General features: G+C 62.1%; 107 protein-coding genes, 6 tRNA genes and 1 pseudogene (2 of these 114 only partly in view). 66 read left to right on the top strand and 48 right to left on the bottom strand.

Going from position 1 to position 115343, the window contains the following annotated elements; genetic code table 11:
• A protein-coding gene (locus H6A15_RS01525) for a winged helix-turn-helix domain-containing protein (RefSeq protein ID WP_204671726.1) crosses the window boundary here: on the bottom strand, positions 1 to 124 show its 5' end (the start). 209 nt of this gene lie to the left of the window's left edge; the window shows 124 of its 333 coding nt (coding positions 1–124); its start codon is at positions 122 to 124; its stop codon lies off the left edge, out of view.
• Positions 125 to 357: 233 nt separating this feature from the next.
• On the opposite strand from H6A15_RS01525, the gene H6A15_RS01520 reads away from it, so the two are divergent.
• The 12 genes from H6A15_RS01520 (at position 358) to rpoD (ending at position 17783) form a co-directional block, all read left to right on the top strand.
• Positions 358 to 1872, top strand: coding sequence for an IMP dehydrogenase (locus tag H6A15_RS01520; RefSeq protein ID WP_204671724.1), 1515 nt, complete (start codon positions 358 to 360; stop codon positions 1870 to 1872).
• A gap of 188 nt (positions 1873 to 2060) precedes the next feature.
• The gene (locus H6A15_RS01515; protein ID WP_204671919.1) at positions 2061 to 3359 is read left to right on the top strand and encodes a YARHG domain-containing protein; all 1299 of its coding nucleotides are present in this window, start codon (positions 2061 to 2063) and stop codon (positions 3357 to 3359) included.
• A 166-nt stretch (positions 3360 to 3525) separates the two neighbouring features.
• Complete coding sequence (gene leuS / locus H6A15_RS01510; protein ID WP_204671722.1) at positions 3526 to 6099, top strand: leucine--tRNA ligase; 2574 nt, start codon at positions 3526 to 3528, stop codon at positions 6097 to 6099.
• Between the two features lie 237 nt (positions 6100 to 6336).
• On the top strand, positions 6337 to 6834 hold the full coding sequence (rimP, locus tag H6A15_RS01505) for a ribosome maturation factor RimP (protein WP_204671714.1): 498 nt from the start codon (positions 6337 to 6339) through the stop codon (positions 6832 to 6834).
• A gap of 1 nt (position 6835) precedes the next feature.
• Positions 6836 to 8074 (top strand): transcription termination factor NusA, encoded by a 1239-nt coding sequence (nusA, locus tag H6A15_RS01500; protein ID WP_204671711.1) that lies wholly within the window; start codon positions 6836 to 6838, stop codon positions 8072 to 8074.
• Positions 8075 to 8175: 101 nt separating this feature from the next.
• Positions 8176 to 10869: a translation initiation factor IF-2 gene (gene infB, locus H6A15_RS01495; RefSeq protein ID WP_204671709.1), complete on the top strand. Its 2694-nt coding sequence runs from the start codon at positions 8176 to 8178 to the stop codon at positions 10867 to 10869.
• Positions 10870 to 10878: 9 nt separating this feature from the next.
• Complete coding sequence (gene rbfA / locus H6A15_RS01490; protein ID WP_204671707.1) at positions 10879 to 11304, top strand: 30S ribosome-binding factor RbfA; 426 nt, start codon at positions 10879 to 10881, stop codon at positions 11302 to 11304.
• Positions 11297 to 12346, top strand: coding sequence for a DHH family phosphoesterase (locus H6A15_RS01485; protein ID WP_204671698.1), 1050 nt, complete (start codon positions 11297 to 11299; stop codon positions 12344 to 12346). The genes rbfA and H6A15_RS01485 overlap by 8 nt, the downstream gene beginning before the upstream one ends.
• Positions 12347 to 12360: 14 nt before the next feature.
• A complete protein-coding gene (truB, locus tag H6A15_RS01480; RefSeq protein ID WP_204671694.1) occupies positions 12361 to 13302 on the top strand; it encodes a tRNA pseudouridine(55) synthase TruB in 942 nt (313 codons plus the stop codon).
• On the top strand, positions 13299 to 14297 hold the full coding sequence (gene ribF / locus H6A15_RS01475) for a bifunctional riboflavin kinase/FMN adenylyltransferase (protein ID WP_204671693.1): 999 nt from the start codon (positions 13299 to 13301) through the stop codon (positions 14295 to 14297). Before truB ends, ribF begins: the two co-directional genes overlap by 4 nt.
• Positions 14294 to 16345, top strand: coding sequence for a DNA primase (gene dnaG / locus H6A15_RS01470; protein ID WP_204671692.1), 2052 nt, complete (start codon positions 14294 to 14296; stop codon positions 16343 to 16345). The genes ribF and dnaG overlap by 4 nt, the downstream gene beginning before the upstream one ends.
• A gap of 103 nt (positions 16346 to 16448) precedes the next feature.
• The gene (rpoD, locus tag H6A15_RS01465; RefSeq protein WP_204671690.1) at positions 16449 to 17783 is read left to right on the top strand and encodes an RNA polymerase sigma factor RpoD; all 1335 of its coding nucleotides are present in this window, start codon (positions 16449 to 16451) and stop codon (positions 17781 to 17783) included.
• 286 nt (positions 17784 to 18069) lie between these two features.
• Here rpoD and H6A15_RS01460 read toward each other — a convergent pair.
• Positions 18070 to 18144, bottom strand: a tRNA-Asn gene (locus H6A15_RS01460).
• Positions 18145 to 18280: 136 nt separating this feature from the next.
• On the opposite strand from H6A15_RS01460, the gene H6A15_RS01455 reads away from it, so the two are divergent.
• From H6A15_RS01455 to hflX, 45 genes and pseudogenes are all read left to right on the top strand, one after another.
• A complete protein-coding gene (locus tag H6A15_RS01455) occupies positions 18281 to 19111 on the top strand; it encodes an ABC transporter permease (protein ID WP_204671688.1) in 831 nt (276 codons plus the stop codon).
• A gap of 13 nt (positions 19112 to 19124) precedes the next feature.
• Positions 19125 to 19880, top strand: a pseudogene (locus tag H6A15_RS10355) (ABC transporter ATP-binding protein); the annotation flags it as partial.
• A 33-nt stretch (positions 19881 to 19913) separates the two neighbouring features.
• Positions 19914 to 20447, top strand: coding sequence for an S-layer homology domain-containing protein (locus H6A15_RS10350; protein ID WP_342635784.1), 534 nt, complete (start codon positions 19914 to 19916; stop codon positions 20445 to 20447).
• Between the two features lie 479 nt (positions 20448 to 20926).
• On the top strand, positions 20927 to 21508 hold the full coding sequence (gene pyrR / locus H6A15_RS01445) for a bifunctional pyr operon transcriptional regulator/uracil phosphoribosyltransferase PyrR (protein WP_239462239.1): 582 nt from the start codon (positions 20927 to 20929) through the stop codon (positions 21506 to 21508).
• 3 nt (positions 21509 to 21511) lie between these two features.
• A complete protein-coding gene (locus H6A15_RS01440) occupies positions 21512 to 22456 on the top strand; it encodes an aspartate carbamoyltransferase catalytic subunit (RefSeq protein WP_204671678.1) in 945 nt (314 codons plus the stop codon).
• Positions 22440 to 23729 carry a dihydroorotase gene (locus H6A15_RS01435; protein WP_204671676.1) on the top strand — a complete coding sequence of 430 codons (1290 nt, stop codon included), beginning with the start codon at positions 22440 to 22442 and terminating at the stop codon, positions 23727 to 23729. The genes H6A15_RS01440 and H6A15_RS01435 overlap by 17 nt, the downstream gene beginning before the upstream one ends.
• Before the next feature lie 151 nt (positions 23730 to 23880).
• Entirely contained in the window at positions 23881 to 24672 is a 792-nt protein-coding gene (locus H6A15_RS01430) for a dihydroorotate dehydrogenase electron transfer subunit (protein ID WP_204671674.1), read from the top strand.
• Between the two features lie 11 nt (positions 24673 to 24683).
• Positions 24684 to 25592, top strand: a complete 909-nt coding sequence (locus tag H6A15_RS01425; RefSeq protein WP_204671915.1) for a dihydroorotate dehydrogenase — start codon at positions 24684 to 24686, stop codon at positions 25590 to 25592.
• Positions 25586 to 26305, top strand: a complete 720-nt coding sequence (gene pyrF, locus H6A15_RS01420) for an orotidine-5'-phosphate decarboxylase (RefSeq protein WP_204671672.1) — start codon at positions 25586 to 25588, stop codon at positions 26303 to 26305. The genes H6A15_RS01425 and pyrF overlap by 7 nt, the downstream gene beginning before the upstream one ends.
• A gap of 208 nt (positions 26306 to 26513) precedes the next feature.
• A complete protein-coding gene (mihF, locus tag H6A15_RS01415; RefSeq protein ID WP_087411334.1) occupies positions 26514 to 26822 on the top strand; it encodes an integration host factor, actinobacterial type in 309 nt (102 codons plus the stop codon).
• Positions 26822 to 27391: a guanylate kinase gene (gene gmk, locus H6A15_RS01410; RefSeq protein ID WP_204671669.1), complete on the top strand. Its 570-nt coding sequence runs from the start codon at positions 26822 to 26824 to the stop codon at positions 27389 to 27391. Before mihF ends, gmk begins: the two co-directional genes overlap by 1 nt.
• A gap of 3 nt (positions 27392 to 27394) precedes the next feature.
• The gene (locus H6A15_RS01405) at positions 27395 to 27676 is read left to right on the top strand and encodes a DNA-directed RNA polymerase subunit omega (protein WP_204671668.1); all 282 of its coding nucleotides are present in this window, start codon (positions 27395 to 27397) and stop codon (positions 27674 to 27676) included.
• A gap of 1 nt (position 27677) precedes the next feature.
• Positions 27678 to 28907 (top strand): tRNA uracil 4-sulfurtransferase ThiI, encoded by a 1230-nt coding sequence (thiI, locus tag H6A15_RS01400; RefSeq protein ID WP_204671666.1) that lies wholly within the window; start codon positions 27678 to 27680, stop codon positions 28905 to 28907.
• Positions 28908 to 29134: 227 nt separating this feature from the next.
• Entirely contained in the window at positions 29135 to 29881 is a 747-nt protein-coding gene (locus tag H6A15_RS01395; protein ID WP_204671664.1) for a ComEA family DNA-binding protein, read from the top strand.
• 86 nt (positions 29882 to 29967) lie between these two features.
• Positions 29968 to 32259, top strand: a complete 2292-nt coding sequence (locus tag H6A15_RS01390; RefSeq protein ID WP_204671662.1) for a DNA internalization-related competence protein ComEC/Rec2 — start codon at positions 29968 to 29970, stop codon at positions 32257 to 32259.
• 27 nt (positions 32260 to 32286) lie between these two features.
• The gene (holA, locus tag H6A15_RS01385) at positions 32287 to 33261 is read left to right on the top strand and encodes a DNA polymerase III subunit delta (protein ID WP_239462238.1); all 975 of its coding nucleotides are present in this window, start codon (positions 32287 to 32289) and stop codon (positions 33259 to 33261) included.
• A gap of 160 nt (positions 33262 to 33421) precedes the next feature.
• Positions 33422 to 33685, top strand: coding sequence for a 30S ribosomal protein S20 (gene rpsT / locus H6A15_RS01380; protein WP_204671660.1), 264 nt, complete (start codon positions 33422 to 33424; stop codon positions 33683 to 33685).
• Positions 33686 to 33785: 100 nt separating this feature from the next.
• Positions 33786 to 35594 (top strand): translation elongation factor 4, encoded by a 1809-nt coding sequence (gene lepA / locus H6A15_RS01375; RefSeq protein ID WP_204671658.1) that lies wholly within the window; start codon positions 33786 to 33788, stop codon positions 35592 to 35594.
• Positions 35595 to 35680: 86 nt separating this feature from the next.
• Positions 35681 to 36682 carry a tRNA dihydrouridine synthase DusB gene (gene dusB / locus H6A15_RS01370; protein WP_204671656.1) on the top strand — a complete coding sequence of 334 codons (1002 nt, stop codon included), beginning with the start codon at positions 35681 to 35683 and terminating at the stop codon, positions 36680 to 36682.
• Positions 36683 to 36729: 47 nt separating this feature from the next.
• Positions 36730 to 37968 carry a radical SAM family heme chaperone HemW gene (gene hemW, locus H6A15_RS01365; RefSeq protein ID WP_204671896.1) on the top strand — a complete coding sequence of 413 codons (1239 nt, stop codon included), beginning with the start codon at positions 36730 to 36732 and terminating at the stop codon, positions 37966 to 37968.
• A 150-nt stretch (positions 37969 to 38118) separates the two neighbouring features.
• Positions 38119 to 39237, top strand: coding sequence for a DnaJ domain-containing protein (locus H6A15_RS01360; protein ID WP_204671893.1), 1119 nt, complete (start codon positions 38119 to 38121; stop codon positions 39235 to 39237).
• A 176-nt stretch (positions 39238 to 39413) separates the two neighbouring features.
• Entirely contained in the window at positions 39414 to 40559 is a 1146-nt protein-coding gene (gene dnaJ, locus H6A15_RS01355; RefSeq protein ID WP_204671654.1) for a molecular chaperone DnaJ, read from the top strand.
• A 9-nt stretch (positions 40560 to 40568) separates the two neighbouring features.
• Positions 40569 to 41849 (top strand): MiaB/RimO family radical SAM methylthiotransferase, encoded by a 1281-nt coding sequence (locus tag H6A15_RS01350; protein ID WP_204671652.1) that lies wholly within the window; start codon positions 40569 to 40571, stop codon positions 41847 to 41849.
• Positions 41850 to 41863: 14 nt separating this feature from the next.
• Positions 41864 to 42880: a PhoH family protein gene (locus H6A15_RS01345; protein WP_204671644.1), complete on the top strand. Its 1017-nt coding sequence runs from the start codon at positions 41864 to 41866 to the stop codon at positions 42878 to 42880.
• Positions 42861 to 43370 carry an rRNA maturation RNase YbeY gene (gene ybeY / locus H6A15_RS01340; protein WP_204671642.1) on the top strand — a complete coding sequence of 170 codons (510 nt, stop codon included), beginning with the start codon at positions 42861 to 42863 and terminating at the stop codon, positions 43368 to 43370. Before H6A15_RS01345 ends, ybeY begins: the two co-directional genes overlap by 20 nt.
• 12 nt (positions 43371 to 43382) lie before the next feature.
• Positions 43383 to 43760, top strand: a complete 378-nt coding sequence (locus H6A15_RS01335) for a diacylglycerol kinase family protein (RefSeq protein ID WP_204671639.1) — start codon at positions 43383 to 43385, stop codon at positions 43758 to 43760.
• A gap of 80 nt (positions 43761 to 43840) precedes the next feature.
• The gene (gene era / locus H6A15_RS01330; protein WP_428840690.1) at positions 43841 to 44851 is read left to right on the top strand and encodes a GTPase Era; all 1011 of its coding nucleotides are present in this window, start codon (positions 43841 to 43843) and stop codon (positions 44849 to 44851) included.
• A gap of 91 nt (positions 44852 to 44942) precedes the next feature.
• Positions 44943 to 45701 (top strand): DNA repair protein RecO, encoded by a 759-nt coding sequence (gene recO, locus H6A15_RS01325; RefSeq protein ID WP_204671638.1) that lies wholly within the window; start codon positions 44943 to 44945, stop codon positions 45699 to 45701.
• A 170-nt stretch (positions 45702 to 45871) separates the two neighbouring features.
• Positions 45872 to 46150, top strand: coding sequence for a 30S ribosomal protein S15 (gene rpsO / locus H6A15_RS01320; RefSeq protein WP_204671637.1), 279 nt, complete (start codon positions 45872 to 45874; stop codon positions 46148 to 46150).
• A 135-nt stretch (positions 46151 to 46285) separates the two neighbouring features.
• Positions 46286 to 48538: a polyribonucleotide nucleotidyltransferase gene (locus H6A15_RS01315; RefSeq protein ID WP_204671636.1), complete on the top strand. Its 2253-nt coding sequence runs from the start codon at positions 46286 to 46288 to the stop codon at positions 48536 to 48538.
• 297 nt (positions 48539 to 48835) lie between these two features.
• Positions 48836 to 50503 (top strand): ribonuclease J, encoded by a 1668-nt coding sequence (locus H6A15_RS01310; protein WP_204671635.1) that lies wholly within the window; start codon positions 48836 to 48838, stop codon positions 50501 to 50503.
• A 4-nt stretch (positions 50504 to 50507) separates the two neighbouring features.
• Positions 50508 to 53303, top strand: coding sequence for a DNA translocase FtsK (locus tag H6A15_RS01305; protein ID WP_342635781.1), 2796 nt, complete (start codon positions 50508 to 50510; stop codon positions 53301 to 53303).
• Entirely contained in the window at positions 53303 to 54589 is a 1287-nt protein-coding gene (locus tag H6A15_RS01300) for a helix-turn-helix domain-containing protein (RefSeq protein ID WP_204671634.1), read from the top strand. The genes H6A15_RS01305 and H6A15_RS01300 overlap by 1 nt, the downstream gene beginning before the upstream one ends.
• Positions 54590 to 54619: 30 nt before the next feature.
• On the top strand, positions 54620 to 55117 hold the full coding sequence (locus H6A15_RS01295; protein ID WP_204671633.1) for a YajQ family cyclic di-GMP-binding protein: 498 nt from the start codon (positions 54620 to 54622) through the stop codon (positions 55115 to 55117).
• Positions 55118 to 55178: 61 nt separating this feature from the next.
• Positions 55179 to 56531 carry a 30S ribosomal protein S12 methylthiotransferase RimO gene (gene rimO / locus H6A15_RS01290; RefSeq protein WP_204671632.1) on the top strand — a complete coding sequence of 451 codons (1353 nt, stop codon included), beginning with the start codon at positions 55179 to 55181 and terminating at the stop codon, positions 56529 to 56531.
• A gap of 9 nt (positions 56532 to 56540) precedes the next feature.
• Positions 56541 to 57161, top strand: a complete 621-nt coding sequence (pgsA, locus tag H6A15_RS01285; protein WP_204671631.1) for a CDP-diacylglycerol--glycerol-3-phosphate 3-phosphatidyltransferase — start codon at positions 56541 to 56543, stop codon at positions 57159 to 57161.
• An 11-nt stretch (positions 57162 to 57172) separates the two neighbouring features.
• Positions 57173 to 57679 carry a CinA family protein gene (locus H6A15_RS01280; RefSeq protein WP_204671630.1) on the top strand — a complete coding sequence of 169 codons (507 nt, stop codon included), beginning with the start codon at positions 57173 to 57175 and terminating at the stop codon, positions 57677 to 57679.
• 297 nt (positions 57680 to 57976) lie between these two features.
• Entirely contained in the window at positions 57977 to 59071 is a 1095-nt protein-coding gene (recA, locus tag H6A15_RS01275; protein ID WP_204671629.1) for a recombinase RecA, read from the top strand.
• Entirely contained in the window at positions 59072 to 59749 is a 678-nt protein-coding gene (locus tag H6A15_RS01270) for a regulatory protein RecX (RefSeq protein ID WP_204671628.1), read from the top strand.
• Positions 59750 to 60171: 422 nt separating this feature from the next.
• Positions 60172 to 61722 (top strand): ribonuclease Y, encoded by a 1551-nt coding sequence (gene rny, locus H6A15_RS01265; RefSeq protein ID WP_204671627.1) that lies wholly within the window; start codon positions 60172 to 60174, stop codon positions 61720 to 61722.
• A gap of 9 nt (positions 61723 to 61731) precedes the next feature.
• Positions 61732 to 62814, top strand: coding sequence for an ATP-binding protein (locus tag H6A15_RS01260; protein ID WP_204671618.1), 1083 nt, complete (start codon positions 61732 to 61734; stop codon positions 62812 to 62814).
• Positions 62815 to 62892: 78 nt separating this feature from the next.
• A complete protein-coding gene (locus tag H6A15_RS01255) occupies positions 62893 to 63201 on the top strand; it encodes a stage V sporulation protein S (protein WP_204671615.1) in 309 nt (102 codons plus the stop codon).
• A 15-nt stretch (positions 63202 to 63216) separates the two neighbouring features.
• Complete coding sequence (gene miaB / locus H6A15_RS01250) at positions 63217 to 64587, top strand: tRNA (N6-isopentenyl adenosine(37)-C2)-methylthiotransferase MiaB (protein ID WP_342635780.1); 1371 nt, start codon at positions 63217 to 63219, stop codon at positions 64585 to 64587.
• An 8-nt stretch (positions 64588 to 64595) separates the two neighbouring features.
• Positions 64596 to 65504, top strand: a complete 909-nt coding sequence (gene miaA, locus H6A15_RS01245; RefSeq protein ID WP_342635779.1) for a tRNA (adenosine(37)-N6)-dimethylallyltransferase MiaA — start codon at positions 64596 to 64598, stop codon at positions 65502 to 65504.
• Positions 65504 to 66835, top strand: a complete 1332-nt coding sequence (gene hflX / locus H6A15_RS01240) for a GTPase HflX (protein WP_204671611.1) — start codon at positions 65504 to 65506, stop codon at positions 66833 to 66835. The genes miaA and hflX overlap by 1 nt, the downstream gene beginning before the upstream one ends.
• Before the next feature lie 117 nt (positions 66836 to 66952).
• On the opposite strand, the gene H6A15_RS01235 is transcribed toward hflX, so the two are convergent.
• On the bottom strand, positions 66953 to 67666 hold the full coding sequence (locus H6A15_RS01235) for a heparan-alpha-glucosaminide N-acetyltransferase (RefSeq protein ID WP_204671602.1): 714 nt from the start codon (positions 67664 to 67666) through the stop codon (positions 66953 to 66955).
• A 2-nt stretch (positions 67667 to 67668) separates the two neighbouring features.
• Positions 67669 to 68307: a transcriptional repressor LexA gene (lexA, locus tag H6A15_RS01230; protein ID WP_204671600.1), complete on the bottom strand. Its 639-nt coding sequence runs from the start codon at positions 68305 to 68307 to the stop codon at positions 67669 to 67671.
• A 350-nt stretch (positions 68308 to 68657) separates the two neighbouring features.
• Between lexA and H6A15_RS10630 the strand changes: the two genes are divergently transcribed.
• The 4 genes from H6A15_RS10630 to H6A15_RS01210 all read left to right on the top strand — a co-directional run bounded on the left by H6A15_RS10630 (position 68658) and on the right by H6A15_RS01210 (position 71279).
• On the top strand, positions 68658 to 68891 hold the full coding sequence (locus H6A15_RS10630) for a LysM peptidoglycan-binding domain-containing protein (RefSeq protein WP_204671598.1): 234 nt from the start codon (positions 68658 to 68660) through the stop codon (positions 68889 to 68891).
• A 133-nt stretch (positions 68892 to 69024) separates the two neighbouring features.
• Positions 69025 to 69468, top strand: a complete 444-nt coding sequence (nrdR, locus tag H6A15_RS01220; protein ID WP_204671596.1) for a transcriptional regulator NrdR — start codon at positions 69025 to 69027, stop codon at positions 69466 to 69468.
• Positions 69469 to 69473: 5 nt separating this feature from the next.
• Entirely contained in the window at positions 69474 to 69911 is a 438-nt protein-coding gene (gene dut / locus H6A15_RS01215; protein ID WP_204671594.1) for a dUTP diphosphatase, read from the top strand.
• 54 nt (positions 69912 to 69965) lie between these two features.
• Positions 69966 to 71279 carry an NCS2 family permease gene (locus tag H6A15_RS01210; RefSeq protein WP_204671592.1) on the top strand — a complete coding sequence of 438 codons (1314 nt, stop codon included), beginning with the start codon at positions 69966 to 69968 and terminating at the stop codon, positions 71277 to 71279.
• A 123-nt stretch (positions 71280 to 71402) separates the two neighbouring features.
• Here H6A15_RS01210 and H6A15_RS01205 read toward each other — a convergent pair whose 3' ends face one another.
• Positions 71403 to 72713: an MGDG synthase family glycosyltransferase gene (locus H6A15_RS01205; protein WP_342635778.1), complete on the bottom strand. Its 1311-nt coding sequence runs from the start codon at positions 72711 to 72713 to the stop codon at positions 71403 to 71405.
• 134 nt (positions 72714 to 72847) lie between these two features.
• Between H6A15_RS01205 and H6A15_RS01200 the strand changes: the two genes are divergently transcribed.
• Positions 72848 to 73795: an NAD(P)/FAD-dependent oxidoreductase gene (locus H6A15_RS01200; RefSeq protein WP_204671590.1), complete on the top strand. Its 948-nt coding sequence runs from the start codon at positions 72848 to 72850 to the stop codon at positions 73793 to 73795.
• Between the two features lie 342 nt (positions 73796 to 74137).
• Here the strand turns inward: H6A15_RS01200 and H6A15_RS01195 are convergent, their stop codons facing one another.
• Positions 74138 to 75019, bottom strand: a complete 882-nt coding sequence (locus H6A15_RS01195; protein ID WP_204671588.1) for a DegV family protein — start codon at positions 75017 to 75019, stop codon at positions 74138 to 74140.
• A gap of 222 nt (positions 75020 to 75241) precedes the next feature.
• Here H6A15_RS01195 and H6A15_RS01190 point away from each other — a divergent pair, with 222 nt between their 5' ends.
• Positions 75242 to 75856, top strand: a complete 615-nt coding sequence (locus H6A15_RS01190) for a DUF1836 domain-containing protein (RefSeq protein WP_204671586.1) — start codon at positions 75242 to 75244, stop codon at positions 75854 to 75856.
• A gap of 139 nt (positions 75857 to 75995) precedes the next feature.
• Here the strand turns inward: H6A15_RS01190 and H6A15_RS01185 are convergent, their stop codons facing one another.
• From H6A15_RS01185 to H6A15_RS01065, 25 genes are all read right to left on the bottom strand, one after another.
• Complete coding sequence (locus H6A15_RS01185) at positions 75996 to 77222, bottom strand: NlpC/P60 family protein (RefSeq protein WP_204671584.1); 1227 nt, start codon at positions 77220 to 77222, stop codon at positions 75996 to 75998.
• Positions 77223 to 77426: 204 nt separating this feature from the next.
• Positions 77427 to 77951 carry an adenine phosphoribosyltransferase gene (locus H6A15_RS01180; protein WP_204671582.1) on the bottom strand — a complete coding sequence of 175 codons (525 nt, stop codon included), beginning with the start codon at positions 77949 to 77951 and terminating at the stop codon, positions 77427 to 77429.
• Between the two features lie 32 nt (positions 77952 to 77983).
• Positions 77984 to 78853 (bottom strand): MerR family transcriptional regulator, encoded by an 870-nt coding sequence (locus H6A15_RS01175; protein WP_204671580.1) that lies wholly within the window; start codon positions 78851 to 78853, stop codon positions 77984 to 77986.
• Between the two features lie 2 nt (positions 78854 to 78855).
• Positions 78856 to 79260 carry an FHA domain-containing protein gene (locus H6A15_RS01170; RefSeq protein ID WP_204671578.1) on the bottom strand — a complete coding sequence of 135 codons (405 nt, stop codon included), beginning with the start codon at positions 79258 to 79260 and terminating at the stop codon, positions 78856 to 78858.
• 93 nt (positions 79261 to 79353) lie between these two features.
• Positions 79354 to 80070: a CDP-alcohol phosphatidyltransferase family protein gene (locus H6A15_RS01165; protein ID WP_204671576.1), complete on the bottom strand. Its 717-nt coding sequence runs from the start codon at positions 80068 to 80070 to the stop codon at positions 79354 to 79356.
• Between the two features lie 164 nt (positions 80071 to 80234).
• Positions 80235 to 80311, bottom strand: a tRNA-Pro gene (locus tag H6A15_RS01160).
• Positions 80312 to 80392: 81 nt separating this feature from the next.
• Entirely contained in the window at positions 80393 to 81595 is a 1203-nt protein-coding gene (gene coaBC, locus H6A15_RS01155) for a bifunctional phosphopantothenoylcysteine decarboxylase/phosphopantothenate--cysteine ligase CoaBC (RefSeq protein WP_204671574.1), read from the bottom strand.
• A 3-nt stretch (positions 81596 to 81598) separates the two neighbouring features.
• Complete coding sequence (locus tag H6A15_RS01150) at positions 81599 to 82312, bottom strand: zinc ribbon domain-containing protein (protein WP_204671564.1); 714 nt, start codon at positions 82310 to 82312, stop codon at positions 81599 to 81601.
• Positions 82309 to 83118: a Nif3-like dinuclear metal center hexameric protein gene (locus tag H6A15_RS01145; RefSeq protein ID WP_204671562.1), complete on the bottom strand. Its 810-nt coding sequence runs from the start codon at positions 83116 to 83118 to the stop codon at positions 82309 to 82311. Before H6A15_RS01145 ends, H6A15_RS01150 begins: the two co-directional genes overlap by 4 nt.
• Positions 83119 to 83125: 7 nt before the next feature.
• Entirely contained in the window at positions 83126 to 84301 is a 1176-nt protein-coding gene (locus H6A15_RS01140; RefSeq protein ID WP_204671560.1) for a cysteine desulfurase family protein, read from the bottom strand.
• On the bottom strand, positions 84289 to 84972 hold the full coding sequence (rpe, locus tag H6A15_RS01135) for a ribulose-phosphate 3-epimerase (RefSeq protein ID WP_204671558.1): 684 nt from the start codon (positions 84970 to 84972) through the stop codon (positions 84289 to 84291). The genes H6A15_RS01140 and rpe overlap by 13 nt, the downstream gene beginning before the upstream one ends.
• Positions 84973 to 84995: 23 nt before the next feature.
• Positions 84996 to 86003, bottom strand: a complete 1008-nt coding sequence (locus H6A15_RS01130) for an NAD(P)H-dependent glycerol-3-phosphate dehydrogenase (protein ID WP_204671556.1) — start codon at positions 86001 to 86003, stop codon at positions 84996 to 84998.
• On the bottom strand, positions 86000 to 86695 hold the full coding sequence (gene plsY, locus H6A15_RS01125; RefSeq protein ID WP_204671554.1) for a glycerol-3-phosphate 1-O-acyltransferase PlsY: 696 nt from the start codon (positions 86693 to 86695) through the stop codon (positions 86000 to 86002). Before plsY ends, H6A15_RS01130 begins: the two co-directional genes overlap by 4 nt.
• On the bottom strand, positions 86696 to 88033 hold the full coding sequence (gene der, locus H6A15_RS01120; protein WP_204671547.1) for a ribosome biogenesis GTPase Der: 1338 nt from the start codon (positions 88031 to 88033) through the stop codon (positions 86696 to 86698). It abuts the gene before it with no gap.
• Positions 88034 to 88054: 21 nt separating this feature from the next.
• A complete protein-coding gene (locus H6A15_RS01115; RefSeq protein WP_204671545.1) occupies positions 88055 to 89458 on the bottom strand; it encodes a DUF512 domain-containing protein in 1404 nt (467 codons plus the stop codon).
• A complete protein-coding gene (locus H6A15_RS01110) occupies positions 89455 to 90309 on the bottom strand; it encodes a 4-hydroxy-3-methylbut-2-enyl diphosphate reductase (RefSeq protein ID WP_204671543.1) in 855 nt (284 codons plus the stop codon). The genes H6A15_RS01115 and H6A15_RS01110 overlap by 4 nt, the downstream gene beginning before the upstream one ends.
• On the bottom strand, positions 90306 to 91031 hold the full coding sequence (locus H6A15_RS01105; RefSeq protein ID WP_204671535.1) for a lysophospholipid acyltransferase family protein: 726 nt from the start codon (positions 91029 to 91031) through the stop codon (positions 90306 to 90308). The genes H6A15_RS01110 and H6A15_RS01105 overlap by 4 nt, the downstream gene beginning before the upstream one ends.
• Positions 91031 to 91714 (bottom strand): (d)CMP kinase, encoded by a 684-nt coding sequence (cmk, locus tag H6A15_RS01100; protein WP_204671533.1) that lies wholly within the window; start codon positions 91712 to 91714, stop codon positions 91031 to 91033. The genes H6A15_RS01105 and cmk overlap by 1 nt, the downstream gene beginning before the upstream one ends.
• Positions 91698 to 92600 (bottom strand): pseudouridine synthase, encoded by a 903-nt coding sequence (locus tag H6A15_RS01095; RefSeq protein ID WP_204671531.1) that lies wholly within the window; start codon positions 92598 to 92600, stop codon positions 91698 to 91700. Before H6A15_RS01095 ends, cmk begins: the two co-directional genes overlap by 17 nt.
• Before the next feature lie 25 nt (positions 92601 to 92625).
• Positions 92626 to 93339, bottom strand: coding sequence for an SMC-Scp complex subunit ScpB (gene scpB, locus H6A15_RS01090; protein WP_204671529.1), 714 nt, complete (start codon positions 93337 to 93339; stop codon positions 92626 to 92628).
• Positions 93326 to 94144, bottom strand: coding sequence for a segregation and condensation protein A (locus H6A15_RS01085; protein ID WP_204671521.1), 819 nt, complete (start codon positions 94142 to 94144; stop codon positions 93326 to 93328). Before H6A15_RS01085 ends, scpB begins: the two co-directional genes overlap by 14 nt.
• 71 nt (positions 94145 to 94215) lie before the next feature.
• Positions 94216 to 94890 carry a site-2 protease family protein gene (locus tag H6A15_RS01080; protein WP_204671513.1) on the bottom strand — a complete coding sequence of 225 codons (675 nt, stop codon included), beginning with the start codon at positions 94888 to 94890 and terminating at the stop codon, positions 94216 to 94218.
• Positions 94891 to 94898: 8 nt separating this feature from the next.
• Positions 94899 to 95195, bottom strand: a complete 297-nt coding sequence (locus tag H6A15_RS01075; RefSeq protein WP_204671511.1) for a hypothetical protein — start codon at positions 95193 to 95195, stop codon at positions 94899 to 94901.
• The gene (locus tag H6A15_RS01070) at positions 95182 to 97203 is read right to left on the bottom strand and encodes an ABC-F family ATP-binding cassette domain-containing protein (protein ID WP_204671509.1); all 2022 of its coding nucleotides are present in this window, start codon (positions 97201 to 97203) and stop codon (positions 95182 to 95184) included. Before H6A15_RS01070 ends, H6A15_RS01075 begins: the two co-directional genes overlap by 14 nt.
• Positions 97204 to 97750: 547 nt before the next feature.
• Positions 97751 to 97825 (bottom strand) — tRNA-Val (locus H6A15_RS01065).
• Between the two features lie 156 nt (positions 97826 to 97981).
• On the opposite strand from H6A15_RS01065, the gene H6A15_RS01060 reads away from it, so the two are divergent.
• The 3 genes from H6A15_RS01060 to H6A15_RS01050 all read left to right on the top strand — a co-directional run bounded on the left by H6A15_RS01060 (position 97982) and on the right by H6A15_RS01050 (position 98393).
• Positions 97982 to 98057: transfer RNA gene (locus H6A15_RS01060), tRNA-Ala, on the top strand.
• A 140-nt stretch (positions 98058 to 98197) separates the two neighbouring features.
• Positions 98198 to 98273: transfer RNA gene (locus H6A15_RS01055), tRNA-Ala, on the top strand.
• 44 nt (positions 98274 to 98317) lie between these two features.
• A tRNA-Ile gene (locus H6A15_RS01050) sits at positions 98318 to 98393 on the top strand.
• A gap of 120 nt (positions 98394 to 98513) precedes the next feature.
• On the opposite strand, the gene H6A15_RS01045 is transcribed toward H6A15_RS01050, so the two are convergent.
• The 17 genes from H6A15_RS01045 to rplS form a co-directional block, all read right to left on the bottom strand.
• Positions 98514 to 100229, bottom strand: a complete 1716-nt coding sequence (locus tag H6A15_RS01045) for a proline--tRNA ligase (RefSeq protein WP_275060804.1) — start codon at positions 100227 to 100229, stop codon at positions 98514 to 98516.
• A gap of 65 nt (positions 100230 to 100294) precedes the next feature.
• Positions 100295 to 101356 (bottom strand): flavodoxin-dependent (E)-4-hydroxy-3-methylbut-2-enyl-diphosphate synthase, encoded by a 1062-nt coding sequence (gene ispG / locus H6A15_RS01040; protein ID WP_204671507.1) that lies wholly within the window; start codon positions 101354 to 101356, stop codon positions 100295 to 100297.
• A 9-nt stretch (positions 101357 to 101365) separates the two neighbouring features.
• Positions 101366 to 102730 (bottom strand): M50 family metallopeptidase, encoded by a 1365-nt coding sequence (locus H6A15_RS01035; protein WP_204671505.1) that lies wholly within the window; start codon positions 102728 to 102730, stop codon positions 101366 to 101368.
• A 17-nt stretch (positions 102731 to 102747) separates the two neighbouring features.
• Entirely contained in the window at positions 102748 to 103905 is a 1158-nt protein-coding gene (gene dxr / locus H6A15_RS01030; RefSeq protein ID WP_204671503.1) for a 1-deoxy-D-xylulose-5-phosphate reductoisomerase, read from the bottom strand.
• Positions 103902 to 104771: a phosphatidate cytidylyltransferase gene (locus H6A15_RS01025; protein WP_239462235.1), complete on the bottom strand. Its 870-nt coding sequence runs from the start codon at positions 104769 to 104771 to the stop codon at positions 103902 to 103904. The genes dxr and H6A15_RS01025 overlap by 4 nt, the downstream gene beginning before the upstream one ends.
• Before the next feature lie 2 nt (positions 104772 to 104773).
• A complete protein-coding gene (locus H6A15_RS01020; protein WP_204671501.1) occupies positions 104774 to 105562 on the bottom strand; it encodes an isoprenyl transferase in 789 nt (262 codons plus the stop codon).
• A complete protein-coding gene (gene frr / locus H6A15_RS01015) occupies positions 105563 to 106096 on the bottom strand; it encodes a ribosome recycling factor (RefSeq protein WP_204671498.1) in 534 nt (177 codons plus the stop codon). It abuts the gene before it with no gap.
• A gap of 2 nt (positions 106097 to 106098) precedes the next feature.
• The gene (gene pyrH / locus H6A15_RS01010; protein ID WP_204671496.1) at positions 106099 to 106821 is read right to left on the bottom strand and encodes a UMP kinase; all 723 of its coding nucleotides are present in this window, start codon (positions 106819 to 106821) and stop codon (positions 106099 to 106101) included.
• A gap of 114 nt (positions 106822 to 106935) precedes the next feature.
• Complete coding sequence (gene tsf, locus H6A15_RS01005; RefSeq protein ID WP_204671494.1) at positions 106936 to 107811, bottom strand: translation elongation factor Ts; 876 nt, start codon at positions 107809 to 107811, stop codon at positions 106936 to 106938.
• 52 nt (positions 107812 to 107863) lie between these two features.
• Positions 107864 to 108625 carry a 30S ribosomal protein S2 gene (rpsB, locus tag H6A15_RS01000; RefSeq protein ID WP_204671492.1) on the bottom strand — a complete coding sequence of 254 codons (762 nt, stop codon included), beginning with the start codon at positions 108623 to 108625 and terminating at the stop codon, positions 107864 to 107866.
• A 223-nt stretch (positions 108626 to 108848) separates the two neighbouring features.
• Positions 108849 to 109817: a tyrosine recombinase gene (locus H6A15_RS00995; protein ID WP_239462234.1), complete on the bottom strand. Its 969-nt coding sequence runs from the start codon at positions 109815 to 109817 to the stop codon at positions 108849 to 108851.
• Positions 109810 to 111138, bottom strand: coding sequence for a methylenetetrahydrofolate--tRNA-(uracil(54)-C(5))-methyltransferase (FADH(2)-oxidizing) TrmFO (trmFO, locus tag H6A15_RS00990; RefSeq protein WP_204671861.1), 1329 nt, complete (start codon positions 111136 to 111138; stop codon positions 109810 to 109812). Before trmFO ends, H6A15_RS00995 begins: the two co-directional genes overlap by 8 nt.
• 10 nt (positions 111139 to 111148) lie before the next feature.
• Positions 111149 to 112105, bottom strand: coding sequence for a DNA-processing protein DprA (locus H6A15_RS00985; protein ID WP_204671490.1), 957 nt, complete (start codon positions 112103 to 112105; stop codon positions 111149 to 111151).
• Positions 112102 to 113613 carry a YifB family Mg chelatase-like AAA ATPase gene (locus tag H6A15_RS00980; RefSeq protein ID WP_204671488.1) on the bottom strand — a complete coding sequence of 504 codons (1512 nt, stop codon included), beginning with the start codon at positions 113611 to 113613 and terminating at the stop codon, positions 112102 to 112104. Before H6A15_RS00980 ends, H6A15_RS00985 begins: the two co-directional genes overlap by 4 nt.
• Positions 113610 to 114095: a YraN family protein gene (locus H6A15_RS00975; protein ID WP_239462233.1), complete on the bottom strand. Its 486-nt coding sequence runs from the start codon at positions 114093 to 114095 to the stop codon at positions 113610 to 113612. Before H6A15_RS00975 ends, H6A15_RS00980 begins: the two co-directional genes overlap by 4 nt.
• A 167-nt stretch (positions 114096 to 114262) precedes the next feature.
• Entirely contained in the window at positions 114263 to 115051 is a 789-nt protein-coding gene (locus H6A15_RS00970; protein ID WP_204671480.1) for a ribonuclease HII, read from the bottom strand.
• A gap of 97 nt (positions 115052 to 115148) precedes the next feature.
• Positions 115149 to 115343, bottom strand: partial view of a 50S ribosomal protein L19 gene (rplS, locus tag H6A15_RS00965; RefSeq protein WP_204671478.1) — the 3' portion only. 147 nt of this gene lie beyond the right edge of the window; only the last 195 of its 342 coding nucleotides appear in the window; the start codon falls outside the window, past its right edge — the gene reads right to left on this strand; the stop codon is at positions 115149 to 115151.

Here is a 115343-nt window from a genome sequence, read left to right as displayed (position 1 = left end):
CGCGGTTGAGCGAGCCGAGCTGCGCCACGCCTTCGAGCAGCTGAACGCAGCCCAGACCAAAGGCGCCGGGCAGCGAGGCGTCCGTGCTGCGAACCACGACGCGTGCCTTTGCGGTGAGATCCATCCGCGCGCTCCTTTACGCTAAAGAACTTGCTGGGCTTCTTTTCCGGCGTCCGCAAAATCCTCGTGATGATACGACAATCTGCATTGTAGCAGCACAAACGAGCCGTCCCGTGCACTACAATAACCTACCAACAAGCCGCCCTTGCCATGCGGCTTGGTCCACGCAGCCGTGCGGGGCGCTTCGGTGCCGCTGAGCCCGGGGTGCGACCGCACCTAACAGAAGGAGGAATATCCATGGCAATGTTTTTTCCTGGCGAGTCCCACACCTTTTCCGAGTATCTCCTCGTTCCTGGCTATTCGTCTTCTGAGTGCATTCCCGCAAACGTGTCGCTGAAGACGCCGCTCACCCGCTTCAAGCGCGGCGAGGAGCCGGCGATCTCGCTCAACATCCCCATGGTTTCCGCCATCATGCAGTCCGTCTCGGGCGAGGACATGGGCGTCGCGCTGGCAACCGAGGGCGGCATGAGCTTCATCTACGGCTCCCAGACTCCCGAGCAGGAGGCTGCCATGGTGAAGGCCGTCAAGGACCACAAGGCCGGCTTCGTGGTCTCCGATTCCACCCTCACCCCTGACATGACCATGGCCGAGGTCATGGACCTCAAGGAGAGGACCGGCCACTCCACCATGCCCGTCACCGCCGACGGCACGGCGCACGGCAAGCTGCTGGGCATCGTCACGAGCCGCGACTATCGTCCCAGCCGCGATGATCCCAACATGAAGGTCGCTACGTTCATGACGCCGCGCGAGCAGCTCATCGTGGGCGACAAGGACATTACCCTGAAGAAGGCCAACGACGTCATCTGGGACAAGAAGCTCAACGCCCTGCCCGTGGTCGATGATGACGACTGCCTCATGGCCATCGTGTTCCGCAAGGACTACGACAGCCACAAGACCAACCCCAACGAAATGCTCGACACCAACAAGCGCTACATGGTGGGCGCCGGCATCAACACCCGCGACTACGCCACGCGCGTGCCGCTGCTGATCGAGGCCGGCGCCGATGCGCTGTGCATCGACTCCTCCGAGGGCTTCAGCGAGTGGCAGAAGCTCACCATCGAGTGGATCCGTGAGCACTACGGCGATTCCGTCAAGGTGGGCGCCGGCAACGTCGTCGATGCCGAGGGCTTCCGCTTCCTCGCCGACTGCGGGGCCGACTTCATCAAGGTGGGTATCGGCGGCGGCTCGATCTGCATCACCCGCGAGACGAAGGGCATCGGCCGCGGCCAGGCAACCGCGCTCATCGACGTGTGCCGCGCCCGCGACGAGTACTTCGAGGAGACTGGCATCTACGTGCCCGTATGCTCCGACGGCGGCATCGTCTACGACTACCACATGACCCTTGCGCTTGCCATGGGCGCCGACTTCCTCATGCTCGGCCGCTATTTCGCGCGCTTCGACGAGAGCCCCACGGCCCGCGTCAACGTCAACGGCCAGTATATGAAGGAGTACTGGGGCGAGGGCTCCGCGCGCGCCCGCAACTGGCAGCGCTATGACCTAGGCGGTGCGGCGAAGCTGGCCTTTGAGGAGGGCGTCGACTCCTATGTGCCGTATGCCGGCTCGCTCAAGGACGGCGTGAACTCCACGCTCTACAAGATCAAGTCCACCATGTGCAACTGCGGCGCGCTCACCATCAAGGAGCTGCAGCAGAAGGCTCGCCTCACGCTCGTTTCCGCCACCTCGATCGTCGAGGGCGGCGCGCACGACGTCGTGGTGAAAGATCGCAACCACCAGGTGGCAAGCTACCAGTAAGCGCTCGCCTGGCGCTTCTTCGATGGCAGCCTGAGCATGCAAGCATCCAAAGGAGCCGGCTTCTGCCGGCTCCTTTGCTATCCAGCCATTGCTCCGGGCAGAAGGCGCGTCGATGCGCACGAGAAAAGGGGAGGCGGGGCATCGAGTATACTGTGAGCAGTCATGACGCGAGATGAGGTGGCCTGTCGATGTATTGTTCGAAATGCGGCGCTAAGCTTCCAGACGACTATCAGTTTTGCACCAAGTGCGGCGCCCGCGTCGTGCATCCAGGCGCGGGCCCGTCGCCTCATGTCGAGGAAGATGCCGTGACAAGCGAAGACGCTCGGCTCCGCACGAGCGTCGGTGCGGGTTCGGTGCGCCGGACCACCTGGGTGAAGGCTCGCGGCGCTGCTGCGACGGGCGATCCGTCCGCAACGCATGCCATGCCGGCGGGCGCCGCCCCATCTCCCGCCGCGGCCTCGTCCGAGGCGCCCCGGGACGCCGTCGGGAATGCGGACGCGGCTGAGAAGGGCAGGCCGTTCGCTGCGGGCCGCCCATCGTCTGCTTCCGGCGCAAAGCCGGGGCCGCAGGGCGCCGCCGCTCCCTCTCCGCTCGACATCACCATGCAGCAACCCGTCGTCGCCGACTCCGAATCCTCCTGCTACGAGGTTGGGTCGCCGCGCCGGCGGGGGCTGTCCCCCGCGGCGATTGCGGCCATCTGCGTTGCCGTCGTTGTCGTCATCGTGGCTGCGGTGTGGTTCGCGCTGGCGGGCGCGCCCGCTCAGGACGCCGCGCAAGACGCCCCGTCTCGGGAGCAGGATGATTCTGCCGCGACCGTGCTGGACCTCTCGGCGACCTCCATTTCCACCGCCGGCTATCCCCAGGTGGTGCTCGACCTCGAGCTCATCTCCGACGACGAGGTGGATCTCGGGTCGCTCACGGCTGGCGACTTCGTGCTCGAGGAGGCCGCTGATGGCAGCTCGGGGTCTCAGGTGACCATCGACCGCTTCTCGGTCTCGGCCGACGAGGGAACCTGCCGCATCGTATACACCTCCAGCCTTCCGCAGGACGATGCAACCCATACCCTGCGCATCGATCTCGACGAGCTGAGCGGGCTTCGAGGCGGCACGTCTGTCAGGTTTACGGTCGACGTGCCGGCAGGCGACGCAGGCGACGCGGAGGAGCAGGCAGACGACGAGCAGGCCGCTCCCGCCTCTGATGGCGACTATGTGCTTGCTGACAGCGATACGCGCCTCTATGCCGCCGACGAGCTCGAGAGCCTCTCCGATTGGGAGCTTGAAATCGCGCGCAACGAGATCTATGCGCGCCATGGACGGGAGTTCTCCAACGAGGCGCTGAGGGAATACTTCGAGGGGCAGTCGTGGTATGAGCCGCGCTACTCGGCAGAGGAATTCGATGCGCTGGACGGCGTTCTCAACCAGACCGAGGTCGCCAACGCCGAGCTCATCTTGTCGATCGAGCAGTCCCGCAGCGACGACGAATCGTAGGCCCATACCTTCCCGTCGGAGGAAGATGTCCGACAGGTTGTGGCTCCGCGCGTCGACGCCATGCAGGGGCACTTTTGCTAGAATCATGCACGTTAGCGCTTGACCGGCCCGTTTGCCCCGCATGTCGGCGACGCCGGGCTCGATAGAGATAGGAAAAGGAGCGATCATGTGCGACTGCGGTAGTCATCAGCACGAGATTCCTGCCTATGACGCGCAGGCCATTGAGAACAAGTGGGTGCGCGCGTGGGACGAGGAGAACCTCTTTGCCGTCGAGGAGGACTCCTCGAAACCGAAGAAGTATGTCCTCGAGATGTTCCCGTACCCTTCGGGCGACCTGCACATGGGACATGCTCGAAACTACACCATCGGCGACGCCATGGCGCGCCAGGCGCGCATGCGCGGGTATGACGTCCTGCATCCCATCGGATTCGATGCCTTCGGCCTGCCCGCCGAGAACGCCGCCATCAAGCACAACACCCAGGCGGGGGAGTGGACCTACAAGAACATGGACCAGGCGCTCGCGACGATGCGCCGCATGGGCTTCTCCTACGACATGGACCGCCTGGTCAAGACCTGCAACCCCGATTACTACCGCTGGGGCCAGTGGATCTTCGAGAAGCTCTGGGAGCGCGGGCTGGTCTATCGCAAGAAGAGCCCCGTCAACTGGTGCCCCGGCTGCAACACCGTGCTCGCCAACGAGCAGGTGACCGAGGGCAAGTGCTGGCGCTGCGGCTCGGAGCCCGAGAAGCGCGAGCTCGAGCAGTGGTATTTCAAGATCACCGACTACGCCCAGGAGCTCCTCGACGATCTCGAGAAGCTGCCCGGCTGGCCTGAGCGCGTCAAGCAGATGCAGGCCAACTGGATCGGCCGCTCCGAGGGCGCCGAGGTCGACTTCACGCTCTGCGACGCCGACGGCAACCCCACCGACGAGAAGATCACCGTTTTCACCACGCGCGCCGACACGCTTTTCGGCTGCACGTTCTTCCTGCTGGCCCCCGAGTACAAGGGCCTCATGGAGCTCGTCGAGGGTACCGAGTACGAGACGCCGGTGCGCCGCGTGGTCGCAGGCGCCGAGAAGGTCTCGGCCGTCGAGCGCGCCCAGGGCACGCTCGAGAAGCACGGCGCCTTCACGGGCCGCTATGTGGTGAACCCGGTGTCGGGCCAGAAGGTCCCCGTGTGGGTGGCCGACTACATCGTCTCCGACTACGGCACCGGTGCCGTCATGGCCGTGCCCTGTGGCGACCAGCGCGACTTTGAGTTCGCACGCAAGTACGACCTGCCCATCGTCCCCATCATCCTCATGGATGACGAGCTCGCGGCCCTCGAGGAGGCCGGGGAGTCCATCGACACCTACCATGCGGAGTCGGTCGATTGGGATTGCGCCCATGCCGCAGAGGGAACGCTCGTCCAGTCGGGCAAGTATACCGGCATGCGCGGCGGCAAGCATTCCGAGGGTGAGGCCGCCATCGTCGCCGACCTGGAGGAGGCCGGCACCGGCCGTCGCTCGGTGCAGTTCCGCCTGCGCGACTGGCTCATCTCCCGCCAGCGCTATTGGGGCAACCCCATCCCCGCCGTCCATTGCGACCACTGCGGCATCGTCCCGGTTCCCGAGGACCAGCTGCCGGTGACCCTTCCCGACACGCTCGACCTCGCTGCCGGCGAGACCTTGGCGGAGTGCCCCGAGTTCTTTGAGACCACCTGCCCGGTGTGCGGCCGTCCCGCTCGCCGCGAGACCGACACCATGGACACCTTCACGTGCTCCAGCTGGTATTACCTGCGCTACTGCGACCCGCACAACGACCAGCTTCCCTTCTCGCGCGAGGCTGCCGACCGCTGGATGCCGGTGGACAACTACATCGGCGGCATCGAGCACGCGATTCTTCACCTGCTGTACAGCCGCTTCTTCACCAAGGCCCTTCGCGACCTCGGCATGCTCGACGTCGACGAGCCCTTCACCAACCTGCTGTGCCAGGGCATGGTCAAGGACGCCAACGGCGAGACCATGTCGAAGAGCAAGGGCAACGTGGTGCCGCCCTCGAGCGTCATCGAGCCCTACGGTGCCGACACCATGCGCCTCGCGATCCTGTTCATCGCGCCCCCCGAGAAGGACTTCGACTGGGACGAGGATGCCGTTGCGGGCGCCAACCGCTTCATCAAGCGCGCTTGGCGCATCGTGTGGCAGCTCGCCCTCGCTGGAAGCGCCGATGCCAAGCTGCAGAAGGGCAAGCTCTCCGCCGCCGCCCTCGAGCTGTATCGCGAGCGTCACCGCACCATCGCCAAGTGCACCGACGACTTTGACCGCCAGCAGTTCAACACCGCGATCTCTGCGATCATGGAGCTCGTGAACGCCGCGAGCGCCTATCTCAACGCGTGCGAGAAGGACGCCTCGGTCGCCGACGAGGCGCTCTCCTGGCTCGTCGCCACCGACATCGTCTCGCTGCTGGCTCCCATCTGCCCCTTCTGGGCCGACGAGCTCTGGCACGAGGCGCTGCATCACACCGACAACGCCTACACTGCGCCCTGGCCCGAGTTCGACCTCGCCGAGGCGGTCACCGATACCGTCCAGATCGCCGTTCAGGTGCTCGGCAAGCTGCGCGCCCGCGTGGACGTGCCGACGGACGCCACCCAGGACGAGATGCGCTCCGCCGCCGAGGAGGCCGTCTCCAAGTGGATCGAGGGCAAGACGGTCGTCAAGGCCATCTGCGTGCCGGGCAAGCTGGTGAACCTGGTCGTCAAGTAAGGTTTCGGCTCGAGAGCATTCGCATGCATGCGGGCGGCGGGACATCCTGCCGCCCGCGTCTCTATGGAAGAGAGAAATGTGAATTCTTTAAGGAGGAACTTGGGGCTCCTCGCTGGCACAGGCTGCGTAAAGATGACAAAACCGCAGCGTGTGCTATGCTGTACCAGCAAATGAAGTTGTACTGCAAAGGGAGTGCGGGCTTGCCCGTGCTTCCTTTCTTGTATGGGGAGGTGTTGCATGGTCAAGAGCAAGGTGGAGCAGCTCATCATCGATGCCCTTGAGGCCCAGGCGCCCGAGAAGGGGACGGATATCGTCGACGTCGAGGTGGTCGGTGCCACGAAGGCGCCTACGGTCCGCGTTCGCATCGAGGGTGCCGACGGAGAGAGCCTCACGCTCGATGAGGTCACCGCGCATACGTCGTGGGTGAGCGACGTCGTCGAGGGCATCGACCCGGTCCCCGGCGCCTACACCCTCGAGGTCTCTTCTCCCGGCATGGCAAGACCGCTCCGCCGTCCCCAGGACTTCGTGCGCTTCTGTGGCGAAGACTGCCAGCTCACCACCACCGCCACCGAAGGCCGGAAGAAGTTCGGCGGGCGCATCGCCCAGGCGGACGACCATGCCGCCACGCTCGAGCTCGAAGACGGCTCGACCATGACCTTTGCATATGACGAGATCAAGAAGTGCGTCCTGAAGCCGGTGTATGACTTCAAGGGCTCGAAGGAAGGGAAGAACTGACATGGCATCGCAGATGATGGAAGCTCTCATGGAGCTCTGCCAGGAGAAGCACATCGACCAGCTGTACCTCATCGACCGCTTGGAGCAGTCGCTTGCCAAGAGCTATGCCGACATTCTGCACCTGCCCTTCGGCGCCGAGGTCACCATCGACCGCGCCACCGGCAAGGTCTATGTCTACGAGCTCGTGCCGGTCGAGGAGTCCTATGACGAGGAGACCGACGAGTACACCGAGTACACCAAGCGCGACGTGACCCCGAAGGGCACGAGCCGCATCGCCGCCCAGCATGCCAAGGCCGAGATCAACGCCATCGTCCGCAATTCTGCCCGCCAGCAGATCTACGAGGAGTTCTCGGGGCGCATCGGCGACATCATCACCGGCACCGTGCTGCAGTCCACGCCCGACTTCACCATCGTGAAGATCCGCGAGGGCGTCGAGGCCGAGCTTCCCCATTTCGACCAGCGCCGCTATGAGAACGAGCGCAACGAGCGCCCCATGGGCGAGCGCTACCTGCACAACCAGCGCCTGAAGGCCGTCATCATCGACGTGCGCGACCCCAACTCAACCGTGCAGCCGGTGCGCGGCGAGCACTCCCGTCCGCCCATCGTGATCAGCCGCACCCATCCTGCGCTGCTCCGCCGCCTCTTCGAGCTCGAGGTTCCCGAGATCTACGAGGGGACCGTCGAGATCAAGTCCATTGCCCGCGAGCCTGGCCAGCGCTCCAAGGTCGCCGTGCACTCGCTTGACGACCGCCTGGATCCGGTCGGTGCTTGCGTCGGCCCGAAGGGCAGCCGCGTCCGCACCGTCGTGGGCGAGCTTCGCGGCGAGCGCGTCGACGTCATCTTGTGGGACGAGGACCCTGCGGTCTACGTCGCAAACGCCCTGTCGCCGGCGAAGGTGAACCGCGTGCTCATCGATGAGGAGAAGAGCTACGCCGGCGTCATCGTCCCCGACGACCAGCTGTCGCTCGCCATCGGCAAGGAGGGCCAGAACGCCCGCCTGGCGGCACGCCTCACCGGCTGGCACATCGACATCAAGAGCGAGACGCTCGCCGCCGACATCTTGAAGAACATCCCCACGCGTCCCGAGCCGGTCGAGGACCTGCTCTCCGACGACGAGCCCCAGCGCTGTGAGTTCGTAAGCGAGGACGGCGTGCGCTGCCGCAACCAGGCGCGCCCCGGTTCGCGCTTCTGCGGGCTGCATGAGCCTGACGCCATCGAGTCTGCGGAGGACCTGATCTAGGGCCGGCAGGCAGCCGCGCCCGATCGCGGCACCGTCCGTTACCCGAGAGTCAGATCTTACCCACGCGTTCGCGTGAGCCAGAGAGGTAGGTGTTGTGGCATATGGCAAGGACCCGCGTTTCCAGCCTGGCCAAAGAATTCGGAATGACGTCCAAGGAGCTGTTGGGCCATCTGAAGGACATGAAGATTCCCGCCAAGTCGCCGTCGTCGGCGCTCGAGGACGCCTATGTGTCCATGGTGCGCAAGAAGCTTGCTCCCATCGTCGAGGCCCGTGCTGCCGAAATCGAGGCAAAGCGTCGCGCCGAGGAGGAGGCTGCCGCCGCGGAGGAGGCCGCCAAGGCCGAGGCCGCCGAGGCCGAGCGTCTTGCCGCAGAGGCGCGTCGCGAAGAGGAGCGCCGCCTGTCCACGGCCGCGCTTGCCGCCGAGGAGGCCGCTCGCGCCGCCGAGGCCGACCGTCAGCGCCAGGAGCGTGAGCGCGCCGCCGCCGCCGCGAAGGAAGCGGAGCTCGAGGCGAAGCGTCGCGCGGTGCCTGCGTCCGACTCCGGCTCGCGATTCCGCTCGCTGCTCGACCAGATCGCGACCCAAGAGGTCGTCCTCAAGGAAAAGAAGGAGGCCGAGGAGGCCAAGAAGGCCGCCCAGGCCGCCGAGCGCACGCGTCGCAAGAACGAGCGTGGCGGCCGCGGCCGCTCGGGCGCCCCTGCTAACCAGGCGAGCACCGAGGCCCCGGCGCGCACGCGCAGGAGCTCGAGCGCTCCCGCGGTTCCCGCCGGCGTGAACTTCCCCGCTCCCGACAAGGCGGGCAAGGGCAAGCGTCGCAAGGGCGCCTCGCAGCATACCGAGGAAGACCGCTACAGCCGCATGGCGCGCGAGGCCGAGGAGTACAGCCGCGAGCGCGTGCTCGAAGAGGCACGCATGGCAGTCGAGGAGGCGTCCCGCGAGTCCACCGGTCGTCGCAAGAAGCGCAAGGAGAAGCGCGAGCGCGAGGCTGCGCAGGCTCGTGAGGAGCGCAAGATCGAGGAGGCGCTCGCACAGGGCATCAATCCCGAGGAGCTCGATGCGGTGCGCGTCTCCGAGGGCGTGACCGTCGCCGAGCTCGCCGACGCCCTCGACGTCGCCGCCAACGACATCATCAAGCGCCTCTTCCTGCTGGGCACGCCGCTCACCATGACGCAGTCCATGTCGAACGACCTGGTTGAGCTCGTGGCGGACGACCTCGGCCGCAAGATTCGCATCATCTCGCCGGAGGAGGAGAACTCCTTCAGCTTCTACGACGACCCGTCAGACCTGAAGCCGCGTCCCCCGGTGGTCACCGTCATGGGCCACGTCGACCATGGCAAGACGTCGCTGCTCGACGCCATCCGCCACACCGGCGTCGCCCGCCACGAGGCCGGCGGCATCACCCAGCACATCGGCGCCTCTCAGGTCGAGATCGGCGGCCGCCAGATCACCTTCGTCGACACCCCTGGCCACGAGGCGTTTACCGCCATGCGCGCCCGCGGCGCCAAGATCACCGACGTCGTCGTGCTCGTGGTCGCTGCCGACGACGGCGTCATGCCCCAGACCATCGAGGCCATCAACCACTCCAAGGCGGCGGGCGTGCCCATCGTCGTCGCCGTCAACAAGTGCGACAAGCCCGACGCCAACCCTGACCGCGTGCGCCAGGAGCTCGTCGAGTACGGCGTCATCCCCGAGGAGTGGGGCGGCCAGAACATGTTCGTGAACGTGTCGGCCAAGAAGGGCGACGGCATCGATGACCTGTTGGAGACCATCCTGCTCCAGGCCGACGTGCTCGAGCTCAAGGCAAACCCCGACACGTTTGCCTCGGGCTACATCATCGAGGGCAAGCTCGACCGCGGCCGCGGCCCGGTCGCGACGGTGCTCGTGAACCGCGGCACCCTGCACGTCGGCGACGCCATCGTCGCCGGCATGAGCCATGGCCGCGTACGTGCCATGCTCGACCAGCACGGCGACAACAAGGCCGAGGCGACCCCGTCTGACGCCGTCGAGATCCTGGGCCTGGACTCCGTGCCGAACGCAGGCGACGAGTTCCGCGTCTTCGAGGACGAGCGCGACGCCCGCGCCCTCGCGGAGCAGCGCGCGCTCAAGGCCCGCATCGAGGAGCAGAACAAGGTGAAGCATGTCACCCTCGAGACGCTCTTCGATGAGATGAACGAGAACGAGCTCAAGGAGCTCAACCTCGTCGTCAAGGCCGACGTCCAGGGCTCCATCGAGGCGCTCGCCGACGCGCTCGGCAAGATGGACCAGTCCGAGGTCCGCATCAACATCATCCATTCCGCGGTCGGCGCCATCTCCGAGACCGACGTCATCCTGGCGGCTGCCTCGAACGCGATCATCGTCGGCTTCGGCGTGCGTCCGCAGGCGAAGGCCCGCGACCTCGCTGAGCGCGAGAACGTTCAGATCAAGACCTACTCGATCATCTACAAGGCGATCGAGGACATCGACGCCGCCCGCATCGGTATGCTCAAGCCCACCGAAGAGGAAGTCCAGACCGGCATCGCCGAGGTCCGCGAGACCTTCCGCGTTCCCAAGGTCGGCCTCATCGCTGGCTGCATGGTCACCGAGGGCGAGATCGAGCGCTCCGACAAGGTGCGCGTCGTGCGCGACGGCGTCGTGGTGTTCGACGGCACGTTTGCCTCCATGCGTCGCTTCAAGGACGACGTCAAGAGCGTCAAGTCCGGCTACGAGTGCGGTCTCGGCATCGAGAAGTTCCAGGACATCAAGGTTGGCGACCAGCTCGAGGCCTACAAGGTCGTCGAGGTCGCCCGCACCGAGTAAGGGGCGTCTATGAAGCAGAACAACGCCACTCGCCGCCTTGGCGAGCAGCTTCGCGAGAAGCTCGGGTATATCCTTCTGTTCGAGATCGCCGATCCCCGGCTCGACCTTGTGACACTTACCGGCGTTGAGGTCTCCATCGACCGGTCGTTTGCGCGCGTCTTCGTATCGTGCGACGGCGATCGCTACGACGAGGTCATGGAGGCCCTCGCCAGCGCGCGCGGGCATATTCGCAGCCTTCTTGCGCGCTCGCTCGATTGGCGCGTCGTGCCCGAGCTCGACTTCAGGATCGACCGCTCCACCGACGAGGCGGAGCGCATCTCCCGGGCGCTCGAGAATGTTCCCGCGACGCTTGCGGTGGAGAAGGACGAGGAAGGCTATCCCATCCGCCCCGAAGAGGCGGAGACGGACGTCCAGGAGGGAAGCCACGATGCATAAGGGGTCCGATTCTTGCGGCGCGCATGAGGCATCTGCCGAGACGTGCCATCAGATTCTGGAGCTCATCGAGGATGCCCAGACGATCGCCATCTCGGGACACACGTCCCCCGATGGCGACGCCTTGGGCTCCGGCCTGGGTCTCGGGTTGGCTCTGCGCCGCGCCTATCCGGAGAAGCGCATCGCGTTTCTCCTCGCGGACGACGCCTGTGTCCCGCGCATCTATCGGTTCCTAGCAGGAGCCGACGAATACGTGCCCGCGGTTCGCTATGCCGAGGACCCCGACCTCTTTATCTCTGTTGACTGCCCGGTCATCGAGCGGTTGGAAGATGCCGCCGCGGTCGCTCGCCGGGCGCGCCATATCGTGTCGTTCGACCATCATCCCGCGCGCAACGAGTTCGCCGAGGTTTCTGTGCGCCGCGTCGACTCGTGTGCCTGCGCCGTGCTCATCGACGAGTTTTTGAGCGATGTCGGCATCGAGGTCACGCCCGAGGTCGCTACCTGCCTGCTGTGCGGCGTGGTCACCGACACCGGCCGTTTTCAGTATCAAAACGCCGACCCCGAGGCTTTCTGCGTCGCGTCTCACCTTGTCGCCTGCGGCGCAGAGCCGGCGCGCATCGCGCTCGAGGTGTATCAGAGCCAGCGCATCGAGTACCTGCGCCTCGAGAGCCTTGTCATGGGGCGCATCAAGACGTTTGCCGACGGCCGCGTCGCATACAGCTATGCTCGCGCCGAGGACCTCGCTCGCTGTGGCGTCACGCCCGACGAGTGCGACGGCCTTGTGGACGTCGTTCGCTCCGTCATGGGCGTCGAGGTCTGCCTGTTCCTCAAAGAAAGCCCCGACGGCGCTACGGTGCGCGGCAACCTGCGCTCGAAGTGCGAGCTCGACGTCTCGGAGGTCGCCTCCCACTTTAACGGCGGCGGCCATGCGGCCGCTGCGGGCTTTACCTACCACGGCACCATCGAGGACACCCTTGCAGCGATTCTTCCCATGCTCGCGACGCTCGTAGGGGCCGACCCCTCGGGCATTCGCGTCGAGCTTTAGGGACGAGGCCGCCTATGGCACAACGCTCTCCCTCTCAACTCAATCTGTTGCTCGGCGTCGACAAGCCCGTAGGGTGCACCTCGCATGATGTCGTCGCTCGTCTGCGCCGCTTGCTCTCAGAGCGGCGCGTCGGCCATGCAGGCACGCTCGACCCCGCCGCCTCGGGCGTCATGGTGGTCGGCGTGGGGCAGGCGACGCGCCTGCTCGGCTCGATCACGCTCGATTCGAAGTCATACGTCGCCGCCATCTCGTTCGGCTGCGAAACCAACACCGATGACGCCGAGGGCGAGGTCACGAGAAGCGCTCCTGTTCCCCGTCAGCTTCTTGACCGTGACGTCGCCGGCGAGACGGTCTCGTGCCTTGTCGGCACGCATATGCAGGTGCCGCCGGCGTTCTCCGCCATCTCGGTCGGAGGCGTCCGCTCGTATAAGCGCGCGCGTGCCGGAGAGGACGTCGAGCTTCCTGCCCGAGAGATCGAGGTCATCTCTGCCGTGCTCCTCGATGTCGCCGCGGAAGGCGACGGCTGCGTATGGACGGTCGCCTTCACGGTGAGCAAAGGAACCTATATTCGCGCGCTCGCACGAGACCTCGGCCGTTCCCTGGGCAGCGCCGCCCACCTTTTTGCGCTTCGTCGTACGACCTCTGGCTCGGTGTCGTTGGGGGAGTGCATCGCGCTCGACGACGCATCGCCCGACCTTGCGCGCGAGCGCGCCCTCGACCCGGTCCGCGTGCTCGGGCTTCCCGCCGTGGCGATCGGGGAGGCCGCCCTCGCCGACGTCCTGTGCGGACGCCGCCTGTCGCCGGCGCTTCTGCGCGAGCGTCCCGAGTTGCTGCAGCCGGGCTCCCGGATGTGCCTCGTCGCCAATGATGAGCTTCGGGCGATAGCCCAGTTCGACGGTCGAGCTGTCGTCATGAAGGAAGTCTTCCCGCAAGGAATCGGAGGTGTTTGCCTATGATGCCCGACGTCGCTGAGCTTCGCCGCGACTTTCTGGTCGAGTCTTCTTCGGCTCCCGTCTGGCGCCTGGGCGACGCCGACATGGATCTCGGGTCTGCCGTCATCGCCATCGGCGTGTTCGACGGCCTGCACGTGGGGCATGCGCACCTTCTGGATCGGACGGTCCAGGATGCCCGTCGCAGGGGCGTCTCTGCGTACGCGGTCACGTTTGACCCCGATCCCGACCAGGTCGTCTCTGCGCATCCCGCGAAGGCGCTCATGGGGACCGACGACCGCCTGCGCGCCCTTGCCGCCTCGGGCGTCGACGGGGTCATCGTCGTCCCGTTCACCCGCGAGCTCGCATCGCTCGACCACGCTCGTTTCTTTGACGAGGTGCTGCTTCCGGTGTGCGACATCCGCGCGGTGCACGTGGGGAGTGATTTTCGGCTGGGGGCGCGTGGGGCGTCGACGGTTCCGGTCATCACGTCATGGTGTGCGAGCCGCGGCATCTGCGTCGAGGGCCACGAACTGGTGACCGACGACGGCACGCCTGTCTCCGCCACGCGTATTCGCAGCTATCTTGAGAAGGCCGATCTCGACTCGGTCCGTCGCGAGCTCGGGCGGCGCTTCATGGTCAGCGGGCGCGTTCATACCGGCAGGGGCAAGGGCACGAGCATGGGTTTTCCCACGGCAGACATTCGCGTCGAGCCTGGCCGGCAGGCGCCTGCAGATGGCGTCTACAGCGGGCTCGCTCTTGTCGAGGGGGTCGTGTGGCCCGCCGCCATCAATGTCGGCGTGCCCCCGATGTTTCGCGGATGTCCGGGCGTCGCATCGCTCGAGGCTAACCTCATCGGCTTTACGGGCGACATCTACGGCAGCGAGATAGCGCTTGTCTTCGACGCCTTCCTGCGTCCGTCGCAGAGCTTCGCCTCGGTCGACGAGCTCATCTCCGTCGTCCTTCATAACATCCAGACGGTTCAAGACCACTTCGGGAATCGGGGTGTTGCGCTCGCATGATTACCGATGAAGACAGGGAGCGCGTGCGCGCCGCCACCGATCTGGTCCAACTGGTTCAAGAGACTGTTCCGCTGCAGCCCCGTGGGCAAGAGTTCTGGGGCTGCTGCCCGTTTCACGGCGAGAAGACGCCGTCGTTTCACATCATCCCCTCGACGCAGGTATGGCATTGCTTTGGATGCGGCGAGGGCGGGGACGTGTTCTCCTATGTGATGAAGCGCGAGAACCTATCTTTTCCCGAATCCATTCGCTACCTTGCCGATCGAGCGGGCATCGAGATCCACGATACGCAGGACGGGCGCCAGCGCGGCACGAGGCGCTCGCGGCTTATCGACGTATGCGAAGAGACCGCGGCGTTTTACCACACGATGCTCATGCGGGGCAAGGATGCACGCCCGCGCACCTATTTTGCCTCTCGCGGCATGGGCGGCGCGGTGTGCCGGACCTACCGCCTTGGCTTCGCGCCCGGCCGGGGCGCGCTCGTCTCGCACCTGAGCTCTCACGGCTTCACGCCGCAGGAGATGGTCGACGCCAACGTTGCCATGCGCCGCTCGAACGGCGGTCTTGCCGACCGCTTTTTCGACCGCGTGATGTTCCCCATCTTTGACGAGCAGGGGCGTTGCATCGCCTTCGGCGGCCGCATCATGGGTCAGGGCGAGCCGAAGTACCTCAATACCGCCGAGACCCCGCTCTTCCATAAGAAGCGCAACCTCTATGGCTTCAACTGGGCTAAAGAGCACATCGTCGCGCAGGCGGAGGCAATCGTCGTCGAAGGCTACACCGACGCCATCGCCTGCTGGGAGGCGGGCATCGGCAACGTGGTGGCGACGCTTGGAACGGCGCTCACCGAGCATCACGTCAAGACCTTGACGAGGTTCGCGAAGCGCATCGTATACCTGTTTGATGGCGACGCCGCAGGCCAAAAGGCGGCTGAACGAGCCATACAGTTTATCGAGCGAGACTCCATGGACCTTCGCTGCGTGGTGCTTCCCGACGGCCAGGACCCCATGGAGTTCATCTCCGCCCACGGCGGCGACGCGCTCCGCGAGCGGATCTCTGCGGCGGAGCCGCTCATGGATTTCGTCTTTCGCAAGCTGGAGGACCGTAGCGACATCTCCACGCCGGGCGGGCGCACCAAGGCGTTGCAAGATGCCTGCAGGCTCATCTATCCGCTGCGCCAGAGCTATATGATCGATTCGTACTACATTCAGATCGCCGACCGGCTCGGTCTTGATTTGGATGCGGTGCGCTCTGCGGCTGGCAGGGTGTTTCGAGACGTGCAGCGCGAAGAGGAGGTGTCCTCGCGGCGCGAGCGCGAGCGCGCCGCCGCCCGTGAGCGCGTCGAGGCCTCGCGTGGGGGGAGCGCGGGCTGGCGCGAGACCATGCGCGGCTCCTCGAATGCGCCCCGGCGGGGAGCTTCGCCTGCTCCCGATTTCATGGACGGGGCAGACGAGGTCGACGTCCCTGTGGATTACGTCCCCGCCGACGCCTACGACGACGCGACGGCTGCCCAGAGCGCCCGGCAGCAGGCGGCTACCATGCCCGTGCTTACCGATCTCGAGCGGCGCTCGATAGCGGGGGAGCGCGAGCTGCTTTCGTTGCTGACGAGCTATCCCGATGTGTTTCGGCCCTTCGCCGAGCGCATCACCGAGATCGACTGGGTCGACCCTCGGCACGAGGCCATCGCCTGGGCGGTGCTCGCCACGCCGGAGGGAACCGAGCCCGTGCAGGTAATGGATGCCGCGCGGGCGGTATGCCCCGAGGCGGCCCAGCTAGTTTCAGCAGGCACCATCGCCGTGACGAGCAGCCATCCCACCGAGGTCAACATCGGCTTTCTGCTTGACACCCTCGAGCTCTACACCGTGAGACGGCGCCTGCGCGCCTCGCAGGCAAAGCTCAGGCAAGACCGTTCGCTTGCCGCCGAGGACCGGCGCGCCCTCACCATTCAGGCAACAAAGGATGCCGCCCGGGTTCACGAACTCGAGCGCGCTGTCGAAGGTGTAGCGGACCCGTTCAGGCTGCTCGATGGGGAGGGCGCCTCTGAGTCCTAGCTGTTACGTGGCGCGAATATGAAAAAATGCTTGTCGATATGGCCACGTGGGTATAGAAGGTGTGATAAAGTATTGAACCCTATGAGCAAGGAAGGGAGAGCCTGTGCCTAAGAAGACTGAGAGCGCCGAAGCCGAGCTCTACTCCTATTTGGAGAAGCTCCTCGAAAAAGGGTCAAAGACCGGCTCTGTCAGCGAGGATGACATCCAGGTTGCACTCAAAGATGTCGACGTCTCCGACGCACAGCTGAGCTCCGTGTACCGTGCATTCCGCGACCATGGCGTCGAGATCGTCTCTGCTGACGACCCTGACGACGCCGGTCTCGACGTTGATGACGACGGCCTCGGTGATGGCCTGGACGACGATCTCGACGACGAGAGCTCCGAGGATCACGATATCAAGCTCGCTAAAAACGCCGATGCCGAGATGGCGTCGGCTAAGACGAAGAAGAAGTCCCGCGTTCGCACCGCGCGCTCGCGTTCGCGCGTTCGCGGCATCGATGCCTCCACGGTCATGCTTACCGGCGACCCGGTGCGCATGTATCTGAAGGAGATCGGTAAGGTCGACCTGCTGACTGCTGCTGACGAGGTCGATCTCGCCATGAAGATCGAGGCCGGCCTCGATGCCTCAGAAAAGCTCGAGGCTGCGGACCGCGGCGAGATCGAGCTCACCCGAGCCGAGATGCGTCGCCTGACTCGCGTCGAGCAGGTTGGCCTTGAGGCAAAGCAGGCCCTGATCTCTGCGAACCTTCGTCTGGTCGTTTCGATCGCCAAGCGCTATGTCGGCCGCGGCATGCTGTTCTTGGACCTTATCCAGGAGGGCAACCTCGGTCTCATTCGCGCGGTTGAAAAGTTCGACTACGAGAAGGGCTTCAAGTTCTCCACGTATGCCACCTGGTGGATTCGCCAGGCAATCACGCGCGCTATCGCCGACCAGGCCCGCACCATCCGCATCCCGGTCCATATGGTCGAGACCATCAACAAGCTCGTGCGCGTGCAGCGCCAGCTGTTGCAGGACCTCGGCCGCGACCCGACTCCTGAAGAGATCGGCGCCGAGATGGACATGAGTGCCGACCGCGTGCGCGAGATCCAAAAGATCAGCCAAGAGCCGGTTTCTCTCGAAACGCCCATCGGCGAGGAAGAGGATTCCCAGCTCGGTGACTTTATTGAAGACTCTCAGGCGGTTGTCCCGCCCGATGCGGCGAGCTTCTCCATGCTGCAGGAGCAGCTGGGTCAGGTGCTCGACTCGCTGGCAGATCGCGAGCGCAAGGTCATCGAGCTTCGCTTTGGTCTTGTGGACGGTCATCCGCGCACCCTTGAGGAAGTCGGTCGCGAGTTTGGCGTCACCCGCGAGCGTATTCGCCAGATCGAGTCGAAGACGCTTGCCAAGCTTCGTCATCCGAGCCGTTCGAGCAAGCTCAAGGACTACATCGAGTCCTAATGACGTCGCGACCCTGCTTGCAGGGTGAAACTGCATAGCATGCGTAATTGGGCGGCCCTGCGGGGCCGCCTTTTTGTGATGATTGCAGCGAGATGGCAGGCGGGATGGTTTTAGAAGTGTGGCGGCAACGGGTCTGAGGGGGGGTGCCGGGAGCCGCTCTAGCTGAAGAGGGTGACGGTCAGAAGAGGGCGACGGCATGCCGGACCCATCGACCGGAGGGCGGGCGGCGCGCTATATCATATCAATACGAAAAAGCCCCAACCAGATGGTTAGGGCTTAAAAATTCTGGCTCCCCGGGTAGGACTCGAACCTACAACAGCGCGGTTAACAGCCGCGTGCTCTACCATTGAGCTACCGAGGAATTGGTTGGTGCTCGCAAGCAACAAGAAGTAGTATACAAAACTCGTGGCGAATGGCAAGGAGGAATTTGAAAAAATTTGCTGTGCTAGAATGACAACCCGTGAACCGTCCCCGAAGGTTGCCAAGGAGCATCGCCTGTGGCCGATAACACACAACAATCCAAGCTTTCCCATGCGAGAACTGACACGCAGAAAGACCTCTTCATTCTGCGCGAGCTCGTGACCAAGGACTTCAAAATCAAATATCGCCGCTCAGTGCTCGGCGTAGCGTGGAGCGTTCTGAACCCATTGCTCATGATGATCGTCATGGCGGTCGTGTTCAGCACCATCTTCGCACAGGGCCGCAACGGAAGCGTCACCCCAGAGTTGTATCCGCTCTACTTGATCATTGGTAACGTCACCTTTGCCTTGATGTCTGAGTCGACGTCGACCGCCCTCTCTTCAATCATCGACGCGTCTTCGCTTCTGAAGAAGGTGAAGGTGCACCGCTTTGTGTTTCCCATCCAAAAGGTGCTCTTCGCCCTTGTGAACTACGGCTTCTCGCTTATCGCCGTGGCGCTTGTCATGCTGTGGTTCCGCATCATTCCGACCTGGCACCTTATCTGGCTGCCGCTGGGCCTTCTGCTCCTCATGGTCTTCTGTGCGGGCCTGGGCCTCTTGCTCTCGGCGCTCACGGTCTTCTTCCGCGACGTTCGCCATCTCTGGAGCGTTGTCATCACGGCGTGGACCTACTTTACGCCCATCTTTTGGACTGACGACTACATCAAGGCCATGCCGCATCTCCTGCAGCTGTTCATGTATGCCAACCCCATGTATAACTACATCAACTTCATGCGCCAGATTCTGTTGTGGCAAACCAATCCAGAACCCGTCACTGTGGCGCTGTGCGCTGGTTGGGCCGTCTTGATGATCGTTATCGGCTATGCCGTCTTCCACAAGACCGAGCATAAGTTCATCCTGTACATCTAGAAGAGGACCTTATATGGCAACCACCGAAACCACCCAGAAGGACAGCGCCATTGAGGTCAAGGACGTCACCATGATCTTCAACATGGCGTCCGAACAGCTGAACAACCTCAAGGAGTACTTCATCAAGATCATGCGTCACGAGCTCTTCTTCAAAGAGTTCCGTGCGCTCAAGCACATCTCGTTTACCGTCCACCGCGGCGAGGTCGTCGGCCTTGTCGGCACGAACGGCTCGGGCAAGTCGACCATGCTCAAGATCATAGCTGGCGTACTCGAGCCCAGTGAGGGCGAGTGCATCGTTCGCGGCAACATCGCGCCGCTCATCGAGCTCGGCGCCGGCTTCGACATGGAGCTCACGGCACGTGAGAACATCTATCTCAACGGCTCGCTTTTGGGCTATACCAAGAGCTTTATCGACGAGCACTTCGATGAGATCGTCGAGTTCGCCGAGCTGCGCGACTTCGTCGACATGCCCCTGAAAAACTATTCGAGCGGCATGGTTGCGCGCATCGCGTTCGCCATCGCGACCATCACCGAGCCCGATATCCTCATCGTCGATGAGACCCTCTCGGTCGGCGACGTGTTCTTTCAGGAGAAATGCGAGCGGCGCATCCAGCACTTCATCGAGTCGGGCGACGTCACCGTTCTCTTCGTGAGCCATTCCATGCGTCAGGTCGAGCGCATCTGCCAGCGCGCCATCTGGATCGAAAAGGGCGACATGCGCATGGACGGGCCCGTGAAGGAGGTCTGCCAGGCGTATCGCAACCAGTTTGGCGGGGACGGCGCCTCGGGAGAGGATGCCCCGATCTCATCGGCAAAGCCGCTGCCTGAGCTGCTTGCTCAATATGTCGACGTCGATCCTGAGGACTGGTATCTGTCCGCTGTGGAGCAGGCGGTGCGGCAGCGCTTCATGGACGGTCGAGATGTGAATCATTTTGGGCCCAACGACCCCTTCAAGCGCGCTCAAGGCGTGTGCGCCATCGCGCGCGCCGCGGGCGTTTCTATCGACGCGCCGTTTTCCGACGCGGTAGCATCGCTGTTCTGCCGGAAAGCCATTGCATGGGCGCGCGAACACGATGTCGTTGGAGGCAACCTGCCTGATGAGATGTTCCGACCCACGGATGCCGCGACCCGCGCGGAGATGATTCAGATGCTCTTTAAATGGCAGGGCGCTCCCGAGGCGCCTGCGCTCGACGATTGGCAGGACACTCCCAGCTGGGCCCAGCCTGCCGTGGCGTGGGCGGTGTCCAGCGGCGTGGTGAAGACCGACGCCATTCGCGCAAACGATGTATGCACGAAGGCCGAGGCCGCCGCGATGCTTTCGCGGCTTGTCGACTAGGCGTCACGGACATGCTCTTGGTGCGTCGCTGTTTCATGCCATGATGCTCGACGCATCTCCACGATCCAGATTGCCCCATGCGCTGCGTAGCGCATGGGGCTTTCTGCAATAATATACAAGTATCTGCCAACTTTTATACAGTTCTGCTTATGCGAGATGTAGCCGGGTGTTCAGGCGCATCTGAGGCGGAGCACGGGGAACGTGGAGATATCTAACGCTCCATCGGGGAAAAGTGCAAACGTATGAGGAGCGATACGTGCCACTTGGCGGAAATCACGAGAATTGCTCAACACGGTGTTGATACAAGCGTGTATAATCAGCTCGACCTTTAAGCGCGTACGAGATGCCGCAAGGAACAACAATCGAACTACCTTCCTTGGGTGTCTTGCCGCGTAGCGGTCGGGCATCTATTTTTTTGGTCCTCCGACCTAGGGCTGATTCCCAAGGCGGAGTTGACCAGCGACAGAGGAAGGAGATCGATGGGCATCACACCAAAGGCCGTCATTATGGACGAGACCGCCATCGGTCGTGCGCTCACTCGTATCGCGCACGAGATCCTCGAGCGGAACGAGGGATGTGAGGACCTCGCGCTCGTGGGAATCGTCACGCGCGGCGACCTGCTCGCCAAGACGCTTGTCGACGAGATCGAGAAGATCGAGGGCGTTCGCGTGCCGTTGGGGAGCTTGGACATCAGCTTCTATCGTGACGACTATCTCACCAACATCGCGCCCGAGATCCACGCCACCCACCTGCCGTTCAATGTCGACGGCAAGCGCATCGTCCTGGTGGACGACATCCTCTATACCGGCCGCACCATTCGTGCCGCGCTCGACGCCATCATGGACCTTGGCCGTCCGAGCCGCATCGAGCTTGCCGTGCTCGTCGACCGCGGCCATCGCGAACTTCCTATCTGCCCCGACTTCGTGGGCAAGAACGTTCCCTCCTCGCACGAGGAGAACGTCCGCCTGTATCTCAAGGAAGTCGACGGGCGCTCGTCCGTCGAGATCACGAACGTCGAGCCGGGCTCTCACGTGGGCTCCGCTCCGCTGGGAGGTGAGTAGGCGATGGCCTTCAACCATAAGCACCTGATCGACATCACCGAGTATTCCGATACCGATATCATGACCATCCTGGAGACCGCCAAGGCGTTCTCTGAGGTCAATGAGCGCGCCATCAAAAAGGTTCCCACGCTCAAGGGCAAGACCGTCGTGAACATGTTCAACGAGCCCTCGACGCGTACCCGCAGCTCCTTCGAGCTCGCTGAAAAGCGTCTTTCTGCCGATAGCCTCAACTTCGGCGGCTCCTCCACGAGCACGGTGAAAGGCGAGAGCCTCATCGATACCGTCATGACGCTCAATGCCTACAAGATCGACATGATCATCATCCGCGACAAGCATGCGGGCGCCCCCTACATCGTCACGCAGAACTCGCCCGCCCACGTGATCGACGCCGGCGACGGCAAGCATGGCCATCCCACGCAGGCGCTGCTCGACCTGTATTCCATCTGGGAGCGCAAGGGCAGCTTCGACGGCCTCAAGGTGGGCATCGTGGGGGACATCGGACACTCCCGCGTCTGCGGCTCGCTCATCCCCGCGCTCAAGATTATGGGCGCCGAGGTGACCGTGGTCGCTCCCGGCACGCTGCTGCCCGCTCGCCCCGATGTGCTCGGTGCCGACCACGTGAGCTATTCGCTCGACGACGTTCTTCCTGAGCTCGACGTGGTCTACATGCTGCGCATCCAGCGCGAGCGCCTGGAAGGCGCGCCGTTCCCGAGCCTGCGCGAGTATCACGAGCTTTTCGGCCTTACGAAGAAGCGCGAGCGCCTCATGAAGCCGGACGCCATCATCTGCCACCCCGGCCCCATCAACCGTGGCGTGGAGTTTGATTCCTACATGGCCGACCACCCCGAGCGTTCGGTCATCCTCGACCAGGTCTACGCTGGCATCTGCGTGCGTATGGCTGCCCTGTATCTGCTGCTTGGAGGTGCCGACAATGGCCTTTCTGCTTAAATCCGCCCATGTCGTCGATCCCGTCGCGGGCATCGACGGCATCGTCGACGTGAAGATCGAGAACGACCGCATCGCCGAGGTGGGGGAGAACCTCTCCGCTGACGGCGCCGAGGTCATCGACCTTTCCGGCAAGGTGCTTGTTCCGGGTCTCGTGGACATGCACGTGCATCTGCGCGAGCCTGGCTACGAGCATAAGGGCACCATCGAGAGCGAGACCCGCGCGGCCGCCAAGGGCGGCATGACCGGCGTGTGCTCCATGCCCAACACCGATCCCGTGACCGACAACGGCGTCACGGTCGAGTACGTGAAGTCCGTCGCCGAGCGCGAGGGGCATTGCCGCGTGTTCCCCGCAGGCGCCATGACCCGCGGCCTCAAGGGCGAGATCATCTCCGAGATGGGCGACATGGTCGCCCACGGTGCCGTCGCGTTCACCGACGACGGTCACGGCGTCCAGGGTGCAGGCATGCTGCGTCGCGCCATGGACTACGGCAAGATGTTCGACAAGGTCTTTATGAGCCACTGCCAGGACGATGACCTGGTGGGCGAGGGCCAGGTGAACGAGGGCGTCGTCTCCACTCGTCTCGGCCTTCTGGGCTGGCCTGCGGAGGGCGAGGAGATTCAGATCGCCCGCGACATCGCCATCGCCCGCCTGACCGGCGCCAAGCTGCATATCCAGCATATCTCCACCGCTCGCGGACTCGATCTGGTGCGTGCGGCCAAGGAGGAGGGCCTGCCGGTCACCTGCGAGGCGACCCCGCACCATATGTTCCTGACCGAGGACGCCATCGGCGAGACCTATGACACCGCGCTCAAGGTCAACCCGCCGCTGCGCACCGCCGAAGACGCCGCCGCCATCATCGAGGGCGTAGTCGACGGCTCCGTCGATGCCATCGTGACCGATCACGCCCCGCATGCCGCCTGGGAGAAGGCGCGCGAGTTCGAACTCGCCCCGTTTGGAATGACCGGCATCGAGGCATCCCTCGCTCTTGTCAACACCAACTTGGTGAAGACGGGCAAGATCGGCTACGCCCGCATGGTCGAGCTCATGTCCATCGCCCCGCGTCGCATTCTGGGCCTCGACCCGGTGAGCATCGCGGCCGGCTCGGTCGCGGACATTACGGTCTTCGACCCCGAGGTCACCTGGACCGTTGGCGCCGAGGGCTATGAGTCCAAGGCTGACAACTGCGGCTTTGCCGGCACCGAGGTCTGCGGCCGCGCGACCAACGTGTTCGTAGGCGGCAAGCGCACCCTGTGCGACGGCGTCGTCTGCTAGGACAATTTGCACCTCTCGGGGCGGCCTCGCCAATGTGCCGCCCCGTTTTGGGCATGCATCTCATACAATGTGAAGACAGCGACCTGCTGGCAGAGGGACGGATGGTTGGCTACCAACCCCGTCCCATCGTCAATATAGAGAGAGGAGCGCTATGCCAACACCCTCACCGGCCCGTAAGCACACCTTTACGGTTGTGTCCAACGACGAGATCGCCGACGGCATCTTCTCGCTGGTCATTTCGGCTCCGGAGCTTGCGCGCGCCATCAAACCCGGTCAATTCGTGAATATCGCCGTGCCTGGAAACGCCATGTCGCTGCTGCGCGTTCCGCTGAGTTATGAGTCGGCGGACCCCGAGGCGGGAACCGTGACCATCTGGTATGCGGTCGTCGGCGATGGAACGCGTCGCCTGTCGCAGATGGGCGCGGGCTCTACTTCTGACCTGCTGGGGCCTGGCGGACGCGGTTGGACCGTCCCGGAGGGCTGCGGCCGCGCCCTTCTGGTTGCTGGTGGAATCGGCGTCCCTCCGGTCCTTTGCCTTGCACGCGAGCTCGCTTCCGCGGGAATCGCCTTCGACGTGTGCCTCGGCTCCGCGACTGCCGGCAAGCTCGTCGGCGTCGAGGATTTCAAGCGCCTCGGCGCCGCATCGGTCTCGATCTGCACCGATGATGGGTCCGAGGGGCATTGTGGCTTCTGCACCGACCCGGCATCCGAGCTGCTGGCTCAGGGTGGCTATGGCTATGTGGCAACCTGCGGTCCCGAACCCATGATGGCCAAGGTCGCGGCCGCCTCGGCAGACGCCGGCGTTCCCTGCGAGGCTTCGCTTGAGCGTATGATGAGCTGCGGCTTCGGCGCATGCGCGACGTGTGCCGTCGAGACCACGGGTGGCATGAAGGGTGCCTGCATGTGCGGCCCCGTCTTCGATGCGAAGGAGGTCGTCTGGTGAGCAAGGTGTCCATGGCCGTCGATTTCGCCGGCATTTCCATGAAGAACCCTATCAATACCGCTTCTGGCACCTTTGGATTCGGGTGGCAGTTCGAGAACTTCTTCGACGTGTCCCGGCTTGGTGCGATTACGACGAAGGGCTGCGCGTCCGAGCCGTGGCCGGGCAATCCCAAGCCCCGCATGACCGAGGTTCGCGGCGGCATGATGAACTCCGTCGGCCTGCAAAATCCCGGAGTTCGCGGCCTCGTCGCCGAATCGGGCGATTACCTTGCCGACCTCGCCTCCAAGGGCACTGCGGTCATCTGTCAGGTGGCGGGGCATTCGACCGAGGAATATGTCGCTGCTCTGGAGCTCTTTGAGGAGCTTTGCCCTTGGGCGGCGGGATTCGAGCTCAACGTGAGCTGCCCGAACATCGCCGCAGGCGGCGCTGCCTGCGGCTCCACCCCTGAAGGCGCTGCCGAGGTCATGCGAGCCTGCCGGCCCATCACGAAGCGCCCCCTGCTTGTGAAGATGGCCCCCGTCCGCCTGCCCGAGATCGCCCGCGCCCTTGAGGCCGAGGGCGCCGACGGCCTCACGGTCATCAACTCCATCCCCGGCATGGCGATCGATGTCCATACGCGTCGCTCCAAGCTTTCCAAGCCGACGGGCGGCCTGTCCGGCCCGTTGCTTCACCCCATCGCGGTGCGCATGGTCTGGGAGGTCGCACGCGCCGTCGACATCCCCGTATGCGGCGTGGGCGGCGTCATGACGGGCGAGGACGCTGCGGAGTTCATCCTTGCGGGTGCTACCGCCGTGTCGGTGGGCATGTCCAACTTTGTCGACCCTGCGTCTTCGGTGCGCATCCTCGAAGAACTCGAGGCGTGGGCGGAGTCTCAGGGCGTGAGCGACATCAACGAGCTGATTGGAGCTCTCGAATGCTAGATCAAGAGGCGCGCGAGCGCATCATCGTCGCCATAGACTGTGGTCGCGAAGAGGCGCTTCGCCTTGCGCACGGCCTTTCTGGCCACGCCCGGTGGCTGAAGGTCGGCATGACGCTTTTCTATGCCGAGGGTCCAAGCATCGTCCGTGAGTTTTCCGATCTTGGGTTCAAGGTGTTTCTCGACCTCAAGCTGCACGATATCCCGCATCAGGTTCGGGGGGCCGCACGCTCTGCCTCGCTGACGGGTGCCGACCTGCTCACGGTGCATGGCCTCGGTTCGGGAGCCATGCTTGCCGCCGCGCGCGAGGGGGCACAAGCTGCTGCCGAGGTTCGCGGCGAGCGCACCAAGCTTCTCGCCATCACGGTATTGACCAGCATGAACGCCGCGGCTCTTGAAGAGATCGGCGTCGGCCTGCCCGTGGCCGACGAGGCGGCTCGCCTTGCAGGCCTTGCCAAGGCCAACGGCATCGATGGCGTGGTCTGCTCGCCTGAGGAGGCCGCTGCCATGCGCGAGCTGCTCGGCCCGGACGCGCTGGTCGTCACCCCGGGCGTCCGCCCTGCCGGGGCAGACCTGGGCGACCAGAGCCGTGTGGCGACCCCTGCCGAGGCCGTTGCGCGCGGCGCAAGCCACCTCGTCATCGGCCGACCGATCACGGGCGCAGAAGACCCCGTCGCCGCATTCGAGGCCATCGTGTCCGAGCTTGTTGCGGCCTAAACGTCCCTTTTGGGTGCGCGCCCGTCGCGCGCACCCATCGCGGACGTTCTATGAAATAGGCGTTCTCGTCGCGGTCTGTACCAGCGATTCTCTTGAACTTTGCAGGTCAATCGTATAAGGTATGGTTCCGGTTTTGATTGGGTGGGTATAGATAACCCATCTGACCATATGAAATCGTATGTATCCCATCACGTATTTGGAGGTTCTAATGGCGCTTCCTCAGCTCACTGATGAGCAGCGCAAGGCCGCTCTCGAGAAGGCCGCTGCTGCCCGTCACGCCCGTGCCGAGCTCCGCGAGAAGATTAAGAAGAACGAGGTCACCCTTGAGTCCGTCCTCAACTCGGACGATCCCATCGCCTCTCGTATGAAGGTCTCCACGCTCATCGAGTCTCTGCCCGGCTATGGCAAGGCAAAGGCCGCCAAGATCATGGACGAGCTCGGCATCTCCGCCACGCGTCGCGTCCAGGGCCTCGGCGTGCGTCAGCGCGAGCAGCTGCTCGAGGCGCTCACCAAATAGTGGACAGCACCAGCTCCAAACTCTTCGTTGTTTCTGGACCGTCAGGTGCCGGCAAGGGCACGCTGGTCGCGCTTGCTCGCGGCCGCATGCCTCAGCTGGGCCTGACGGTTTCGGCAACCACACGTTCCCCTCGTCCCGGCGAGGTCGATGGCGTGGATTACCACTTTTTGAGTCCTGATGAGTTCCAGCGCCGCGTCGATGCGGGCGAGTTCGTCGAATGGGCTCATGTTCACGGCAACTGTTATGGCACCCTGGTGAGCGAGGTCGAGGACAGGCTTTCCTCGGGCAAGTCGGTCATCCTGGAGATCGATGTTCAGGGGGCCCTACAGGTCAAGGATCGTTTTCCCGACGCGGTGCTGATTTTCATCAAGCCGCCGTCGCTCGAGGTGCTTCGCGACCGCCTTGTCGGCCGTGGCACCGAGACGTCGGATTCGGTGGAGCTTCGGCTTGCTAACGCGCGCCACGAGCTCGATCTCGCTGATCGCTACGACGAGGTGCTCGTGAACGATGACCTTGATCGCACATGCGAAGAGTTCGTCTCCATACTTCAATCGTACGAAAGGATCTAAGGCATGTCTGTCGTCAAGCCGCCTATCGATGATCTTCTCGCTAAGACCGACAACAACCGTTTCCTGCTCGCCGCACTCGCTTCCAAGCGTGCCTGCGACATCAACAGCATGCTTCGCGGCCAGCACAACCGCGTGCTCGCAGCGCAGGATATCGATGACATCACCATTGCCCTCTCCGGCAAGGACACCATCTCCATGGCCATGGAGGAGATCGTTGACGGCGACATCTCCTATGACCACCAAAAGTTCGAGCGCGCGCTCGGCCACAAGGTGGCTGGCGCGTAGCATGGCGAGTCGCGTCTGCCTGGTCCACTACCATGAGGTGGGCCTTAAGGGCAAAAACCGCTCCCACTTCGAGCACATCCTCATGGACTCCATCAAGGCGGCCCTGGCCGCCTTTTCCGTCTCGTGCGTCACCCGTATCTCGGGCCATATCCTTGTGACCTTTTCCGTTGTGGGCGAGGCGGAGCGTGCCTTTTCGACGCTGCTGCGCATCCCCGGGGTGGCGCGCGTCTCGCTTGCCTTCCACACCAATCGCGACCCTGGCGAGTATTGCCGTGCCGCAGTGACCGCGCTCAGGGAGGCAGAGCCCTTCGAGTCTTTCAAAGTGCAGGCCAAGCGGTCGAATACCGACTATGAACTCACCTCGCTCGAGCTGAATGCGCAGGTGGGCGAGGTCCTCTGCGAGGCGTTTCCCGAGAAAAAGGTGCTGATGCACAATCCCGACGTGATCGTCCACGTCCTTGTAGTGCAAGGCAGCGTCTACGTCTATGCGCGCTCCGAGCGCGGCGTGGGCGGGCTTCCCGTGGGCAGCGCCGGCAAGGTCGTCACGCTCCTTTCGTCAGGCATCGACTCTCCGGTTGCAACCTGGATGATCGCGCGCCGCGGCGCGGTCTGCGTGCCCGTGCACTTTTCGGGAAGGCCCCAGACCGCAGACACGAGCGAATATCTCTGCCAAGACATCATTCGTGCCTTCGCGCCTGCGATTCAGGTGGGGCGCCTCTACGTGGTGCCCTTTGGCGATTGCCAGCGCGAGATCTCCCTTGCGTGCCCGAGTGCGCTGCGTGTGATCATGTATCGACGCATCATGTATGCCGTCGCAGAGCGCATCGCCCGCATCGAGGGAGCGAAGGCGATCGTTACCGGCGAGTCGCTCGGACAGGTCGCGTCGCAGACGCTCGAGAACATCATGGCGGTCAACGAAGTCGTGGACATCCCCGTCTTTCGCCCGCTCATCGGCTCGGACAAGCAGGAGATCATTGCTCGCGCTCAGGAGATCGGCACGTACGACATCTCCTGCGAGACGGCGCCGGACTGCTGCACCCTCTTCATGCCGCGGCGTCCCGAGACCCATGCGAAGCTCGATGACGTTCATGCCGCCTGGGAGCTCTTTGACCACGAGGCCATGATCGATCAGCTGGTTGATGCGGTGGAGTACATCGACTTTGAGAGCGGCTCCTACCGGGCGCCCCGTATGCTCAGGGAGCGCCACGAGGAGCTCGCTCCCCGCGCGTAGGCAGTCCCGACGAGCCTCCTTCCATGAGCCTTGTCGAGCTGCCCCCTCGGTGTCTCTCGGGGGCCGAGGCGGCGCCGCGAGCCCATCCTGTCGAGCATCGTCGTGATGCAGCGATCGGAGAAGGGAAGATTTGGGAGAGGCCTCTGTAAGGTCGCGCTTCCGATGTGCCACACGGTTGGTTTCGCACCCCCATGTCCATGCCAACATGGATATGGGGGTGATCTTCTATGGCGCAGATCGATTGGAGCCAGGGGCCAAAGCCCTCTCGGCGATTCATCCATGTCGTGCGGCAGCGGCCCGGCTTGCTCTTAGGCGTGATCTGCCTGATGGTTGCTTGTGCCATCGCGCTTGTAGGGGGAGTCGCTGTCGGAGGCGGCGAGGTGTATATCTCGCGCGACGACGCGAGCGATTTGGAGCCGGATCGTTCCCGCAGCACCTCATCTGAGGAGGCCGTAGACGACGCGCCGTCTGAAGCTGAGCCGGAATCGAGTCGGGGCGACGGGCAGTTATCGGATGGGTCGGAGATCCAGGAGGTCGTCGTCGACGTCACGGGCGCTGTCGTGGCGCCGACGGTGGCCCGGCTTCCTGCAGGTTCGCGGGTAGACGACGCCGTTCTGGCGGCTGGAGGTTATGCGGAGGATGCCGATCTTTCCGCCATCAATCGAGCTGCCCTGTTGGTCGACGGCCAGAAGGTTCATGTGCCGCGCGTGGGCGAGGCGTCGGCTGCGGAGGGGAGCGGGTCCAGCTTCGGGCAGGACGTATCCGCGGCCTCCGACGGCTCCGGCCTGGTGAACATCAATACCGCGGACGCCTCCGCCCTCGATGCCTTGCCGGGCGTGGGTCCGGCGACCGCCGAGGCGATCATCAAAGACCGGGAGGAGAACGGGCCCTTTGCCTCCACCGAAGACATCATGCGCGTATCGGGTATCGGCGAGAAGAAATTCGAGAATCTGAAAGACGCGATATGCGTATAGGGGGAAGACGCAGGAGTCGTGCCGACCGCAGCCTGCCTCCCCGCCCGTATCTGCCCCCTTCGACGGGAGGCGCCGTTGGAGCGCTTTTGAGCTCTTGCGTCGTCATGCAGGCGGGATGGGAGTCGTTCTGCTCTTCGCGAGAGGCAGGCTCTGTCGGGGCGGCTGTGTCTGTGACGGGCGGGGGCGCAGAGCCGCTGGCGGCACTGATGGCGGTGCTCGGAGCGGGCGTGCTCGCTGTGGGAGTCGCCATGGGCGTCCGGTTACGGCATCTTCCAGGGGCACGGCTGCTTTCTCGCTGGTTGGTCTGGGCTGGTCCCTGCATCGCGATCGTCGCCGTCTGCGCGCAGGGGTCCATCTGGGCGCGTCAGCTGGCCTGGAAATCGCTGCAGGGCGTCTCGCCAGGTTCATTTACCTTTGTCATCGAGGGGGACGCTTCGCTGAGTTCCTATGGGGCACTCGCCTCTGCCCGCGTTCTCGATTCGGATGGTGGTCTCGTCGCAAAGGTGCGGCTTTCGTCGGACGGGGCATTTGAAGACGGCAGCGAGCTTCAACTGATTGGTAGGCGAGAGGAGCTCGCTCGGGACGCGTGGGGCATGAGGTCGTATATGGCGGGGGAGGTCGCGACGGTGCGGGCCGTGCGCATCCTGTCGAACAAGATGCCAGAGGTTCGGAGCCCCGTGTCGATCATGCGAGATGCAGCGCTAAAGGCCATCGACCCGGCGGCATCGGACGCGCGCGCCCTGATTGCAGGGATAGTGTGCGGCAGGACGACGGAGCTCAACAAGACCGATGCGTCAGAGGCGTTCTCGCAGACCGGTACCACACATCTCGTGGCGGTTTCAGGCAGCCATCTCGCCCTTGTCTCGGCGCTCGTCGGAGCGATCCTGGGAAAGACGGGCTGGTCGAGGCGTGCCTGCTCGGCGGTGCTTCTTATGATCATGGCTGGCTACGTCGTCTTTACAGGAGGGGCGGCCTCTGCTCTCAGGTCTTTGGTCATGGTCGGGGCGTCTTTGGGATCTGGACTTGCCGGACGGCGACCGCACGGGCTGTCGGGCCTCATGCTCTCCATCGTGGCGCTGGCGATGATTTGGCCGGGGATAGTGTTTGATCTGGGTTTTCAGCTGTCGGCGGCAAGCGTCCTGTTCATCCTGCTCATGGGCGGATATCTATCGTTTGTGCTGGAGCGGCTCGGAGCTCCCGAGATGCTCGCGTCGGCGCTCTCCCTCACGCTCTGTGCGCAATGGGCGACCCTTCCGCTCACGCTGCCCATCTTTGGCGAGGCGTCGCTCATCGCGCCGATCGCGAACCTGCTGCTTGGCCCGCCGATGAGTGCGTTGTTGGTGTTAGGCCTTCCGGCGGTGGGCGTCGCCATGCTGCTTGCCCCCGTCGGCGTCTCCCAGGTGGTGCTTCTGCCGGCCATCGCCCTGTCCCGGCTTTCGATATTCATCGCAGAGGCGCTATCGGCAATCCCCTTCGCCTCGCTGCCGGTGGACGTCGGTTCTAAGGGCCAAGTTGTCGCCTACCTGGCTGCCGCTGCCGTTTACCTCGCATGGCGATGCCCTACAAGGCGGGCCATGGCAGCCTTTGGGTCGTCGGCCCTCCTTGTCGCCGCGTGCCATGCGGCGCGCTGGACGTGGTTCGCCCCGCCTGCGGTGACCGTGCTCGATGTAGGCCAAGGAGACGCCATCCTCGTTCGAGACGGGCCGTCTACGCTGCTTGTCGACGCGGGGGTCGACGAGGCGACGGCGTCCGCCCTGATTCGCAACGGCGTGTTTGGAATCGATGCCGTGCTCATAACGCACTGGGACCTGGATCACTGGGGAGGCCTGCCTCGTGTTTTGGACCTCATGCCGGTGGGGGCGGTCTATGTGGCCCGCGGCGCCTCCCGGGGCATACCTCCCGAGCTCGAGGAGCGATCGGTTGTTCCCATCGAGCTGGAGGCTGGCGACCGGCTTTCTGTCGGGGGGTTTGAGGCCACGGTCGTGCTGCCCGAGGGTCCGGTCTCTGGCGAGGAGAACGAGGACTCGCTCGTGCTGTCTGTGCGCTATGGCGAAGATGGCTTCGGCGTCCTGCTCACCGGCGACGCCGAGGCGGACGAGCTTGTGGCGGCGGATATGCTCGGCCATGTCGATGTGCTCAAGCTGGGGCATCACGGGTCTGCGGCGTCGGTCGACGAAGAGCTTTTGGATTTGCTCGATCCTCAGGTGGGGGTCGCGAGCGCCGGCAGGGACAACCCGTACGGGCATCCCGCGGCGTCGACCGTGGAGACGCTGGCCGATGCGGGGGTCCGCTTTGTCTGCACCGCCGATGCGGGAGATGTCAGCCTCGCTCCCGAAGAAGGCGGGTTCGTCTTAGGCACGGCGCGCACCGAAGGGTAGAATGGGCCCAGTTACCTGTCACCGAGCATGAACGGAGGCGCCGTGGCCGAGGCAGCGCTTCTTCCCGCATACCTTATCGTTGGCGCCGACGAGGTGAAGCGAGACACCGCGATCGCACGTCTCAAAGCTCGTCTCGAGGCTTCGGGGATGGCCGATTTCAACCTGGACGAGCGGGATATGCAACGGGACCAAGAGCCCGACGACGTCCTCTCGTCCCTCAACACCTTTCCCATGGGTTCGGATTTTCGCCTCGTGATCCTCAAGGGTTGCGACAAGCTTGCAAAGCCCATGAGCGAGATGCTTGTGACCTATCTCGCAGACCCGGCGCCGACCACGGTCTGCCTCGTGGTCGCCACCTCGCTCGCCAAGAGCACCCGCCTGTATAAGGCCGTGCAGAAGGTCGGCCCCAAGGCGGTCATCGACTGCGCCTCGAAGAAGCGCTGGGAGGTCCCCAAGCAGGTCCAGAGCATGGTCCGGAGGTATGGCAAGGCCATTTCGTCTTCGGCGGCGGAGGAGCTCGTCTCTCGTGTCGGAGAGAACACGCGCATGCTCGACAACGAGCTCAGGCGCCTCTCTCAGATGGTGGATGCGCCCGAGATCGGGCGCGACGACGTGGAGCGGCTGGTTGTGCGCACGGCAGAGGTGAAGCCGTGGGACTTCCTCGATGCGATGAGCGCCCGGGACCTGCCGCGCACCCTTGAGCTGCTCCGGCTGCTCCCGCCTCGCAGCGAGATTCGAACCTATTCGCTCATCTGCTCTCGGCTGCGCGAGCTCATGTATGCCAAGGCGCTCGACGCGCGCGGGCAGGGGAGAGACCTTGCCGCCCACCTGGGCGTTCAAACATGGCTGGTCAAAAACCACCTGGGATGGGCGCGTCGCTTCTCCTCAGACGAGCTCGTCGACGACCTCCGCCGCGCCGTCGAGGTCGAGTCCGCCCTCAAGGGCTCGCGCGATTCCGAGACGGCCCTTGCAGCGTGGGTGATCGACATCGTGTCGCGATAGCGCTGACGGCGCGGGCGGAGTTCGGGCACATCCTGCAATTTCACATCATCACCACTTCTCTCACCTGCTGAAACATGCTATACTCGCCACTTGTGACCTCAACCGTGTCTCAGAGGCCGGATAGTGAAGCTGGTAGAATAACTCGAAAGGATCACCAGAAGTGGCAAACATCAAGTCTCAGAAGAAGCGTATCCGCACCAATGAGAAGGCCCGCATCCGCAACCGCGCGGTGCGTTCCGAGCTCAAGACGCTCATCAAGAACGTCCAGGCTGCAGTTGAGGAGGGCAACGCCGAGGCCGCCAAGACCGCCGCTGCCCGTGCCTACAAGCGCCTTGACCAGGCTGCTGCCAAGGGCATCATCCACAAGAACCAGGCCGCGAACCGCAAGTCCGGTGTCGCCCGCATCGTGAAGGGCCTCAACTAGGACGTTCTTCGCATTAGCGTGACGGCTTTTGCCTGCACCCCATCGTGAGTGTTCGAGGCCCTGCTCTGGCGGGGCCTTTTTGTTTGATAAGATTGGCGACATGAATACGCAAGACATCTCCCACATCAGGAACTTCTCCATCGTCGCCCATATCGACCATGGAAAGTCCACCATTTCAGACCGCATTCTCGAGCTCACCCATACGGTGGAGGAGCGCGACATGACGTCGCAGCTGCTCGACACCATGGACATCGAGCGCGAGCGCGGCATCACCATCAAGTCGAACGCCGTGCGCGTCATGTATACCGCCGACGATGGCGAGACTTATCAGTTCAACCTCATCGACACACCTGGGCACGTCGACTTCACCTACGAGGTGTCGCGCTCGCTTGCCGCATGCGAGGGCGCGGTGCTCGTGGTCGACGCGACGCAGGGAGTCGAGGCGCAGACGGTCTCTAACGCCTCGCTGGCGATGAACGCGGATCTCGACATCGTTCCCGTCATCAACAAGATCGACCTTCCGAGCGCGCATCCCGAAGAGGTCAAGGTCGAGATCGAGGACGAGCTCGCCGTCCCCGCCGACGATGCCGTGTGCGTGTCGGGCAAGACCGGCGAGGGCATCCATGACCTGCTTGAAGCCATCGTCTTTCTCATCTCTCCGCCGCAAGGTGACCCGAATGCGCCCCTGAAGGCCCTCATCCTCGACTCCTACTTTGACGAGTATCGAGGCGTCGTCGCGACGGTACGCGTCTTCGACGGCTCTATTCGCAAGGGCGACCAGCTCCGCATGATGCAGGCGGGGGCTGACTTTTTGGTCGATGGCGTGGGCGTGAAACGTCCTGCCGAGACCATGGTGGAGGCCCTCACGGTCGGCGAGGTCGGCTTTGTCGTCACGGGCCTCAAGGACCCCGAGGCAGTTCGCGTCGGCGACACCCTGACCTACCGTGACCGCTCGTGCCCCGAGCCGCTTCCGGGCTATCGCGAGGCGAAGCCCATGGTGTACACCGGTATCTTTCCCATCGATAACAAGGACTATGAGAACCTGCGCGACGCCCTCGAGAAGCTGCATGTAAACGACCCCTCGCTTACCTGGAGCCCCGAGACCTCCGTCGCGCTCGGCTTCGGCTTCCGCGTGGGCTTTTTGGGCCTGCTGCACATGGAGGTCGTCAAGGAGCGCCTCGAGCGCGAGTTCGACCTCGACCTTATCGCGACAAGTCCCAGCGTCGACTACCACGTGTATAAGACCGATGGGACCATGATCGACGTGCGCAGCCCGCAGGACCTCCCGGACGTCACGCGCATCGACCATATCGAGGAGCCCTATCTCAACGCCAAGATCATCGTGCCTCCCGAGTACACCGGCGCCGTCATGCAGCTCGCCATCGAACACCGCGCGGTCATGAGCGACATGGTTCACCTGTCGCAAAAATCGGTGGAGATGCATTTCGACATGCCGCTCGCCGAGCTCATCCTCGACTTCTTCGATCAGCTCAAGAGCCGTACGAAGGGCTATGCATCGCTTGACTATGAGTTTGCGGACTACCGTCCTTCCGACCTGGTGAAACTCGACATCCTGCTTTCGGGCGACGAGGTGGACGCGCTCTCCTTCATCGTCCATAAGGACAAGGCCTACTCCCTTGCTCGAGGGCTGTGCGACAAGTTGAAGGAGATCATCCCGCGCCAGCTCTTCGAGGTGCCCATCCAGGGCGCTATCGGCAACAAGATCATCGCGCGCTCCACGGTGAAGGCGCGTCGCAAAGACGTGCTTGCCAAGTGCTATGGCGGCGACATCTCGCGCAAGCGCAAGCTTCTCGAAAAGCAGAAGGAAGGCAAAAAGCGCATGAAGGCCATCGGCTCGGTGGAGGTGCCGCAAGAGGCCTTCTTGGCCATTCTCAAGGTCGAGGACTAGTTTCGGCCAACGCGCGACGCCGTTTATTGACCTATTTTCACGCCGGGGCGCCCGAGTCTGCCGGGCGCCCCACTGGGGGGAGTTCGATGTCGTTTTCCGACGATCTTCTCGATCGCTATGCCGAGCAGCCGTTCCTGCTCGCCCCGATGGCGGGCGTAACCGACGCCGCCTACCGCATCATGTGCCGCCGGCGAGGCGCCAAGCTCGCGTTCTCCGAAATGGTGAGCGTGGCGGGGCTTGCCTATGCAAACGATAAGACCTGGCGCCTCGTGGAGGCGGCGGCTGATGAGCCGCAGATATGCGTGCAGCTCTTTGGCAGCAAGCCCGAGCAGTTCGCCTCCGCCGTAGAGGCGGTGCAGGAGCGAGTCGGGGAGCGGCTGACGCTCATCGATATCAACATGGCTTGTCCCGCGCGCAAAGTGATCACAAAAGGCGAGGGATGCGCCTTGATGGAGGCGCCTGAGCAGGCGGAGCGGATCGTGCGGGCCGCCGTGTCGCATGCGAAGGTTCCTGTAACGGTCAAGATGCGCACCGCGTTTCATGCGGGCGACCGCGTCGCGTCCGAGTTTGCCCGACGTCTGGAAGCGGCGGGCGCGGCGGCCGTGGCGGTACACGGGCGAACCGCCAAGCAGCTGTATACGGGCAAGGCCGATTGGACGGTCATCGACGAGGTCGCCCGCGCCGTCTCGGTGCCCGTGGTCGGCTCCGGAGACGTTTTCTGCGCCTTTGATGCCGTGCGCATGCTTCGCGAGACCGCCGCTTCCGCCGTATTCGTCGCACGCGGAAGCTATGGCAACCCATGGGTCTTCAAAGATGCGCTCGCGCTTGCCCGCGACGGCGTCGAGCCCCCCGTCCATGGGGCTGAGGAGCGCTTGGCCGCGCTTCGCGAGCACCTGACGCTCGTCCACGAGCACCTTCCCCTCATGGCACGCGCCCGCACGTTCGCCACGTGGTATCTGAAGGGCATGCCTCATGCTGCCGCATGGCGCGGGCGCGTGGTGCGGTGCACGACCTACGAGGAATTCATGGCGCTCGTCGACGAGATCGAAGCCGACGTCTTGGCAAACGTGGATACCTGTGAGGGTTGATCTCGCGTGACCGGCGGTTTTGTCAGAACAAGGCGGGGGGCGGCGTGATGGAGGCGCATGGCGTCGCGCGCGGCGAATGCGCCCCATGCGATATCCGGGCGCTCTATGTGCACGTCCCCTTTTGTGCATCCAAGTGCTATTACTGCGACTTTGACTCCCGCGCGTGCCGCGACCGCGCCGCCTTCGAGGCGTATGTTCGCGCGGTGGAGGCACAGATCGAGGCTGCCTCCGGCGCCCATGCCCTCGATTGCTGCCAGACGGCGTACATCGGCGGCGGCACCCCGAGCGTGCTCGGAGGGCTTTTGGCCGGACTGGTGGCGGCCGTGCGGCGCGGGGCCCCTCATGTGGCCGAGTTCACCTGCGAAGCCAATCCCGAGTCGTTTTCTTCGGGCCTCGCCGAATCGATACGAGACGCGGGAGCGACCCGCGTCTCGTTTGGCGTTCAGAGCTTTGACGATGCCGAGCTTCGGGCGTTGGGGCGGCTGCATTCCGCCGAGGCGGCGCAAAATGCGGTCCGCATCGCCCATGAGGCGGGCCTCGAGGTGTCGATCGACCTCATGTGCGGCATCCCTCTCCAGACGGAGGCGTCATGGTCCCGCTCGCTTGACGAGGCGATGGCGCTCGGCGTCCGACACGTCTCGGTCTATCCCTTGACGATCGAGGAGGGGACGGCGTTCTCTCGCAAGGTCGCAGCCGGTGCGATCGACCTTCCCGACGAGGACTTCGAAGGCTGGTGCATGCAGCGGGCCCGCGAACGTCTTGTTGCGGAGGGCCTTCTGCCCTACGAGGTGGCGAGCTATGCCGCCGACGGCCATGCCTGCCGACACAACATCGCCTATTGGACCGGCGTCGGCTATCTGGGGCTCGGGCGCTCCGCCGCGGGCATGATGACCGGTGCGGACTACCTTCGGCTCAGGAGCCTCTTCGGGCGGGTCGTCACCGCAGATGGGGATGAGCTTGCAGGCGGCTGCGTGTCTGCACGCGACCGCGTTCGCCTGGTCCAGCGAGACGACGAGGGCCGGCTGTTCGAGGCGGAGGTCTTGACTGAGCGCGAGGCGGTGGCGGAGGACCTCATGCTCGGCATGCGCATGACGGCGGGCGTGGACAGCCGCCTCGTCGACCGGGCGTGCGCCGTGTTGGGAAGAAGGCGCGTCGAAGGCGCCGTGGAGCTGGTGTGTAGGCGAGGCCTGGCGACGTGGGCGGAGGGGCGCCTTGTGCCGACGAGGCGCGGATGGCTGCTGGGCAACGAGCTCTTCGAGCTCTTTTGGGATCTTGCGGAGGAATAGCTGCCCCGACGTCGGCAGGCACCGGCTCTGTGACCGTTAGCTTACCGTGTACTTCACCTTAAACTTTCATGCGGGGTGAATGAGAAGGTCGTCGTTCGGTACAATACCGAAATATTCATGTTCCGCCGCCGTATGGAGGTTCCCAGGCCCATGGCCACCATGAACGAGAAGGATTACTACGCCATTCTGGGCGTTTCTAAAGACGCGTCTCAAAAGGAGATCCAGAAGGCCTTTCAGCAGAAGGCGCGCAAGCTCCATCCAGATGTCAACAAGGCCCCCGATGCCGAGGAAAAATTCAAAGAGGTCTCGGAGGCGTACGCGGTGCTGTCCGACGAGCAGAAGCGAGCGCGCTATGACGCCATGCGCTCGGGCTCGCCGTTTGCCGGAGGAGGGGCCTCTGCCTATGGCGGCGGGGGAGCCGCCGGCTATGGAGGCTATGGCTCGCCGTTCGGTGGCTCGCCGTTTGCAGGCTCTCCGTTTGGCGGCAGCTGGGCGCAGCGTGGCCGCCAGGGCGGCTCAGCCTATAATCCCGAGGCGGGCGCCGACGTGGTGGTTGACGTCGAGCTCACGCCCGAGCAGGTCAAGGCGGGCGCACGCAAGGGCGTGAAATACCGTCGTTACGAGCCCTGCTCGCATTGCGGCGGCTCCGGCTCGGTATCTTCCGAGCATGCCCACACATGCCCCAGCTGCGGCGGTACGGGCGTCATCGGCGTCGACATGTCGTTCCTTTTCGGCGGCGGGATGTTCCAGATGGTGTGTCCCGAATGCAACGGCAGCGGCAAGGTCGTGGCAGACCCCTGTCCCGACTGCGGCGGCTCCGGGCGCCGGCAGGTCATGTCGGAGGCTGTCATCGAGTTCCCCGCTGGTGTTCACGACGGCGAGACGGTGCGCATCAAGGGCATGGGCCATGCCGGCACCAACGGCGCGTCTTCAGGAGACCTCGTGGGCCGCGCCCATGTGGCGGCAGAGCGTCTCGAGGGGAGCGCCTATAAGGGCTTCTACATCGTGGGCTTCGTGATCCCGTTCCTGCTGCTCTCGGCGGTAAGCGGTGTGGTCTCGCTCTTTGCGCTCGTGTGCCTCGTTCCGTTTGTGGCAGGGCTCTACCTGGTCCTGAAAGACGACGTGCTCCATCGATCGGGCCTGTGGTGGAAGCGCGGGGTTTCGCGCATGCTTTCGGGTGCGGGCAACGCCTTGCTCTACGCGCTTATCGCCGTGTGGTTCGTAAGCTGCTCGAGCGGCATGTTCTACCGACCATATCTTTGGATATAGCGCGCGGTCGCTTCTAGCCCAGGGCTTGCTGCCGCCCACCAGGGTTGATTGCTATCATGCGAAATGTCGCCACGCTTGCCGCCTCAAGGATTATCGTCGCGAGCAGCGGGGTACCATTCAATCTGCCGGTTCTCTGCCGGCGCTCAATCTGAAAGAAACAGGGGAAGGTCAAAACGGTGTCGGACAAGAGAGACTACTACGAGGTGCTGGGCGTCGACCACGATGCCGACCAGCGTACAATCAAGCGCGCATTTCTGAAGAAGGCGCGCCAGGTGCACCCGGATGTCTCCGACGACCCCGATGCAGAGGAGAAGTTCAAGGAGCTCAACGAGGCATATTCCGTCTTATCGGACGAGCAGAAGCGGGCAAACTACGACCGCTTCGGCACCGCTGACGGCCCGATGGGCTCGGGCTATGTCGACTTTAGCGACATTTTCGGAGGATCGGGCTTCGACGACATCTTCTCCTCGTTCTTCGGCGGCGGTGCCGCCACGGGAGCGCGAGGCCGCCAGCTGCGGCGCCAGGGTCGCGACATGTCCATCTCCATGACCATCTCGCTCGAAGAAGCCGCCCAGGGCTGCACGAAGACCATCAGCTACGACCGCCTCGCGCCTTGCGAGGACTGCCACGGCACCGGCATGCCCGATGGGGCGAAGGAGCAGCCCTGCCCCCGCTGCCACGGCACCGGCTTCGTGACGACCGTCCAGCGCTCCATCTTCGGCCAGGTGCAGTCCTCTTCTCCGTGCCCGGACTGCAACGGGGAGGGCACCGTCATCGACCATCCGTGCGACATGTGCGGCGGACAGGGACGCACCCCCAACCACGAGCGTCTCGACATCAAGATCCCTGCCGGCATCTCTTCCGGCCGCCAGCTGCGCGTCACCGGCTATGGCGAGGCGGGCTATCGCGGGGCTCCGTCGGGCGACCTCATCGTAAACGTCCAGGTGGCTCCTCACGAGCGCTTCCGCCGCTCGGGCGACGACCTCTACTGCGAGGTCGAGGTCTCCATGGCGCAGGCGGCGCTCGGCTGCACCGTCGAGGTCGACGGCATCCTTCCGGACGAAGTCATCACGTTCGCCATTCCTTCCGGCACCCAGTTCGGCGACACGGTCGCGGTCGAGGGCATGGGCATGCCGCACACGGGCTCGTCTGCGCGCGGGCGTGCGGTCGCCCAGGTGCGCGTCACGATCCCGACCAAGCTTTCCGGCGAGGCGCGCGACCTTCTGGAGCGTTTTGCAGACGTCCAGGGCGATGCCTATACCCATGAGCGCAAGACCGTAGGCGACCGCATCCGCGACGCCATCGATGACATTTTGGACTAGGACGGCGACGTGGCAAATCCGTTTGTCTCTGTGGTCAATCTGGGCTGCCGCGTGAATCGCGTGGAGTCTGACCGCTTGACCTGCGAACTTACCCAGGCTGGTTTTACCCTTGTCGACCCTGACGAGGCGGACCTCATCGTTATCAACACCTGCGCCGTCACAGGCGAGGCGGAGGCAAAGACCCGCAAGGCGGTACGGCACGCCTTGGCGCGCCCGCGCGAGCCGTATGTGGTCGCCACGGGCTGTGCTGCGAGCCTTCATCCCGAGATGCTGCGCGACCTTTCGGACCGGGTCTCTGTCGAGCCCTCGAAGGTCCGAGTGGTCGAGCGCGTCTGCTCGCTTCTGGGCTATGAGCATGATGATGACGTCGAGCCCGTCGATGTCGGGGAGGTGCTGGGGCATGCCCGCCTGGGCGTGAAGGTCCAGGACGGCTGCAACAACCGCTGCACCTACTGCATCGTGTGGAAGGCCCGCGGGCCGGAGCGTTCCGTTCCCGTCGACGCCGTGCTTGCCCAGGTGCGGGCGGCAGAGGAGGCGGGCGTTCCCGAGGTGGTGCTTACCGGAGTCAACCTCGGTGCCTACGATGGCATGCGTTCGGGGGACGAGCACGTCGAGATCGACGAGCTGCTCGAGATCGTCCTGGCATCCACGGCGATCCCCCAGGTGCGCCTTTCGTCGATCGAGCCCATGGACGTTTCCGACCGGCTGCTTGCCACGATGGCAGAGCACGCCGATCGAGTCGCACCGTTTTTGCATCTCCCCGTTCAGTCCGGCTGCACAGATACGCTCAGGCGCATGGCGCGCCCCTATACGGCGGAGGACTTTTCCGGCCTTGCGAGGCGCATCCGCGACTATCTGCCGCATGCGTCGCTCTCCTGCGACGTGATCGTAGGCTTTCCGGGCGAGACCGACGAGGAGTTCGAGGCGTCTCGGGCGCTGTGCGAGAACGTCGGGTTTTCACGCATGCATGTGTTCCGCTACAGCGCACGCCCCGGCACCCCGGCGGCGGCCATGCCCGACCAGGTCGCTCCCGAGGTCATGGCGGAGCGGTCCCGCATCATGCGCGACCTCTCTTCGAGGCTCGCCCTCGCCGACAAGCGCCTGCGCGTCGGACGCAGGGAGCGAGTGGTGCTCGAGAGCGGGCGCATGGGCACCACCGGGTCATTCCATCGAGCGGCGGTGGCGGACGCCCCCTTCGACGCCGCCCCGGCGATCGTGTGGGCTGATATCATGGGTATAGACGATTCCGGCGTGCTCGTGTGCCGAATGGCCCGCGATCGCGGCTGCTGAGGATAAGGAGATCGATGGACACGGCGAAGGTTCGGCTGAGCATTCCCGACGGCGTCGACCCCGTGGGCATCACCGGCGGGGGAGACGCGCTGCTTCGTGCAATCGAGCGGCGCACCACCGGCGACGTGGTCGTTCGCGGGGGCACCATCACCTTGACGGGAACTCCCGACGAGGTCGAGATACTTACCAAGCTGTTCTCCTACGTCATTCGCGAGGCCTCCCACGGGCGCCATGTCGCCGAAGACGATGTCGTGCGCATGATGGCCTCGCTTCGAGAGGGGGCCTTGGGCTCCACGGGGTTTCGCGACGACATCCTGCTCACGTATCGCGGAAAGGCCATTCGCCCCAAGACCGCGGGCCAGAAGCGCTACATCGATGCCATTCGCTCGAATACCGTCACGTTCTGCATGGGGCCTGCGGGCACCGGTAAGACCTATCTCGCCATGGCGATGGCCGTGGCCGCCCTCAAGCGACATGAGGTCGGCCGCATCGTGCTGACGCGCCCTGTGGTGGAGGCGGGCGAGAACCTCGGATTTTTGCCAGGCACCCTTCAGGAAAAGATCGACCCGTATGTCCGCCCGCTGTTCGACGCGCTTTTCGACATGACCGATATGGAGCGCGGCGGGGAGCTCGTCGAGCAGGGAATCATCGAGATCGCCCCGCTCGCCTACATGCGCGGCCGCACCTTGAACGACGCCTTCGTGGTGCTCGACGAGGCGCAGAACACGACGCCCGAGCAGATGAAGATGTTCCTCACGCGCCTGGGCTTCAATTCCAAATTCATCGTCACGGGCGATACCACCCAGCGCGACCTCATGGGGCGCCGGGGCGGCCTCACCGATATCGAGGAGATTCTGGCCGGCGTCGAGGACGTCGCGTTCATCCACCTCGACCGCACCGATGTGGTGCGCCATGCGCTCGTGGGGCGCATCGTCGAGGCGTATGATGCCTTTGAGGAGCGTATCGGCGCCTCTGACAGGCGCCGGCCGAAAGCAGGAAAGGGGGCCTCAGGTGGGCGTGCTCATCAGTAACGATGCCGGCGTGGACGCGCTGCTGCAAGAGGACGAGGTGGCGCAGGTCGTCGAGGTGACGCTCGCGCTTGAAGGCGTCGAGCGGCCGTGCGAGGTGTCGGTCTCCTTCGTCGACGTCGATGAGATGCGCGCGCTCAATGCCGAGTGGCGTCACATCGACGCCCCCACCGACGTGCTCTCGTTCGAATGCGACTCTCCCTTCGACGAGGGGCTGCCGGCCGACGAGACGGTGGAGCTCGGGGACGTCATGCTTGCCCCGGATGTCATTGCGGGCCAGGCTTCGGAGTTCGGGCAGACCCCGGTCGAGGAGTGCCGCCTCATGCTCGTCCACGGCCTGCTGCATCTTTTGGGCTACGACCATATCGCGGAAGACGAGGCGGTGCTCATGGAGGGCCGCGAAGAGGCGATTTTGCGCGAGCTCGCGATCCGTCGCGGAGACGATCCCGACACCGTGCGCATCGGGCCTACGACGCGCCACGTCGCCGACTGATCGGAGACAGCGATGATTCCCGGATCGAACAAGGACCACCCCTCCTTCATCCGCTCGTTTGGCTACGCGATCGAAGGATTCGTGACGGCCGTCAAGACCGAGCGCAACATCAAGGTCATGCTCGCGATGGGCGTGTGCGCCGTCATCTGCGGCATCGCGCTGCAGATCGACTTGCTCAGCTGGTGCCTCGTGGCGCTCTGCGTCGGCTTGGTGCTGTTCGCAGAGCTTGTGAACACCGCCATCGAGGCCGTCGTGGACCTCGCCACGCAGGAGTTTCAGCCCTTGGCTAAGCGGGCGAAGGACATTGCGGCGGCGAGCGTCTATACCCTCTCCATCACGGCGGCCATCGTCGGCATCATCGTCTTTGCACGCGCGCTGGGCCTTGTGTAGCGGCCTCTCGTCCGACGCGAACCCGTCGATGAGCCGTCTGCTGCGGTTCAACCTATCCGTTTGTGCCAAAGGAGTTTTCAATGGACATGACAGCATTCGACCCCTTTGAGGGCATGACCGACGACGAGCTCGACGCCTTCATCGAGTCAGAGGAGGGCGGCGCGGGCGCGGCGCCTCTCAAGGGGAATGAGCCAGAGGGCTTCCGCAGCGGATTCGTGGCGCTTGTCGGAAGGCCCAATGCGGGCAAGTCGACCCTGCTCAACGCCTGCCTCGGCGAAAAGGTGGCCATCACCTCCCCGGTTGCCCAGACCACGCGCCGGCGCATGCGCGGCGTGCTCAATCGGGAGGGCTGCCAGATCGTGTTTGTCGACACGCCCGGCCTGCATAAGCCCCAAGACTCCCTCGGGGGCGAGCTCAACCGCAGCGCGCTCATGGAGCTCGACGACGTCGATGTCATCGCGATGCTCATCGATGCGACGAAGCCGGTGGGACGCGGAGACGCCTGGGTGGCAGAGCGCGTGAAGAAGAGCCGTGCAAAGAAGGTCCTCGTGCTCACCAAGCTCGACCTTGCCCGTCCGGACGCGGTCTCGCGGCAGCTCGAGGAGGCGCGCCGCCTCATGGATTTCGACGACGAGATCGTCGTGTCTTCGACGGACGGCTTCAACGTGGACGGCTTCTGCGATCTTGTTGCAAGCTATCTGCCGGAGGGTCCGCGGTGGTTCCCGGAGGGGATGACCACCGACGAGAGCGACGAGATGCTCGTCGCCGAATTTGTCCGCGAGAAGGTCCTCATGCGCACCGAGCAGGAGGTCCCCCATGCGGTCGGCGTGGTATGCGACTCCATCGAGTCCAAGAAGGGCGGCCGCGTGCTGGCGATCCATGCGACCATCTTGGTCGAGAGGGATGGTCAGAAAGGCATCATCATCGGTCGCGGGGGCAGCATGGTCAAGCATATCGGCACCGACGCCCGCCGCGACCTCGAGCGGGTGTTCGGCCGCCAGGTGTTTTTGGACCTTGAGGTCAAGGTGAGCCCGGGTTGGCGTAGCGACGTGCGCGAAATCCATCGTATGGGCTACGCCGCGGACGACTAGGGCGGGCTGACGCGTCTTCGACATGATGGCTGCGTCGCCCTTCAGGGGGCCGGCGCCTCACGGGGCGTGTTTCGACAAGCGGGGGGGTATCGTGGCGGGAAGCAGGACCTATCGCACCCAGGCGCTGGTGCTCGGGAAAACGAAGCTTCGCGAGACCGACCTCATCTTCACGCTTCTCGACCGGTCGGGAAGGCAGGTCAGGGCGGTGGGGAAGGGTGCTCGCAAGCCTGGCAGCAGGCTCGCCGCCCGTTGCGAGATCGGCTGCTCGGTTGACGTGCTGCTCGCCCACGGCCGCTCGCTCGATGTCATAGCCGAGGCGAACCTCGTCGCGGCGCCGCTCGGTCCGGCACCTTCCTTCGAGCTTCTGAGCTCTGCCGCCGTCGTCGTCGAAGTGGCCCGTTCGTGCAGCTTCGAGGACGCGCAAGACGCCTTCGTCTATCCCATCACCGAGAGGGCGCTTGCCGTGCTCGGCGGAGCGTGCGGCGTGCTCGACGGGGCCCATCTCGACCTGATCGTCGCGGCATATGTGTTCAAGCTCCTGTCGCACGAAGGCTATTGGCCCGAGCTTTCCTCATGCGTCGCCTGCGGCGACGAGGCCACGTCCCACTTCTCCGCCGCCTCCGGAGGCCTGCTGTGCTCGTCGTGCGCCTCTTCGGTCCCGGGGGCGGAGCCTGTCGGCTCGAGCGTGGTCCTATGGCTTCGCGCGCTCATGTCGCGTCGATTCGACGAGCTCGCAGCCGACTCCGTGGATGCCGGCACTGCGACCTTTTTGCTGGCGCTGTCGCACGTGTGGGCGGCCACCCACCTCGACTGCCGCCTTCGCGCCTTCGAGTTCCTGCTGGGCTGCTGAGGATTCTTTTGTTTGGGGCGAGCCCTGGCATGCAGTTCTGGTGAAGCGGGCAAGCTGTGGTATCATTCGTGCCTGTTGGTTACCCCGCACTTGGATGCTCGCTGCACCGGCGGCTTCCCAGTTTGGGGCGAATGGAGCAGGCCAGGCCTGCCCGGAAGAAAGGTGAAACCATGACTGTTTCCAAGGAGCGCAAGGCTGAGCTCACCGCTGAGTTCGGCAACACCCCCCAGGACACCGGCAACCCCAAGGTTCAGGTCGCCATCCTGACCGAGCGCATCCGTGAGCTCACCGAGCACATGAAGTCCCACCAGAAGGACTTCCACACGCGCCGCGGCCTGCTCATGCTCGTCGGTCGTCGCCGTCGTCTTCTTTCCTACATCAAGAAGAACGACATCCTCGAGTACCGTGAGCTCATCGCGAAGCTCGGCATCCGCGACAACATCCAGTAACGTTGCGCATAAGGGAGCCTCTTCGGGGGCTCCTTTTCATGTGGGGGCCGCAATCGCGGCCCTACACGGTCTGAACATCCGATTCAGACCTAGAGGAGCCCGTGCGGAAGGGCCGCACGGAGATGAAGGAGAAAGATGTCACTCGTATCCAAGACTTTCGAACTGTATGGCAAGACCTACGTCCTCGAGTCGGGCGAGCTCGCCAAGCAGGCGACCGGCGCGGTGCTGGTCAAGCAGGGCGACACGACGGCGCTCGTCACCGTCGTGGTGTCCAAGGAGCGGAAGAACTACGACTTCTTCCCGCTGACCGTGGACTTTAACGAGAAGCTCTACGCCGCGGGCCGCATCCCCGGGGGCTACCTCAAGCGTGAGGGCCGTCCTACGGAAAAGGCCACGCTGACCGCCCGCATGATCGACCGCCCCATCCGCCCGAGCTTCCCCGACGGCTTCCGCAACGAGGTGCAGATCGTCGCCACCTCGCTCGTCGCCGACCAGGTGAACCCCATCGATGTCATCTGCACCATGGGCGCATCGCTCGCCCTCACCCTTGGCGGCGTGCCGTTCGAGGGCCCGCTTGCCTGCGTGCGCATCGGTCGCAACAAGGAGACGGGCGAGTTCATCGTAAACCCCACCTATGAGGAGCGCGAGAACTCCGACCTGGACCTTGAGCTTGCCGGTACCCGCGACTTCATCTCCATGGTCGAAGCCGGTGCCGACGAGGTCACCGAGGACGACATGCTTGCAGCGATGCAGTTTGGCCAGGAGGCCATCGGCGCCTTCTGCGACGCCCAGCTTGCGTTCGTCGAGGAGTGGGAGCGCGTCAACGGCCCGATCGAGGCCAAGGAGTACCCCCTCGACGTTCCCGTTCCCGAGGTCGAGGAGCGCGTCTTTGCCCACTACGACGAGATGGCCGCCGCCCTCTCCGACGCCGACAAGCAGAGCCGCATCGCTAAGGTCGAGGCCCTGAAGGATGAGATCCGCGCCGAGTTCACCGAGGAGGAGCAGCTCGCTTGGGAGCGCGAGATTCCGGTGAACCTCAAGAAGCTTGAGAAGAAGGCCATGCGCACCATGGTCGTCGAGACCGGCGAGCGCGTCGACGGCCGTCGCGCCGACGAGATCCGTCCCATCATGGTGAAGGACAGCTATCTACCCCTCGTGCACGGCTCGGGCCTCTTCCAGCGCGGCCAGACCCAGGTGCTGTCGGTGCTTTCGCTCGGCATGCTCAACGAGGGCCAGCGTCTCGACACCATCGAGCCCGTCGAGGGCAAGCGCTATATGCATCAGTACAACTTCCCGCCCTTCTGCACCGGCGAGGTCGGGCGCATCGGTTCTCCGAAGCGCCGCGAGATCGGTCACGGCAACCTGGCGGAGCGCGCCCTGCTTCCCGTTCTTCCCGACGAGAACGAGTTCCCCTACGCCATCCGCGTGGTTTCCGAGGTGATGGAGTCCAACGGATCCTCTTCGATGGCTTCCACCTGCGCGAGCTGCCTGGCGCTCATGGACGGCGGCGTGCCGCTCAAGCGCCCCGTGTCCGGCATCGCCATGGGCCTCATCCAGGAGGAGGGCAAAACCGTCGTCCTCTCTGACATCCAGGGCATCGAGGACTTCCTCGGCGACATGGACTTCAAGGTGACCGGCACCGAGCGTGGCATCACGGCCCTTCAGATGGACAACAAGGCCACCGGCCTCACGTTCGATATCCTGCGCGCCGCGCTTCAGCAGGCGAAGGAAGGCCGCGCGTTCATCCTCGGCAAGATGCTCGATGTCATCTCCGGCCCCCGTGAGGAGACCCGCCCGACCGCTCCGCGCATCAAGTCCATCACCGTTCCGACCGAGAAGATCCGCGAGATCATCGGAAAGGGCGGCGAGACCATCCGCGGCATCCAGGACGAGACCGGCGCGTCGGTTGACATCCAGGAAGACGGCACGGTCTTCGTCGGCGGCGTCGGCGAGTCTGTCGAGCAGGCCATCGAGCGCATCCAGCTCATCATCAAGGAGCCCGAGGTGGGCGAGGAGTACACCGGCCGCGTCGTCTCCATCCAGCCCTTCGGCGCCTTCATCTCGCTCACTCCCGGCAAGGACGGCCTGCTCCACATCAGCCGTGTCGCCAAGGGCCGCGTCGAGAAGGTCGAAGACGTGCTCAACGTGGGCGACGAGGTGAAGGTCGTTGTCATCGAGGTCGATGACCGCGGCAAGATCTCGCTCGATCGCCTCGACAAGCCCGAGGCGCCCGCATCCTCCGCGGGCGAGGGCGAGTCCCGCCCGCGCCGTGAGTCGCGCGACCGCTCCGACCGCGGGCACGGCCGTCCGCGCACGCGTGACGATCGTCCGCGTCGTCCGGGTGACAACGGCGGGCGCAAGCCGCGCCGCCATCATGATGCCGAGTAGGTTCATGGCGCATCTCAGCCTGTAGCCGGGGCGGGTCGCTCATCACGCGACCCGCCCCGTTTGTGTTGCTGACCCAAGGCCTTGCGCCTCGCGCGGGTGAGGGCGCACGATTCGCGCTCAATCGGTGGAATCATCGTCGTTTGGGTTGGGCATAAGTGACGCGGTATACAATAGTTAAACCTGTGCGCATGACGGCCGGTCGCTGCTGCTCCCAAGGCCTCCGCGTGCGCGACCTGCACGTTTTCGCGGCATCGCTGCGTGTCGTATTCCATACACGAGAAAGGAACCATCTACAACATGGCAAAAAAGAAACCGCCCCTGCGCGTCATTCCGCTGGGTGGCCTTGACGGCATCGGCAAGAACATGACCGTTATCGAGTGCGGCCCTGACATGGTGCTCATCGACGCGGGACTCATGTTCCCCGACGATTCTCAGCCCGGTATCGATCTGGTGCTGCCGGACTATACCTACGTTCTCGAGAACGAGGACAAGCTGCGCGGCATCGTCGTGACTCACGGTCACGAGGACCATACCGGAGCGTTGCCCTACCTGCTGCAGGACCTCAACAACAAGGTGCCCATCTTCTCGAGCAAGCTCACCTTGGGCTTTATCGAGGGAAAGCTCGGAGAGTTCCGCATCCGCGCCCCGAAGTTCCGTGAGGTGCAGGGCGGGTCGCACATCCAGCTTGGCTGCATCTCCATCGACTTCTTCTCCATGACGCACTCCATTCCCGGAGCGCTCGGCGTCTATATCCGCACGCCGCAGGGCACCGTCATGCATACCGGAGACTTCAAGCTCGACCAGACGCCCATCGACGGCGTCACGCCCGACTACGCCGCGATCAACAAGTTCGCCAAGTCCGGCGTCGACCTGCTGCTTTCTGATTCCACAAACGCGACGGTCCCCGGCTTTACCAAGTCTGAGGCGGAGGTCGGCCCTTCCATCCTGCATGCGATCAAGAACGCGCCCGGCCGCGTCTTCGTCGCGTCGTTCTCGAGCCACATTCATCGCCTCCAGCAGATCTGCGACGCCGCGCGCACCTGCAACCGCAAAATCGTCGTCACCGGCCGATCCATGCTGACCAACACGCGTGTCGCCCGCGAGCTCGGCTACCTCAAGATCGATGAGAAAGACCTCATCGACGCCTATGAGATCAACAACATTCCCGAGAACCAGATCGTCGTCATGTGCACCGGGTCTCAGGGCGAGCCGCTCTCCGCGCTCTCCCGCATGGCAAACGGCGAGCACAAGACCCTTTCGATTCACGAGGGCGACACGGTGATCATCTCGGCGACGCCCGTTCCGGGCAACGAGAAGGCCGTCCAGCAGGTCATCAACAGCCTGGCCAAGCTGGGCTGCGACGTCTTCGACAAGAGCCGCACGCTGGTGCACGTTTCTGGCCACGGCAGTCAAGAAGAGCTCAAGCTCATGCTCGCGATGGCAAAGCCCACCTACTTCATGCCCGTTCACGGCGAGGCGGTGCACCTTCGCGCACATGCGGGCCTGGCGCGCAAGATGGGCATGCCCGAGGACCATATCTTCATCCTCGATAACGGCGAGTCGCTCGAGATGCGCGGCGGAGAGGTCACCTTGGGCCCGTCGGTCGAGTCCGGCGTGGTCTATGTTGACGGCCTGCGCATCGGCGACACCGACCCCATCGTGCTGCGTGACCGCCAGAAGCTTGCCAACGATGGCATGGTCACCGCCGTGGCCATCGTCTCGCTCAAGCGCAAGCGCATCGATGCGGTCGAGTTCTCGAGCCGCGGCGTCTCCTTCACGATCGATGATGAGTTCACCGAGCAGGCGACGGCATCGATCATGAAGATGGCGGAGAAGGGCTCGTTCAACTTCTCCACGAGCGGCACCGACGCGCTTCGCAAGGCGCTTCGCGACTCGGTCTCCAATTTCATCTGGAACCACACCCACACCAGGCCCATGATCATTCCGGTCGTCATGGAGGTCTAAAGGAGTGGCACGTCGCGCTGGATCTTCCGGAACTGCCGGAACGAAGAACAAAAAGACCGCGACCAAGGCGGCTGCCAAGGGCGGCAAGGCTCAGGCCAAGCTGCGCGCCAATGGCAGCCGTCCCGCCGCTCGCGCCATCGAAGAGCCGTCTGAGCCCCTGATGACAGCGTCGGCCGCCCGCGATATCGCAGGCGTGGTCGTCGCCGTATTCGCCGTCGCGTCGTTCATCGCGGTGCTCTCTCCGGCGACGGCGCCGCTGACCCGTGCCCTGGCATCCTTCTATCATCTTGGCTTCGGCCTGGGAGGATATGTCTTGCCGCTCGGTCTTCTGGTGTTCTCTGCCACGCTGTTTCTGCGCGACCGCTCGGTGTTCAACGTTCGCACCCTTGCCGGCGTCTGCCTCATCTTCCTTTCGGTCATCTCCATGCTGGTGCTTGCGCTGACGGGCGACCCTATGGTGTGGGGCCTGACGGTCGGCGAGGCCGATCTTGCTGCGAGCGGCGGGTATGTCGGCTATGCCATCGCCTCGGTGCTCGCCGGCGCCCTCGGCAAGGTGATCGCCATGGTCGTGCTTTCTGGTATCCTGGTCTCGGGGCTTGTGCTCATAGGCTTCTCCGTCGGCGGCGTCGTGCGCGCGGCGGCAGAGCGGGCGGAGCGTCTTGCGGAGCGTCGACATGTCGATGTGAACGACAAGCCGTGGGGCGACGAGGCGCCGCATGCGGCCATGACTCCAAAAGCGCCTCGCGCCGGTGCCGTCCAGGCAAGCCTTTTCGACGCCGACGGGACCGCCGAGACAACGTTTTTGGGCAATCGAGAGACCACGGTGCTTGGGGCAGACGAGGAGGATGAAGACCCCTTCGTCGATCTTTCCGAGCAGCTTGCCGCTGAGAAGGCGGAGACCACGCTGCTCTCAGGCCTGGTCAAGGGGCGCTCAAAGAAGAAGGCGTCCGGCAAAGACAAGGGCGATCGCAGCGATGTCCGCGAGGATGCGTCGTCATCTCGAGGCGGGGACGCCGCCGACAGCGCGCCCACCGTCCTGCTTGACGACAAGGCGACCGGCCTGGGCGACCTTGAAGACGAGCCGCCCTTCGAGGGCGCCACGCGCGTCATGAACCCTGGCGCCCCCGCGATCCCTGACTTTCTCATGCATCCTAAGAGGCACGCCGCTTCCGACGCGGCTGCCACAACGGTCATCGACGGCTCGTCCTACGACGCGCCGTCTGATCGTCCTGTCGAGGAGGCATCGAGCGTGCCTCCTCGTTCGAAGGCTCCTTCGGTCAAGCCTGCCGACGGCGCGACCCCCGAGGAAGAGGATCGAAAGCTTCCTCCGGCGTCGATGCTGCGCCACAACCCCAACTCCGCGAGCTCCGCTTCGTCGAACCGGGAGCTCGAGCAGACGGCAGAGGGGCTGCAGTCAACCCTTCAGGAGTTTGGCCTGCACTCGCGGGTAGTTGGCTGGATCGCCGGACCGACCGTCACGACCTTCAAGGTGCAGCCGGGCGAAGGCGAGCGCGTGAGCCGCATCACCAATCTCGAAGATGACATCGCCCTTTCGCTTGCCACGGATTCGGTGCGTATCTTCGCGCCCATCCCAGGCACCTCTCTTGTGGGCATCGAGATTCCCAACCGCACCCGCCAGACGGTTGCGTTTGGCGACATCCTGCCCTATGTGACGGGCGGGCCCCTCGAATTTGCGCTCGGCAGAGATGCCGAGGGGCAGCCCATGGTTGCCGATCTTGCCAAGATGCCCCATCTCCTCATCGCGGGTACGACAGGTTCCGGTAAGTCGGTGGTCATCAGCTCCATCCTCATGAGCCTTCTCATGCGCACCTTCCCCGAGGATGTCCGCCTCATCATGGTCGACCCCAAGCGCGTCGAGTTCGCTCCCTACGACGGTTTGCCGCACCTTTACGTGCCGGTCGTGACCGAGCCCAAACAGGCTGCGAGCGCCTTGCAGTGGGCCGTTTCCGAGATGGAGCGACGCCTCAAGGTGTTTGAACGCATCGGCGTGCGCAAGATCTCGACGTTCAACGAGAAGCAGGCTGCCGGCGAGTTCGAGAAATACGACAACCCTCCCGCCAAGATGCCCTACCTGGTCATCGTCATCGACGAGCTCTCCGACCTCATGATGGTTGCGGGAAAGGACGTCGAGGCGTCCATCGTGCGCATCGCCCAGCTGGGACGTGCCGCCGGCATCCATATGATCGTCGCCACGCAGCGTCCGAGTTCGAACGTGGTGACGGGTCTCATCAAGGCGAACATCACCAACCGTATCGGCCTTACGGTCGCAACCGGCATCGACTCCCGCGTCATTCTGGACCAGACGGGTGCAGAGAAGCTCATCGGTCAGGGCGACATGCTGTTCTCGCGGGTCGACTGGGGAAAGCCGAAGCGCATCCAAGGCTGCTACGTTTCGGATGAGGAGATCTTCAGCGTCGTCGGGTTCGTAAAGGAGCAGAGCCCTGCCGACTACCATACCGAGATCCTCTCCGCCGTGGCTCCTGCTGCCATCGGCGGCGGAGGGGGCGGGCATGATGTCTCCGACGACGACCCGCTGCTGTGGGAAGCCGCCCGGATCGTCGTGGAATCCCAGCTCGGTTCGACGTCGGGACTGCAGCGCCGCCTCAAGGTGGGGTATGCGCGAGCCGGACGCATCATGGATATGCTTGAGGAGAAGGGCGTCGTCGGTCCTCCCGATGGCTCCAAGCCCCGTGAGGTGCTGCTCGATGCCGAGGGACTGGCCGAGCTTGAGTCCCTTGAGTCTCGGATGGCTGAAGATGATGGAATGGGAGGTTTCTGATGGCTGCACGGTTCGGTGAGATGCTCATGAACAGGCGTCGTCACATGGGCATGTCCATTCAACAGGTCGCCAACGTCATCAAGATCCGCCCCCAGATCATCGAGTACTTCGAGATGGGGGATTTCGCCTCGATGCCGCCTCGCGGCTATGCCCAGGGCATGATTTCGAGCTATGCGCGCTATCTGGGCCTCAACCCCCGCGAGGTGGTCAATGCCTATTTCGACGAGCTCTACGAATATGAGCGCCAGACGGCGCATGCAGGCGGGCGCTTTCAGGACGCTGCAGGTTCGGTGAGTCCTCGCTCAGCCAGCGCCACCGGACGCTTCATGATCGTCGACAACGCCCGCATCAGCTCGCGGTATGCCCAGCGCCCCCCGCAGGCGGGATATGTTTCCGACGCCACGTCGGGGCACGAGCCCGTCGCGCTGACCGACACGCGGCGTCCTGACAGGACGCTGGCGGCCGCCGGCATGCGCCAGCCGCGCGGCTACCAAAATACGCGTGCGTTGCCCGGAGACGAGCTCGACCGCACGCGTGTCCAGCCCCGTGTTCGAACCGCTCCGCCTTACGGAGCGTCGCCTCGTCCGGGAAGCGCCCGCATGGCTGCTCGCGGGGGCGGAAACCCTCCGCGCGGTCCACAGGGCGCGCGTGGATCGGTGCCCCCGCGCTCGGGAAGGGGCGGCAGGGGAGGGTCGTCGAGCAACGGCGGCCTCGATCCGCGCCTGCTCATAGGAGCGCTCGTCACGGCCCTCGTCATCATCATCGCCCTCGTGTTCCTGCTGGTGCGCAGCTGCTCTTCTCAGGGCGCCGATGACACCTCTAGCCCGTCGACGGTTGCCGTGAGCCAGGCCGCCACCACGCCTGCCTCGACGACAGCTGCGACCACACCTGATACCGAGGCTTCGACAGGCGAGCCCAGCACCGACCAGACCTCAGCGACCTCTCCTGCAACGACGTCTGAGCCGGAGCAGCTTGTGATCGCCATTTCGGTCGAGGACGGGGCCCAGTCGTGGCTCGAGATCAAGTTAAACGGCCAGTCGATCTATGCGAACAACGTCGTCGGGCCTTTGACCCAGGAATATACCGTGACCTCTTCGATTGAGATCACGGCGAGCGAGCCCGGAAACGTCCGCGTGACGCAAAATGGCGAGGATGTCCGCTGGGATACCTCCATCGCCGGCGTCGCCCGCGTGAGCATCACCGCTCCGCAGACACCGGCGACGACAACCGGCGACGGCACCGAAACCACTGATGGAACCAATGACGGGGCTGCGGCTGCCCAGTAGCGCCTCGTCCGCTTTGAAAGGGGAATAGACATGGCAAAGGATTCGAGCTTCGACGTGGTGTCTCAGGTAGACATGCAGGAGGTGGACAACGCCTATCAGCAGACCGCCCGTGAGATCACCCAGCGCTATGACCTCAAGGATTCGGGCGCAACCATCGACCTTTCCAAGGCAGACGGCGTATTCACCATTGTGGCGCCCGCCGATTTCGTCGCTCGTCAGATCACCGACGTGCTGAACACGAAGCTCATCAAGCGCGGCGTGGATATCAAGGCGCTCTCATGGGATGCTCCCCAGGCCGCCTCCGGTGGGTCGGTGCGCGTCGTCGGGCACGTGGTGCAGGGAATCGACCAGCCCACGGCGAAAAAGATCAACAAGGACGTCAAGGATCTCAAGCTCAAGGTGAAGGTCACGATCGAGTCCGACAAGCTGCGCGTCTCATCTGCTTCCAAGGACGCGCTCCAGGAGGTCATCCAGTTCCTCCGCAGCCAGGACTACGGCCAGCCCCTGCAGTTCACGAACTATCGCTAAACAGGCCCCGGCTGCCTAGAAGCTGTTCTCGTATACTTCGATTCGGATAGGTTTACTCGTCATGTCTGACGCTTTCACCGAGGCATTCGGTGCCATCTACTACATCACGCTCGGATGCGCTAAGAATGAGGTCGATACCGACCGCATGCGCTCCCTGCTCCTTTCTGCCGGCTATGAGGAGGCCTACGATGTCTCCGAGGCCGACCTCGCCATCGTCAACACATGTTCCTTCCTCGCCTCGGCGACGTCTGAGAGCATCGAGGCGACCCTTTCGCTCGCCGAGGAGGTCGCAGGCGGCGTGCGGGAGGTTCCCATCGTCATGTGCGGCTGCGTCCCTTCTCGTTACGGCGACGAGCTGCCCGAAGAGCTCCCGGAGGTCGCGGCCTTTGTGCGCACCGACGAGGAGGACGGCATCGTCGGGGTCGTCGACGGCCTGCTTGGCATCGACCGAAGCGCCCCTGCCGCGGTCCCCGAGGTCAAGCGCACCGTCGAAGGCGCTGTCGCCTATGTCAAGATCTCCGACGGGTGCGATCGCTTCTGCAGCTTCTGCGCCATTCCGTTCATACGTGGCCGGTATCATAGCCGCCCCTTCGGAGAGATTCGCGAAGAGGTTGTCGACCTTGTGTCTGAGGGCGTGCGCGAGATCGTGCTCATCGGTCAGGATACCGGCATCTGGGGAAGCGATCTCTCGCAGGAGGGCTCAGGTCCCCACAACCTTGCCCAGCTCCTCGTCTCCCTCGCCGAGGAGGTTCGCGGCCAGGGCGTTTGGCTGCGCGTGCTGTACCTCCAGCCAGAGGGCATGACTGACGAGCTCATCTCTGCGATTCGCGACACGCCGGAGGTCCTTGCCTATATCGACATTCCCATACAACATTGCTGCGAGCATGTTCTTGCCCGCATGAACCGCTCTGGGTCCGAGCAGGAGCTTGAAGATCTTTTTGCACGGCTGCGCCGCGAGATCCCCGGCATGGTCATCCGTACGACCTACCTAGTGGGATTCCCGGGCGAGACCGTCGAGGAGCACGAGCGCATGCTCGCCTTCATGGATCGAATCGGCTTTGACTACGTCAGCGTGTTTCCGTACTCGCGTGAAGAGCCGGCTCGTGCCGCCCGCATGGAGGACCAGATTCCCGAGGACGAAAAGCTCGATCGCACCCAGGCCGCTATGGATCTTGCGGAGGCGCTGGGCTTCGCTGCGACCGCGGAGCACGTTGGCGAGACCGCCGAGGTGATCATCGACGGCGTCGAAGAGACCGATGACGGCTACGAGCTCGTCGGCCATGCATGGTTCCAGGCACCCGACTGCGACGGCGCCGTCCATCTCGATGCCGTCGAGGCCGCCGTTGGTGATATAGTGCAGGTCGAGTTCACTGACAGCTTCTGCTATGAGCTCGTCGGGCATGTGATTGGATAGGGGAGAGCAATGGGGCGAAACGCGCAAGGCGAGTTGACGAGCATCTGGACGCCGGCGAACGTCATCACCTGTATCCGGATCTGCTTCATTCCCGTCTTCATGCTGTTGGCGACTCAGTCTCGCGACGTGGCAGGCGCCCTCACGCAGCCTGCGCTTGCGATCGGCGCCTGTATCCTGTACATCCTGTTGAGCCTTACCGACAAGCTTGACGGATCGCTTGCCCGCAAGCGAAATGAGATTACCGACTTCGGCAAGTTCCTCGATCCCATCGCTGACAAGCTTCTCGTGTTCTCGGCGCTTCTCCTGCTGCTTGCCGACGGCTACGTCAACGTATGGTTCGTGTTCATCATCTTGTTCCGAGAGTTCCTGGTGAGCGCCTTGCGCATGGTCGCAAGCGCCGCTGGCGAAGTCATTGCGGCCGATAAGCTCGGCAAGGCGAAAACCGCCGTCACCATGGTGTCGCTGTGCGGCTTCTATGTCTCGTTCGGCTTGACTTCGCTCGGCGTGGCGACCCTGTCCGAATGGATTCTCGGCATCTCGCAGGCTTTGATGATCGCCGCCGTGGTGCTGACGGTCGTATCGGGCCTCCAATATTTTTGGAACGCTCGCAAGGTAGTCTTTCGGGTCTAAGGCGGCAACTGATGGATGAAGAGCCGCAAGAGAATCTTTCCCGTCGATGCCACGAGCTCGCCGGAGAGCTCGTGGCGCGTGCTTCGGCGCTGAACCGTACCGTAAGCACTGCCGAGTCATGCACTGCCGGCATGGTCTCTTCCTGCATCGCCTCTATATCCGGTGCTTCCTCGGTGCTGATGGGCGGGGCGGCGACGTATACGGAAGAGATCAAAGAGCGCGTGCTCGGGGTGTCGCCAGACACCCTTGCTCGTTGCACGGCGGTATCTCATGAGACTGCACGCGAGATGGCCGATGGGTCCCGTCGGCTCTTTTGCTCAGATGCCGCGGTCAGCGTGACAGGCTATGCGGGACCCGGCGGCGGGACGCCCGCCGATCCGGTGGGAACCGTATATCTCGGGCTTTCAACCGCATCAGGCACGACTTCTGAATGCCGGCACTTCGAGGGCTCTCGTGCCTGCGTGCGCCTTGCTGCCACCGCACGAGCCCTCGAGCTGTTGCTGGGCACGCTTGTGTAGAGTCTGTGATTGTACGATCGGGGGCTTCGCGTCGTAGCCGGGATGTTTGCATCCCCTTGGCTCTGTCGAAGGCCTTGACGATGTTCTCTGCGCCATGTACCTGCGCAAAGCCTGCGTTGGCAAGCTGCGTCAAGGTCGGTGGCCGCCTCTGTTAGAAATTGAAGAGGTTGCGGGAAGGTTTGTAACAGCAGGGCGACAACATCAGGCAAGCATCCGTCCGTATCATGAGGTCAATGTCCCTTGACCGCGAACAGCTGTTCGCCTATCATGATTTCGGTCAACTAGAGGAGGATTCGCATGGCTAAGAGTTCAGGCCCGGCTCGCGTAATTCATGAGCGCACTACCGGTGAGGCTCGCGACAAGATGATCGAGGCCACAACGGCGGAGATCGAGAAGAAGTTCGGCAAGGGCTCCATCATGCGTTTCGGAGACGATGGCCCCGAGCTCGAGATCGAGGCGATTCCCACCGGTGCGTTGGCGCTTGATGCTGCGCTCGGCATCGGCGGCGTCCCACGTGGCCGCATTATCGAGATCTATGGCCCTGAGTCTTCGGGCAAGACCACGCTTTCGCTCGAGATTCTCGCTGAGGCGCAGGCTGCAGGAGGTGTGGTGGCGTTTATCGACGCCGAGCATGCGCTCGACCCGGCCTATGCCGCCCGCATCGGCGTAGACATCGACGAGGTGCTTATCTCGCAGCCTGATACCGGTGAGCAGGCCCTGGAGATCTGCGACATGCTCGTCCGCTCCGGCGCGATCGACGCGGTGGTCATCGACTCGGTCGCCGCGCTGGTTCCCCGTGCCGAGATCGAGGGAGAGATCGGAGAGACCACGGTCGGTTTGCAGGCGCGTCTCATGAGTCAGGCGCTTCGAAAGCTGGCGGGCTCGCTTTCCAAGTCCAACACGACGTGCATCTTCATCAATCAGCTTCGTGAGAAGATCGGTGTCATGTTTGGCAACCCCGAGACTACGACAGGCGGCCGCGCCCTGAAGTTCTTCTCGACGGTGCGCATCGATATCCGTCGTATCGACAGCATCAAGCAGGGGTCAGAGATCGTCGGCAGCCGCGTCCGCTGCAAAGTCGTCAAGAACAAGGTCGCCGCACCCTTTAAGACGGCGGAGTTCGACATCATGTACGGCACGGGCATCTCCAAAGAGGGCTCGATTTTGGACATGGGCGTCGAATACGGCATCGTCTCAAAATCGGGCGCATGGTATACCTACGAGTCCGAACGTCTTGGACAGGGGCGAGAGGCCGCGAAGGACTTCCTGCGCCTTCATCCCGATCTTTCAGACGAGATCGAGCATCGTGTCCGCGTCGCCTGCGGCCTTGAGCTTTCTGATGAACCTACCGGCGATGCCGTTGACCTTCTTCCGGATGCGCTCGGCGAGTAGATGGACGAGCTTGTCATAGATGTCGCGGTGACGCTTCCCGAGCGCAGGGCCCCACAGCTTGCCTCCGGCCCTGCAGCTCGTCGTCCCCAGGCGACGGTGACCTTTTCATGCGAGCGAGGCCATGAAGCCTCATACCGCGTGCCCGCGCGCGTCGGAAGGCTCTATGCTAAAGATGTCCCCGAGCTTCCCCAAGAGCTCGCTGCCTGCATCGATCAGCTTCGCGCGCTCGAACGTAAGACCTGCTTCGCCCATCTGGTCGAGATGCTCTCGCGCCGCGAGCACGGTGAGGCCGAGGTCAAACGCAAGCTTGCCTCATACGGCTATCGGCAGTCCTCCATCGACGCCGCCGTGGAGCGCGCCCAAGATCTGAGGTTTTTGGACGAGCGTCGCTTCGTAACCGCGTTCGTGGAGGAGCGCATGCGTCGCGGCTGGGGCAGACGTAAGATCGAGCGAGAGCTTGCATTGCGCGGCGTGCGCGACGAGGGCCTTCTTGAGCTTGCAGATTCGCTCATGTCAGAGGATGGCGAACGCGACCGTGCCCGTGACATCCTCGCCCGCAGGCGCATTCCCGACGACAAGGCGTACGAGAAGCTTGTGAGGCACCTGATGGCGAAGGGCTTCAGCTACGGCGTCGCGAGCGACGCGGTCAAAGAGTGCCTTGCCCAGAATGGCGACTAGCGTGTGCTGCCGCGGGGGGGGGCGCCTGCTCCTGCTGTCTGCCATTCGGTTATAGCTCTATACATTGTAGTGGCGGCGACTTCGATGCCCGTTCTGTTTGAACCCTGATGTCGTGACATGGCGCCTTGGCTGTCGACGGTTTTTGGCCAAGTCCCCGCATCATACCAGCCATGGTCATTTTTCCTATAGGCAACCTGCGGAGATATTCATACCGTTCCCTGAGCGGGAGGTCGTCTCAATTGACAGTATCCCGGCTTCAACGTAGGATGAAAGCGTCATTTGTATTGTGATATGCGCTCATCAACGATGAGATTGATAGGTTTGTAGTATTCATTTTCATAGGAGTGTGACCATACCACGCAAATGTCTGGCGTCGCCCCGCGGCGTCACCCTACATGCTGATGAAATGACAAGGAGTGGCCATGGAGATTGCTATCGGAATCCTCGGCCTGGTGATCGGCGCTGTCGCAGCCGTCATCGCTATGCGATCTGCAAAGCGGGGGAGCCTGCGTGAAGCAGATTCCCAGCTTGAGTCGGCGCGCGCAAAGGCGGGCCAGGTCATCGAGGATGCTCAGCGTCAAGCTGAGACCATGAAGAAGGAGGCCTTGCTCGAGGCTAAAGAAGAGATCATTCAGAACAAGCAGGCTGCCGAGGCAGAGGAGAAGCAGCGCAAGCGCGAGCTGCGTGCTCTCGAGAATCGCGTTATGCAGCGCGAAGAGTCCCTCGACCGTCGCAACGATGCCCTCGACAAACGCGAGCATCAGCTTTCCAGCCAAGCCGGACAGGTCGAAAAGCGCAGTCGCGAGCTCGAGGCGCTCTATGCCAAGCAGACGACCGAGCTCGAGCGCATCGCCGAGCTCTCCCGCGACGACGCTCACAAGGAGCTTCTCGACAAGGTCCGTGGCGACGTCACGCACGAGGCGGCGACCATCATTCGCGAGTCCGAGCAGCGCGTAAAGAACGAGTGCCAAAAGACGGCCCAGAAGATCATCTCCCTCGCGATTCAGCGCTGTGCCGCCGATCATACCGCTGAGGTCACCGTTACCTCGGTGCACATCCCCTCGGACGACCTCAAGGGGCGCATCATCGGTCGCGAGGGCCGCAACATCCGCACCTTCGAACAGGTCTCCGGCGTCAATCTCGTCATCGATGACACTCCTGAGACGGTCGTGCTCTCGAGCTTCGATCCGGTTCGTCGCGAGACCGCCCGCGTGGCACTCGAGAACCTCATCGCAGACGGGCGCATTCATCCCGCGCGTATCGAAGAGATGTATCAAAAGGCCTCGAATCTCGTTCAGCAGCGTGTGCGCGAGGCGGGCGAGCAGGCTGCCTTTGATGCCGGCATCCATGACCTTCATCCCGAGCTCGTCAAAACCCTTGGCGCCCTTCGTTATCGCACGTCGTTTGGCCAGAACGTGCTGCAGCATTCCATCGAGGTCGCCGAGCTGTGCGGCATCATGGCGTCTGAGCTTGGCCTTGATCCGGTCATCGCGCGCCGCGCCGGCCTTTTGCATGACCTTGGCAAAGCCATCGACCACGAAGTCGAAGGCCCCCATGCCGTCATCGGTGCGGACCTTGCCCGTCGTTATGGAGAGAAGCCCGCTATCGTTCATGCGATCGAGGCGCATCATGGCGACGTCGATCCCTCTTCGGTCCTCGCCGTCCTCGTTATGGCCGGTGACGCCATTTCCGCATCGCGGCCTGGTGCTCGTCGTGAATCTGCCGAGAACTACATCAAGCGTCTTGAGAAGCTTGAGGAGATCGCTAACTCCTACGACGGTGTTGAGCGCACGTATGCCATGCAGGCCGGCCGCGAGGTCCACGTCATGGTCCAGCCTGACAAGATCTCCGATGCCCAGTCGACCGTCTTGGCGCACGACATCGCCCATCAGATCGAGGAGGAGATGGAGTATCCTGGCCAGGTTCGCGTCGTAGTCATTCGCGAGAGCCGCGCCGTCGATATCGCAAAATAGGAACGTGCCATGAACGACGCGAATGACCTCATTTCCTTCATCGCCTCCATGTCTGGGGAGGGCAACCTCCGCGTCGAGGAAAACCTCGGCGAGGGATACGTCCGTCTGAGGGTCTCCGAGGCCGAGCGTCGTCAAGCAAAGCACGATATCCAACATGTCGAGGACATCGTCATCGAGATGCTGCGCAACGCGCGCGATGCCGGCGCCTCGCATATCTATCTTGCAACTCTGAAAGAGGAGGGTGTCCGCACCCTCCTCTTTCTTGACGATGGATGCGGCATCCCCGCCGACATGCAAGAACGGGTTTTCGATGCCCGTGTCACTTCAAAGCTCGAGTCCATGAAGATGGACCGATGGGGCGTTCACGGACGCGGCATGGCATTGTTTTCAATTCGCGAGAACTCCCAGGAAGCTCGGGTCGTAGCCTCGGCGCCCTCTCTGGGCACGGCGTTTCGCATCGTGGTCGATACGAGCGTGCTGGCCGAGCGTGCCGACCAGTCGAGCTGGCCCGAAGTCTCGAAGAACGAAGAGGGCGAGCTCGTCTGCAGCAAGGGTCCCCACAACATTATTCGGGCTGCCTGCGAGTTTTCTTTGGAGGAGCGGCGAGGCTGCAGCGTATATGTCGGAAGTCCTACCGAAATAGCCGCGACGATGTATGCTCAGGCCGTATCTCGACTCGACGCCTCTCGGCTGCTGTTCATCGACTCCCAACAAGAGCTTCCCGTCGTCGACCGACTGGGATATGCGAGCGATGCCGCCGACTTCATCGCGATCGCGTCGGAGCTTGGAATCAACATCTCTGAGCGAACCGCCCATCGCATCCTCGCCTCATCGATTGCGCCGCTCAAGAGCGTTTCTGAGCGCCTGCTCCGTACAAGGGGCGGTGCAAAGCCCCCCCATAAGGTCGATCTTGCGCGCGACCGGCGTGGCCTTAGGATCGCGAAAGATGACCTGCAGGCGTTTTCCCGTGCTCTGGAGCGCGACTTTGCCGACCTTGCCTCCCATTACTATCTCACGCTTTCTGGCGAGCCGAGAATCAGGGTCGCGGGAGACAAGATCACCGTTACCTTCCCGGTGGGCAAGGAGGAATGACCTGCTTGCCGCAGCTATTTTCTTACGTTAAAGTCAAAGGGCTGCTTAATTCGTACCATACACGCAGGAGTAACATAGATGGACTGTCTTAAAGTATCCAGTAAGTCGTCGCCCGCCTCGGTCGCTGGCGCCATTGCCGGCATGGTTAAGGACGGCGTGCAGGTCAACCTGCAGTGCGTAGGTGCCGGTGCCGTCAACCAGGCGATCAAGGCCATCGCTATCGCTCGCGGTTTTTTGATTCCTACGGGCGTTGACATCTCCTGTGCACCGGTATTCTCGGATATCCTCATTAACGGCGAGAGCCGTACCGCGATTCGCCTGTCGGTGTATGTTCACCAGCTTTCGCCATTCAACAGTGACATGCCCGATCGCTCCAACACTCTGTAACACCAAGGGGAACCTGTGGAACCTAATCGTATTCGCGACGTATTGGTCGGTAAAACGTACTATATTCGCACCTTCGGTTGCCAGATGAATCTGCATGACTCCGAGCGTGTGAGCGGCCTGCTCGACTCGTTCGGCTGTCTTGAGGCCGCCTCTCCAGAAGGTGCCGACATCGTGGTATTCATGACGTGTTGCGTCCGAGAAGCTGCGGACCAGCGTCTCTATGGCCAGTGTTCCTCCATGAAGAGCCTGCCGCCCTCTCCATCAGGTCACAGGGTGATTGCCGTCGGCGGCTGCATAGCCCAGCGTGACGGCGAAGGGCTTCTCACGAACGTCGACAACGTCGACGTCATTTTCGGCACCCATTCTCTCGGCCATGTCGCCGAGCTTATCGCCCGGTCTTTTGAGGACGGTTCGCGCCAGGTCTTCACTCCTGAAGACGTGCAGGACGAGGCGACCTCATTGCCGTGGCACCGCGCCGTCTCGTATCACGCATGGGTGCCTATCATGACGGGATGCAACAACTTCTGCAGCTACTGCATCGTCCCCTACGTTCGCGGCCGTGAGAAGAGCCGCACCATCGAAGAGGTGGTCGATGAGGTTGGCGGCTTGGTGCGAGCCGGCGTACGCGAGGTCACGCTTCTCGGCCAAAACGTCAACTCATTTGGTCGGGACCGCTATGGCCACCCACGTTTTGCCGAGTTGCTGCGACAGGTGGGCGACACGGGCATTGAGCGAATCCGCTTCACGTCCTCGCATCCAAAAGACCTGCTGCCCGAGACGATCGATGCCATGGCTGAGGTTCCATCGGTCATGCCCCAGCTCCACCTTGCGGTGCAGTCGGGCTCGACCCGCATCTTGAAAGAGATGAATCGTCGATATACGCGCGAGCAATACCTCGACCTTATCGATCGGATCCGCGACCGCATTCCCGGCATCGCCCTCTCCACGGATATCATCGTCGGCTTTCCTGGCGAGACCGAAGAAGATTTCCTCGAGACGCTTTCCCTTGCGCAGACCGTCGGCTACGCCCAGGCGTTTACCTTTATCTACTCCCGTCGTGAAGGCACCCCTGCGGCGCGCATCGAGGACCCCACGCCTCGCGAGGTCATCCAGAATCGTTTCGACCGCTTGGTGAAGGTTATCGAGGGCACCGCCTACGACTTCAACCAACAGGCGCTGGGCAGGACGATTCCGGTCCTTGTGGAAGGTTTCTCGAAGAAAGATGCCCACATGCTGCAAGGCAAGAGTCCGAAGAACCAGACGGTCCATGCTCCGCTTCCCGAAGGCTGGACGCCCGAGGACGTTGTCGGTCACATCGTTGATGTCGAGGCCGATCGGGCGCGCACGTGGTATCTCTCCGGAACAGTTGCTGGCGAGCCGCGATGACTGAAGCGGTGGCTATCGTCGGTCCCACCGCCGTGGGAAAGAGCGATGTCGCGGATGCCTTTGCTGCCCGTTTGGGTACGTCGGTCATCTCTGCAGACGCCATGCAGGTCTATCGTGGCATGGATATCGGAACGGGAAAGATGTTGCCGGACCAATGCCGCGCGCCGCTCTTGTTGGTCGATGTGGTCGATCCCGATGTAGCCTATTCTGCTGCGCTCTACCAGCGTGATGCCCGACGCGAAATCGACCGCCTCCGAGGCGAGGGGAGGCTTCCTGTGCTCTGCGGCGGCACGGGCCTCTATCTGCGGGCAGCTCTCGATGCGATGGACTTCCCCTCCGGCGAGGTCGGCGACGGTCGACGCTCGACCTATGAGAAGCTTCTCGAAGAGATTGGCCCCCTTGCGCTGCATCAGCATCTCGCAGATGTCGATCCCGAAAGCGCCGCCTGCATTCATCCTCACAATGTCAAGCGCGTTATTCGAGCACTCGAGATGCATGATGAGGGGGCGTCCTATGCGCAGCGTAAAGAGCGTTTCTCGCATATACCTCCCTACATCGACTGCCTCTATATTGGATTGACGCGCAATCGCGAGGGGCTCTATCGTCGCATCAATGCGCGGGTCGACGGCATGATGTCCGCTGGCCTTCTTGATGAGGTTCGCGCGTTGAGAGACGCCGGGTACTCCGATGCCATTACCTCTCGACAGGCAATCGGATATAAAGAGCTCTTCGAGTATCTCGATGGCGCCTTCTCGCTTGATGACGCTGTCGAGACCATCAAGATGCGATCTCGTCGTTATGCGAAGCGACAGCTGAGCTGGTTTCGACGCGACGATCGAGTCATATGGCTTGATATGGATAAGCTTGGTGTCGATGGCGCCGTCGAGGCCATTCTGGAAAGGGTCGGTGAGAATTAGTGCCGCGTTTTCCCTTGGTACCTACAACGCCTACTCCTGAACGAGCGGTCCTGGTCGGCGTCGAGTGGCGCGATGGCGGCTGGCCTGTGGATCACTCCTTAGATGAGCTGGAACGGCTCGTGTCGACCGCCGGCGCGGTCACGGTAGCCAGGCTCACGCAGCGACTCGAGCGTCCCAATCCGCGAACGTTTATCGGTTCGGGAAAAGTTGAAGAGGTCTGCGGCTTCGTAAAGCGCCTCGATGCCGATGTCGTGGTGTTTGACGATGATCTGACGCCTTCCCAACAGGCAAATCTCGAAGTTGCCGTGGGCGAGCCGGTCAAGATCATCGACCGTACGGCCCTCATTCTCGACATCTTTGGCCTTCACGCTCGCACGCGAGAGGGTAGGCTCCAGGTTCAGCTGGCGCAGCTGCAGTATCTGTTGCCACGTTTGCGAGGCATGTGGAGCCATCTCGCCAAAGAGCAGACGCGTGGCGGCATCGGATCTCGTTTTGGACAGGGTGAGAGCCAGCTCGAGGTCGACCGTCGTCTGATTCGCAGGCGGATCTCGACGCTTCGCCACGAATTGGCGACCATTGAGCGGCGTCGCGGCGTCCAGTCCAAAGAACGTATCTCTTCTTCTGCATATCGCATCGCCCTTGCAGGCTATACCAACGCCGGAAAATCAACCTTGCTCAATCGGCTGACGGGTTCCGATGTGCTGGCCGAGGACAAGCTCTTTGCCACGCTCGACCCTACGACTCGTGGATGGAGGCTGCCGGGTGGTCGCGCCGTCACCATCACCGATACGGTGGGATTCATTCAAAAGCTCCCTCATGGCCTTGTCGACGCCTTCAAGTCGACGCTCTCTGAGGTTCGGGAAGCGGATCTCATCCTTAATGTCGTAGACGCTTCCGATGAGGAATTTCGTCGTCACATCAATGCGGTCGATGCCGTCCTTGAAGAGATCGGTGCCGGCGAAGTCCCGTGTCTTTTGATACTCAATAAGATAGACCGCGTAGACGACATCGGTCGGCGTGACCTTTGGAGGCTCTATCCCGATGCGGTTCAGTTTTCTGCAAGTACCGGCGAGGGCATGGACCACTTGGTCGCCGCTCTTACCCGTGAGGCGGCCTCAAACGATCGCTTGATCGACATAACCGTTCCCTACCGCGATGCCCGTCTTTTGAAGACCATCCATGACCAAGGCACCATATTGGTCGAAGAGTACGAGGAGTCGGGTGTTCACCTCGTCACGAAGGTCCCGGTTCGTATCGCCCGTCGCCTCAAGCGTCTTGGCTTATTTGGTGACGACGATTCAGGGACCGAGCCGGCTGCCAATGAAGGTTAGGACCTGGATATTCTGAGACGCGTCAAAGCTGTGCCGATGTCCAGTCGGCTACATTGATTGACGCGGCTCATCTCGGCGCGGCTGTCCGGTTCGTCGTGGGGGAAGTTGGAATCACTGCTATGGGAACAGAACTGCACATATGACTATGAGCAGCGGCTGATGGGCGAGATAGATTATGAGGCTGTGCCTACCGATAAAGCTCAGCGGCGGACACCAGTCCCGACACATCCATGATGGATAGCCATCCGGATGATAGGTTGCAAACAGGCGAGGGGCGCAGGCGCCGGCAAGATACATGAAGACATAGGGAACGAGAGGATAGTAGTCACCCGATGTGAATGCCGGGGAGGGGAATCCTAGCCATGCAAGCCCCTCGACGGCATAGTCTTGACGCGGTATCGCATAGGTTAGGGCAAACAGGGCAAGCGCCGCCACCAGGCCGAGTGCCGGATGAAGACGGTCGAGGAGGGGGCGCAGGGCAACATAGACAAGCGTGGAAGCAGCCATACAGTATAGAATGCCAAAGGATACCGCGGTGTCGACCGACGCCACCGTGGTGGCAATGAAGACGACGACGGCAGCGGCCCCATACGCTCCTGCGCGCCTGAGGTTGTTGCGAGAAAAGAACGTCATCCAGCCTGCAAGGGCAAGAAATGTCCAGCTAATCGAACAGCGCCAGACATCCTGAAAGGGTTCTGAGGTAAACCAGGGAAGCGGAATCTGGTGGATGTATGCGATATCGTATGCGGCGTGAAAGAGCACCATCGAGATGATGGTGACGCCGCGTAGGATGTCAAAGAGCGCAACGCGCCCCTTCTTGGCGGGCTCCATGGCTAGAAGCGCCTCATAAGCGCTACAACCTTGCCCAAGATGGTGGGGTTTTCAACGTAGATGGGCCCCATCGTTGAGTTTTCCGGCTGAAGGCGAACCCTGCCCTGTTCCTTATAGAACGTCTTGACGGTAGCCTCGCCATCGATGAGTGCCACGACGATCTCGCCGTTCATGGCGTTCTTCTGCTCTCGCACAATGATGTAGTCGCCGTTGAAGATGCCTGCCTCGACCATCGAGTTGCCGTGCACCTCAAGCACAAAGGAGCTTGAATCCGTAGCAATCTCTGTCGGCACGGTGAAACTGTCCTCAACATTTTGTTCGGCAAGTATGGGAAGGCCTGCGGCGACCCTGCCAACGAGCGGAAGGGTGATGGTCCCACGGTCGGGAGACTCCTTGACGGCGGCAAGCGTGGCCGACGTTCCGTCTTCGTTGAAGACCTCAAGCGCGCGCGGCTTGGTTGCATCGCGCTTGATGAGGCCATGTTCCTCGAGGACGCTCAGGTGTGCATGGACGGTGGAGGGGGAGGAGAGTCCAACCGCTGCGGCCATTTCACGTACGCTGGGCGGATAGCCCTTCTCAAGCTGATACGAGCGTATGAAATCGTAGATCTGCTGCTGGCGCTTTGAAATCTTGCGTGCCATGGCGTTCCCTTTCTCCACCAAACAATTGTTCGATTTCTTCTTGACAGGAACAACTGTTCGAACATAATAATAGACGAACATCCGTTCTTGAGCCAGAACTTTTTGTCCGCACGGAACGATATAACTCTGGACACCGAACGATGAGAGGAGTTCAGATGTCCGCTTTCAGCATGTATATGGATGGCAATGCAGCCCTTGATGTAACGCCGGAGCAGCGGCGGCCTCAGCCATCTTTCACAGTCGTTCCCGGTTGTGTCCAGAGGCCCTCGGTGCCGCAGCCGGCGCCTCTCCACGGCGTCCAGGCGGCAGGAGTGGTCATCCTCGCCGTTGCGGTTCTTGTATGTTTCGCTGTGTTCGGACTTCAGGTTACGGGAAACCAGCAACGAGCCTTTGAGACGGCGCTCGCCACCACCGAGCAGACATCCATTCGCGTTCAGCCTGGCGATTCCCTCTGGTCTCTTGCTCAGGAATATCCCGTCGACGGGCTTAGCTCTTCGGACACCTCTGACCTCATTGCTGCTTGGAACAGCCTCGACGATGCTGTTCTTCAGCCCGGCATGGAGCTGCTCGTTCCAGCGGCATAGTTCTTGCTCGTCTTGTTTGCCTCGGTGTGCCACGGGCACACCGAGGTTTCTATTTCACTACATCTTGTATGCGCTTCGCCTTCATACTCAAACTATGGTATTCTGAACCGGTTCCTAATCCAGAGGAGGTTGGATGCGCTGCCCCAAATGCGGTGGTGAGGACACGCGGGTCGTCGACTCGCGCATGCAAGATGCGACGAATGCTATCAAGCGTCGCCGTGAGTGCCGCTCATGCGGATATCGTTTTACGACGTTCGAACGCTGCGAAGACCCCATCGAGGTCATCAAAAGCGATGGCTCGACGCAGCCGTTTGACCGTAACAAGTTGCTTGTCGGCCTCATGCGCGCCACGTCGAAGAGAGACATCGACCTTACGCAGCTCAACGCGCTCATCGATGATATCGAGCTCGAGCTGCGCGGTCGCACGCTTACCGCCGTGAGCTCACATGAGATTGGCGACATGGTGCTCAAGCGTCTTGAGAAGCTCGACAAGGTTGCCTACATCCGTTTTGCTTCAGTGTATCGCGATTTCAAAGACATCAATGAGTTCCTCCAAGAGCTCGACAAGCTAAGGTGACACCTATGACCATCACTGTTCCCATCAAGCGTCTCGACCCCGAGGTCGAGCTCCCTTCCTATGCCTATCCTGGTGATGCTGGACTTGATCTACGTTCGGCAGCCACGCTGGACATCGCGCCTTATGAGCGCGTGCTCATCCCTACCGGCCTTGCTATCGCGCTGCCCGACGGCTATGCCGGGTTCGTGCAGCCGCGGAGCGGCATGGCGCTCAAACGCGGCCTTTCTATCGTCAACACCCCGGGTCTCATCGATGCTCGCTATCGTGGCGAGCTCAAAGTGATTGCAATCAACCTCGATGCGCATGAGACCATTCACATCGAGCGGGGAGAGCGAATCGCCCAGCTCGTCATCCAAGAGGTTCCCGTCGTCGATCTCGTTGAGGTAGATGAGCTGGACGAAACCGAACGCGGGAGCGGAGGATTTGGCTCAAGCGGTGCCTAACGGGCATCCGAGCACATAGAAGAAGAGTAAACATCTGAAGGAAAAGGGGAGTAGATGGATACGTTCTTCAAATTGTCCGAACGCGGTTCGAGTTCTACCACGGAGGTGCGTGCAGGCCTGACCACGTTTTTGGCCATGGCATACATCATCGTGGTCAACCCGAGCATTCTTTCGGCTGGCGGCGTTCCTGCGGCGGCCGCTGTCACCGCAACCTGCCTGGGCGCCGGCATCATGACCATCGCGATGGGCCTTTTTGCCAATCGCCCGCTTGCGTGCGCTTCTGGCATGGGCATCAACTCGATTGTGGCGTTCACCCTCTGTGGCGCCATGGGCTATGGCTGGCCCACGGCTATGGCCGTCATCTTCGTCGAGGGCATCGCCATCTTGCTGCTTGTTCTGTGCGGTCTTCGCGAAGCCATCATGGATGCGATTCCGGTCTCGCTGCGTCATGGCATCTCGGTCGGCCTCGGCCTCTTCATTGCCATGATCGGCCTCAAGGACGGCGGCGTCATCGTTGCGAACGAGTCCACCATGGTCGCGCTCGGCGATGTGACCTCTGCGACGTTTATCGTCGGCATCATCTCGATCGTTTTGACGGTCATCCTGTACTCGATGAACGTCAAGGGCTCCCTGCTGTGGGGCATTCTGATCGCCGCGATCATTGGTATCCCGCTCGGAGTCACCCCTGTCCCCACCGCCGTCGTGGCTCCGCTTGATTTCACTACGGTCGCAGCCCCGTTCCAGAACAGCGCCGATGGCGTTATGGGCATCGTTGAGGTCGTCACTACGCCTGCGCTGCTCCTGTTCGCCTTCTCTCTCATGATGAGCGACTTCTTTGACACCATGGGCACCGCCATGGCCGTTGCAAAGCAGGGCGACTTCCTCACGAAGGACGGCAAGGTTGAGGACATTCGTCCGATTCTTATCGTCGACTCCATCGCCGCTGCCGTGGGCGGCTTCTTCGGCGCCTCTTCGATCACCACGTTCGTCGAGTCTGCCTCTGGTGCCGCCGATGGTGGACGTTCCGGTCTTACCTCGATCGTAGCGGGCATCCTGTTCATCCTCGCTGCGTTCTTCTCGCCGATCATCAGCTGCATTCCCTCTGCTGCCACCTGCGGCGCGCTGGTATTCGTCGGCTTCCTCATGATGAGCGACGTCGTCGACATCGACTGGACGGACGTCCTTCAGGGATTCCCGACGTTCATGATTATCGCCGGCATCCCGTTCACCTACTCGATTTCTAACGGCATCGGCCTTGGCTTCATCACCTATGTGATCGTCGCCATCGTCACCGGCAAAGTCAAGGAGATCCGCCCGCTCATGTGGGTTGCCGCCCTTGCTTTCCTGCTGTACTTCCTGCTGCTCTAAGCGACGCTTGGCTTAAGGATTATCTGAGAAGGCCTCCGCTTCCATCTACGGAAGCGGAGGCCTTCTGTGTACATCGTTACCCACAGGTGCTGGCCAAGAGGATGTTACTTGGGTGGCATATGGTTAGCGAGTATGGGCGGGCTTGTCTCCCCAGTAGAACTCGGCAAAATGAATGGGACGGCGCTTGGCATGTCCAACGAGTTCCATCGTATGCCTCACAATTGCCTCTGCGGCGTTTGGGCGTCTCAAAGCGTCTCCGTTGATGACGAGCGCCTCGAGTGATGCAGGGTTGTCATGCAGGTGCTTCATGGTCGTTATGAGCTCACGGGCCGTGGTGACGTGCATTCCTGCGCCCCATGACGTCAACATGATGGTATTGACCTTCTCTTGTCCATAGGACTTTCCAAGAAGGATCATCGGCAGGTGGGCGCAGAGACATTCCGTTACCGTGAGGCCGCCAGATTTCAGTATGGCGAGGTCCGCCGCATGCATGAGCGCCGGCATATCGTCGACATAGTCCAGGACGCTCACGTTTTCGAGCTTCATGCCCTGAAAAACCGAACGAAGATGGCGGGCATAGTCTGCGTCTTTGCCAGGAAGAAAGACGAAGTGCATGTCGTCAAAGCCCCGTAGATAGGGGATGGTCTGCTCGATTGCCGCTCTGAAGCGCACATAAGGCTGGGGGAGACTGGCGCCTGCCATAACGAGCACCATGGTTTTGTCTTGAGGTATGTTGTACTGGTCTCGAGTGTGACGCGCATCATTTATCTCGGTAAAACCCCAACGAATGGGGATGCCGGTAATGGCGATGCGCGACTCTTCGACGCGACGCGCGCGAAGGGTTTCTGCCATCGACTCGGTGCCGACGCAGAAGAGGTCCGCTTCTCGATGCGGCCACCAACCCTCAGTCTCATAGTCAGTGGGGACGCAGACGATGGGAAAATCGATACCGGTGATCATGCGCGCTCCCACTGCCACGTTTGCGGCAGTGATGTGCGTGGCGATGATGGCGAGCGGACGTTTCGCCTCGACGTAGGCATTGAAGCTCGGAAACATGATGCGTGACCAGCTTGAGCCTCCGCCCCAGAGGAGCCGTCCGGTGAGGGTGTATCGCCAGGTGATGTCGTAGAGCGGGCGAGTCGCCCCGGTAAAGGACGCCGCCGTCTTGTTGCCGTCGAAGTGTATGCGTCCATAGTCGAGAACATCGAGTACGTCGACAACGACGTTATCCGGAATGCCGAAGGTGCCTCGCATGTGCTCGACAGCCTGTGCGACCGCCTTCGCGGCAGCCTTGTGGCCCGATCCAACCGATGCATGCATGACGCACATGACAGGGGGCTGCGATGCAGGCTGCATATCATGAGGTACCTTAGTAGTAGCGAGAGGGGAGTCGGGCGTCGGAGGCGCGAGAGCGGTATCGTCGCGATCGGTCACCTGGTCTCCTTTCTGCGTCGCTCAAACCTCGTAGTATTTTACGACAGTAGGTGAACGGCTTTCGACTTTTTGGGTAGGAGCAGATAGAACCAACAAGCGCGACGTGGTATCACGAGTCTCCGAAAGGACATGCCATGACGGATTCAACAATGAATGCTGATGTCATCATCGTGGGCGGAGGGCCCGCAGGATATGCGGCTGCCGTCTATGCCGCCAGAGCGAGCCTGCAGGTGCTGGTCGTTGAACAAGGTATGCCTGGCGGGCAGATCGCCACAACCGATGAGGTTGAGAACTATCCGGCCATACAGGAGATTTCTGGTGCGGAGCTCGGGCAGCGCTTCCAGGAGCATGCCGAGGCGCTTGGGGCGAAAACCGTCTACGCGATGGTAACCGCTGTACGCCATGAGGAAGACCAGACGTTTACCGTCGTCACCGACCAGGACGAGCTTCGCGCTCCTTCACTCATTATGGCAACCGGCGCAACGCCGCGGACGGTCGGTTTTGAGGGCGAAGACACCTATCGTGGACGTGGCATATCATACTGCGCGACCTGTGACGGCATGTTCTATCGCGGCAAAAAGGTCTTTGTCATCGGGGGTGGCAACGCGGCCTGTGAGGAAGCGATGTTCCTGACGAATTTCGCTAGCGAGGTCGTCGTCGTTGTAAGGCGCGATCAGTTCCGTGCGCCCAAGGGCGTGGTCGATCGCATGCTTGCCAATCCCAAGATTTCGGTGAAATACTCGACATCGGTCACCAAGGTCGAAGGCGGAACCTTCCTACATTCGATTGCCTTCAAAAACAACGAGAGCGGAGAAACCTATATCGAAGAATATCCCGAGGGATCTTTTGGCGTCTTCGTCTTCGCGGGCACGCTTCCGCAGACAGAGCTCTTCTCTGGGTTGGTCGAGCTGGGTGGTGACGGTGGCGTCATCACAGAGGAGAATATGGCTACCAAGACCCCGGGCCTGTTCTGCGCCGGGGACGTCCGCTCAAAGCAGTTGAGACAGGTCATCACCGCGGCTGCAGATGGAGCCATCGCAGGCACTGCGGCGTATCAGTACGTCAGCGAGTTCCGTAAGTAGCCTATAGAGATACTGACAGTCACGGGTGCGGGACATCTTGTCGATGATGCTGCATCCTTTGATGACGACGCGATTGTTGTGTACCGTGTCGCGGACCCTTGATGATCTGCAGGAATCAGGGGTCCGCTTCCTTTTTTGCGCCAATATATAGCAATTACTGATAATATATCTTATGTTAAGTTGTAACATCACTACCACTATTGCATGCTGGGATTGATCGGCTCACCGGTGTGGAGCTGTATTCGTGCATATAGGTTTAACCTAGGTAAGAAAATGGCCCTGAGCCGCGTTCATCGCTAGCTCAGGGCCACATCTTTATTTTGAAGCCGCCGTATTGCCGTCTTACTCCTCGATGGTGAAATACTTGCCGTCTTGAGTCGAGGGCCATCCAAATCCGATGATGAACCCGTCGCGCTCTGCATAGTACGAGCAAAGCCCTCCGCACGGCACGACGCGGACAGGCGCTTGGGGCCATTCGGCCACGATGCGGTCTTTAAGAGCCATCGCGCCCGATTCGTTGGCGACGTGGTCGATATAAACAATGCCTCCAGCGAAGCCGTCGCTCTTCATAGCGGCGACGATCTTCTCGAAGGTCTTTTTCTGGCCGCGGGTGGGGCCTATCACCTTGATGGTGCCCTCATCGCTCGCGGTGCCCAGCATGCGGATATTCAGCTTGTTTGCCAGAATGCCTGCCATCTTGGGCATGCGGCCAGATTTCGTGAGGTTCTCGTAGCTGCTGAGCGAGAACAGCACCGTCGAGTTCTGTTCAAGCTTGGTAATGTAGTCGCACGCCTCGCTGAATGTGGGATTCTGTGCCGCCAGATAGCGATCGAGCTCCTCCACCAGCAGCTCAAGCTTAGCTCCAGCGGCGCGGGAATTGAGGACGTAGATGTTATGGCCGCCTTCGTCTTGCACCATGGACTGAGCCATGACGGCAGCTTCAAAGCTTCCTGAGAGATTTGCTGAGATGGTGATGGCAATCACGTTCTCTGCGGAGCGGAACAACTCCGCCCACTCCCCTACGCTGGGACATGAGCTCGAGGATGCACTGGACTCTTCGGCAACCTTGCGGTTGAGCTCGTCTACGTCAAGGTGCTCATCGTCCGCATATTCAGTACCGGCGATATTGATCTTCAGCGGCGCGAATCGATAGATGGCATCGGGCGCCGTCGGATGAAAGTCTCGCAGGTTGCAACTAGAATCTGCAATGATTGCCCAGCTCATGGAAATCCTTTCCTCAGCATTCAGTACCTCCATTATATAGGCTGCCACCCCTACGTACACCTACGTGGTTTGTAAAACCAGCAATCCACGTTCTCAATACCATGGATGGAAGTGTTGTGTTTCAAAGAGATGATGCTGGGGTTGGGACGTAAATCGCTACCATGGGAATATCCATCTTCGATGCTTGGAGGCGTCATGAGACCAAAGCCCTCCGTCATACCTATGGCAAACGATTCAAAGCGCATAACTCGCGAAGACGTGGCGCCCACGGTGCTTCCGGACGATTATCTATCGTCGGAGATCGCTCACAGCTTCAGCGTGTTCCACATGCCGCGCTATGACGAGCTCCCGTCGGTCGAGCTGTATCGCGATCAGGTGATTGCCTTCGTGGAGCAGGTCTTCAGGCCTCTCGACGCCTGTATCGAGGGTGATTGGCTCACGCCGTCCATGGTGAACAACTACGTCAAGCTCGGGCTGGTCGCGCCTCCCAAGAAGCGGCTCTATGGACGCGAGCAGGTCGCTCGTCTCGTTGTGGTCTGTCTGTTCAAGCAGGTCCTTTCAATCTCGGATATTTCGAGGCTCTTCCGTATTCAAAAGATGACCTACCTCACCGAGGTGGCCTACAATTACGTATCAACCGAGCTCGACCATGCGCTGCACGCTGCGTTTACACTCGATGAAGAGGCAGCGCCTGACAGCGCCTCGATGGTGACGCGCGAGTCGCTCTTGGTTCGCAATGCGGTCACCGCTTTTGTATCGAAGCTATATCTGCTTGGATATCTTCGGTTTATCGGATATGAGGAAGAGGCCGAAGCAGCGTCAGATAAAACACGATGAGTTGTTTGGCTTAGCCTCGAGCGAAGTCAACGCTGTCTCTATTGAGAAGCCGACAGGTCGCGATACATGAAAAGGCCCTCCGATCGGAGGGCCTTTCTGTTCAAGAGGATGTGGGGTCGGCCCACGCAAAGCCGAAGCCTTAGGGTCGGCCTCCGCCAAGCGGGGTGCCGTACCAGCTGATCTGGCCATAACCGGCAGGCTGGCCAAAGGTGGTGGCTCCAAAAACCATGCCGTTGCCGACGTAGAAGGCGACATGACCAGACCAAAAGACCAGATCGCCGTACTGCAGCTGGCTGATGTCAGTCGTGAAATAGCCATAGTTCTTGCAGTAGTTCATAAGCGACCCAGAGTTATGCGGCAAGGAAACGCCAATGCAGGAATAGGCATAGACGACGAGACCGGAGCAGTCAAAACCGCCGTCAGCAAGGCTGTCTCCGCCCCAGACGTAGGGCTGCCCCTCCATGGCGAGGGCGTAAGAGATGGGAGAGGAATAATTGGGCGAGCCGCCGTTGCTGCCGCCACCCGAGGAACCGTTGCTTCCGCTGCCGCCCGAATTATCGGTGTTGTCATTGGACGCAGGAGGCTCGGGGTCAGGCGTGGTGGGCGTGTTGTCATTTCCGCCGGACGGGGTATCAGTTCCCGTATTCCCCGAGTTGTTGGAATCGTTGGTCGAGTCTGACGATCCGTTGCTATTGCCGGCGTTACCGTTGCCGGTGATGGGGCGATCGCTCACGCCGGTTTCGGCATCTTCGGCGGACTTGATGCCCGAAGCGAGAGACTCGTCGCTCTCAGCCTCGGTTTCAAGCTGCTGACGAACCTCTTCTGAGAGTGAGTTGACAAGATCTTGAGCAGCTTGCTGGTTGGCAGCCTGCTCGTCTACCTTTGCCTGGGCATCGGCAAGACGCTGCTTCTGCTCGGACTGTTGCTCTTCGAGCTGCGACTTGAGCGTGCGCACATCATCGATCGCGTCAGCCTGAGCGGTGGACACCTTGTCCATGTAGAAGACGCGAGAGATGAGGTCGTCAAAGCTCGTAGCGCCAAGAATTACCTGGGCGAGCTTCGCGCCGCCAGACTTGTAGTCAGACGAGATGTTGCTCGCGAGAAGGCTTTGCGCGCTCTCGAGCTGATCGGTGGTCTCGAGAATCTTCGTCTGAGTCTCCTCGACTTGAGCGGTGACTTCACGAAGATCCTGCTGGAGCGATTGATACTCGGAACCGATCTGAGAAAGCTGCTCGCGAGCAGCGGCAAGATCAGAAGCTGGATCGGCGAACGCTGCTACAGGAGCACCGGCGAGGACAAGGGAGCCGGAAAGCGCGAGAACCAGAGAGAGACGGGCGGTGGAACCGCCAAGTCGTCTGCGTTGCATGTGAACACTTCCTCCATAGTTTAGGTGAGCTACGTTGGAGCACGATGAAGATTATAGACGTGACGCAGGGTTTCCGTCACCCCTACCCTCGGTAAACGGCCAAACCTCCAGATGCTCACCACGGCATCTCAATAAAGCAAGGGAGGCTCGCCAAGCATCAAAACGCCCCGCATATGCGGGGCGCACGGTGCTAAAACGAGGGCGTTACTCGACCGTGACCAGGCTGAATACCTCATGGTCCTTGGTTTCGAGCACCTTGCGCGGGCTCAAGAACGCAAGCTCGAGGATGCATCCATATCCAAGAAGGGCCGCGCCGGTCTCCTCCACAAGTTTGCCAACAGCTGCAAGGGTTCCGCCCGTGGCGATAAGGTCATCGATGATCACGACGCGGTCATCGGGCGTGAGCGCGTCGGCGTGGATCTCAAGGGTATCGGTGCCATACTCGAGCTCGTAGCTCATGGAGATGGTCTTGCGGGGCAGCTTGCCGGGTTTGCGGGCCGGGACAAAGCCGGCGCCGAGCTCAAGAGCAACAGGAACGCCGACCATGAAGCCGCGAGCCTCGGGACCGATGACCTTCGTCACGCCCAAGGCACGAAAATGGTCTGCCAGCGCATCGACGGTGGCGCGAAGGGCCTCGGGGTCGGCAAAGAGCGGAGTGATGTCTTTGAAAACCACGCCAGGCTCCGGATAATCCGGAATGTCGATGATGCGCGAAGCAATGTCTACCATGCTGCTCAGACTCCTCAGATTGAAAAAGTTATCTATCGGGTGCGTCCAGATTGGGCGCGGGTGCGTTGCCGGGCGACGCTGAGCGGCTCGATGCCGCCGGGCGAAACTTCCTTAGCCTCCCGTGCGGCATCGCGGGCAGCCTCAGAGCGGGTGATCTCGTCGTCGATCTGGTCCACGTCGGCGTCTTCCACGACAGCGTGCAGAGATTCGAAGACGCGGTTTTTAAGCAACGCGGTCTGCACCCCGTCGGTAAGGTCGTGGAGCTTCTTGAAGGCGCGCTCGAGCTTGGCGTCGCGATCTTCGTCGCTCGTGTCCATGCCCAGCATGCCAATAAGAACCTGCTCGAACATGGTTGACTCGCGGTTGGCGGCGAGAACGTACTGACGAAGGTTTCGCGGTTCGATGTGAAAACGCGAGAGTTCTGAGCAATAGCGGATGATTTCGAAGTCTCGGCCATCGATCAGCTCGCGGTTCTTCGGGCTCTTCACGATGCGTACGAGGTCGTTCTCGGCGAGCGACCGGACAAAGGAGATGCTCACGCCCAGAAGGTCCGGAATGTCCTCGATGGGATGAAGCTTCTGCTTGGTCTCTTTGGGCTGTTCCTTGATCGGCACATCGGAAAGGAGTCCCACCTCGTACTGAAGGGTGCTCAAATCGGTAGCGCTATCCAGACGCTGCTTGATGACGTTCAGCGGCATGTAGCGCGTCTTTTGAAGATGAAGGATGACTTCCAGCCGATCGATATCCTCTTTGGAATACTGGCGGTATCCCTTGGGGGTGCGATGCGGCGTAATCAACCCTTCATCTTCCAAGAAGCGAATCTTGGAGTTCGAAAGGTCTGGATACGAGCCACGCAAAAGGTTGACGACCTGACCGATGCTGAAGAAATTGCGTTCGGCCAAGCTTACTCACCCGTTTCGATACGCTCCGGCTTGCTCTCATGGTAAATCAGCGTGAAGGTGCCGATCTGCACGGATGAGCCGTCATGCAGCGGTGCCGAGTTGACGATGGCTCCGTCTACCCAGGTGCCGTTGAGAGAACCCAGATCCTCGATGATCGCGCCGGTAGCGGTGCGAATGATCTTCGCATGGCTGCGCGAGACCGTCATGTCGTTGAGGAAGATGGCGTTTGCGGGATCGCGTCCAACCGTGGTTTCGACGTCCGCAAGCTCAAAGGTGTTGCCAGTTTGAGGCCCCTTGATGATCGAGAGAACCGGATTGGTGATCCGAGCGCTCTTCATAAGGTCGGGCGCGGTGGCATCGTCAATGGGCATGCGAAAGACGCGCGTGGAATCTGTCTGGTTGGACATTGCTACCCCTATCGAACGAACTCGGCTGGCGCCGAGCGAAAAGCTTCACAAGGACCATTCTACCCCAAAGCTCGTCAGGCCCGGATAACAGCCTCACAAGGTCTCTTCGGACTCCACGATTTCAGGGTTCAGGAAGTCAGCATCTTCGTCTTCAGGGTGTTCGCGCGCATGTTTGATGGCAAGCGCGCCCTTGATGGTATAGATAACGGCGGTGAGCATAGAGAAGATGACGCCGAGGTACACGAAGAAGATGCCGAGCGGGGCCTCCTGCCCGTTCAGGCCGGGCAGATAGGAGGCATCAGGGAACCAAGAGAAACCGCTCACCATGGGGAGCCCTAGCAGCATGAGCGAAAAACCGGTCATAAGCAGCGCCGTAGCGGCCTTGCCGGTGTACACGACGTCGATGGGACGCTTATGGAAGCGGTGGACGATCAGGTTGCCGCATGCGAGATAGACGTCGCGGCCGATGATGAGGACGCAGACCCAGATGGGCAGCTCGCCACGAGCGACAAGGCCCACAACGCCGGTAAAGAGCAAGGCGCGGTCAACAACGGGGTCCATCATCTTGCCGAGCCAGCTTACTGTCTTGGTCATGCGTGCGATCTGGCCGTCGAGCCAGTCGGTAGAGGCGGCAACGGCATAGATCGCGAGCGCAACGTAGCGGTTAAAGTCCGTTACGAACAGGTAGAGGAACACCGCCGTGAGCACGAGGCGAATCGCGGTGATGAAGTTCGAGATGGTGAAAATCTTGTTAGAGGGATAGTCGGAAGTGCCGATCAACTCCCGCTTGATCTTCTTCTTGAGGCCCACGTCACTCCCCTGCCGTTTGCTCGGTATGTGCTAGAAGCATAATACCCAAGTCGTGGAGCCCTATCCTGAAAAGCACTCCGGTTAACGCCTGATCACCATGTGAGGATAGAGGCGATTCCCCTGGATACGAAAAGGGCACCGATAAACGGTGCCCTTGAAGCTTCTGGTCGGGACGACTGGATTCGAACCAGCGACCCCTTGACCCCCAGTCAAGTGCGCTACCAAGCTGCGCCACGTCCCGAAGCAGGTGCTGTTGTCCTCAACAGCAAAAGATACTTTACTCAAGAGTCTCGCTCGATGCAAGAACTTTTTTAGATGAATCTCAGAAATCGTGAACTCGGCGAAGGATCTCGCGAGCCAGCCGGTCTTTGGTGAGCGTCGGAAGCTCCTCGGTGCCTGCGCTCGTTACCCACCAGGCCTTGTCGGTATCTGAGCCAAATCCAGAGTCGCTTCTCGTGACATCGTTTGCCACGATGGCATCGCAGCCCTTTCGCTCTAGCTTTGCCTGGGCATGTGCCAAGAGGTCATTCGTTTCCGCCGCAAAGCCCACGACGCGACGGCGGCCCTTTATGCGAGAAAGGTCTGCGAGGATGTCTGCGGTTTGGACGAGCTCGATCCGATCGAGAGGCTCGTTGGCCTTTTTGAGCTTGTGGTCAGCCGGGTTTCTCGGGGTATAGTCCGCAACCGCGGCAGAGCAGATTGCGACCGAGGCAGAATCAAAGGCCGCAAGGGCGGCATCGTGCATCTCCTGCGCGGTTTCGACGGCGATGCAGCGCACCCCCTCGGGAGGTTCGAGCGAGGTGGGCCCCAGCACCAGCATGACCTCGGCGCCAAGCTCGTGCGCTGCTCGAGCTAGCGAGATGCCCATCTTTCCTGAGGAGCGGTTGCCGATATACCGGACGGGGTCAATCGGCTCATGGGTGGGGCCGGCCGTAATGAGCACGCGCTCTCCCGCAAGCAGGCCAGCATCCGGGTCGGGACGCAGGGCCTCGAGGGCGGCGTCGGCAATCGTCCCTGGATCGGCGAGCCGGCCCTTGGCGACCTCGCCGCATGCCAGGTAGCCATCTCCCGGCTCCACGACGCGGACGCCGCGGCGACGAAGACAAGACAGGTTCTCTTGGGTGGCGGCTGCCTCCCACATGTGAACGTTCATTGCCGGCGCCACGACGACGGGCGCGGTCGTGGCGAGCAGCGTGGTGGACATGAGGTCGTCGGCGATGCCGTGAGCCATCTTGGCGAGGACGTTCGCCGTCGCGGGTGCCACGAGCACGACGTCGGCCTCCTGCGCGAGCGAGATATGGTGAATGGGGTCCTCGGGATCATCGAAGAGACCCACGGCGACCTTCTCGTGCGTCAGCGACCGGAACGTGGTGGGGCCCACGAACCTTGTGGCATGCTCGGTCATGAGCACCTTCACGCGACAGCCCTGTTTTTGAAGAAGCCGCACGACCTCGCATGCTTTATAGGCAGCGATGCAGCCCGTCACGCATACGAGCACACAGGGTTGTTTGGATGGGGCGCCCATGGCTTAGACTTCCTCAGAGAGAATGAGCATGCGATGGCAATAGGGGCAGTGCGTAATGCCTTCCTCACGCGAAAGGTCCGACAGGGAGGATTCGGTAAGGGTCATGCGGCACAGGGACGGCACCGCTCCGTCAAGGCGCTCGACGGCCAGGCCGTTGAAGCTCTTCAGGCAGCGCTCATACTCTGCTAGGAAGTCTTCGGGAATCCTCGCGCACAGCGCGCTACGGCGACGTTCGGCGTCGTCGATCTCCTGCTGGAGCTTGGACGCCTTGTCCCTGGCGGCCTGGGCGTCAGATTTGATGGCTCGCTCATAACGTTCAAGGTAGTCGGCAGCTTGAGCCTCTTGCTCGGTCGCCTCGGCGAGCCGGCGGGTCAGCTCCTCGCGCGCAAAGGCGATTTTGTCGAGCTCTTTGGCGAGGTCGGAGAGCTCCAGCTCGAGGCGCTGGACCTCATCGTAGTCCGAAGGATCGACGCACCCGCGCTGCGCGTCATCTACCGCCTGGCGGCAGTCTCGCTCGTCCTGATCAAGATCGGCGAGCTCGGTCTGGAGATCCTTGCGACGGCCCATCAAGCGCAGGGCCTCGTCCTTCAATTTGAGGTAGGCCTTGCGTTTGCGGGCGAGCGCTTTGATCTCAGGCATGTCGGCAAGCTCCGCACGGCTGCGGGCAAGGGCTAGGTCAAGCTCCTGCAAGTCGAGCAGGTCGGTTCCAACGCTCATGCGCGTTCTCCTTCGTATGTTGTCCACCATTGACGCGGGCACTCCATTGTAGCTATCGACGAGGGGTCGATGCCCGCCGAAGCCACCGCCTTTGAAAGGATATCCACAAACGGCTGCTCTGAGCGGTCATGCCCCAGAAGCACTACCGAACAGCCCCTCAGCCAGAGGTCTTGGCAGACGTGATAGCCCGCCTCTCCGCATATGACTGCGTCTACATGTGACGACAGCGCGAGCTCTGCGAGGTCCCCAAGGGACCCTCCGAGAACCGCGATGCGACGAACGGATCGCTCAGGCGGGCCCCACACCCTGGGATCGCTAGAAAAGGCGTTCGCTGCGAGACGTGCCACATCGCCGAGCGTGGTGGTCGGGATGACACCCACCGAGCCAAGGCCCGGAAGCGCGGCATCGTCGGGATGCTCGAACGAGCCTTCTGGCGTCGCTCCCAGCAGCGACGCCAGGTGATTGCGCGCCTCGGGGTCACGGTCAAGATTGGTGTGGAGCGAGATGATGGAAACGCCGCGCCGAATCGCCTCAAAGACGGCGGCGCCTGCGGCATTGTGCTCGGTGTCGGGCGCGGGCGTGAAGCTTTTGGGCGCCGAAATGTAGACAGGATGATGCGTTACCAGGACATTGGCCCCGAGATCGGCAGCTCGTCTCACGGCCTCGGCGCTCGCATCGAGCGCTACAAGGACTCCGGTGACCTCGGCATGCGGGTCTCCTGCCGAAAGCCCCACGTGATCCCACGACTCAGCCTGCTCGACGGGATACCGATCAAGTAGATAAGAAAGAAGCGCTTCGATAGTCATAGGTCTCCTATCCCACAAGGTCGAGCAGCGCCGTCGCAAAGGCTTCGAGGTCCTCTTCGCGGACACGATCGTCAAACGATATCCGGAGAGAACCCAAGGCATCGGAGCCGTCCATTCCCATGGCGGTGAGGACATGGCTTGCCGCGGTGCTGCCGCTCGAGCAGGCAGACCCAGCCGAGACCTCGAAGCCAAGGCTGTCGAGCTTGAGGATGAGCGACTCGGATTCCCAGCCTTCCACGAAGATCGAGACGATTCCGGGCAAGCGGTCTCGGTCTAAGATGTCCGGAACGGTGGGGTGGATGCGTCGAGACGCGGCGAGGCGCCTGTACAGCGATGCCGAGAGACCCATGAGCCGGGAATGCTCAGATGAGAGCAGGGAGTGCGCAGCGCGGGCCGCAGCGGCAAAGGCTACGATGGAGCGCAGGTCCTGGGTTCCCGCGCGCCTTCCCGCTTCTTGCCCGCCTCCGAAGGTTCGTGGACGCAGCGGCGTCCTGCCCTTGAGATAGAGCAGGCCTGAACCAACCGGGCCGCCCACCTTGTGTCCCGCGGCAGAGAGCGCATCGACGCCAAGGTCGGCGACATCGAAGGGGATGTGAAGATATCCCTGAATGGCGTCGGTGTGATAGAGGGCGCCCACGCTATGGGCTCGACGCGCAAGCTCGCCTGTCGGCTGCACCACGCCGGTCTCATTGTTTGCGAGCATGATCGAGACGAGGGCCACGTCGCGGTCAAGCGCGTCTGAGAGCGATGAGGGCTCTATGACGCCTTCGCGTGTCGGCTTGAGCGTGGTGACGCTGAACCCCGCCTCTCTTAGCAACGGAAGGTTGTCGAGGATCGCGTCGTGCTCGATTTCCGACGTGATGACGCGCGAGCGCCGGCGATCTCTGGCTCGAGCGCCCTCCGCGATGCCCAAGAGGGCAAGCTGGTCGGATTCGGTGCCGCCGCCGGTGAAGATGACCTCGCTGGGACGAACGTGACTGCCCAAGGTTCTTGCGAGCGTCTTTCGGGCGCCCTCGAGCTCTCGCGCCGCTTCCCGTCCGAGGGTGTGAAGCGAATTTGGGTTGGCGCCCGCGATGGGCGACGCATCATATTCCTGCTGCGCCCGTATCGCTTCGGGCCTCATCGGTGTCGAGGCCGCGTAATCGAGATTGCACAGGTGGGGAGCCGTCGTTAGGCGTTCCATGCTGCAAGCCCCGGGGTTCCAAGCTCGCGAAGGCGAGCTACCTCGCGTGCGGGGTCTGCAGAGCCAAAGACGGCTGATCCCGCAACGATGACGTCGGCTCCTGCGGCGACGACGCGCTCCACGTTGGCGGTCGACACGCCGCCATCCACCTCGATGAGCAGGTCCTTCCCGCGCTCGCGTGCCATGGAGCGCACCTGGGAGATCTTACGAATGGTCCCCTCGATAAAGGACTGGCCGCCAAAGCCCGGATCGACGCTCATGAGCAAGACCATATCGACGTCCTCAAGGATGCTGTCGAGAGCGCAGGCTGGCGTCCCGGGGTTCAAAACGACGCCTGCCTGAGCACCTGCGGCATGGATCTCGGAGACGATGCGATGGGGATGGCGGGCCGCCTCGAGGTGAACCGTCACCATATCTGCTCCCGCGTCGAGATACCACGAGACGCTCTCATCGGGATTGGTGACCATCATGTGGACGTCGAGCGGCACGGTCGAGGCGCGCTTGCATGCCTTGACGGTGTCGACTCCGAAGGTGAGGTTAGGCGTGAAATGGCCATCCATGACATCGATATGGATGAAGTCGGCACCGGAAATCGCCTCAAGATCCCGTCCGAGGTTCAACAGGTCTGCGGAAAGGATGGATGGAGCGACGCGAACGACGGGGGCACTCATGGCGGTTCCTTTCTGTGGAAGGATTATAGGTCGAGCCCGTAGAATTCTTCGGTCGGGATGCGATCGAGCAGGGTTCGCAAAGCCTCTTCGAGCTCGACGCCCTGATAGAGCGACGACTCAAGGGCGAACGTGATGGGCGCGTCGACGCCAAGGGAACGCGCAAGCTGGGCGGTCGAGCGTGCCGCCGCAGCGCCCTCGACAACCATGTGCGTGCGCCTCTGATAGTCTTCAAGGCTCTCGCCGTGGGCAAAGGCGACGCCGAATGAGCGGTTGCGTGAATGCGGGGAGGTGCAGGTGGCGACGAGGTCGCCCATGCCGGCAAGGCCCATACAGGTCATCGGGTCTCCCCCGCGTGCATGCACGATGCGGCTGATTTCTGCGAGACCCCTCGTCATGATGAGGGCGAGCGTATTGTCCCCGTAGCCGGCGCCTGCCGCGACGCCGCAGACGATCGCGATGACGTTCTTTACCGCCGCGCAGGTCTCGATTCCGATCATGTCGCTCGTGACATAGATGCGAAACTCAGGCGAGATGAGCAGGGACCGGAAGAACTCCGCGACATCATGATCCTCTGCTGCGATCACGGCGGCGGAGAGGCTGCCCTTGCAGATTTCCTCGGCATGGTTAGGGCCTGAAAGCGCGGCGACGCGGCCCGGGTTGCCGATTTCCTCGGCGACGACTTCGCTCATCAGCTTGCCGGAGCCCTCCTCGATGCCCTTCGTGAGGCAGAGGACGGGCACGTCGTGCGGGATATAGGGTGCCGCGCCTTTGATGGTGGCGCGCAAAAACGGCGAGGGGACGACCACGATGATGCCGTCCGCGCCACGCAGCGCCTCCTCATACGACGAGGAGGCGGACACGTTGCCAGGGAGGGTGTAGTCGGAAAGATAGAGCGGGTTGACATGGTGCTCGTTGATGCCCTTCGTCGACTCCTCGTCAAACGACCAGACGCATACGCGGTCGGCACGGGCGGCAGCGACGCCCGAGATGGCGGTTCCCCACGATCCCGCGCCGATAACAGTGATGTTCATCGCGCATCCTCCTTCTTGGACGAGAACGAAAGCTTCGACTCATTGCCCTGCATAAGCTTCTTGATGTTCGAGCGGTGGGCCCACACCACAAGCGCGGCCATGAAGGCAAAGACCGCCTTCATGGCAAATGACGAGCCCGGGTAGTACAGCAAGATCCACAGCGGGAGCGATATCGCGGCGGCGATCGAGCCGACCGAGACGTAGCGGGTCGCAATGACGCCGGCGAGGAAGGGAATCCATAGAGATAGCCCCACCGGCCAAATCCAGCCCATGCACACGCCGAAGCCCACAGCGATGCCTTTTCCGCCCTTAAAGTGCAGGTAGGGGCTGAACATGTGTCCCGCGAGGCCGGAAAGCGACACGAGCGAAAGTGCCCAGTCCGCTCCCCTGCCGGGGAAGATCATGAGTGCGGAGGGGTCGCAGAGGCCGCTGAGCACCCAGGAGGATGCGACTACGCACACGAGTCCCTTGAGCACGTCGCACAGCAGCGTGAGCGCACCGACGAGCTTGCCGCCTACACGCAGGGCATTGGTGGTGCCGATGTTGCCCGAACCCGATTTGCGGATGTCCCCCTTGCCCATGAGCTCGCCGATGATGACGCCGAAGGGGATGCCGCAGACAAGAAACGTCACCGCCATGCATGCCGCCGTTGCGAGCGCAAAGGTGGTGAATGCTGGATTGTCTGGAGTCATCTATCGTTCACCCTCTTCCTTCGCCGCCTTGGAGCGGAAGCGGAGGCGCACCGGAGTGCCGGCGAAGTCAAACGTTGCCCGCATGCGGTTTTCAACGTAGCGGCGATAGGAATCGGTGAGCAGGTCGGGGTGATTCACAAAGAAGGTAAAGGTTGGCGGCTTTGTCCCGGTTTGGGTGACATAGTGCATGCGCAGGCGGCGCTTGCCGTCGACGATGGTGTGTCCAAACTCGCGAAGGTCGGTCAGGAACTGGTTGAGCTTCGAGGTGGAGACCTTCGAGGCGCGCTTTTCGGCGGCGTCATCGATGAGGGACCAGATCTTCTCGACCGAGCGCCCCGTGAGGGCGGAGATGCGAAGCACCGGCGCCCAGGTGGCAAAGGTGAGGCGACGGTCGACCGTTTCAAGCACGCGCTCGCGCTCGCGTTCTTCCTTCAGGAGGTCCCATTTGTTGAGCAGGACGACGAGGGCGCAGCCGCGTTCGATGGCGAGGTTTGCAACCTTCTGGTCCTGCTCGGTCACGCCGACGGTCGAATCGACGACGAGCAGGGCGACGTCGGCACGATCGATGGCGCGCAGGCCGCGCACCATCGAGTAGTACTCGATGTTCTCGTAGACGGTGCTTTTCTTTCGAATGCCCGCGGTATCGACCATGCGATAGTGACGCCCGTCACGCTCGACGATGGTGTCGATGGCGTCGCGCGTCGTACCGGCGACGTCGGAGACGATGGAGCGCTCCGAACCGATGACCTTGTTGAACAGCGAGGACTTGCCAGCATTCGGGCGACCGATGATCGCAACGCCGAGCGCGTCGGGAAACTCGTCGACTTCCTCGGTCTCGTCGGGCAGCAGCGCGACGACCTTGTCGAGCAGGTCGCCCGTACCATGGCCGTGATGCGCAGAAATGGGCATGGGGTCGCCAACGCCGAGCGAGTAGAAGTCCCACAGGCGCTCCTGCTCTCGAGCAGGATTGTCGAGCTTGTTCACCAGCAGGAACGTCGGTTTATGCACGCGCTTGAGCAGACGTGCGACGGTTTCGTCCTCCTCGGTCACGCCCGTATGGCCGTCAACGACGAACAGGATGACATCGGCCTCTTCGGCCGCGGCGAGCGCCTGGTCGCGAATGGACGCGGAGAACACGTCTTCACTTTTCAGCGGTTCGATGCCGCCCGTGTCGACGAGGGTGAATTCACGGCCATTCCAGTCGGCGTCGTGATAAGACCGGTCGCGCGTGACGCCTCGACTTTCATGGACGATGGCGTCAGAGGTCTGGGCGATACGATTCACCAAGGTCGACTTGCCCACGTTGGGTCGGCCGACTACGGCTACGATGGGTTTCATGCATCACTCCTTGAAACTATGTCAGCACTCCCGTTCCAGCGCATCCTCGAGAGAACGCAGCAGATCGGAGGGCATCGTTGAGGCGATATGGCACTCGGCGCCGCGCCGGCTGAGCTCGGCGACAAGCCGCATTTGATGATAACCGTCCAGCGTGAGCGCGTCGGCGTTGAACATGACGTCCGGCACAAAGAGCATAACCCCTTGAAGGTCCTCCCCTATCTGCGCCAAGAGGTCCTCGCCGCAGATAAGGCCCGTGACGTCGACGTTCCCGCCAAAGTAATCATTGACGATGCCGCGCACTTCTCCCTGGAGCGGCGACCTCTCGACAAAGCCTGCGACCACGTCGCGCGCGGCCATGCCGGACACCACCACAAGCAGCCTCTTCCGGCGCGACAGCCTCTCTGCCGCCTCGGCAAGACGGTGGCCCTCTCGCTCGACCAGCTCTTTTGTCTCATCAAGATAGGAGCGAACCATGCCGATGCCGTCATAGTACTGGGGGTATCCGTCATAGAGCTCGGCGGCAGGCGGCTCCACCTTCGCGTCCAGATAAAACTCGTCGGCCAGCTGGAACACCGTCCGTCCGCGAGCCGCACGCATGCGTTCCTGGAACGGCGCGACTTGGTCGATGACCGCTCGTGCAGCCAGGGGATCATCCGAAAAGGAAGACGTGAACCGCTCCTGAAAGCGGGTGTAGCCCAAAGGAACGATGCCGAGGCTCGTGATCTGAGGGTGCTCCTCACAAAAGGTAAGGGTCCGAAGCAGCTCTTCCCCGTCGTTGAGCCCGGGACAGAGGACGACCTGTGCGTGGATCTCGATGCCGGCGTCCATAAATGCGCGCAGGACTTCCATGCCGCGGGCGGCGTTCCTTCCCATGAGACGCCGGCGGACCTCGGGCGTGACGGCGTGGAGCGAGACGTTCATGGGGCTCAGGCGATGGTCGATGACGTCAGCCACCTCGGCGTCGCTCATGTTGGTGAGCGTCACGAAGTTGCCCTGCAGGAAGCTGAGGCGGTAATCGTCGTCGCGGATATAGAGCGTGCCCCGCATGTGGCGCGGGAGCATCGTCATAAAGCAGAAGACGCAGGCGTTTACGCAGGTGCGCATGCCATCAAAGACGGCGCCGTCAAACTCGATGCCCCAGTCCTCGCCGGGGAACCGCTCGAGCTCACAAGGGGTGACCGTGTCGTCGCTCGGGTCGAAGACCTCGATCTCTACCGTCTCGTCTCCGGCCTCCCAGAGCCAGACCGTCATGTCGGTCAGCGTGCGGCGGTTGACGGTGAGAACGCGCATGCCGGGCTCGATTCCAGCGTCATAGGCGGGAGAATCCTCTCGGACGGCGACGACGAGCGCTCCGTGCTGGTCGTCAGGATCTTTTGTTCGTCCGTAGTCGGCGCCCGTGCGCGCGTAGGGCGTGTCGCTGCTCATCGTGCATCCAAGAGCATTTGGAGCCGTTCGCAGGCGCGCTTGATATGGGATGACGGCGTGGAGGCTCCGGCGGTGACGCCAATGTGTTCGACGCCTTCGAGCCAAGACGAAAGCATCTCGTCGGAATCTTCGATGTGGTGGGTGTTACGGCAGGCCTCTGTGCAGATTTGGGCGAGCCGACAGGTGTTGGCAGAGTTCTTGCCCCCGATGACGATCATGCAGTCACAGGAGCTCGCGAGCTCGCGAGCCGCCTGCTGACGCTCGCTCGTGGCTTCACAGATGGTGTTCACGACATGAAGCTCTGACACCCGCGGCGCGATCGCGGCAACGACGCGGGACAAGGCGGAGGCGGTCTGCGTGGTCTGGACGACGACCCCGACCCTGCGGGAGAGCTCGACCGACTCGAGTTCCGACGCCTCCTGGACGACGAGGGCCGATCCGCCGGCCGCGCCGAGAATTCCTTCGACCTCAGGATGTCCCGCCTCGCCGACGATGACGAGCTGGAACCCCTCTGAGACGAGGCGACGCGCTGCATGGTGGACTTTTTTGACGTAGGGACAGGTGGCGTCGACGACTGCCAGCCCGCGCTCTCGTGCGCGGTCGACTACGGAAGGCACGACCCCGTGCGTGCGCACGATGACGGTGCCCGAATCCGCTTGCTCGACATCGTCGACGACGCTGACCCCTTCGCGCGCGAGGTCTTGAACCACGAGCGGGTTGTGGATGAGCGGGCCCAGCGTGTTTACGGGGCCCGAGGCGTCTTTTGCAGCCGTGTAGGCCATGTCGAGTGCACGTTCGACGCCATAGCAGGCGCCGGCGTAGCGGGCGACTTCAATGGTGGCCATCGTCATCGCCTCCCCGGATGCTCTGCACGCAGCTCGTCGCGCACGGCGTACATGCGGCGAATGGATTCCTCTTCAAACCATGCGAGCCGCTCGCGTCGTTTGAGTTCTTTGGGGGCGTCGGAAAGCGATACGCGCGAGGCACATCGTATCCAGGTCTTCTTTGGCCTCATGATGTGGGAGCCGACAGGCGTGATGTCGCGAAAGCCACATACCGCCATGGGGGCGATATCCGCTTTGGACATCTGCGCCATGAGGGCGAAGCCTCCGTGGACCTCCACCGGCTGGTCATCGGTGCGGATGCGAGTGCCTTCGGGGAAGATGAGGACGTCTTCACCCCGCTGCAGGGCGTGCTGCGCCCGACGAAGGGACTTCATGTCTGCGGTGCCTCGCTCGACGGGAATGGCGCCCACGCGTGCAAAGAGCCACTCGACGATGCGCACGTCGTTGAACTCGGACTTCATGATGGGGCGCGCGCGGCGCCCGGTCATCCAGATATGAGTGACGATCGCAACGACCTCGGCCATGGAGGTGTGATTGCATATGATCACGGAGCCGGTTCCGTCCGATGAGACGAGCTCGGCGGGATTATCGACGCGCCAGCGCCACATGACCTTGGAAAACGCGAACAGGATCACGATGATCGTGCCGTAAAAGATGCGCAGCGGCAACGGATAGTCGCGCATGGCATTCTCGTAGTAGTCATCTTCCGTTGAGCGGAACAGTCGCATTACGGCCTCCTAGATTCAATAAGGGAGGAGATCATGTCGACCACCTCGTCGATGGAATGCGACGTGGAATCGATCGTAACGGCATCGTCTGCTGCCCGCAGGGGGGCAACGTCGCGAGATGAATCGAGCCTGTCTCGACGAACGAGCGAGTTGAGGGTATCGGTCACCTCTTGGGCGTAGGCCTCCTCGTCGAGCTCCTCCCCATCATGGCGCTGAAGCACGCGACGCCGGGCGCGCTCGAGCGGGTCGGCGGTGAGAAACACCTTTACGTCCGCGTCGGGAAAGACGACCGTGCCGATATCCCTTCCTTCGGCGACGACGTCATGCTCGCGCGCGACGGCGCGCTGGGGAGAAAGCATTGCCTCTCGGACCTGGGGATATGCCGACACCTTGGATACCCCTGCATCGACTTCGGGCGTTCGGATCTCGGACGTGACGTCATCGCTGTCGACCATGACGAGCGTCGGGGACCCTTGCCTGGGGAGGAAGGCAATATGGACTGTCTGCGCAAGATTTGAAACGGCGGCAGCGTCGTCAAGGTCGATGCCGCGGCTCAGTGCGGCAAATGTCACCGCACGGTACATGGCTCCGGTGTCGAGCTTTTCAAACCCGTGTCGACGAGCAATCTCTCGGGCGATAGTCGACTTTCCCGATCCTGCCGGTCCATCAATGGCGACGATCACGTCGGTCCTCCTTTTCTTGCCTGCGCGTGCGAGGCTGCTGATGTTCGTTGCATGGGCGAGCGCACCTGGCATGGCCTGCGCGACCATCCGAGGCGCTGCGAGAAGCGGGGGGTGCGCCTCCGACACGTTCGTCTGACGGCGCCGTTGCGGACTTCAAGCGCCCCACTTCGCCCTCATTGAGCATGCGCCAAGACCCGACGGGGAGGCCTGATAGCTCAAGGGGGCCGAAGCGAGGGCGATGCAGGCGCAAGACAGGATGATGGATGGCCCCTAGCATGCGCTTGACCTGGTTCTTTCGTCCTTCACGGATGATGATCTCGACGCAGCTCGTTGCAGCTGCAGGCTCTTCTCCCCAGATACGGCGTGCCTGCGAGGTCCCGAGCAGCCTGCAGCGCGCAGGTTGGCACGGTCCGTCGTCGAGAACGATTCCCTGGCGAAGCGGTTCCAGCTCGTGGTCGGAGAGCTTTCCGTCGACAATGGCGACGTATGTTTTCTCTACGTGGCCCGAGGGGTGGAGCATCTGGTTGGCGATGTCGCCGTCAGTGGTGAAGAGCAGGAGCCCCGTCGTGTCCTTGTCGAGCCTGCCCACCGGAAATAGCCCGGGATAATCCGACACCGGAACCAGGCTTGCCACGCACGGCCTTCCCTGAGGGTCGCTCATGGTGGTCAGGAAGCCATCAGGCTTGTTGAGCATGATGTAGGTCGCCGAGGCATTGAATGTGACGGGCACGCCGTCCACTTCGACCCGGTCGGTCTCGGGATTCACCTTCGTTCCCAGTTCGGTCGCGACGGCGCCGTTTACCGTTACGCGGCCAGCGGTCATCAGGTCTTCGGATCCGCGCCTGCTTGCCACGCCCGATCGGGCAAGGAACCGTTGCAGTCGCATGGTATAGGGATATGTTTGGCTGGCATCATTCGTCATAGTCTTCATCCGTAGCATTGCCGACGATCATGATGTCGTCTTCATCGGCATCGTAGTCATCTTCCAGAAGGTCGCGTTCCTCTTCAAGATCGTCGTCAGTCTCTTCGAGTGTCGACTGTATGGAGCGACCTGAGAGCCGTTCGCGGATGAATTGGCGTGACTGCTCGTCGGGGGCAAACTGCTCAAGGTCGGGAAGGTCGCGGGTGGAGCGCAGCCCGAACTTTTCGAGGAAGGCGTTCGTGGTGCCATAGAGAATGGCTTGCCCATGTTGGGCATCCCTGCCGAGTTCTCGAACGAGCCCCTTGTCGACGAGCGAAGAGATGACGCCGTCGGAATTGACGCCGCGGACGCCTTTGACCATCTCGCGCGTGACCGGTTGGTGGTATGCGATGACCGCAAGGGTCTCGAGCGCCGCCTGAGACAGCTTCTGGGTATCCCAGGAAAGCACGTATGATTCAACTTGGTCGTGAAAGGCCGGGTGCGTAAACAGCCTCCAGCCGCCGGCCACCTCGCGTAGCTGGAAGCCGCGGTTTGCCTCTCGGTACTCAACCGAGAGCTCGGCAAGAAGCGAAGCGGCCTCACCGGGCGTTATGGAAAGCGCCTGGCCAAGCGCGCTGGCGCTCACCGGATCGCTCGAGACAAGCAGCAGCGCCTCAAGGGCGCCCTTCAACGATGCGGGGTCGAGCCGATCAAGATCTTGCATCGGAATCCTCCTCCGTAAACAGCGCGTCGCCCGGACGATACTCTGGGGCTCCCTCAACGCGAGCGATCTCGATGGTTCCAAACAGCTCGTCTTGCTTCAGGGTGACCGAGCCGCGTTTTGCAAGTTCAAGCATGGCTAAAAAGGTGACGACCACCTGGCTGATGTCAGAGCCCTCGTCGAGAAGGTCGCGGAACGTAAGATGCGGCCGGACAATCGTGAGGCGATCCACGGAGGCGACCGTCAGCTCGAGCGGGACGCGGTGAGGGGCCACGTGCTCAGCTTCCAGCAGAAACGTCTCGCGCCTGCTATCAAGGTCGGCACAGATGACCGCGAGGCCTCGCAGGGTGATTCCTGCAAGGTAGTCGGGCATGAGGTTCAAATACTCCGGATCAGGTCCGGCAACGCGGGGATGCATGCGGCTCTCCGCCTCCATGCGAGCGCCAAGTGCTGCAGCCGCCCCTTTGAACTGTTTATAAGCGATCAGGCGCTGGATGAGCACCTCGCGCATGGCGTCACCGTCAAGGTTGGCGAACTCATCGAGTTCATCGTCGTCGACATCGCGAGGGCTGTCGGTATCGGCAGGCACCAAAGATGCCGCCTTGATATCGAGCAGGGTCGCGGCGACGAGCAGAAAGTCGCTTGCCACGTCAAGGTAGAGCGCTTCGATGCGCTCGACCTCTGCAAGATACTGCTCGGCGACCTCGGAGATGGAGATGGCGCCGATGTCGACTTTCTGTCGAGACACAAGCTGCAGCAGCAGGTCGAAGGGGCCGGAATAGGCCTGGGTGCTCACCCGATACGACATAGCGCCCTCCTTCCCCTGCATCGTGCGCGTCGTGCAACCGTACAGTTTAGCGTATGTGCCCGCAACGGAGCCTACGCCAAAGCGAAATCCAGGAGAAGGTTGGCCAGCGGATAGACCGTGACGTCGAAGTACATGCCCACCAGATCGATGCGCAGCACCATGGGGAAGAGGTAGAGCACGATGATGAGGATGGGCATCGCGTACTGCTGCAGCCGGTAGTAGCCCTGCAGCGCCTGCCCCTTCAAGAACAGCACGAGGACGGACGAGCCGTCGAGAGGAGGAAGCGGAATGAGGTTGAAAAATGCCAAGGAGAGATTAACCACGATCGAGGTTACGCACAGCGATGCCAGCAGGTTGGCAACGGCGAGGCTTATAACCCCTGACGCAGCCGCTGGCGAGAGCGCATGGAGCAGCAGGGCAAACGCTGCAGACAGCACGATGTTTGAAGCGGGGCCGGCGAGCGCCACCAGGACCTCGTCGCGCTTCGGATGCTTGAGGTTGCCAAGGTAGACCGGAACGGGCTTGGCAAAGGCAAAAACCGGGCCTCCTGCAAGGATCATGAGAAGCGGCAATATGACCGTGCCGAAGGGGTCGATGTGATTGAGCGGGTTGAGCGAGACGCGACCGCGCCTGCGCGCCGTAGCATCGCCGAGGGCATAGGCTGCAAGCGCGTGGGCGCTCTCATGGACGACGATGCCGATCACCACGGCGAGCGCGTTGATGATGAGATACTGGATTTGGTTCACAACGCCTCCTAGCGAAGGCTGTGTGCGAGCTTTGCACACAGGTAGTCAAGCAAAAAGAGACAAACCGCGACGATGGTGAAATCGAGGCGGAAGACGCCGCCAAACGGAGATGAGATGACGCCGTAGCCGGCGATCACGCTCGGCATGGCGCGGGACAGCTCGGTTACAAGCCCGACGATGCCCAGGCGTGCGCTCATGCCGGAAAAGCAGAGCACCACGACGAGCGCACACATGAGAATCGCCAGGATGCGAAGCGCAAAGGATAGTAGGGTGAGGGTGACGGCAAGGGCCCTACGCGCGTCCACGCTCGGTCTCCTCTTCAATCGTGGTGGAAAGCTCCAGCCATTCGTCTTCGAGGACCGGGATGCCCTTCTTGAGCTCGTTATATTCGGCGAGCGCCTCGGCAAATCTGTCTTGGTCGGCATAGAGCTCTTCCGAAGCCATGAGTTCCATGAGCTCGTCGTATCGCTTGCGTGCCGTCTCGAGCTTCGCTTCCACCTTCTTAAGGGCGTCGCGAGTCTTTTTGAGCCTGCGGTTGAGCTCTGCCCGCGCCTCCGCCTCAGCTCGACGCTGCTCCTTTGTCTTCTTCCCTTCACGTTGGGAAGGGACCTGAGCAGCAGACGCCGTTCGTGGGCCGGGGTTCGACGGGGATCGTCTGGGGCTCTGCGACGCCGCGGAATCTGCCGCGGCGCGGGCAGCGAGGTCGTCACGCTTGAAGAGATAGTAGTCATAGTCCCCATCGATGACGGTCATCTTGCCGTCACGAATGTCTACCACGCGGTTGGCGACCGCTCGCACCAGGTGTTCGTCATGGCTGATGAGCACGATCGTTCCCGGGAAGCGCTTAAGGGCGTTCTCAAGCATGTCGACCGAATCGATATCGAGATGGTTTGTCGGCTCGTCGAGACAGAGCAGCGCCTCGGGCGAAACGAGCATCTTTGCCAAGGCGAGACGCGCTCGCTCTCCTCCCGAAAGTACACCGACGCGCTTGTCGACGTCCTCACCAGAGAACAGGAAGGCGCCGAGCAGGCTCCTCTGCTGGGGCGTGGTCCAGCTGGGTGCGACCGAATCGATCTCCTGTAGCACGGTGTTCGACTCGTTGAGCCCCTCGAGCTGGTGCTGCGCATAATAGGCGACGCCCACGTTCACGCCAAGGTCGCGAGAGCCGGACGTGGGGGGCTCGATTCCTGCAATCATCTTCATGAGGGTCGACTTGCCGGCTCCGTTAGGACCGACTAGAGCGACGTGGTCGCCTCGGTAGAGCGTAAGGTCTATGTCGCTGTAGATGTGGTGCTCTCCGTAGGACTTTGAGACCTCCTCGAGCTTGACGACCATGTCGCCGGAGCGCGGAGGGTCTGGAAACTTGAAGTCGACATGCTTGTGACCCTCGGGCAAGATCACGAGCTCGCTCTTGATCTGCTCGATGCGGCGCATGCGTTCCTGGGCTTGCGCCGCCTTGGTCGGCTTGTAGCGAAACTTGTCGACAAACACCTGCATATGGGCGATCTCGCGCTCTTGGGCGGCACGCTTGGCGCGCATCTGCTCAAGGTTGTCCTCGCGCTGCTTGAGATAGGAGCTGTAGTTTCCGGTATAGGTGGTCACCCGTCGGTTTTCAATGGCGGCGACGTGGTCGACGCAGGCATCCATAAAGGCTCGGTCGTGTGAAACGATGAGCACGGCGCCCTCGTAGCCAGCAATGAAGCCGCGGAGCCATTGGACACTCTCAAGGTCGAGGTGGTTGGTTGGCTCGTCGAGGAGCAGAAGGTCGGGGTGGCGCAGAAAGAGCTTTGCCAGCGCGATGCGCATCTGCCATCCGCCGGAGAACTCACGGCACGGCTTGTTGAATTCGCTTACCGGAAATCCAAGTCCGGCAAGAATCTGGCGAGCGTTGCTGTCGAGCTCATAGCCGCCCAGGCGTTCAAATCGGTCCTGGACGTGTCCATACTCCTTCATGAGCGATTCAGGGACCTCGCCGCGCTCCCCCGCCTCGGCGATTTGAAGCTGAAGCTCCTCTGCGCGCTCACCCAGGGCTTTGATTTCGACCGCAGAAGCGGTCACCTCGTCGATGACCGCGCGGTCGCTCGCGAGCTTGGTCTCCTGTTCGAGGTACCCGACGTTGACGTCTTTTGCAAAGGTGATAGAGCCGGAATCAGGCGCATCGATGCCCATGATGATTTTAAGCAGCGTGGTCTTGCCGGCACCGTTGGGGCCAACGAGCGCAAAGCGATCGCCAGGATTGACCTGAAACGAAGCTCCGCTGAACAGCGTGCGGGCACCAAAACTCTTTTCGATCTTGTCAACAGAGAGAATCATCGATAACACCTACGGTAGAAAGAAACCCGGTCAAGCCGGGCTGCGAGAAACCAAAACTACAAGCATACAAACGACGCTGCGATATAGCTTAACCGAGGCGTCTGGCTTCCTCAACCGTCGCTCCGATGCCCCATATTCTGCGTACGGGAGCAGAAGCTCGCTAATGGGAGCAGAGACTCTACTTACGGGAGCTGGGCTGCACTTCTGGCGGTTCGCGTCGTAGACGGTACGGGCAGTCCTGCACCCCCGTTTTGTGCTTGGGTCCCGCATCGCATCTCGTCCTGCGCACCGCTCCTCAGCTTGTCCACGTTGACTTCTCTTGCAAAATGGACGCCTCTCGAGGACTTATGTTGCAGAATGGCCGTTAAGACCGAGTTTTCGGGCCCTTAGCGGCCATTCTGCATAAGAAGTTCGTCTTGTGCGGCCAAACTGCAATAAAAGATCAGCAGCCAAATGTCCATGAGCTCATATTTGACGGCGCTTTGATGGCGTATTCGATGGCGCAAGAAAAAGGTCGGAAGCATTAAGCCTCCGACCTGCTGTTTTCTGGTGGGCGTTACAAGATTTGAACTTGTGACCCCATCCGTGTGAAGGATGTGCTCTACCCCTGAGCCAAACGCCCTTGTGCTTTTCAGCAAGGAGTATCTTACCATGGACCATGATCGATGCCAACAACTTTTTGAGAAACATTTTTGCAGCAGTTATGATGCCCGTCGAAGTTTTTCAAAAAAGTTCTTGCGACAAACGCAGAAGTTCCGTATAGTATCCCTCGTTGCTTGGGGGCGTAGCTCAGCTGGGAGAGCGCTTGACTGGCAGTCAAGAGGTCAGGGGTTCGATTCCCCTCGTCTCCACCATTGAACACACAGACCTCGCTTCGGCGGGGTCTTTTCTTATTTGGAGCTATCCACAGCAGGTTCTCTTGGATATCTCGATATTCATAAACTTTTGCTTGCAATCAACGCAAACTTTGCCTATAGTAATTCCCGCACCGCTTGGGGGCGTAGCTCAGCTGGGAGAGCGCTTGACTGGCAGTCAAGAGGTCAGGGGTTCGATCCCCCTCGTCTCCACCATCGTAGGTATACAGCCTCTGGTTTCCAGAGGCTGTTTTCTTACCGGGCTCTTGGCGCAACGGTTAGCGCAGGGGACTCATAATCCCTGGGTTGAGGGTTCGAATCCCCCAGGGCCCACCATCAATCACAGCCAGGTCACTGACCTGGCTTTTTTCATGCGCTGTCAGTCTCTATAGAACGACGCCGCCCGGAAACGTTGTCTTCCGGGCGGCGGCGGTTCAGAAAAGTCGTTGCAGTCGGCTATGCGCGAGCGGCCTTCACTTCGTAGGCAACCTTTTCAACTACCTCATCAAGTGCGATGTCGCTCCTCTCGCCTGTGGCGCGAACCTTGACCTCGACGGTGCCGTTGGCGAGCCCACGTTTACCAACAATGATTTGGTACGGGAAGCCCATGAGATCGCTGTCGGCAAACTTTACTCCAGGACGCTCGGCGCGATCGTCAAACACGACCTCGAGACCAGCGACGGCCAGATCGTCGGCAAGCTTGGAGGCGGCATCGAACGCCTCGCCCTTCTTATCAAGAGCGATGACCGCGACCTCGTATGGTGCCACCGATACGGGCCAGATGATGCCATGCTCGTCGTTGTGCTGCTCGACCACGGCTGCGAGCGTGCGGGACACGCCGACGCCGTAGCAACCCATGAGGAAGGGCTTCTCTTCGCCATTCTCGTCGGCAAAGGTTGCCCCCATGGCGGCAGAATACTTCGTTCCGAGCTGGAAGACCTGAGAGACCTCGATGCCGCGCGCGCCAGAGAGGGGCTTTCCGCAGTGGGGGCACGGGTCTCCAGCCTTCACGGTCACCAGGTCCGCCCACTCGTCGACGACAAAGTCGCGCTCGGGGCAGGCGCCCGTGTAGTGATAATCCTCCTCGTTCGCTCCACAGGCCCATTTCTTAGAGTCGCGCAGGCACTCATCGACCACAAGGCGAATTCCATCAGGCAGATTCACCGGGCCGATGAAGCCCTTGATGAGACCGTGCTCCTGGAGCTCTTCGTCGGTCATGAGATGATATGCTCCGAACAGGTGCTCAGCCTTGACCTCATTCAGCTCATGGTCGCCAGGGACAATGGCAACGACAGGAGTTCCATCCTCTGCAATCAGGGCGAGAGACTTGCGAGTGCCGTTCTCGGGGAAGCCGAAGAACGCCGCGACGGCCTCGATCGTTCCCATGCCAGGGGTGTGAACCTTGGTAAGCGTGCCGTCGCCAGGTCCCTCGGTGACGACGACGGAGGTCGTGGCGGCCTCCTCGTCGGCAGCAAATCCGCAGTCGTCACAGTAGACGAGCGCCGCCTCGCCGGCATCGGCAAGAGCCATGAACTCGACCGACGTGTCGCCGCCGATCTGTCCGGAATCTGCGACGACGGGCAGGGCGTGGAGCCCGCAGCGCTCGCAGATGTTGGCGTATGCCTGTTTCATGGCGTCATACGTCTCCTGCAGGCTTTCCTGCGTGGCGTTGAAGGAATAGCCGTCCTTCATGATGAACTCGCGGCCGCGCATAAGTCCAAAGCGGGGACGCATCTCGTCGCGGAACTTGTCTTGGATCTGATAGAGGTTCACCGGTAGCTGCTTATAGCTCTTGAGCTCGTTGGTGATGAGGGAGGTGACCGTCTCTTCATGCGTGGGGCCTAGGACGAAGTCACGGTCATGGCGGTCGGAAAGCCGCATGAGCTCGGGACCGTAGGCGTCCCAGCGACCACTCTCGCGCCACAGCTCGGCATCGGTCAGGATCGGCATGAGGAGCTCTTGAGCCCCTGCGGCGTCCATTTCATCGCGAACGATATCCTCGATCTTGCGGAGCGACCGCCATGCAAGCGGAAGGTAGCTATACAGACCAGCGGCCTGCTTGCGAATCATGCCGGCGCGCAGCAGCAAGCGGTGGCTTGCTAGCTCCGCCTCTGCAGGATCCTCCTTAAGAGTGGGCGCATAGAGGCGGGACATCTTCATGACCTGAGACATAAGTACTCCTTATGCGAGCTGGATAAAGCGGAGCCCGCGAGTGGCCGATGAAGGGTCAGCTTGCCTCAGAGCGACTCGATCTCGCGGAACAATTCATCGATGATAGCATCCTCGGGTACTTTACGCAGCACCTCGCCCCGTTTGAACAGCAACGCGGAGCCTTTGCCACACGCTACGCCCACATCGGCGTCAGACGCCTCGCCCGGCCCGTTTACGACGCATCCCATGACAGCGACCGAGATCGGCGAGGTGACGTCCTGAAGGCGACGGGATACCTCTTGGGCGATGGGTATGAGGTCGACTTGGCAGCGGCCGCATGTAGGACATGATACGAGCTCCGGCCCGCGCCGACGAATACCTAGGCATGAGAGGATGCCCCAGGCAACAGCCGGCTCTTCAACGGGATCTGCGGTAAGGGAAACCCGCATCGTGTCACCGATGCCTTCGGCAAGGAGAACGCCGAGCCCCACGGAGCTTTTAATAGTGCCTTGCAGAGAGGTGCCGGCCTCGGTGACGCCAAGGTGGAGCGGAATGTGTGGAAGCTCACGCGATAGGGACCGATACGTCTCAATGGTCGTGGGGACGTCGTGCGCCTTTGCCGAGAGCACGATATCGGTAAAGGCGCGATCTTCGAAATGCTGCACGAAGCGCACGGAGGAGTCTACGAGCTTCTCTGGAAGGGTGAGGCCGTCCTGCTCGGCAACCGAGCGTTCGAGCGAGCCCGCGTTCACGCCGATTCGAATGGCGACGCCCGCCTCCCCCGCCGCATCGATGACCGCATCGACGCGCGACCAGTCACCGATATTGCCCGGATTGATGCGGAGCTTCGCCGCCCCTGCATCGATGGCGCACAAAGCAAGCCGGTAATCGAAGTGGATGTCTGCGATGATGGGGACAGGGCTTTCTGCGCAGATGCGGCGAAAGCTCTCTACGGCTTCTCGCGAGGGCAACGTTACGCGTACAAGGTCGCAGCCCGCATCAACGAGCTCATGAACTTGCGCGAGGGTCGCATCGGCATCCGTGGTCCGCGTGCAGGTCATAGACTGCACGCGGACCGGGGCGCCGCCTCCTATGGTCACCCCGCCAACGTTTACCTGGCGTGTCTTTTCGCGCGGGAGCATGGCCATCGCTGCCTCCTACATAATGAACCGCAGGATATCGCCGCGGAGCAGATATACGAAAAGCAGTCCAAAAATGCCGACACCTACATACGAGATGACGTTCTGGACCTTTACAGGCAAGGGGCGTCGAATCACCGCCTGAATGATTTCGATGACGAGCTTTCCGCCGTCGAGCGGAGGAATGGGAAGCAGGTTCATGAATCCTAAAGAAAACGAGATGAGCGCTCCAAAGGTCAGATAAGTCGCCGGACCGGCAGCAGCCGCCTCTGCTGACATGACGGAGATGCCGACGATCGAGGTCGACCCATTGAGAACCTCCATGGTGCGGGCGGGATTGAGCAGCTGCGCCACCGATGTGCCCGTCATGTAGACATAGGCCCCAGCGAGATGTGCGGAATCTATCGGGTTGAGGTGGACGACCGTCGTCGATTGGGAGATGCCGAGGGATTGACCCTCGGTGACCGAGACCATCGCATCAAATTCGGAGCCGTCGCGCTCATAGGTGATGGCAAGCTCGTCGCTGTCAAACTCTTGGGCAGCCTGCTGGATGTCGGACCAGGTGCTGACGTCCACCCCGTCAAAGGAGAGGATGACATCGCCCGTCCTGAGGCCGGCATCGTAGGCAGGGGTGCCCTCTTCGACCACGCCGACCTCGGTCGAATCGACCGGCACGGTGACCCCCACGATAGAATAGATGCTCATGAGGAGCAAGAAGCCGGAGAGCAGGTTGACCGCAATGCCGGCGACAAGCATGAACGCGCGTTTCCAAAAACCTTTTCCGAGGTAGGTATGGGAACGCTCTCGAGCATAGAACTCCTCATCGCTAAAGGGCGGCTCCCACGGCTCGCCCTCTGCAGTTGCTCCCGAGCGCTCGAAAGCCTTGCCGTCATAGATGGTGTTGCCTGCGGCATCTCTGGGCATCGAAGCATACGTTGTCGGATAGTATTTGGATGAGGGGCCCTCCCCCTTTTCGGGGTCATATGCCGGAGCAAGGGCGCCCCATCCTAGAAGCTGGACGCAGGCTTCCATCGCAGCGTCTTCGTCGATGGAAAGTTCCGTAGAGATCTCCTCGACAGAAAGCTTTCCGCGCCTATGCACAAGCCCCAAGACTTGGGGCGCGTGCTCGGCTGGAGATGGATCCATGCCGCAGATCATGGCGTAGCCGCCTAGAAGCAGCGGGGTCACGCCGAATTTGGTACCGATGCGGCGCGACACATGATGAAGGTTGAACCTGCAGGGAAGACCAAGGAAGAACTCGGTCACGCGCACGCCGCAAGCACGCGCGGCAAGGAAGTGCCCGCCTTCGTGAACCCCTACGAGTACAGACAGGGTAAGCAGACCCCAAAATATCGGGCCGATGACGCCAAGTATGGTGTCCATAAGACCTTCCAATCAAATCATGAGCGGCGGGAGAGCACCTCGCGAGCTCGAGAACGAGCCCATGCATCGATATCCAGGAGCTGATCAACAGAGGCGACGGGCATGACCTCGTGGTCTTCGAGACAGGCCTCGACCGTCGCGGAAATATCCGTAAAGGCGCACTCCCCCGACAAAAACGCTGCGACCGCGATCTCGTTTGCGGCGTTGAGAACGCAGGGCGCCGTACCGCCTGCGCGGCCAGCCTCTTCTGCAAGACGAAGACATGCGAAGGCTTTGTCGTCGGGCGATGCAAAGTCAAGCGATCCCAGAGTACGATAGTCGATGCGCTCAGCAGGCGTATCCCAGCGCTCGGGATAAGAAAGTGCGAACTGGATCGGAATGCGCATATCGGATGCACCGAGATGAGCGATGACCGAACCGTCGACATATTCAACCATAGAGTGGACCTTCGACTGGCGATGTATGAGCACCCGTATGTCATCGATGCCGCAATGGAACAGATGCTTCGCCTCGATTCGTTCGAGGCCCTTGTTCATGAGGGTTGCGGAATCAACGGTGATCTTCGAGCCCATGCTCCATGTGGGGTGATTGAGTGCCTGCTCGACCGTCACGCGGGAAAGCTCCTGAGGCGTCATGCCAAAGAACGGACCGCCTGAACAAGTGAGCCAAATGGCATAGACCTCGTCATGGCGACCAGCCGACATGCATTGGAAGAGGGCCGAATGCTCAGAGTCGACCGGCAAGAGCTGGTTGGGTCCTGCGAGCGGCATGAGCAGGTCGCCGCCCACCACAAGGGCCTCTTTGTTGGCAAGGGCAAGCCTTTTTCCGGCCTTGAGGGCGGCGATGCTCGGCAAAAGGCCTGCCGCTCCCACCACCGACACCAAGACGCAGTCCACCTCGTCAAGCGAGGCGAGCTCGCAAAGGCCCTCGACGCCACGCAGGACGTTGCAATCAGAAGGCAGGTCCTCGATGGACAAAGCCTCACCAGAGGTGAGGCAAACGTGCTTGACTGAAAACTCGCGAGCCGCAGCGGCGAGGGCCCTGACGTTGCGATGCGCCGAAAGCGCCACCACCTCAAGACGTTCGGCATGCTTGCGGCAGACATCGAGCGCTTGCGACCCAACAGAACCGGTGCAACCCAGAATCGCCACACGCGTCCGAGCGCATTCCGTCATATAACGCCTCCGATAATCAACAAAAGCTGTGCGGTGATAGACCCGAATATAAGAGAGTCATTTCGATCGAGCATACCGCCGTGTCCGGGTATCAGGTTACCCGAATCTTTTACGCCTACGCCGCGCTTGATGCGGGATTCGATAAGATCACCGAATACCCCGAGGATGGACACGATGACGCCACAAAGCATCGCGTAGGGAATGTTCAGACGGTAGAGACCGGTCACAGCGAGAATGCACCACACGATGACCGACCCGACAATTCCTCCGACAAAGCCTTCCCAGCTCTTGTTCGGAGAGATTTTCGGAACCATTTTGTGGCGTCCGATCTTACTTCCCACAAGATAGGCGAATGAATCGGAGACCCATAGCGACGCACAGATGCCGACGGTGAGCAATGCGCCGGGAAAGCCCGGCACAGCGTCACGCAGCAGCACGACCGAGGAAAGCATATAGCCGGTATAGACCGGCCCCATAAGGGTCACGGAGACGTCAGCGATGCGGCAACGCGGTGAGAAGACATACCAAAGGCCCACCGAAAGCACGAGAAGGAAGAGCGCGGCGCTCAAAAAGTGGGAATCTCCAAGCGCGGCGACCGGGAAGAGCGCGGCGGCGGGAAGTCCCAGTACCGTGTTGGGCATCTTGCCGTCGCGCTTCATCATGTCAAAGAATTCCGTGCAGCACAGCCAGCTTACCACCGCGATGAAGATGGCCGTGCTGATGGTTCCTCCGAGCAAGCAGCCGATAAAGATGCCGACATAGAGCAGCCCGTAGACAACGCGGGTCATAAAGCGAGAGAACGCGCTGTCAGGATTCTGCTCGCCTTGGCGCAGGCGGCGTCTGGACTGTTGGTCTGGTGCGTCCATGCTCAGCGCCCCTTTGCACGCGAAAGGCCACCGAAGCGACGGTCTCGATGCTGGAAAGCCAGGATGGCCTCAACCAAGCCCCAGCGATCGAAGTCGGGCCAATAGGTATCGGTGATGTAGAACTCGGAATAGGCGACCTGCCAGAGCAAGTAGTTAGAAATGCGAAGCTCGCCAGAGGTCCTGATCACGAGTTCAGGGTCAGGCAGGCCGGCCGTGTAGAGCTCGCCCGCAATCGAAGCCTCGTCGATGTCATCCGCAGAAAGCTCCCCCGCCGCAACTTTGTTTGCGAGCAGGCGGGCGGCGCGAGCGATCTCGGCGCGGCCGCCATAGTTGACGGCGAGCGCGAGCACCATGCCGGTGTGGTCGCGCGTCTCAGCGAGGCCGTATTCAAATACCCGGCGCGTCTCTTCAGGAAGAGACGAGATGTCACCCAGAAAGAGCACCTTCACGTTTTCTCGATGCAGCAGAGGGAGCTCTTCGATAAACGTTTTAGCGAAGAGATGCATGAGGAGATTGACCTCAGCCTTGGGACGCGACCAATTCTCGGTAGAAAAGGCATATGCAGAAAGGACGTCCACGCCAAGGCGAACGCAGGCAGTGATGATCTCGCGAAGCGAGACGATGCCGGCCTTATGTCCCTCACCCCGCGATAGGCCGCGCGACGTTGCCCAGCGGCCGTTGCCATCCATAATGCATGAAATATGACGCGGAACCCGCGTGCGATCGAGCGCGTTGAGGTCGATCGACGCGGGCGGGTCCGCAAAAAATGTCTCGAAGGTCGAATCGTCCACCTAGATCTCCATGACCTCTGCTTCTTTAGCCTTCAGAAGCTCCTCGATCTTTGCGATGTAGGCATCGGTATGCTTCTGCACCTTGGCCTGCTCGCGACGGACCTCGTCTTCAGAAAGCTCTTCGTCGCGGTCAAGACGATTGTTGAAATCGCGACGGATGTTGCGGATGGAGACGCGTGCCTGCTCGGCAAGCTCGCGGCACTCCTTGACGAGTTCACGGCGACGCTCCTCGGTGGGTGCCGGGAAGGGCAGGCGCACCACGGAGCCATCGGAGCTTGGCGTGATGCCGAGATCAGAGGCGCTGATGGCCTTGACGATGGCGTTGAGCAGCGCCTTGTCCCATGGCTCGACCATCAGCATGTGGGCTTCGGGCACCTTGACGGCGGCGACCTGTGTGATGGGGGTGGCGACGCCGTAGTAGTCAACCGTGATGTCGCCAAGGATGTTGGCGTTGGCACGACCGGTGCGGACCTTCGCGAAGTTGTGCTTCAGGGCCTCGATGGTCTTATCCATGTGCTCGGTAATCTCTGCCATGTCTAGTCCTCCTGTACGACGACGGTTCCGACGGGTTCACCCATGAGGGCGTGCTTGATGTTGTCTTCGCCCTCGATGTTCAAGACGATGATGGGCATGCTGTTGTCCTGGCACAGCGCGGCAGCGGTGGAATCCATTACCTGGAGACCGCGGACGAGGACCTCATGGTAGCTGATGTGGTCAAAACGCTTGGCGTCAGCGTGCGTGACCGGATCCTTGTCATAGATGCCGTCGACCTTCGTGGCCTTGAGGAGGCAGTCGGCGCCAATCTCGCACGCGCGAAGGGCCGCAGCGGTGTCTGTGGTGAAGTATGGGTTGCCGGAACCGGCGGCAAAGATGACGACCTCGCCCTTCTCGAGATGGCGCATGGCGCGACGACGAATGTAGGGCTCGCAGACCTCGTTCATCTGGATGGCGCTCATGACGCGGCATGCGCTGCCGCCGCGCTCGAAGGCGTCCTGCAGGGCGAGAGCATTCATGATGGTTGCAAGCATGCCCATGTAGTCCGCCTGAGCACGGTCCATGCCCTGGGCGGCACCGGCCATTCCGCGGAATATATTGCCTCCGCCGACGACGATGCCCACTTCGATGCCATCGTCAACAAGCTCTTTGACTTGACGTGCAAGGCGGTCGGTGACCTTGGGATCGATGCCGTAGCCGCCCTCCCCCATGAGCGCCTCACCGGAGAGTTTGAGCAATACGCGCTTGTAAAGATACTGGGACAAGGGTCCTCCTTAGATTGAATCTTGCACCATCATAGCAAAGATGCTGATGACACTCATGAAAAAGCAGGCCATAGGCGAACCTACAGCCTGCTCATTCGACATCGATGCGATGAACTAGTTGTTCTCGCCGCGCTCGAGACGATCGAAGCCGACGATGGCGATGGTGTCGCCGAGCTCCTTGCTGACCTGAGCAGCGTACTGGCTGATGGTCATGTTGGAATCCTTGATGAACTCCTGCTCGGTGAGCACGCAGCCCTTGTAGAACTTCTCCAGACGGCCAACGGCCATCTTCTCCTGGATAGCCTCAGGCTTGCCAGACTCTGCAGCCTGGGCCTTGTAGATGGAGACCTCGTGATCGATGACCTCCTGCGGAACGTCCTCACGGACTGCGCAGATGGGCGACGTGGCGGCAACCTGCATGGCAACGTCGTGGGCGAAGGTCTTGAAAGCGTCGGCGGCGCCGGTCTCAGGCTTCTCGAAGGAGAACTCGACGAGAACGCCGATCTTGCCACCCATGTGGATGTAGCTGGAGATGGCACCGTGCTCCGGCTTGCGGGAAGCGAAGCGCGTGATCTTCATGTTCTCGCCGATGACGTGGATCAGCTCGGTGAGGGCAGCCTCGACGGTCTCGCCGTCCATATCGGAGGCAAGCAGCGCCTCGACGTCTGCAGGCTCGGTCTCGGAGACCTGCTGGGCAACGCGGGCGGCAAAGCCGGTGAACTTGGGGTTGGAGCCGACGAAGTCGGTCTCGCAAGCGACCTCGACGAGGGCGCCGGCAGTGGCATCCTCGGAGACGTAGGCGCCGATAGCGCCCTCGTTGGTGGCGCGGCCTGCCTTCTTGGCAGCAGCGGCCAGGCCGTTCTTGCGCAGGACGTCGACGGCGACGTCCATATCGCCATCGGCCTCGACGAGGGCCTTCTTGCACTCCATCATCGGAGAGTCGGTCATCTCGCGGAGCTGCTTGACCATTGCGGCGGTGATCTGAGCCATGGGTGATCCTTTCAATCGATGAGGACGAATCGATGGATACGACTGCTAGAAACTACTCGGCGGCAGGAGCCTCTGCGGCCTCGGCCTCGGCAGCGGGGGCCTCGCCGGCCATCTCGGCCTCAGAGATCTGCTCCTTGCCGGCGCCGGACAGGCACGCATCGGCCATCAGCTCGCACATGAGGGTGACGGCGGAAATGGCATCGTCGTTGCAGGGGATGCCATAGGTGACCTCGTCAGGATCAGAGTTGGTGTCGATGAGGGCGACGACCGGGATGTTGAGGCGACGGGCCTCCTTGATGGCGTTCTCCTCGCGCTTGGTGTCGATAACGAAGAGCGCGGAGGGAAGGCCCTTGAGATCGCGGGCGCCACCGAGGTTGGTCTGGAGCTTGGCGAGCTCCTTGCCGAGAACAGCCTGCTCCTTCTTGGGCAGAACGGCCATGCGGCCGTCGGCGACCATGGCCTCGAGCTCCTCCATGCGGTTGATGCGGGAGCGGATGGTAACGAAGTTGGTGAGCATGCCGCCCAGCCAGCGCTGGTTGATGTAGGGCATGCCGGCGCGCTCGGCAGCGGCCTTGACCGGCTCCTGGGCCTGCTTCTTGGTGCCGACGAAGAGCACCTTGCCGCCCTTGGCGGCGTTGCGCAGGAAGGTGTAGGCAGCATCGGCGTTAACGATGGTCTGCTTGAGGTCGAGAATATAGATGCCGTTGCGCTCACCGAAGATGAACGGCTTCATCTTGGGGTTCCAGCGACGGGTCTGGTGGCCGAAGTGGCAGCCGGCCTCAAGAAGGGTGCGGATATTGATCTTGGTAGCCATATAAACCTCCTGTGGTTTGCCTCCGCGCGGGGTCGGCCTCCCGCGAACACCCTGGACATGGCTGGGTCCCGGGCACCACGACGTGGGAGTAGCCGCGCGTGTGTGATGAACATGTCGCTGCCTGTGCAGCAACCTCATGCATAATAGCAGCTGCTGCACGCATTGCAAACGTCAGCTGGATAAATACAAAAATAGGTTTGATGGGTTCGCTCGATGCGGGCAGCTACCCTCGCGGGTGGGCCTGGTGCACGGCATTCTTTAGCCGCTCGGGCGTCAGGTGCGTATAGAGCTGCGTCGTCGAAAGGCTCGCATGCCCCAGGAGCTCTTGGACGCTCCGTAGGTCCGCCCCGCCTTGGAGCAAGTCGGTCGCAAAGGTGTGACGCATCGTATGAGGCGTTATATCGCTTGGAAGCCCGGCTTTTCGGGCCAGCACCCGAAACCGATAGCGGAGGGCGTCTGCGTTCATGGGCTTGCCTCGCCGTGATATAAAGAGCGACTGGGCCTGTGTGGAAGCAGCATCTCCGGCAGCGGCCAGCAGACGTCCCCTCGGGCCGTCGAGATATCCTTCAAGGGCAGACCATGCCCTGCGATATACGGGGACGATACGTTCTTTCGAGCCCTTGCCGAGGAGCCTTACGGTTCGCTCGGCGGGAGCAAACGAGTTAAGCCTGAGCCCCGCCAGCTCGGAGATGCGGGCGCCGGTTGCATAGAAGAGCTCCAGCATCGCGCGGTCGCGGACCCCGTCGTCACACGTCAGGTCAGGCGCCTCGAGCAGGCGTTTCATCTCCTCATGCGAGACCGTCGACGGAAGCGATCCGGGGGTTTTCGGCGTTTGAATGGTCGATGCGACATCGGTGTCGACAAGCTCTTCGACAAGCGCCCATCGAAAGAACGAGCGAATGGCGGAAAGGTGTGAGGCGACGGTCCGCGGGGCGTATCGCGCCATCTTTAGCTCGGCAAGATAGCGGCGGAGGTCTTGGACCGAAACGTGCAATGCGTCCCTATCCGTGCGCCTCGCCCAAGACGCATACGCTTCAAGATGCCCGCGGTATGCTCGGACCGTCTGCGGAGACGCCCCCTCCATCTGCGACAGGAAGCATGCGAAGCGATCGATTGCGATCATCGCGTCGTCGTCCGCCGCATCATGGGTGCTGGTCGCGACAGGCGATGAAGGCCTGGCATCGCTAGACATGGAAAAGGTCAGCTCTCGCCTGAAGGTAGGAATCGAGGTCTTTGAGGGCTCGATCGGCATAGGCTGCGTATCGCTCGCGCTTCCCGCGGCGCTTTGCGTCCTCAAGTGGAGGAACGAGGCCGAAGTTTACATGCATGGGCTGATATCCGACGGTTTCTGGATCGGTCGCATATGCCACGAGGGAGCCGAGGGCGCCGGTCCGCGGCAGGCTGACTGCAGGAGTCCCCGCAAGGTCTGCCCACGTGTTAAGCGCGGCGAGAAGGCCCGAGGCGACGGCCTCCATGTAACCTTCGGTACCGGTGATTTGACCCGCCAGGCGAACGGTCGTTCCTGGAACGGCAAAGGTGCAGTCGAGTACGTGGGGCGCATCGACGAAGGTGTTGCGATGCATGACGCCATACCGGAAGAATTCAGCGTTTTCCAGGCCTGGAATCATGCGGAACACGCGACGCTGCTCCGGGAAGGTCAGGTTTGTCTGGAATCCCACCAGATTGTAGGCGGTGCGCTCTGCATTCTCGGCACGCAGCTGCACCGCCGCCCAAGGCCTGCGGCCCGTCCGGGGATCGGTGAGCCCCACCGGCTTCATGGCGCCGAAGCGAATGGCGTCTTTGCCCGTTCGGGCCACCTCTTCTGCTGGCTGGCACGCTTGGAACAGGTCCCCGCCCTCAAAGTCTTTCAGAACGACGCGCTCCGCATGTACGAGGGCGTCGATGAAGCTCTCATATTCCTCACGATTGAGCGGAGCGTTGAGATAGTCTCCCTCCCCCGCCTCACCGTAGCGAGACTGAGAGAAGAGGACGTCGCGATCGAGGGTGGCGGCGTCTACAATCGGGGCGGCAGCGTCAAAAAACGCGAGCGAATCACCTCCAACCAAATCGTGGAGGCGCGCGCTGAGCGCGGGCGACGCGAGCGGTCCCGCCGCAATGACGACCCGACCCTCTGGGATATCGGTGACCTCCTCGCGGATGACCTCAATTCCCTCTTGTTGGGCGACAAGTTGCTCCACTTCTCGCGAGAACTGCTCGCGGTCGACCGCGAGCGCTCCGCCGGCAGGGACGGAAGCCTTCTCTGCGCACGACAATAGACATGAACCCATGCGGCGCAGCTCTTCCTTTAGAAGGCCCGCCGCAGAATCCAGCCTGGTTGCCTTAAAGGAATTCGAGCATACGAGCTCTGCAAGGTTGGCCGTATGGTGAGCCGGCGAGGAAACCCGTGGACGCATTTCAAAGAGTCGCACCCGCACCCCGCGCCGAGCCAGCTGCAACGCGCACTCGCTACCTGCGAGGCCGCCGCCCACCACGGTCACCATGTTTACCGTCATGTCCCCATCCTTATCCTTGCCGTCGCGTTTGGTCTCTCCCATTGTGCCCGAAGGTGGTCTGCGCGTGAAGCGCCGCCTCCGAAGCACCATAGCGGCCGTCAGGTAGCTGGGAGATCAGTCCCCGCACGACGAGCGAACCGATGAGCTGGACGCCACCCATGGCATCGGTATTCGCGAGGCGTGCGATATCGTCCGATCGCATGGGGGAGGCTATGAGCGCTTCGAGGACGCGTCGCTCGACGGGATCGTCCGTCGACGCCCCCGCTGCCCTTGTCGCAGTCTTTCGGAGCGTCCCAAATATCCTTGATATCGCGACCTCGAGCGACTCTTGATCCGCGACGCAGCACGCCCCCTCAGAGATGAGGTAGTTGGTCCCACATGACTGCGCCGAAAAGATCGATCCGGGTGCGGCGAGAACCTCGTGCCCAAGCTCGAGCGCCGCTTCGGCAGTGGAGAAGGTTCCAGATGGAAGGCCGGCCTCTCCTATGAAGACGGCGCGAGAGAGAGCGGCTATGACACGGTTTCTGCGCGGAAATGCCCACCGTCGGGGGTGCGTGCCCCAGGTATCGAGCGATACGATGGCGCCGCCCTGCTCCAATGTGCGCTTGAGCAGGTCTGAGCTGCTGCGAGGGTACACGACGTCCGCGCCGCAGCCGAGCACGGCGACATGCGTCCCGCCGCAATCAAGCACCTCTCGGCCGCCAGCCTGGTCACATCCAAGAGCTCCGCCGGACACCACGACGATGCCGGCTTCAGCCGCAACGCGGGCAGCGAGCTGCGAGCACGCGATGCCGTATGGCGTGGCAACCCTGGACCCGATGATGGCAAGCGCGGGACGCCCCAGGACTTCAGGATCGCCTCGTACATAGAGCCTGTCAGGCGCGTCGGAAAGTCTCTCGATATCGGCTGGATATGCGTCCGACCCCCGCTCGATCACCCATCTCCGATCGTCAGACCATTCCGTCATCGCTCTCTTCTCCCCTGGTATACCGCCGCTTCCATAACGTGTTCAGCGGCAACGCATGGCTTTTCTGCCATATCCGCAATCGCCCGCGCGATGCGACCGAGCCTCATGATTCCCCTGCCGGTAAGATGGGTCGCCTCTGCCATAGACAGCAGGGCATCATATGCGTCGTCCGCAAGGTTGAATCGCCTCGCCGCGTCGCCCGGAGAGCTTCCCGCAGGTTTCGCATGCACCTCGTCATCGTTAAGGCCGCGCCATGACCTGAAGGCACGCCCCCGCTCGACCGTTTCGCGCAGCTCTGCCGACGAGGCGCCCTCCGCCCCCTCGAGAATCACCCTTGGGTCGGGTCTGTGTACGTCGAGGAGGAGGTCGATGCGATCCATAAGCGGTCCCCCGAGCTTCGCGCGATAGCGCTCGACTGCGGCGGGCGCGCAGCTGCAGGGCACGTCGTCGTCACCGAGATACCCGCAGGGGCAAGGATTGCTTGCCGCGAGGAGCCTGAAATCGCAGGGAAAGCGATAGAGGCCATCCGCCCTGACGATGCGAACCTCACGGTCTTCAAGCGGCTGGCGCAGCAGCTGAAGAATATGGGTGGGAAACTCGGCGAGCTCGTCCAGGAAGAGCACGCCGCCATGGGCGAGCGATATCTCTCCAGGGCGAACGGGTCTCCCGCCTCCCACCAGTCCTGCTGCAGAAATGCTGTGGTGCGGGCTTCGAAACGGGCGCCTTCCCACGAGCAGCCCCTCTATGCGCTCCCCTACAACGGAATGGATGCATAGGGCGTCCTGCATCTCGCGTGCCTCGAGATCGGGCAGTATCGTCGTCATTCGTCGGGCGAGCATGGTCTTTCCGGAGCCGGGCGCACCCACCATGAGCACCCCGAGGTCGCCGACGGCTGCCACGGCGAGCGCACGCTTAATCGCCTCCTGACCCAAGACGTCCGAAAAATCGAGGGGCTCCTCGCAGTCGTTGCGTGTCGGACTCATGCGAATCGCATGAAGCCCGGTGCCGACACCGTGCGCGATGTCTCTAAGATTCGAAAGCCCCTCATGCGCTACCCCATCGAACGAAACGTGTGACCCGCTCAAAGGGCCCACGAACATCAAAGAACGGTCTCGCGCCAACAATTGGTATGCCACCTCGCCCCTGATGGGGTTGACGCCTCCGTCCAGGGCAAGCTCTCCGGCGAAGAGGCAGCGGTCGAGTCCATTGAGGGGAATCTGTCCTGACACCGCGAGAATTGCGACCGCTATGGGAAGGTCGAGGCCCGATCCGGTCTTTCGCATATCGCCGGGAGCAAGGTTGACCGTTATGCTTGCACGGGGAACGCTGAACCCGGAAGACTTGATGGCGCACCGGATGCGCAATCGCGCCTCGAGGACGCCGGAGTCTGCCATTCCGACGAGCACGATATTGGGCATGCCTGCCGAAACGGAGACCTCGACCGTGACGGGCTGCGCCTCGACTCCCCGAATGCAGGCTGCATGCACCGAATATACCTGGGCGCTCACCTCCCCGCCTCCCACCCGAAGACATCGAAGTAGTGGCTAAGGTCGGCATCGTTGTCGCCAATGATGGTTATGGCGATCACATCGAAGCGCATGGACAGCACCGGATAGTGTTCCATGATGTAGCAGGCCGCGATGCGTCGATAGCGCCTGCGCTTCGCATTATCTACCGCCTCTTCGGGAAAGAGCTGGTCGGAGGCGCGGGCTCGACGCGTCTTGACCTCTACCAGAACGATGTCGTCGCTTTCTGGGTCATATGCGATGAGGTCGGCCTCGCCCTCGGGACAGCGATAGTTATGTTCAAGGACTTCGTAGCCTCGAGCATCCAAATAGCATGCCGCAAGCACCTCGCCGAGCGAACCCAGCGATTTCGAGCCGAGAGCGGCCACTTCTTCAGGAGTAAGATCGTCGATCGTCCGCACTCCCGCTTCATAGAAGTCATCGAAGCCCATCGTCGAGACCTGGCCGTCAGATGTATCAGACATGGCTTGCTCCCTTCCTGAACGGTCGGACCCATCTTCAGGGGCCGTTCTTTCTCGAGGGAGCGTTGTTCCTTGCCCAATTCTTTCTTCAGGCTCGCCACAATCTAACAACACGCACGGCAGCGCAGCTCACAGGGAACGTATGCTTGCAAATGACGGCAGGTGCGTCATTAGAACAATCGAGCGGTCTCCAGGAAGTTTCCACAAAAGCTCACGCGGTGCTGGTCTGAGAGTCCCCGCTCTCGAATCGCAGCGATATGCTCGGGTGAGGCGTATCCTTTGCATTGCGCAAAATGATATGCGGGGTAGTCGGCATCAAGCTCAACCATAAGCTCGTCTCGCGTCACCTTGGCAACGATGGATGCGGCGGCGATGCATGCGACACGGGCGTCGCCATGAACTATGTCGCGCTCGCCTCGCACAGCATGGAGCGGGTTGCCATCCATGAGGACGCTATCTGGGTCAATGCCCGTATCGGCTACGGCATTTGCAACGGCTCGCCTCAAGGACGCCCCCATGCCGATCTCGTCGATCTGGGAAGCGGGTATGTGGCAGATGCCGATTGCGGTGGCAACCTCCGCTATGCGTGCAGCCAGAACCTCGCGCCGTGTGGGCGTGAGACGCTTGGAATCATCGATGCCCCAGATGATGGGATCATCAGGAAGGCAGACGGCGCACACCGTAAGAGGGCCAGCCACCGCTCCCCTACCCACCTCGTCGACACCCACGATGGTTCCCGGACCGCCGAGCTCGCGCATCGCTGCATACATGTCGCGTACGCGAGCCCTCTCTGCCCGCTCGCGCTCGAGGCGTCGCGCTGCGCGCTCGCACGCCTTTACCACCTGGACGCGTGGATCTTCCCGGTAGCGATCGATGAGAGCTTGGAGCTCTTCAAGCGGAGCGCTGCCCAATTCGGCTGCGATCTGTGCGGCAGGTGCCGAACTCGTCATGTTAGCCATAGCCTTACCTCCAAGGCACACTTGGGAACCAATCGCCATTGTGTCATGAAAAAGGGCCGCCCGAAGGCGGCCCTGATATGGTTCTAGCGAAGAACGCTTAGCGTTTCTCGGGGATGCGAGCAGCCTTGCCCACCTTGTTGCGGAGGTAGTAAAGCTTGGCGCGACGAACACGACCGTGACGGACGACCTCGAGCTTGGCGATCTTGGGGCTGTGAAGCGGGAAGGTGCGCTCGACGCCGATGCCGAAAGAGATCTTACGGACGGTAAAGGTCTCGCGGGAAGAGCCACCGCT

The organism is Enorma phocaeensis (assembly GCF_016901575.1).
Classification (GTDB): Bacteria; Actinomycetota; Coriobacteriia; order Coriobacteriales; family Coriobacteriaceae; genus Limicola; species Limicola phocaeensis_A.
Note: the sequence above shows the minus strand (reverse complement) of the source record. Positions and strands in the feature narration are given on the sequence as shown.

Excerpts from the sequence above, each read along its gene's own strand:
- H6A15_RS01310 (WP_204671635.1), top strand. The coding sequence starts at position 48,836 with ATGGCAAAAAAGAAACCGCCCCTGCGCGTCATTCCGCTGGGTGGCCTT.
- H6A15_RS00970 (WP_204671480.1), bottom strand. The coding sequence starts at position 115,051 with ATGGCTAACATGACGAGTTCGGCACCTGCCGCACAGATCGCAGCCGAA.
- rimP (WP_204671714.1), top strand. The coding sequence starts at position 6,337 with ATGGTCAAGAGCAAGGTGGAGCAGCTCATCATCGATGCCCTTGAGGCC.
- dut (WP_204671594.1), top strand. The coding sequence starts at position 69,474 with ATGACCATCACTGTTCCCATCAAGCGTCTCGACCCCGAGGTCGAGCTC.
- H6A15_RS01280 (WP_204671630.1), top strand. The coding sequence starts at position 57,173 with ATGGATGAAGAGCCGCAAGAGAATCTTTCCCGTCGATGCCACGAGCTC.
- pyrR (WP_239462239.1), top strand. The coding sequence starts at position 20,927 with ATGGGCATCACACCAAAGGCCGTCATTATGGACGAGACCGCCATCGGT.
- scpB (WP_204671529.1), bottom strand. The coding sequence starts at position 93,339 with ATGCAAGATCTTGATCGGCTCGACCCCGCATCGTTGAAGGGCGCCCTT.
- H6A15_RS01440 (WP_204671678.1), top strand. The coding sequence starts at position 21,512 with ATGGCCTTCAACCATAAGCACCTGATCGACATCACCGAGTATTCCGAT.
- H6A15_RS01025 (WP_239462235.1), bottom strand. The coding sequence starts at position 104,771 with ATGGACGCACCAGACCAACAGTCCAGACGCCGCCTGCGCCAAGGCGAG.
- H6A15_RS01295 (WP_204671633.1), top strand. The coding sequence starts at position 54,620 with ATGGCAAAGGATTCGAGCTTCGACGTGGTGTCTCAGGTAGACATGCAG.
- rbfA (WP_204671707.1), top strand. The coding sequence starts at position 10,879 with ATGAAGCAGAACAACGCCACTCGCCGCCTTGGCGAGCAGCTTCGCGAG.
- H6A15_RS01145 (WP_204671562.1), bottom strand. The coding sequence starts at position 83,118 with ATGACTATCGAAGCGCTTCTTTCTTATCTACTTGATCGGTATCCCGTC.
- H6A15_RS01085 (WP_204671521.1), bottom strand. The coding sequence starts at position 94,144 with ATGTCGTATCGGGTGAGCACCCAGGCCTATTCCGGCCCCTTCGACCTG.
- ribF (WP_204671693.1), top strand. The coding sequence starts at position 13,299 with ATGATGCCCGACGTCGCTGAGCTTCGCCGCGACTTTCTGGTCGAGTCT.
- H6A15_RS01235 (WP_204671602.1), bottom strand. The coding sequence starts at position 67,666 with ATGGAGCCCGCCAAGAAGGGGCGCGTTGCGCTCTTTGACATCCTACGC.
- H6A15_RS01260 (WP_204671618.1), top strand. The coding sequence starts at position 61,732 with ATGAACGACGCGAATGACCTCATTTCCTTCATCGCCTCCATGTCTGGG.
- recA (WP_204671629.1), top strand. The coding sequence starts at position 57,977 with ATGGCTAAGAGTTCAGGCCCGGCTCGCGTAATTCATGAGCGCACTACC.
- H6A15_RS00975 (WP_239462233.1), bottom strand. The coding sequence starts at position 114,095 with ATGTCTGATACATCTGACGGCCAGGTCTCGACGATGGGCTTCGATGAC.
- dnaG (WP_204671692.1), top strand. The coding sequence starts at position 14,294 with ATGATTACCGATGAAGACAGGGAGCGCGTGCGCGCCGCCACCGATCTG.
- rny (WP_204671627.1), top strand. The coding sequence starts at position 60,172 with ATGGAGATTGCTATCGGAATCCTCGGCCTGGTGATCGGCGCTGTCGCA.
- truB (WP_204671694.1), top strand. The coding sequence starts at position 12,361 with ATGGCACAACGCTCTCCCTCTCAACTCAATCTGTTGCTCGGCGTCGAC.
- plsY (WP_204671554.1), bottom strand. The coding sequence starts at position 86,695 with ATGACTCCAGACAATCCAGCATTCACCACCTTTGCGCTCGCAACGGCG.
- H6A15_RS01425 (WP_204671915.1), top strand. The coding sequence starts at position 24,684 with ATGGCCGTCGATTTCGCCGGCATTTCCATGAAGAACCCTATCAATACC.
- rpsB (WP_204671492.1), bottom strand. The coding sequence starts at position 108,625 with ATGGCTACCAAGATCAATATCCGCACCCTTCTTGAGGCCGGCTGCCAC.
- rpsO (WP_204671637.1), top strand. The coding sequence starts at position 45,872 with ATGACTGTTTCCAAGGAGCGCAAGGCTGAGCTCACCGCTGAGTTCGGC.
- H6A15_RS01045 (WP_275060804.1), bottom strand. The coding sequence starts at position 100,229 with ATGTCTCAGGTCATGAAGATGTCCCGCCTCTATGCGCCCACTCTTAAG.
- H6A15_RS01300 (WP_204671634.1), top strand. The coding sequence starts at position 53,303 with ATGGCTGCACGGTTCGGTGAGATGCTCATGAACAGGCGTCGTCACATG.
- hemW (WP_204671896.1), top strand. The coding sequence starts at position 36,730 with ATGGAGGCGCATGGCGTCGCGCGCGGCGAATGCGCCCCATGCGATATC.
- trmFO (WP_204671861.1), bottom strand. The coding sequence starts at position 111,138 with ATGACGGTAAACATGGTGACCGTGGTGGGCGGCGGCCTCGCAGGTAGC.
- H6A15_RS01110 (WP_204671543.1), bottom strand. The coding sequence starts at position 90,309 with ATGACGATGGCCACCATTGAAGTCGCCCGCTACGCCGGCGCCTGCTAT.
- H6A15_RS00995 (WP_239462234.1), bottom strand. The coding sequence starts at position 109,817 with ATGTCTAGCGATGCCAGGCCTTCATCGCCTGTCGCGACCAGCACCCAT.
- H6A15_RS01095 (WP_204671531.1), bottom strand. The coding sequence starts at position 92,600 with ATGCGACTGCAACGGTTCCTTGCCCGATCGGGCGTGGCAAGCAGGCGC.
- era (WP_428840690.1), top strand. The coding sequence starts at position 43,841 with ATGGACATGACAGCATTCGACCCCTTTGAGGGCATGACCGACGACGAG.
- H6A15_RS01345 (WP_204671644.1), top strand. The coding sequence starts at position 41,864 with ATGGACACGGCGAAGGTTCGGCTGAGCATTCCCGACGGCGTCGACCCC.
- H6A15_RS01170 (WP_204671578.1), bottom strand. The coding sequence starts at position 79,260 with ATGTCCAACCAGACAGATTCCACGCGCGTCTTTCGCATGCCCATTGAC.
- H6A15_RS01270 (WP_204671628.1), top strand. The coding sequence starts at position 59,072 with ATGGACGAGCTTGTCATAGATGTCGCGGTGACGCTTCCCGAGCGCAGG.
- frr (WP_204671498.1), bottom strand. The coding sequence starts at position 106,096 with ATGGCAGAGATTACCGAGCACATGGATAAGACCATCGAGGCCCTGAAG.
- rpe (WP_204671558.1), bottom strand. The coding sequence starts at position 84,972 with ATGAGTGCCCCCGTCGTTCGCGTCGCTCCATCCATCCTTTCCGCAGAC.
- H6A15_RS01185 (WP_204671584.1), bottom strand. The coding sequence starts at position 77,222 with ATGCAACGCAGACGACTTGGCGGTTCCACCGCCCGTCTCTCTCTGGTT.
- H6A15_RS01485 (WP_204671698.1), top strand. The coding sequence starts at position 11,297 with ATGCATAAGGGGTCCGATTCTTGCGGCGCGCATGAGGCATCTGCCGAG.
- H6A15_RS01395 (WP_204671664.1), top strand. The coding sequence starts at position 29,135 with ATGGCGCAGATCGATTGGAGCCAGGGGCCAAAGCCCTCTCGGCGATTC.
- H6A15_RS01070 (WP_204671509.1), bottom strand. The coding sequence starts at position 97,203 with ATGATTCTCTCTGTTGACAAGATCGAAAAGAGTTTTGGTGCCCGCACG.
- pyrF (WP_204671672.1), top strand. The coding sequence starts at position 25,586 with ATGCTAGATCAAGAGGCGCGCGAGCGCATCATCGTCGCCATAGACTGT.
- H6A15_RS01520 (WP_204671724.1), top strand. The coding sequence starts at position 358 with ATGGCAATGTTTTTTCCTGGCGAGTCCCACACCTTTTCCGAGTATCTC.
- nusA (WP_204671711.1), top strand. The coding sequence starts at position 6,836 with ATGGCATCGCAGATGATGGAAGCTCTCATGGAGCTCTGCCAGGAGAAG.
- H6A15_RS01105 (WP_204671535.1), bottom strand. The coding sequence starts at position 91,031 with ATGCGACTGTTCCGCTCAACGGAAGATGACTACTACGAGAATGCCATG.
- leuS (WP_204671722.1), top strand. The coding sequence starts at position 3,526 with ATGTGCGACTGCGGTAGTCATCAGCACGAGATTCCTGCCTATGACGCG.
- H6A15_RS01190 (WP_204671586.1), top strand. The coding sequence starts at position 75,242 with ATGGCAAACGATTCAAAGCGCATAACTCGCGAAGACGTGGCGCCCACG.
- lepA (WP_204671658.1), top strand. The coding sequence starts at position 33,786 with ATGAATACGCAAGACATCTCCCACATCAGGAACTTCTCCATCGTCGCC.
- holA (WP_239462238.1), top strand. The coding sequence starts at position 32,287 with ATGAACGGAGGCGCCGTGGCCGAGGCAGCGCTTCTTCCCGCATACCTT.
- H6A15_RS01115 (WP_204671545.1), bottom strand. The coding sequence starts at position 89,458 with ATGAGCAGCGACACGCCCTACGCGCGCACGGGCGCCGACTACGGACGA.
- H6A15_RS01435 (WP_204671676.1), top strand. The coding sequence starts at position 22,440 with ATGGCCTTTCTGCTTAAATCCGCCCATGTCGTCGATCCCGTCGCGGGC.
- H6A15_RS01195 (WP_204671588.1), bottom strand. The coding sequence starts at position 75,019 with ATGAGCTGGGCAATCATTGCAGATTCTAGTTGCAACCTGCGAGACTTT.
- H6A15_RS01255 (WP_204671615.1), top strand. The coding sequence starts at position 62,893 with ATGGACTGTCTTAAAGTATCCAGTAAGTCGTCGCCCGCCTCGGTCGCT.
- H6A15_RS01515 (WP_204671919.1), top strand. The coding sequence starts at position 2,061 with ATGTATTGTTCGAAATGCGGCGCTAAGCTTCCAGACGACTATCAGTTT.
- H6A15_RS00985 (WP_204671490.1), bottom strand. The coding sequence starts at position 112,105 with ATGACGGAATGGTCTGACGATCGGAGATGGGTGATCGAGCGGGGGTCG.
- tsf (WP_204671494.1), bottom strand. The coding sequence starts at position 107,811 with ATGGCTCAGATCACCGCCGCAATGGTCAAGCAGCTCCGCGAGATGACC.
- H6A15_RS01405 (WP_204671668.1), top strand. The coding sequence starts at position 27,395 with ATGTCTGTCGTCAAGCCGCCTATCGATGATCTTCTCGCTAAGACCGAC.
- der (WP_204671547.1), bottom strand. The coding sequence starts at position 88,033 with ATGAAACCCATCGTAGCCGTAGTCGGCCGACCCAACGTGGGCAAGTCG.
- lexA (WP_204671600.1), bottom strand. The coding sequence starts at position 68,307 with ATGGCACGCAAGATTTCAAAGCGCCAGCAGCAGATCTACGATTTCATA.
- H6A15_RS01315 (WP_204671636.1), top strand. The coding sequence starts at position 46,286 with ATGTCACTCGTATCCAAGACTTTCGAACTGTATGGCAAGACCTACGTC.
- dusB (WP_204671656.1), top strand. The coding sequence starts at position 35,681 with ATGTCGTTTTCCGACGATCTTCTCGATCGCTATGCCGAGCAGCCGTTC.
- H6A15_RS01150 (WP_204671564.1), bottom strand. The coding sequence starts at position 82,312 with ATGAGCGTTGGAACCGACCTGCTCGACTTGCAGGAGCTTGACCTAGCC.
- rimO (WP_204671632.1), top strand. The coding sequence starts at position 55,179 with ATGTCTGACGCTTTCACCGAGGCATTCGGTGCCATCTACTACATCACG.
- H6A15_RS01180 (WP_204671582.1), bottom strand. The coding sequence starts at position 77,951 with ATGGTAGACATTGCTTCGCGCATCATCGACATTCCGGATTATCCGGAG.
- H6A15_RS01360 (WP_204671893.1), top strand. The coding sequence starts at position 38,119 with ATGGCCACCATGAACGAGAAGGATTACTACGCCATTCTGGGCGTTTCT.
- H6A15_RS01335 (WP_204671639.1), top strand. The coding sequence starts at position 43,383 with ATGATTCCCGGATCGAACAAGGACCACCCCTCCTTCATCCGCTCGTTT.
- infB (WP_204671709.1), top strand. The coding sequence starts at position 8,176 with ATGGCAAGGACCCGCGTTTCCAGCCTGGCCAAAGAATTCGGAATGACG.
- H6A15_RS01430 (WP_204671674.1), top strand. The coding sequence starts at position 23,881 with ATGCCAACACCCTCACCGGCCCGTAAGCACACCTTTACGGTTGTGTCC.
- mihF (WP_087411334.1), top strand. The coding sequence starts at position 26,514 with ATGGCGCTTCCTCAGCTCACTGATGAGCAGCGCAAGGCCGCTCTCGAG.
- ispG (WP_204671507.1), bottom strand. The coding sequence starts at position 101,356 with ATGGCCATGCTCCCGCGCGAAAAGACACGCCAGGTAAACGTTGGCGGG.
- thiI (WP_204671666.1), top strand. The coding sequence starts at position 27,678 with ATGGCGAGTCGCGTCTGCCTGGTCCACTACCATGAGGTGGGCCTTAAG.
- H6A15_RS01200 (WP_204671590.1), top strand. The coding sequence starts at position 72,848 with ATGACGGATTCAACAATGAATGCTGATGTCATCATCGTGGGCGGAGGG.
- H6A15_RS01140 (WP_204671560.1), bottom strand. The coding sequence starts at position 84,301 with ATGGAACGCCTAACGACGGCTCCCCACCTGTGCAATCTCGATTACGCG.
- dxr (WP_204671503.1), bottom strand. The coding sequence starts at position 103,905 with ATGACGGAATGCGCTCGGACGCGTGTGGCGATTCTGGGTTGCACCGGT.
- pgsA (WP_204671631.1), top strand. The coding sequence starts at position 56,541 with ATGGGGCGAAACGCGCAAGGCGAGTTGACGAGCATCTGGACGCCGGCG.
- coaBC (WP_204671574.1), bottom strand. The coding sequence starts at position 81,595 with ATGGGCGCCCCATCCAAACAACCCTGTGTGCTCGTATGCGTGACGGGC.
- nrdR (WP_204671596.1), top strand. The coding sequence starts at position 69,025 with ATGCGCTGCCCCAAATGCGGTGGTGAGGACACGCGGGTCGTCGACTCG.
- H6A15_RS01210 (WP_204671592.1), top strand. The coding sequence starts at position 69,966 with ATGGATACGTTCTTCAAATTGTCCGAACGCGGTTCGAGTTCTACCACG.
- H6A15_RS01130 (WP_204671556.1), bottom strand. The coding sequence starts at position 86,003 with ATGAACATCACTGTTATCGGCGCGGGATCGTGGGGAACCGCCATCTCG.
- H6A15_RS01035 (WP_204671505.1), bottom strand. The coding sequence starts at position 102,730 with ATGGACACCATACTTGGCGTCATCGGCCCGATATTTTGGGGTCTGCTT.